The sequence below is a fragment of the Acinetobacter sp. ABJ_C1_1 genome (genome assembly GCF_044684115.1).
Lineage (GTDB): Bacteria > Pseudomonadota > Gammaproteobacteria > Pseudomonadales > Moraxellaceae > Acinetobacter > Acinetobacter nosocomialis_A.
Genome location: NZ_JBITPU010000001.1, coordinates 1 through 115,343, shown reverse-complemented (window position 1 = coordinate 115,343; position 115,343 = coordinate 1). Strand labels below are relative to the sequence as shown.

Here is a 115,343-nt window from a genome sequence, read left to right as displayed (position 1 = left end):
TGCATCAAACACAAGTTTTGAAGAGGAATATCATAGTCTTTTAGAAAAATTCCATACAGCTCAAGCACAAAGAGATACTTTTATTAAAAAGAATGCGAATAAAAATCTAACTAGTTCGCAAAGGAAAAAGCTAGATTCAATAGAATGTACTTATATGCAATCTGAACTGCAATATGATGAATTTATTATTACGAGATTTAAGGAATATAAAGTCTTCATGAAGAAATCTGGTCTAGAAGCAACGAATGATAAAGAATTAATTAAAATGGATATTGATTCTTTAAAAGAAGAAATAAACAGCCCTCATGGGAAATGTAAATAACAATAAGCACCGGTACCGGTGCTTTTTTTAAAGGGTAATTTCTTATCAGTCTTACATAATAGTAAATCTTTCAGTTTTCAACACGATATACATACTTAAAACAATTACATCATAAAAACTTCCATAACTTATCTGTATAGCATGTTAAGTTTTTCTACACATCTCTAAAACTTATGGCAGGACTTAGTCATGAAATGTTCATATCAAGATTTGAATGGAAATAGCATCGAAGTAACTTGTGAAAGTTATATACATATACCATCAGGTACTGGAGTAAACAAAATAGGCGGAGATAATCGGTCAGCGGACCTAATACATATTACCGAAGATTTTAGTTTTTTTAAGAAAACACAAGCAGATTCAATACCACTTTATCGATTTGCTGTTGATGATAACCAGAATGTTTTTAATAGTGATGAGTTGCCAGCGTTGGCGCAAATTGGTACGGATTGGAAGATTTTAGACGAATAACTTTAAAGTGAGTACATAACCATTTTATAAGTTAATTTTTTGAATATTTTGTAAAATTTATCAAATAGTAAATATTTAACTAAACTTAATACAGGTATTATAGACAGCTAAATTAAATGTAGTCTGAATATTTATAGGCAGTTTTGGACTAAATGTTGAATAGAGAGAAAGAACATGAAGCGCCTTATTACATTATTTTTATTGCCTTATGCTACGGGTACGTTCGCTCAAGAGCCCTTCGAAGTCAGTAAAAGCTGTTTTGTAGTGAATGGTAAAAATAGTACGGTGTCTTGCTTACTTTCTTCTACAAATAACTTAAGTTCTAACTTTGAAAGATTAACTTTTCCAAATAGCAAAGTATTTATAAAAGAATCAAATATTTGTTCTCATGAAGATTCATGTGTGTCTGTGGGAAGTAATTTATCGAATTTAAAAGATGCGACTATTTATTATCGTGATTTCAAAACTAAAAAGATTATTGAAGCTCCTGAAAAAGACTCATGGACCTGCTTTAAGCAACAACATGATCGCCTAGATTTTTGTGTTTCTTACAATTAATAAAAAGCTTAACCACAGAGCGATAATTAAAGTAATGAACGAAATGAGCTAAGACGTTAATTCTTACCACACCTAAAATTTCTCACATCTTTGCCATCAAAAAATTGGTTACAGGTGATTTTTTCTAATTTACATTTCTAAGCGAGAAGTACAAAAAAGTCTATAAACCTATGCTGATCGTAATATTGATAGCCAGTATTTATAAGCTAATCAATGGAAACTGTATGAGGTAAGATATGACTAAAATTATAGCTACCCTAGGTTTAGCAGCAATCGTTTCAATCTCTGTTGCAGCCTGCCAAGGCGAAAATGATACCAAGCAGCAAGACAAAACCACGACACCACACTCATTAGATAAAGACTCATAAAATTGAAAAGCCCATCTATTGATGGGCTTTTTAAATCACATTTTCACTTAGAAAAATGGGTTAGTCACAAGAACTAAACCGACTGAGAAAAACGAGTCATCTTTGGTCTGATTTAAACGATTACCATAGCTTGCATTGAACTGAACATTTTCTTTGTACAACATATATTTAATACCGGTTTGATAAAATGAATCATTTCGATCATTTCCATAAATTTCAGCAGTCAATGTTAAAGGTTTCGTAATGAATGTTTCTGTTCCCACACCCCATGTGGTTTGCTCGCGGTGACTAGTATGTTCTCTAAGCCAACCCACATTGGTATGAACCAAGAAATGGTCATCTAGCATAGAAATACTCAAGGGAACATTCACAGTCCAATCTTTTTCAGAAGTGTGGTTGTTATTAATTTGGGTCGCAAATGAAACGCCAATTCCCCAGTTATTCGTCTCAAGTGGTTTTATAAGCGTTTTCCCTTGAACAGTTGTATAAGTCGCATTACCTGCTTCATCGGAAAAATGGCGCCCCATACCTACACCAAACTCAAAATTGCCACCTATATTGCAAGAAGGAATAACCCAATACTCTTTATTGGTGGGATTATTCTGCATCCATGAATCAAGTTGACAAGAATGGGCAGGAACTAAAGAAGCATCATCAACCACCATAGGTCGTCCAGCATAGCTAGAAATAAATGCCAAGCAAGTGCTAAAAAAAACGACAGATTTTTTAAAATTAAGAAATAGCATTGATGACTCCAATACAACAAGGAGCATATGCAAGTATTTACTCGTCTTTCAACAAGACAGATAAATAAGAAATAAAACAAGAAGGAGGGACTCTCTTAAATCCACAAGAGAGCCAATGGGCTTTAGTGGATACTTAGATATGAGTCGATGATTTATTCTTATCAATCGAGCAAGTACTCACAATGAAGCCCCTAAAAATTAGTTGCGCGGATTCTAAGGTGGTTTTTCTGAGCTGGCAAGTTAAAGTTTCATGACATATATTTTTTGAACAACTATTAAAAGATATACAAACTCAAACGTTACTCATCAAACTTATACATAAAGTAAAACTTAATAAAACCTATCTTTCTTATTATTATTTAAAAGAATTTCGAGGATTAAAAATGAAAAGAATCATTAAAATTTTATTATTAACAGCATTAATTGCAACCTTACCCTTAACTGTGACGGCTAAAAATGTTGAAAACAAAGTAAGCTTTTTAAAAGGTTCTGATCAAGCAACTTTAACAGGGAAATTTCAGGGTTATGATGATGTAAGGTATCGAGTTTTTGCAAAAAGTGGTCAGGTTTTAAAATTTAACATTAATAGTTATAGTAACTTAGCTTATGTTAATGTTTTTGCTCCCGGTAAAAAGCCAGGCAAAGATAAAGCATTATTGGTAGGTTCGACTATGGGTTCTTCAGGAGAACTAGTACTACCAGTCGATGGTGACTATATTATTCAAGTTTATCAAATGAGAAATAGTGCACGAAAAAATAGAACCGTATCTTTTAGTTTAGATCTTCAAATATTAAATAATAAAAATATAAAATGATAATTAAAAGATTTATATAAAAGCTCTAATAGTTAGAGCTTTTATATAAGATTGAAAATATTTTAAGTTAAATAAATTGACTCATGAATTCCGCACTTTTCAACAAAAGCTAAATCATGAGAGACTAATAATACAGCACCTTCATAGCTAGAAATAGCATTTGCAAATAGTTCTCTTGATTCAATATCCAGATGATTTTCTGGTTCATCGAGTAATAAAAGTTCAGGCATAGTCTCTGCATGACTCAAACCTAACAATGCGACTTTTAACCTCTCACCCCCACTCAGTTGAGCTAAAGGATAAGTCCCTTTTTCACCACGAAGCCTAAGCTGACCTAGTAGATTTCTCCACTCTAACTCAGAAATATTAGGGTTAATGTTTCTTAGGTTCTCAACAGCAGACAAATGGTCTAACAAAAAGCTAAAGTTCTGATCGAGATAAAAGCAATTTACAAATAGGCTAATTTCATCTGTGGGCACTACAGCAGATTGAACAATCTGTTTCAGCAAAGTTGATTTCCCAATACCATTACAACCCATCAAATGAATTTTTTGAGACGCTTTGAGGGCAAAATTAATGGGCTGCTGGGTTCCATAGTTCAGTTTTAAGCCATGAACTCTAAGAATTTCTCCTGAGCGTTTTTGAAAAGAGGGGAATACAAACTGCTGAGGCTTAACAGTTTCCAAAAGTACTTTTTTATTTTTTAAGTCTTGCTGGCTTTGATCAATTTGACGCTGATGTTGAGACTGAATTGCTCCTAAGCTTTGTCCAGCCTGTTCTTTTTTAAAGTCGAGCAAAATTTTAGCTTGTGAATTTGAATCACGAAGTTTGTTACCAGCACGCTCACGTTTCTGTGCTTTCATTAAAACATCATGTTGCTTCTGCTTCATGTGCTTAACTTCACGTTGATGTTGGTGTACCGACTGCTCTAAAGCTTGAATCTGCGTTTGGTATTGCTCATAAAAATTTTCATAGTTTCCTGTGGTGTGCTGTAAGCCATGTTCATTTAAATGATAAATATGGTCGACTTCATTTAGTAAAGTGAGATCATGGCTAATGATAAGAGCACCTGCCGGATGCTTCTTGAGATGATGAATCAACCACTGTCTAGCATCTTGATCGAGATGGTTACTTGGTTCATCAAGCAATAAATAGTGGTCGGTTTTTAAAAATAACGCTGCTAACGCTAACTTGGTTTTTTGTCCTTCACTTAACTGTTTCACAGGAAAGTTTAAGTTGGTTGGTAAGTGGGCCGATCGCAATAATGCTTCCCAAACAGAAGGGAGGTCCCAATTGCCTTCTAATAAATCATAATCATCGAATTCAACTTCGCCTTGTTCTACTCTTTGCAAAGCTTTATAGAGATGGTCAATGTCTAAAGCTTCTGCAATGGTGGATGAAGAAAGACGCATTAATTGAGATAAATATGCATGCTTTGTCTGCCAAGTAATTTGCCCACTGACGTGCATTTCCTCAGTGGGTGAAACCTCTTGGAGCAATTGCATAAGTAAGGACTTGCCTTGACCATTACGACCAATTAAAGCGGATACTTGATGATACTCAAGTGAGAAATTCAATTCTTTAAACATCACTTTTGAAGGGAATTCTAAAGTGAGTTGTGATATTACACATGCCTGCTGAGTCATAAAAAACCTCATAAATACAGGATGTACAAAATAGGAAAGTTAAACTTTAAATAAAGACGTTAAGTCACTAAAAAATAGTCTATTTTGCACATCAAAAAAAAGAAAATTGATGAGAAAAAAGACTTACTTCATTGGTGTGACTCACAAAAATAGAAAATATAACAACGACATTTTATAACGATTTTTAGTCAGTGTAAAACTTGCGCAGTTTATATGTAGAAAAGCCTAATCAACTGATTAGGCTTTTCCTTAACATCAAGAAATTATTCTTTTACGACTAAAACTTGGATTTTGGTACTGTTTAGAACGTCTTGTGCAAAACTACCTAAAATAAGTTTTTGGAAACCTTTACGACCATGAGAACCAATAACAATTAAGTCTGATTTTAAGTCTTCAACAGCTTTTAAAATGCCATCAGATGAGATTTCGCCTTGAATAATTTGTGTTTCAATATCAACGCCTTCTTCAGCACATAAGGCTTTTACCTTCGCTAGTGTTTTTTCAGCATTAGCACGTGCTTCAACAAAATAATCTTTTACAACAGGAGAGATGTAATAAAAATCAACACCACTAAACGGATCCACTGCAACAAGACTAATTGCTGTAAGTTTGCTACCAAAAGCTTTAGCAATATGAGCAGCTTGTCGCGCTGCTGCCAAAGAAATCTCTGAACCATCCACAGGTACAATAATATGTTGATAATTCATAATGTTATTCCTCTTATTTACAAGTTGTTATATGTATGAAGCTTTTCTTACTTAAAGATTAACATATTTGTTTAAAGGTACAACTCAATTCAATTAAGTTGCAGTTAAATTATATAAAAATTAAGTATGTATTTGATTTTTATGTATTTTTAAAATTGAAGTATTACGGTAAAAGTGGTGGATGGAAAAATTTATTTTTAAGATGAACTTTACAATAAATTACTTTTCATATTTTTGTCATACAGAACTCGTATAACCAAATAGTATATTGAGGGGGAGAGGTAATATGGCTGATTTAACAGCAAAGAAAGTAAGTAAACTTATTGAAGAATTCCGCCAAACAGGCAAAGAACCAGAAAAGCTAGTGATTGGATATAAAACTTATGCACGACTTATGGCGGATGATAAGTTCGCTGAAAAGGTTGTACCTTCACTGGAAAACTCAAAAGATCGTCTCTATAAAAATCTTAAAATAAAACTTGTTACTGAAAAACACTATTTTGAAGTGAAATAAAGCATAAATGTGATTTTTGTCACACTTTACATTGTGTTATTAACATTTAGCAAGAATTATTAACATATTGTTTTTTGAGTTAATACAAATAAGGTGTGTATTCAACATTTGAGAACAGTATTTATTGCTAAAAACGCTAGAATGAGTTGATTTTATCGTAAATGGTTGAATAAACTAAATGTTTAAGTTAATTATAGTTTTATTTTATCTCATCACTATTTTAGGTTTTTTATCTATAGTGGGTGGCATATTAACACTCAGTCTGTTTTTGATTATTATTGGCTTGGGACTAATCTGTGCTGCATTATTATTGAAAAAAGAATTTAAAATAGATGTTCTGTTTTGGAAATAATTAGCTGTTATATATCACTCACTGAATAAAAATAATTAAACCACCTCATCTAGAGTGAGGTGTATATAAAATATCTAAGTATGATCTATATTATTTTAATTTATAAAAGTATTTATAGCTATTCATAATCTTTATTACAATTCTCTATAAAATAGAAAATTAAAAATTACTTCAAGTATTTAAAAATAAAAAGATTTCCTTTACGATGAAAGTAACATGAAGTTGTCTCTTTGGTATAAGGCAAACAATAACAAAAGTGAGGTGTACGCATGAGCTATAAATACGAATATGCAGGATTCTGGTTACGATTTGGTGCAATGATTATTGATACGCTTATTCTTTTTTTAGCCATTATTCCAGCCGCATGGATCTTTTATCGTGGAGATTATGATTTGATATTTGCTACAGGCATGAGTAGTAAACCTCAAAACTATTGGTTTGATTTGATCGTAAATTATGCTTTTCCATTTTTATATACAGTTTTATGTTGGCTCTACTTTGCAGGTACACCTGGAAAACGTCTTATGCGTTTAAAAGTTCTCGATGAAAAAACAGGGAACAAGTTAACTGTAATGCAATCTCTAATCCGCTATATCGGATATATACCATCTATTTTGGTATTTTGTATTGGTCTTATTTGGGTAGCATTTGATCCTAAAAAACAAGGCTGGCATGACAAAATGGCAAAAACAGTGGTGGTCAAAGAGCTGTAATTTTAGTCAATATTTTGTTAATAAAAAATTACAAAAAAAATCTTGTGTGTTGCAGAGTAAAACCTATACTTGCCGCGAGTTTATTTAATGGAGATCCTAAATGGGTAGTTGTTCGAGGTTCGAGTTTAATTATCGATTAAACCAAAGCCAATACTGAGCAAGATCACCTTTAGGAAGGGCTATCTTGCAATGAGATAGCTTTGTAAAAAATTAGATTAAACCTATACAAATTACTTTATTTGTAATCAAGTACTTCCAGCACTTATCTGTTTAGTTTCTCGCTAGAAATGGGGAGAAGCCAATGTTTTTATATGCTTCCACACACAGCTATGCCTACCAAACTTCAATGTTGGTAAATAATTCGTCTCATACGATTCAAAGTATCCGAGCTATGTTCAAACCTGTGACTTTCCGTCAGCGTTGGTTTGGCTTTGGACTAATTTTCTCTTCTTCATCGTAAGTCTACGATCTCCTATCCCTTTCTAAATTTTAAATTTTTATAGACTTTATTTCTCAATAAGGTCGAGAGCTTTGTACGCCTAAAAAATGGAGGATTTCGTGATGAAATTCTGGCAACGACTCTTCACAGCATTTTTACAAAGATTTCATTTGATGCGTTTTTTTGGTCGTAATCGATCTTTTAAAGAGCTACATCAATCAAGCTATGCTCAAGAAATTAGCAAAAACTTATCTATGCGTTTGCTCGATGCGTCAAGAGCCCAAACAGGTGACTTATTAAAACAATTCGATACTCACTTCACAGGGCTTACAGAAGAGCAAGCACATACCCAGCAAATGGCAGTGGGGCTTAATGAGATTACTCATGAGAAACCATTAACTTGGTGGCAACATCTTTGGTATTGCTACCGCAATCCGTTCAATATTTTGCTTAGCCTTTTGGCACTAATAGCTTTTTTTACCGATGATTTAACGGGTTCAATCATTATTAGTGTGATGGTTATCCTTTCAACACTACTTCGTTATTGGCAAGAAGCAAAATCAAATCAAGCTGCGGATGCTTTAAAAGCAATGGTGAGTAATACCGCTACAGTATTGCGTCATCAAATTAGTGCAGAAGATTTAGCGCTTATGCATGAACGTTATGGTATTGATATTAAAAACCAAACCAATCACCAATTTGAAATGCCAATTCAATATTTGGTGCCAGGTGATGTGATTTTATTGTCTGCAGGCGACATGATTCCTGCTGATTGCAGAATTTTAAATGCCAAAGATTTGTTTGTTTCTCAAGCTGCAATGACTGGTGAATCAATGCCTGTCGAGAAATTTCCTTTGCAGAAAAATGTTGAAGAAACGAGCGCTTTAGAGCTAGATAATATTGTATTTATGGGAACCAATATTGTTTCTGGTTCAGCTCAGGCAGTTGTGTTAAGTACTGGTATTCAAACATATTTTGGTGCACTCGCTCACCGAGTTACGGCTACTGATCGCAGCACGACGGCATTTCAGATGGGTGTCAACAAAGTCAGTTGGTTACTCATTCGTTTTATGTTGGTGATGGCACCTGTTGTACTGTTCATTAATGGCTTTACCAAAGGTGATTGGACAGAGGCATTTTTATTCGCACTATCGGTTGCTGTTGGTCTTACTCCAGAAATGCTACCGATGATTGTGACTTCAACTTTAGCAAAGGGTGCGGTTTTCTTATCTAAAAAGAAAGTGATTGTTAAACGTCTAGATGCGATCCAAAACTTTGGTGCAATGGATGTTTTATGTACCGATAAAACTGGAACGTTAACTCAAGACAAAATCTTTTTATCTCAACATATTGATGTTCATGGGGAAAAATCAGATTTTGTACTCATGCAGGCATTTTTAAATAGTTACTATCAAACTGGTTTGAAAAATTTGCTTGATGTAGCTGTATTAGAAGCTGTTGATGATCAGATCAAAACTCAAAAGTTACGTTATAAAAAGTTAGATGAAGTTCCTTTTGATTTTGATCGCCGCCGTATGTCAGTCGTGGTCCAAACACCTCAAGAAAAAGTGCGCATGATTACTAAAGGCGCGGTTGAGGAAATGTTAAAAGTTTGCCGTTATGTTGAAGTAAATGGCAAAGTAGAACCTTTAACAGAACAACGTGAAGTTGCAATTGAAGCATTAACTCAACGTTATAACCGTGATGGCTTACGTGTCGTTGCTGTAGCATATCGTGAGTTTGATAATAAACAGGAAAATTATTCGGTTGTTGATGAAAGTGATCTAATTTTAATTGGTTATGTTGCGTTTCTGGATCCACCTAAAGAGTCTGCTCGAGAAGCAGTGCAAAGTTTGCATGCTCATGGTGTAACCGTAAAAGTACTTACAGGTGATAATGAGTTTGTAACTCAAAAAGTGTGCCGAGAAATTGGTCTGAATTATGATCAAGTTCTATTAGGCGGTGTAATTGAAACCTTAACTGATGAGCAGCTCAAAAGAGCAGTAGAGCAGTACAATATTTTTGCGAAGCTAAGTCCAGTACATAAAGAACGTATTGTTGAACAGCTAAAAGCAAATGGTCACGTGGTTGGTTTCTTAGGAGACGGTATTAATGATGCTGCGGCTATACGTGCTGCCGATATTGGTATTTCAGTAGATACGGCAGTAGATATTGCTAAAGAATCAGCAGATTTGATCTTGCTTGAAAAAAGCTTGATGGTGCTTGAAAAAGGTGTAATTGAAGGCCGTAGAACTTTTGCCAATATGTTGAAGTATATCAAAATGACGGCAAGTTCAAATTTCGGTAATGTTTTTTCGGTATTAATTGCGAGTGCTTTTATTCCATTTTTACCAATGTTGCCTATTCACTTACTCATTCAAAACTTACTTTATGACGTATCACAAATTGTCATTCCTTTTGACAACGTTGATGAAGAGCTAATTGCAAAACCACAGCGTTGGCAACCTGAAGAAGTTGGCCGTTTTATGGTGGTATTTGGACCGATTAGCTCAATTTTTGACATTATCACGTTTTGTTTGATGTGGTTTGTGTTTTCGGCAAATACTCCTGAACATCAGACTTTATTCCAGTCTGGCTGGTTCGTTGTGGGGCTACTCACTCAAACATTGATTGTGCATATGATTCGTACGGCTAAGATTCCATTTATTCAGAGTCGTGCTGCAACGCCATTATTAGTCATGACAGTGGTGATTATGTGTATTGGTATTTTCTTACCAATGGGGCCTTTGGCAAGTTACTTAAAACTGCAAGCTTTACCATTAAGTTATTTCTTATATTTGCCTTTAATTTTAATTGCTTATATGTGTATTACTCAATGGGTTAAAAAAATCTACATTCGCCGTTACGGCTGGCAATAAAATCATAGGTGCAAGATGAAGTTGCAATTTCTACAACATACAGATTTATCTAATATTGCAGATACTCTCATTAGTCTCTCGGTTGCTTTTGTTTTGGGAGCATTAATTGGATTTGAACGTCAATATAGGCAACGTACAGCTGGCCTTCGAACCAATGTTCTGGTCGCTGTAGGTGCTGCAATTTTCGTAGATGTTGCAACGAATCTTACTGGAGCAGATGGAGCTGTTCGAGTCATTGCCTATGTGGTTTCGGGTATTGGTTTCTTGGGTGCAGGTGTGATTATGCGTCAAGAAGGCAATATCCATGGCTTAAATACTGCAGCAACTTTATGGTGTTCAGCGGCTGTGGGAGCGGCGGCAGGTTCCGATTTAATTATTGAAGCCATACTGGCAACAGCTTTTATTTTATCTGCCAATACGTTATTAAGGCCGATTGTTCATATCATTGACCGTCGTCCATTAGACGATGACACCGAGGTCTTGCATGTAATTTACATTATCTGTGACCGAAGTCAGAGCAAAGTGGTTATGGATGAATTAAATCTAACCTTGAAGCATCACAATTATCCTGCTAAAGATATTGATGTGACACCTTTTGGGGAGAAAGAAGTTGAGATAGAGGTGACGCTTATTGCGACTTCAATTGAGACAGAAGAAGCGCAGCATATTATTAACCACTTAAATGCAATGCCACAAATACGACAGGCTTTTTGGGATAAAAACGCAATTAATTAATTTAATCAGACTTTGCATTTAACTGTTTATGAAATTCTCTAAAAGGTTAAGCGCAAAGTCTTTATTTTAGGTGTTATTTTTTAACCTTAAATTTAAGAACTACAAATACGATAATACCGACAATTAGCCCCCAAAATGCCGAACCTATACCGAAAAATTGAATACCCGAAGCGCTACATAAAAAGGTAAACAGTGCTGCTTCACGGTCTTCAACAGGGCCAAACGCAAGCGCAATGTTATGGCTAATGGTACCAAGTAATGCAATACCTGCTAAAGCTACAATAAAAATATGAGGAAAAGACATGAGCAAGCTTGTCAGTGTTGCTGCAAATAGTCCCATCAATGCATAGAAAAAACCAGAGCTTATGCCAGCAATATAGCGTTTACTTGGGTCAGGATGAACTTGATCGTCAAGGCATACAGCCGCACTAATCGCAGCAATATTGACGCTGTAACAACCAAAAGGCGCAAGCAAAACTTGGGTTAAACCGGTCCAGCCAATGAGTTGATTCACATGTGGTTTATATCCATAACTTTTAATCATGGCAATACCGGGTAAATACTGCGAAGCCATACTAATCACAAACAATGGTAGAGCTAAGCCCAGTAGAGCCGACCAGCTAAAGACAGGACTAATCCAAACAGGTTTAGCCAAAGACCAGTGAAGTGTAGGCATATGAAAGTCTAAAAACACAGGGCAGAGCACAACACCAGCAAGTGCTGTGAACACGATGCTATAACGCGGCCATAATCTTTTTGTAATGATATAAATGACGAGCAAAGATAAAACGAATGCCCAATCATTTTGTAAACTTGCGAAAAGTGAAATACCAAATTTAAGTAAAACGCCTGCAAGCATGGCACTGGTCAAGCTTTGAGGAATATATGACAGTGCTTTTTGAAAAATTCCTGAAAAACCTAAAATCGTAGTCAGTACACCAACAACTAAAAAAGCACCAATTGCTTCATTTATGCTATATCCACCGCCAGTTGCAATAATTAAAGCGAGACCAGCAGTAGACCAAGCTGTTGCTACAGGGTATTTAAATTTCCACGAAAGAATAAGTCCTGATAAACCAAGACCCAAACCTAAAGCCCAAAACCATGAGGTGATTTGTTCAGGTGAAGCACCTAAAGCTTGGGCAGCCTGAATCACTAAAATAGCCGAAACACTAATACCAATTAGAAAGGTAATGAAACCCGCGAATACGGCTGGAATAGAAAAATCTTGAAGAATCTTTTGCATGGCTAAATGTTCTAAGTCCCTGAAAAATTAATATGTTTCTGCCTATATTTTCAGCTAGATAAATCTATCAATTTTTTTAAAGAAGGTGCTTTCTATTTTTGGTTTAAAAACGAAATAATATTTTTTAAAAAGCTATAAATGCTATTATTTATTTCATAAAAATTAATTAACTTTGGATATTATTTTTATGGATGAGCAGGCTGAAAATTTGACCCCTCTTGAACTGAAAATTATGCGCTGTTTACAAGAGAACGGACGTTTAAGTAACGCTGAACTGGCAAAACTTGTAGGTATCAGTACCTCATCTTGCTGGAATCATACCCAGCGCCTTTTTAAAATTGGGGCAATCTTGGATGTTCGTGCTCGGATTAATCCGTCTATGGTACAACGTGAAACCATTGTTTTGGTTGGTGTAGTACTAGATCGTTCAACTCCTGATAGCTTTCAGGCATTTGAACAAGCGGCAGGTGGTTTGGAGAATGTTTTAGAGTGTTATCTGGTGGCCGGAGAAGTCGATTATTTTCTAAAAATTCGTGTTAAAGATTTGGCTGCGTTTAACCGATTCCATAGTGAAAAAATTATTGCCTTACCAGGAGTAAGGCAGGTGAGAACATTCTTTGTACTCAATGAAGTTAAAACAGATGGTATGCTGGCATTTTAAAAGTTCAGTATGTTCATCTTTATAGGCTCGGCAACTTACATCGTTGAAGTTGCTAATTTTAATCCAAATCCAAAAAATAAAATTCCGACTAAAAAAATACTACTCGCCGCAATTTTATGATTTTGTTTAAAAAATGCCGAGAGTTTAATTCCAGAGAAAATAAGCGCTGTTAAATAGCTAAAGCTAATAATTTGTAAAATAACGGCTAAGATTAAAAAACTTAAAGCTGGATAGGCATAATCTGGATTAATAAACTGAACAAAGAAAGATAAGAAAAATAAAATCGCTTTAGGGTTAAGTAAACTAATACTTAAGGCGGTTTTATAAGGGTGAATTTTATCTAAAGTAGGTAAATCAGCCATTTCTACTTGGGGTTGATTACGTAATTTCCAGCGTTGAATACTGCCTTGTAAAAGCTTAAATCCTAAATAGGATAGATAAAGTGCACCGATGAGTTTAAGAATAATAAAAACCCAAGGGAATGCTTTTAATAAAGAAGCTGCGCCCAATACGGTACAGAGCATTAAAATAAGATCACCAGTAAAAATACCAAGTGCACCCATATATCCAGTTTTAATCCCGTAGCGTGAAGCAATTGACATCACATAAAGAGAATTGGGTCCGGGTAATAACACAATTAGGAATGTACCAATAATATATGTTGTTATATCTGTTATGCCGAACACAAGAAACCCAATAAAAAACCGATTTTTGTCATGATAACAAAAATCGGCAATTTTGTATGAAAAGTGCAGTTTTTTAAGGTTTAATTTCTGCATCAATTCCAAAAGATTGACGTAATAAAAAACTTAATTGGTCACGAGCTTTAATAAAGCCATCAACTCCACCTTGTAAAAGTTGGAATGCCATTAAGTCATGATTAAGTTCATCTTTAAAGCTTTGTTCGTTTTGAGCAGGTCTAACAATAGCTTCTGCTTGTTTTGATTTAGTTGCATCAAGAGCTGCATCAACTGTACGTGTATCTTGCTCAAGTTGAGTAAGTAGGCCCGGCGAAATCGTTAGTAAATCACATCCTGCAAGGCCAAGCACTTGATCAATGCTACGGAAACTCGCCCCCATCACTTGAGTTGGAATATTTTGCTGCTTGTAGTAAGTGTAGATTTTCTTAACTGAAACTACACCTGGGTCTTTTTCGATTGGGTAGGCATCTACACCTTCAGCCTTTTTGTACCAGTCTAAGATACGGCCGACAAATGGTGAGATTAAAGTCACTTTTGCATCTGCACATGCTTGCGCTTGGTGTAAACCGAAAAGCAGAGTGAGGTTACAAGCAATCCCTTCAGCTTCAAGTACCTTAGCAGCTTGAATGCCTTCCCAAGTCGACGCAATTTTAATAAGAATACGTGACTGATCAATACCATAACCTTTGTAAAGTTCACATAATTCATGTGCTTTTTGAATGGTTGCTTCAGTATCGTATGAAAGGGCAGCGTCAACCTCTGTTGAAACTCGGCCTTCAATGAGTTTTAAAATTTCTACACCAAATTTTACGGTTAAAATATCAATGGTTCTTTCGATCAGCTCATCATTTTTATAGCCTTCTTCTTTGGCTTGATAATAGGCATCTTCAATGAGCTCTTTACTTTCAGGCTGTTCCGCTGCTGCCGTAATTAATGAAGGATTCGTTGTAGCATCTAAGGGACGAAATTTACGAATGGCATCAAGGTCGCTACTGTCAGCAACAACGGTCGTTAATGTTTTTAATTGGTCAAGTGCTGTATGAGTCATTGATATTCAACATCTTCAGTAATAAATCTTATGTTTTCTTTATAGCACAAACTCTATCCATACTGTCGATATATCAATTGTTATGTTTCAAAGAAAAACGTTTATGTTGTGCATCTAAGTTGAAATGATTTTAAGGGACCTGCTGCATTCGCTTATTACGAATATAGTCAATCAAAAACCGTGCAGCAGCACCGAGCTCACTTTCACGGCTCCACACTAAGTCTACGTAGTATTCAAAACGTGGCGTAAAATCAAATACATCTAATGCTTTAAGCTTATTGTTTAATTCTGGGTTTTCTCTAAACATTTCTTGTGGCAGTACACCCCATCCCAAATTACGTAAAATCATTAAGCAAGCAGAATGGTGGTTGTCTGTACGCCAGTAATGTTTTGAAAATAATAATTCGGGTTTTAACGTTTCATCTCGACTTGCTACCACAATTTGTCTCGTACCTAAAATCTGCTCATAAGAAACATGCTCTTGGTGTGCAAGTGGATGGGTTTTTGAAATAACAGGAATTAAGGCTTCACGTTTGAGTTCTACAAACTGCTCTCTATTGTCTAAATGCTCACGTTCAAACATGAGTGCTAGCTGGGCAGAGCCATCTAGTAACATGTGAAGTGCATCCTCTTGAGGAGCAGACACAATATTAATTTGTAGGTCAGGGAAGCGGCTTTCTAACAGGCAAACATAGTCGGTCCAATTGGTATGTAGCAGCTCAGACACGACAACAATAGTGAGGTTTGGTTCTAGACCAGTACTTAATGCATGAGCGTGTTGTTTCCATTGATTCATTTCAATCAATAGTTGCGCCGTTTTTTCATATAGCACTCGTGCTTCAGCTGTTGGGGTGGGTTCACGGCCTTTGCGTTCAAATAAAGTCAGATTCAGATCGATTTCTAAATTGGCAATAGACATACTTACAGCAGAGGGAACTTTACCGAGTTTCCTTGCTGCTGCTGAAAAGGAGCCAGTTTCAATCACGGCCTGAAACATGAGCAATTGTTCTTGATTAATATTCATCTGTCAAAAAAACTGAAAGAACCTAATTGGATTAATCAAAATTATAAAAATAAAATGCACATTATCCAAGTAATTATTGAGTATTTAAAAATGTTGATTTCCAAGAGAAGACTCATTCATGCAATCAGTTATGAAGGAATTTTATTGGTCATCATTGCGATTGCATTAAGTTTTATTTTTAACATGCCGATGGAAGTGACCGGAACACTCGGTGTGTTTATGGCAGTGGTTTCAGTTTTCTGGAATATGATTTTTAACCACTATTTCGAAAAAGTAGAGCATAAATATAATTGGGAAAGAACGATCCCTGTGCGGATTTTACATGCAATTGGTTTTGAGGGTGGTTTGCTGATTGCGACTGTTCCAATGATTGCATATATGATGCAGATGACTGTGATTGATGCATTTATTTTAGATATTGGCTTAACCTTATGTATTTTGGTTTATACCTTTATTTTCCAGTGGTGCTATGACCATATTGAAGATAAGTTTTTCCCAAATGCCAAAGCAGCATCACTTCATTAAAATTAAGTAGTTAAAGTAAAAAAGCACCCATCAGGGTGCTTTTTTAGGTGAATCGTAAAATTATTTCTCTACGATTGCTACAACGCCTTCCCCACCTGCTGTACAGATCGAGATTAATGCGCGGCCTGAACCTTTTTCATTAATCAATTTAGCAGCAGTAGCCAAGATACGACCACCTGTTGCAGCAAATGGATGGCCTGCACCTAAAGATGAACCATTTACGTTAAGTTTAGAGCGATCGATTGAACCTAAAGGTGCATCTAGACCAAGACGTTCTTTACAGAATTTTTCGTCTTCCCAAGCTTTCAATGTAGATAACACTTGAGATGCAAATGCTTCATGAATTTCGTAGAAATCAAAATCTTGAAGTTTAAGGTTAGCGCGCTTAAGCATACGAGGTACTGCATAAGCAGGAGCCATTAATAAACCTTCTTTAGGACCATTTTTGCCAATGAAGTCAACAGCTGCTGTTTCAGAGAAAGAAAGGTAAGCTAAAACTTCATGACCGTTTTCTTTTGCCCATTCTTCAGAAGCAAGCAATACCACAGAAGCACCATCAGTTAACGGAGTTGAGTTACCTGCTGTCATTGTTGCAGTTTCGCCTTTACCGAAAACTGGTTTTAACTTAGCAAGTTTTTCAACTGTACTATCAGGACGTAAGTTGTTGTCACGGTTAAGACCTAAGAATGGAGTCATTAAGTCATCAAAGAAACCACGGTCATAAGCAGCAGCAAGTTTTTGATGGCTGCTTGCAGCTAGCTCGTCTTGTGCTTCACGAGTGATACCCCATTCTAATGCAGTGATTGCTTGGTGCTCACCCATTGAAAGGCCAGTACGTGGTTCACCATTGCTTGGAGCATCAAGAAGCTTTTTAAAATCAATCTTTGTTAAAGCTTTAAGACGGTCTTTACCTGTTTTAGCAACATTAAGCTCAAGTAAAACTTTACGTAAACCATCACCTACAGCAATCGGTGCGTCAGAAGTTGTATCTACGCCACCTGCAATACCTACATCGATTTGACCAAGTGCAATTTTGTTTGCAACAACAAAAGCTGCTTGTAAACCTGTACCACAAGCAATTTGAATGTCATAAGCAGGAGTTTCAGGAGCAAGATCTGTGCTCAATACAACTTCACGAGTCATGTTGAAGTCACGGCTATGTTTTAAAACAGCACCCGCAACGACTTCACCAATACGCTTACCTTGTAAGTTAAAGCGCTCAACCAAACCATTCAATGCTGCTGTCAGCATGTCAGAATTAGACGCTTTAAAATAAGCAGTATTTGAACGTGCAAATGGAATACGGTTGCCACCAATAATTGCAACGCGGCGAACAGTGTTTTGGCTCATGGTTTTATCCTGTTGAACAGAAGTTTTGGTTTTTGTTGCTTTTGGTGCTGCAACTACATTATTAGAAGATGTAGATGGGGTTGCTGTAGCAGCGCTCTTATTACGAGGGCTACGTGCAGGTGCAGTCGTTGAACGAGTACGTGTCGTTTTTGGAGTATTAGTTGCTGCTTTAGGAGTAGTGCTGTTACGCTTAGCCGTGTTAGAAGCCGACTTTGATGTATTTGACACTTTTTCCTGAGCAGAATTCTCGACTGCTGGATTTTCTTGAGTTGTTTTGCTCATAAGGCTTTTCCAAGCATAATAACGATATTCTTGTAAGCTACCTTAACACAATTCAAATAGACCTGTATTGACTAGAATGACATTGTAGATAGCATTCAGGTCAAGACATCCAAAGATGAACTCAAGTATGATTTGGAGTAACTCTAATGAACGACTGATTTCATATTGTTTCTGTCCATCTCATAACATAATGAAGCCTGTCGTAGAAAATTCATTTCTTTGAGAGATAATAATCATGACTGATCAATACCAAGCATTTACACAATCTCCTATTGGTAAATTCGTTGTTAAAAATTTGGGTTTACCATCGCCAGTTGCATTAGAGCGTTTTGAAAGTGCTCAGCCAGTAGTGAATGGTGCAGTATTGGTTGGCGCAGCGCCGTCAAGTGTATTGTCTGGTGAGATTGCACAAGTACTTAGCAATATTCATGCTGACAGCTATGTAGGCAATAATGTTGCATTACAGCAAGAAGCTGCAAAAGTTGGTTTAAATTTACGCCCATTCAATGCAGGCGACAAAGAATCAAAATTCAAAGCAGTTGTATTCGATGCGTCTGGTATTCAAAACTCAGAACAGTTAAACGAACTTTATAAATTCTTTAATCCGATTGCACGTCAAGTTGCAACTTCTGGTCGTGTAATTGTGATTGGTACAACTCCTGAAACTGCAAAAACTGTAAAACAGGCGATTGCTCAGCGTGCACTTGAAGGCTTTATCAAATCTGTAGGTAAAGAGTTTAAAAAGGGTATTACTGCTCAAGTTGTTTATGTAGACGAAGGTGCTACTGCAAACCTTGAATCAACATTACGTTTCTTACTTTCTCCACGTTCAGCTTATGTGTCTGGTCAAGTAATTCGTGTATCTAAAGCAGATGTAGTTGATGTTGATTGGGCAAAACCGCTTGCTGGAAAAACTGCGTTAGTAACTGGTGCAAGCCGCGGTATTGGTGAAGCAATTGCACATGTGTTGGCACGTGATGGTGCTCATGTTATTTGTTTAGACGTACCACAACAACAAGCTGACCTTGACCGTGTAGCTGCTGACATTGGTGGTTCTACATTGGCAATTGATATTACGGCTGCTGATGCTGGCGAAAAAATCAAAACTGCTGCGGCAAAACAAGGCGGTTTAGATATTATCGTTCATAACGCAGGTATTACTCGTGACAAAACTTTGGCAAACATGAAGCCAGAGCTTTGGGACTTAGTAATTAACATTAACTTGTCTGCTGCTGAACGTGTAAATGACTACTTGTTAGAAAACGATGGTCTAAATGCAAATGGTCGCATTGTTTGTGTATCATCAATTAGTGGTATTGCTGGTAACCTTGGTCAAACAAACTATGCTGCGTCAAAAGCTGGTGTGATTGGTCTAGTGAAATTTACTGCGCCTATCTTAAAAAGTGGTATTACCATTAATGCAGTAGCACCTGGCTTTATCGAAACTCAAATGACGGCGGCAATTCCATTTGCAATTCGTGAAGCTGGTCGCCGTATGAATTCAATGCAACAAGGTGGTTTACCTGTTGATGTAGCGGAAACAATTGCATGGTTTGCATCAACTGCTTCTACAGGTGTAAATGGCAACGTTGTACGTGTGTGTGGTCAAAGCTTATTGGGCGCTTAAGCACTCTTAGCTAAATAGGGGTGCTTGAGCATCCCTTTTTTATTCAAGAATCTATAAATTATAAAAGGTTAGGTATGAATACTCGTCATTTTAGCCAACTACCAAAAGCGGCATTGGCTTATCCAAAAGTAGTACAAGGCTTAATTTTTAAAAAGCCTCAGGGGCCAAAAATCTTGCCACAAGTTGAATATGTGGTAGACCGTCTTGAAATTGATCAGAGCCATCTCAAAGCTTATAACGAAGTATGTGGCTTCCAAAATAATGGTTTTGTACCGGCAATTTATTTGGCTGTGCTTTCTCAAAGTTTACAAATGCACATGATGACAGCAGAAGCCTTTCCATTTCCAATTTTAGGTTTAGTCCATATCCGTAACCAGATTAAACAAACCAGACCAATTGGTGTAACTGAAAAACTCACTCTGTCATGTAAATTTGGGGAACTAAAACCGCATGATAAAGGTGTTCAGTTTGACTTTATTACTACGGCAAAAGTTGGCAATGAAGTAGTGATGGAAGGTTTAACGACTTATTTATCTCGCCAAAAAGTCGAGAAAAGAGTAGGTGAGAAAGCCAAAGAAGAACAAGCGCCAGCTTATGTTCCAAAAGCAGAGTGGGATATTTTAGAAAACACAGGCCGCTGTTACGCGAAAGTGTCTGGTGATTTTAACTTAATTCATATTCATGCCATTACAGCAAAAGCATTTGGCTTTAAGCAAGCAATTGCACATGGTATGTGGAGCAAGGCTAAAGCGCTAGCGAACCTTGAATTACCTAATGCTTATGAAGCAGATGTGTGGTTTAAGCTACCAATGTTCTTACCATCAAAAGTTGAGTTTTTAACTGCTAATACAGACAAAAAGACTGACTTTTTGATTCGTAATGCAAAATCGAAAAAACCGCATGTTGCAGGAACAGTAAAAGCATTATAAAAATATCAGCAGCCTGAACAGAGGTTTGGGCTGCTTTTGAGCAAAATAACAAAAAATGCAAGGAACTTCATGTGATTAAAGAAATTTTACTGGCCGATACCCATAACTATCACGGTATTTTAGATGAACGTTTTATTGATTTAGCTCACCAATTTAGCCGTCTTCAAGATGCTAGAACAGGACAAGGTGGAGCTGCATTAGCGGTTTATTTTAGAGGCCAGAAAGTTGTAGATATCTATACAGGTCTCAAATCACAAACTGAAGCTTGGCAACCCGATACTTTGGCAGTTTGCTATTCTACTGGTAAAGGCGTACTTGCAACCTTAGCGCATATTTTAGTCAGTGAAGGTTTTTTAGAATACGATAAACCGATTGCGACCTATTGGCCTGAGTTTGCTCAAAATGGTAAAGAGCAAATGACTTTACGCCATGTGCTGAGTCATCAAAGTGGTATGTTTGATATTCGAAATATCATCGAAAGTGCGAGGGAAATGCTCGACTGGCCACATATGTTAGATGTCATGGCAGCCACTAAGCCAAGATTCCTTGCAGGACAGGTCAATGCTTATCAAGCCTTAACATTTGGTTGGCTTGTCGGTGGCGTGCTTGAAAAAGCAACTGGTCAATCTTTAGATCAACTCATGCAAAAATATCTTGTTGAACCTTTGCAGTTAGACGGTGCTTATTTTGGTACACCTGCAAGCGAATTGGATCGAGTAGCACGGTTAATTATTCAACCAAAATCAGAAAAACCAGCACCTACTCAAGCTGAAAAACCTAACAAACCTCAGCCGCGGAAAAGTTCACTTTCTGAAAAAATGATTACGTGGACTGGGCAGGACCCGCAAGATTTTCAGGATGCCATGATTCCAAAAGGAATGAAGCATTTTAGTTTCTTTAGTGATGAAGGATTGCAAGCCGTTATTCCGGCAGCAAACGGTACATTTACTGCGAATAGTCTTGCTAAAATTTATGCGATGCTAGCAAATAAAGGCGAATGGGATGGACAGCAACTCATTCGCCCAGAAATATTTAAAGAGCTCAGCACCATCCAAAGTTATGCACGTGATCGTGTTATGCCAATTCCGATGAATTGGCGTTTAGGCTATCACCGTATTATTACCATGGGTAAACGCGCTAAAAATGGCTTTGGGCATATTGGTTACAATGGTTCAGGCGCATGGTGTGACCCTGAGCGTGATCTTAGCTTTGCTTATACACATAACTTCCAGATTGGTTCAATCACGGGCGATTACCGTTTGTGGGGGCTTACTCAAGAAGCTTTACGGTGCACCGATCAAGTTTTAAAAGGACGTAAAGGCTGGTTCTAAGTTTTATATAATCAATAAATGCTGGTGTTTTTAATAAATGCCAGCTTCAATATTTATAATAATTCTAAACAAATAATTGCTTCGGTATGACGCTTAAAGTCTTCTTCAGCTAAACCTTGTAAACCAAGTTGATAAATACCTTCTAATCCACATACAAAGGCAATGAGCCGCCAAGCTATGTCTGTTGAATTAGATGTATTTTTAAATTCACCTTCTTTCTTGCCACATTCAATTGCTTGCACAATAGATTCATGCCAACTCTGCATGGCAAGGTTATACGCCTTTCGTATTTCCGCATCTTGTTCAATCAAGAGTTCAGCCTCATTCCATAATCGTAAATAAGGCTGAAGTCTGTCGATATTTTCTGCACCTAACAAAATGAATAGCCTTTGAAATTGGCTAGTGGTTTTTAGGGCTTGTTCAATTTCATCAAGTTGTTCCATGAGCTTTAAAAAAGCTTCAGCTTTTAAATGAGATGCTGAAGAAAAGTGGTGGTGAACTTGTCCAGTTGATGTTTGTGCTTCTGTTGCGATTCGGCGTACCGTCATGGCTGTAAAACCTTCAGCCAAAGCAACTTGCATGGCAGCTTGCAGAATCATTTCTCTGCGTTGATCGCGATTAAGATAGGCCATGTTTCTTTCACCTGACTGAATTCGACACAAATTACATTAAAACTAAAAGTTGGACAAGTGTCCAATTGTGTATATAATAACCATGATTTGAACACATGTCCAAGTTTTGGATATTGAAGAGCGTTATGCAAAAAAAATGGTTAATCCTGACAATTATCGTCCTTATTTATTTACCGGTTACGATTGATGCAACGGTGATGCATGTTGCAACACCATCTTTAAGTGCAGCATTGAATTTAACTGCCAATCAGCTTTTATGGGTTATTGATATCTATTCACTGATTATGGCGGGTTTGATTTTGCCGATGGGTGCACTTGGTGATCGTATTGGCTTTAAAAAATTATTATTTATTGGAACTGCAATTTTTGGAGTCGGTTCCTTAGCTGCGGCTTTTTCTTCAACAGCTTACGCGTTAATTGCTTCCCGTGCTGTTTTAGGTTTAGGGGCAGCGATGCTTATTCCTGCCACTTTATCGGGCATTCGTAATGCCTTTACCGAAGAAAAGCAGAGAAATTTTGCACTCGGTCTTTGGTCTACAGTAGGTGGTGGCGGAGCAGCTTTTGGTCCATTGGTTGGTGGTTTTGTACTAGAACACTTCCATTGGGGAGCTGTATTCCTCATTAACATTCCGATTATTTTAGTCGTTCTAGTCATGATCACGATGATCATTCCAAAACAACAAGAGAAAACTGATCAGCCAATTAACTTAGGGCAAGCTTTAATTTTAGTCGTGGCAATTTTAAGCCTGATCTATTCAATCAAATCGGCGATGTATAACTTCTCGATGCTTACGGTTGTGATGTTTGTGGTGGGTATTAGTACTTTAATTCACTTCATTCGAAGCCAAAAAAGAACGACCACGCCAATGATTGATCTGGAATTGTTTAAACATCCAGTGATTTCTACCAGCATTGTGATGGCAGTTGTTTCCATGATTGCTTTGGTTGGATTCGAATTACTCTTATCTCAAGAGTTGCAGTTTGTGCATGGGTTTTCTCCATTACAGGCAGCCATGTTTATTATTCCATTCATGATTGCAATTAGTTTAGGTGGTCCATTAGCTGGTATTTGCTTGAATAAGTGGGGGCTTAGACTTGTATCGAGTTTAGGAATTTTAATTAGTGCACTCAGTTTATGGGGGCTTGCCCAGCTTAACTTTTCGACCGATCACTTTTTAGCGTGGACGTGTATGGTCTTTTTAGGCTTTAGTATTGAGATTGCCTTACTGGCTTCAACTGCTGCGATTATGTCATCTGTTCCACCACAAAAAGCAAGTGCAGCAGGTGCGATTGAAGGTATGGCCTATGAACTTGGAGCTGGTTTAGGCGTCGCTATTTTTGGGTTAATGTTGTCTTGGTTTTATAGCCGCTCAATTATTTTACCAGCAGAGCTTCCATTGAACTTAATTGAAAAAGCGAGTATCTCGATTGGTGAAACCATGCAATTAGCTTCTAACCTTGAAAGCCCTTTGGGAGGGCAATTAATTGCAGTTGCTCAGCAAGCTTTTAGCTATGCGCATAGTTGGGTACTCACTATTTCAGCTATTTGTTTCTTCCTTTTAACTGTATTTGTCTGGTTTAGCTTTCCTAAGAAAGTAAACTAAAATAAAGGGTAAAAAGAGAGATTTATCTTTCTTTTTACCCTCAAATGTCTTTTTTAATATTTTCTTTATAATAAATTTAGTTATTTAATTCTCATAAACAACCCATTCTTTAATAAATTTCATGTTTTTATTTCAAAATGATTCAATATTCATGTAATTGAAATTTAATGAAAAATGAGTTGATCGAAAATTGACTATAAAAAAATGGTTTGTTAACCTGCTATTCGAAAATCTAAAAACAAATAAAAGAGGCTGCTGTGAATTTTAAATTAAAAACATCACTCATTATTGGAGCAATTGTTGCGTCTTCACTTGTATATGCCGCAACTGTACTTTCACCAAATCAGAATAATAATAGTGGATCAATACCATCTGGTTATTCGGATTTAGAATTTTCTTTAGCAAATGGGAATTGGGTCAAAAATCTCTCTTTACCGGTAAGTGCTAATAATTCGGACAAGATTACAGTTCGTTCTAGTGCCGCTTATAGTAGTTATTTAGATACTTCTAATACAAATATTCCGTTAGAGGTATTGAAGATAAATAGTGGCGATGTTTATCAATTTATCTTTAATAGCAGTCAAAATAAATGGATCGCTCAGTTAGCGACGGTTAGTCCTACCAATGGTACTAACTATGAGGTTGTACCTTTAACAACCGCATCAATGCAAAAAGTACTCATTGAAGACAATAAATGGGCACAAACGATTGCATTACCAAGTGATGTGCGTGACGGAACAACCGTACAAATTGTTTCTACAGCAAGTGCAAGCTCAGAGATTGATAAAACAAATTTACTATTCCCGAGCAGTTTTACATTAAAAAATGGCTCTGAATATTGGTTTAAATATTATTCTGCTTTAGGAAAATGGGTTCCAGAATATATAAAACCTCAGAAGCTAAATGTTCAGCAAATCGGAACATCTTTAGCAGCAGTAAATAGCCCACTAACGGAAGTTTCATTTGGAGATGGAAACTGGGTTTCGAATTTCACTTTGCCTACCACTGCAAGTGATCGAGATAGAGTTATTATCAAGTCTACAGCGACTTGGTCAGCAAAGATTAATAATACCAATGTTAATAGCCAAGCGACTTTAACGCTTAAAACAGGCGATCAATATGAGTTTATGTATGTAAGTGATAAAGGCTATTGGCAGCTGATCTCTTCACCAACAAAGGTGATTGATTCAACGGCAACAATCCCTGCAACTTTACCGAATATGACTCAGCCCACTTTAAAGGTAAAACTGTCTACATCAAATTGGCAGCCGACTTTGCAGCTACCCGCTCAAGCTCAAGTCGGGGATAAGGTGGTTATTGTGTCGAATGCATCGGCAGACACCTATATTAATGCTGCTAATGGTTTGTCGACAGCAATTAAAAATGGTGAAAATCGCCGTTTTATTTACACTGCTCAAGGCTGGACAGTAGATAGTTATACAATTGATATGTTGTTAGTTTCTAGTCCAGAAGTAAATGCAATTTTAGGAGAGAGCGCTGCAAAACTTAGAATGATTGAAGGCGTAAATCTAACAAACTTAACCGCTGAAAATTCAAATGCGCATTTTTACTTAAGAGATGTGGGCTATTTAACTTATAAAATCCCTGCAGCCACTTTAAAAGAAGCGATCTCGACTGGACGAGATGACACGACGGTACAGAATGAGCGTAAACGTGTATTGGCAGACGGTGTTTATTATCAAGGTAATGAGCCGGGCGATGGTGGCTGTGGTTGGGCTTGGATCAATGCTTCTGCATATAACATGATTGGTGCAAATGATATTGCAGGTTGTTCTTTTGCCGCTATGCGCCATGAAGTCGGGCACAATCTTGGCCTGTACCATAATGGTTCAACCAATATTGGCTCAGGCTTTGCTCATCCGTTAGGAAGTACCGCAATGGGAGGTAATAATATTAATTTTTATTCTAGCCCGTATCTATATAACCCTAAATATGGTGTACGTTTAGGTGAAGAAGGAAAAATTGATGCTGTCAGTGTCATTAACCTGAACGCACAGAAAATTTCTCTATATAACTAATCTCTATTTTAGCTGTAAATAATGAAGAAAAATAAATTGTTAATAGGAACTGCTATCGCTTGTGTGGCGTTAGCAGTTTTAATCTGGTTTGCCTTTTCACAGCAAAGCTCTTCTGCTTTAACATCGTCTTTAGAAAGTCGGCAAGAGTCTGGGCCAAAAGTAGCAGATAATCAAAATGGTTTGGTCCGTCAAAATATGCTGAATTTGAGCCCGTCAGAAAAGGAAAAATTATCTCAGCAACAAATTGTTTTTAATGAAATAGAAAAAGATCAGCTTCCTTCTAATGTTAATTTTCCGCTACTTAAAAATGCGAAAGGTATGGTCATTAAATATGATCCAAATGTGATTGAGCTTAAAAAAGTGGGTGACACTGTTAATTTTAAAATGTTGGAATATGGCATTAATCGCACGGGTAAAATTGTAGAGATCGAACCTGTTGATCAAGATATTGTTCGATGGACTGGAAAATTTGATCAGGGCGATCCGAATCAGAATTTCTTTACGATTACTCAAAGTCAAAAAGACCATTATACGATCATGCAGATTTTTACCGAGAAAGGAAATTATTCGGCTGAAATTAAAGATGGTGTCGGGTTGGTACAAACCATGGATGAGGGTGTTACAGATCAGGAGTTACACCATGATCATCCGTAGACAAATAAACGCTTCTGGCTTTGAAAAAGAGTGTGGTTCGCAGTTTATCTGTACGGATATGAGCTTTATGCGTTCACACTCTTTTAAAAACAAAGTATGCTTATGCCTGTAACAAGGAGCATACATGTATCAAGTACTTGCTAGAAAATACCGTCCACGTAATTTCAATGAGTTAGTGGGACAAAACCATGTTTCTCGTGCATTAAGTAGTGCATTGGAACGCGGTCGTCTTCACCATGCTTATTTATTTACAGGAACGCGTGGTGTAGGTAAAACTACAATCGCACGTATTTTAGCCAAGTGTTTGAACTGTGAAACAGGTGTGACTTCTACACCATGTGAGGTTTGTGCAACGTGTAAGGCGGTAAACGAAGGCCGTTTTATTGACCTGATTGAAATTGATGCTGCTTCAAGAACAAAAGTAGAAGATACACGTGAACTTTTAGACAACGTTCCTTATGCGCCAACGCAAGGTCGTTTTAAAGTTTACCTGATTGACGAAGTACATATGCTTTCTACGCATTCCTTTAATGCGTTATTAAAAACACTAGAAGAACCACCAGAACACGTTAAGTTTCTGTTTGCTACGACTGACCCACAAAAGCTACCGATTACGGTCATTTCACGTTGTTTGCAATTTACTTTACGACCTTTAGCTGTAGATGAAATTACCAAGCACCTTGGCGCTATTCTTGAAAAAGAGCAAATTACTGCTGATCAGGATGCAATTTGGCAAATTGCTGAATCTGCTCAAGGTTCACTGCGTGATGCGTTATCTTTAACTGACCAAGCCATTGCTTATGGACAGGGTGCTGTACATCATCAAGATGTTAAAGAAATGCTTGGCTTGATTGACCGTACAATTATTTATGATTTGATTTTAGCGGTTCATCAAAACCAACGTGAGAAAGTTAGTCAGCTTTTATTGCAATTTAGACATCAAGCGCTAGATGTTTCACTGGTGCTTGATCAGTTGATTTCAACATTGCATGAATTGGCAATTTTGCAATATCTACCTGATTTGAGTTTGAAATATAGCGATGAAATCAATCGCAAAATTATGCAACTGTCTAAGCTAATTTCTGCTCAAGATTTGCAGCTTTATTACCAAATCGCATGTAAAGGCCGTTCAGACTTGCAACTTGCTGTGACGCAAGAGCAAGGTTTTGAAATGTGTATTTTACGCTTATTGGCATTCCGTCCTTTAGCACCAAATGAAATTTTAGTTTCAGAGCCTGTTCAACAAAATGGACAAGCAGAAATAGGTTTAAATTCGCAAGCTCAGCCAATAGCTCAAGAGGTTACTCCTGTGAGTGCTGTTCAGCCTGTTGAAGTTATTAGCCAACCCGCTATGGTTGAACCTGAACCTGAACCTGAACCTGAACCTGAACCTGAACCTGAACCTGAACCTGAACCTGAACCTGAACCTGAACCTGAACCTCAGTCTAATCAGGATCTAATGGTATTTGATCCAAATCATCATGAGCTGATTGGGCTTGAGTCAGCAGTTGTTCAAGAGACCGTTAGTGTTCTGGAAGAAGATTTTATTCCCGTGCCAGAACAAAAGGCAGTACACGTTCAGGCTGAAAACCAAGCCAAACAAATTGAACCAGAACCAGTTTTTACTGCTGAGCCGCAAGGTTTATTTGAAGCATCTAGCGCTGCTGAATTTTCTCTTGGTCAGGATGCGCCTGTAACTCATGACTTGGTTTCTGAGCCTCTTATTGAGCAGCAACCATTGGTACAACCCGAAGTGGTTGTTGAAACTGTTACAGCTGTAAAAGAATCTAGCGCAATTGATAACGGGCAGTTGATGCCTCAGGATATTTTGAAGCTTTCTGCTCAAGTTTTGGAAGGTGAGTGGACACTTGAAAAATGGGAATACTGGTTTAGAAACAGCCAGCTTTCTCCAGCCGTCCAAGAACTTGCTCAACATGGTGTAATGACTGGAGAAATTGGTGGTAACACGGTTTTCCATATTCCTCAAGAATATGAAAATATGTTGACCCAGTTACAGCAGGGACTCATTGATGCATTAAAAGAGCAGTGGCCAAATACACAATTTACGGTTGAGTATGGTGCAGTTAATACATCTACACCGTATGTCATGCAAAGCATTCGTAAAGAAAAAGCTTTCCATAGAGCGACAGAGCTATTACAGCAACAACCCGTTATAAAAAGCCTGATTGATACTTTTGATGGCGAACTCCAAAATATTCAATTAAAGCCTTAAATTTACATAAATTTTGATCTGGTGAGAAATGTGGAAATAATAGAATTTTCATATTTTTCACTGGATTGAAATATTCAAGTCACGCCACTGTCATTGTACTTTTCTATGTTAGCCATTTTAGATTTTAAATGGACTATATATCGTCATGAAAAGGCAATGCACAGGAACACCTTCCTTTAAATATTCTTATTTTTTATTAATCGGCGCCATTCTGCTGAGTGGTTGTAACGACTCATCAAATGATAATTCAAATACACCAGAGACAGGTAAAAAGCCTGTAATGCGCTGTGCTCCTTAAACTTAAATAATAAAAAGAACCTGATCATGATTACACGTCGTAAATTTTTAAATTACTCTTTAAATATGGGTTTTGGTGCTGCGGCATTGGCAGCTTTCCCATCTAGTATTCAAAAGGCTTTAGCCATTCCTGCAAATAATAAAACGGGTACCATTCAAGATATTGAGCACGTTATTATTTTAATGCAGGAAAATCGATCTTTTGATCATTACTTTGGTACGTTAAAAGGCGTTCGAGGTTTTGCTGACCGCTTTACAGTTCCTTTGCCAAATGGTCGTAAGGTTTGGGAACAGCTTAGACGTAATGGGCAAGTTCTAACGCCTTTTCATTTAGACGGTACAGCCAATAATGCACAGCGTGCAGATGGCACACCGCATACATGGAACGATAGTCAGTTGGCATGGGATAATGGGCGTATGGCGAACTGGCCAACTCATAAGACTGATATATCCATGGGCTACTTTAAAGAAAAAGAAATTCCATATCAGTTTGCGCTTGCCAATGCCTTTACGATTTGTGATGCCTATCATTGTTCCATGCATACTGGAACCGACGCAAACCGATCTTTTCATTTAACCGGTACCAATGGGGCAACACCGACCAAGCGTTCATTTGTAAATAATGAATGGGACTGGATTGATGGTAATCCCGCTACAGCAGATCGCGGTTATACATGGAAGACTTATGCTGAGCGTTTAGAAGAAGCAGGGGTAAGCTGGATTTGTTATCAAAATATGCCAGATGAATGGGGCGATAACATACTTGGAGCATTTCGTACGTTTAGAAAGGCAAATATTGCATCTGGTTATCCAGTTGCAAGTGGTGGCGAACCGAATAAACCGTATGCCGATACGGGCCAAAAACTACCGTATAAAGCCTATGACTCTGCTACGGATAATGCCAAAAACCCACTCTATAAAGGCATTGCCAATACACTACCGGGCAATAAACCTGAAGAATACCTTGACGCTTTTAAAAGAGACATTCGTGAGGGTAAATTACCGCAAGTCTCTTGGATTAATGCGCCATCAATTTACTGTGAACATCCAGATCCTTCAAGTCCAGTTCAAGGGGCATGGTTTATTCAAGAAATTATTGATGCATTAACTGCTGTGCCAGAAGTCTGGAGTAAAACAGCACTGCTTATTAACTTCGATGAAAATGATGGTTACTTTGACCATGTACCGTCACCATCTGTGCCATCTCGACTTGCAAATGGTCAATACGCTGGTAAATCGACATTAAGTAGTGCCGATATGCAGGATGAATATTTTGATCATGCTGCGCCTGAAGGAAGCCATTCTCAGCCTACACCTGATGGACGTGTTTATGGTCCGGGCCCGCGTGTTCCTTTATATGTGATTTCTCCATGGAGCCGTGGTGGCTGGGTCAACTCACAAGTTTTTGATCATACTTCCGTGCTCATGTTTTTAGAAAAACGTTTCGGTGTGAAAGAGCCGAATATTAGTCCATACCGCCGTGCGGTGTGTGGCGATTTAACTAGTGCATTTAACTTTAAAACACCAAATGCAGATGTTTTACCGCAGCTGAATGGTAAACAAACACGTGTGCAAGCAGATGAGTTAAGAGAAAATCAGGAAGCTCTACCAGCTGTTCCCGTACCAACAGACATTAAATTACCAATTCAGCAAAGTGGCATACGTCTGTCGCGTGCGCTACCTTATGAGTTACATACCAGTGCACGTTGTAGTACTGATGGTAAAGTGCAATTGATTTTTTCTAATACAGGTACGCAAGCAGCGGTTTTTCATGTTTATGACAAACTTAACTTAGACCGTATTCCAAAGCGGTATATTGTCGAGCCGAATAAAACACTAGATGATGAATGGGATGTTTTAAAAGATAACTTAGGCCGTTATGACCTATGGGTACTTGGTCCAAATGGCTACCATCGTCATTTTAAAGGGGATACTCAACGTATTATTGATAGTGGCGTTAAACCTGAAATTCGTGTGTGCTATGACATTGCCAATGGTGATGTTTATATCGAACTCATGAATGATGGTACTAAGGATGCAATATTGACGGTAAAACCTTGTGCATATCGACAAGATGCACCTTTACAACTTACCGTAAAAGTGGGACAGCTTGTTAAGCAACATTGGGCTTTGGCTGACGTCGGGCATTGGTATGATTTTGAAATCACCAGTCAGAGTGATCCATATTATTACCGACGTTTTGCTGGTCGAGTCGAAACGGGTGAAGACTCTTTTAGTGATCCCGCAATGATGTAAGTTTAGGTGGGCAAAAAGAACAGATCATTTTCTTTTTGCCCCATTTTTATAATAAATAACTTTCTAAAGCTTCACGAACTGACTCAGAAATGGGTACAGTCTTACGCGTTTCGCGATCAACAAACACATGCACAAAATGTCCTTGAGCTGAGGCTTGATCTTGACCTTGCTTAAAGATTGCCAATTCATAACGTAGGGAAGTCGTACCGATTTTACCAATCGCAACACCTACTTGAATAATTTCTGGAAATGATAACTCTTGAAAAAAGCTACACGCTGAATCAACGACTAAGCCAATTGATTTTGCTTCATGAATATCAAAACCTGTTTTTTGAATGAGCAAAGCATTGGCTGCTGTATCAAAGTAGCTATAGTAAGTCACGTTATTCACATGACCATAAATATCGTTATCTGCCCAACGCGTTTGAATATCTAAAAAGAACTTAAATTGATCTCGGGTTTTTAAAACTGGTTTAGTCATTAATGAATCGCCTGATAAATTGCTAAAGCAGCGGCTTCTGTCATGTCACGTGGGTTATTTTGTAGTAAGCGAGTTTGCAGCATGGCATCTTGAGCAAGTCTAGGTAAGCTCGACTCATTAATACCCAAGTCTCTAAGTTTTAAGGTCAAGCCACTACGGTCTAAGTGGTTCTGCATATGGTCAATAAACAGATCACACAAGCCATCTGTGCTGCCATTACTATATGGATCAAGCCATTGCATAAGCTCTGCATAGTATTTTTTTGCATTTGGTGCATTAAACTTTAATACTTCAACCAACACTAAGGCATTGGTATGCCCATGCGATAAATGAAAATGACCGCCCAATGGGTAAGCTAAAGCATGTACAGCGGCAACAGGCGAGTTTGCAAACGCTTGACCTGCGAGCATTGAGCCGAACAGCATGTTTTGACGTGCTTCTAAATCATTACCATCTTTAAGAACTTTCGGTAAGTTATGGTTTAGTAACTTCAAAGCATTTTTAGCTAAAATATCGGTGTATATATTCTTCTTGTGTTTAGAGGTATATGCCTCAATGGCATGCACCATCGCATCAATACCTGTTGCAGCAGTAATATGCGCCGGCAAGTTTTGAGTAAAGGTAGCATCAAGAATTGCAGTGTCGGCGTACAGTACTGGAGAGACAATCCCCATTTTTGTCGTTTCACCCGTGGTGACAATGGAGATAGGTGTTACTTCCGAACCCGTACCGGCTGTCGTTGGAATTAAAATAAGCGGAAGGCGAGCTGTGGTGACTTGGTTTACGCCATACATGTCTTGCAAACTTTGAGTCTGGTCAGAGTGAGCGAGTAAAGCAATAACTTTTGCAACATCTAAAGAACTGCCACCACCAAAACCAATAATAGCATCTACATTTTGCTGTTTCGCATAATTGGCTGCATCTAATACGACTTGTTCTGGTGGGTCAGCTTGCACATCAGCATAAATGTCATATTCAATATTGAGTGTATCTAAAATTTGAAGAATGGGTAGATGTAACTGATTTTTGATCATTCCTGCATCGGTGACCAGTAATAACTTGCGGTAAGCTTTTGATGACAAAGCATTTTGTAATTCTTGTATAGAGCCTAAGCCAGAGATGATGTTTGGAACGGTTTGAAATTGAAAATGGCTCATATACGTTATTTCCTTATTCTTGAAAATTATTGTTGAACGGTTCTATAAGATTCAATCTTTAAATAACTTAGCATAAGACACTTTAAAATAAAGTAGTTCTGGGGCAATTATGTTGAGTGTTGTATAAGATGAGCACTGTTTTTATGTGCTCGAAATCGGATATTCAGGCGATGCACAAGTTATTTAAGAAGCCATTGAACGGTGGGCTTTTTGTTATTTATAGGGCTCTATAGATTTTCTGGCTAGCTTCTAATTTATATAATGTCTTAACAATTTATAATTTTATTCGGTTCTAAAAAATGAAAATTTCTAAAACTTTACTTAGTGTTATTGGATGCACTTGCTTCATGCTTAGCTCCGCAGCGATGGCAAAAACCAACTCTGGCGTATATTCACCTCAAAAGGGTGTCATTTGTGACAAATACATTTGCGCAGACAAAAAGGGCATCTCTAAAAAACTTACAGCTAAATACTTAGGCACTTATAAAGCGAATAAAGCATTCTCTCAAGGCGATTTTGATACTTCAGCATTTACACTTTCAAATGGTGTGTTCTGTGATACCAAAACAAAACTATGTCATGTAGACCGATATTTCGAGAACGGTCATCGTAGCAAAATTGATAGAAATTTGACTGATAAGTTATTTAAAAATAAATGATTTTTCTGTATTAAATAAGGTTTGTCTAAAACGATCAATAACTTAAAAGACAAAAATTTTGTGTTTTAAGAAAAAATTATGCTATGTTTAATTACGCTTTAATGATGAGCAAGTTTAACTCATGAACTGTTTACTAAAAAAAATCAATACCACCACCACGACCTTTAAAAAAGGCTGCGTGTGATTTTTTTATTAGAGCGACTTAATAAGATACCCCAACCCAGCCAATAATGGCTGGGTTTATTTTTCTCTGCTCATTATTGGTTTTTACAGAGAAAGATTGTGGACTTAAGTAATAACTCAAAATCAGCTTTACTCGTCATTGATATGCAAAATGGTCTATTCAGAGCAAAGTCGACGCCATATAACCATCAACTCATACTTTCAAATATTCTCAAGCTGATTGAACATCATCGCTCGAATAGCAAGCAAATTATTTTTGTCCGTCATGTTGGCGAGAAAGATACGCCCTTAGATTCAAATAGCCCAAATACTCAGTTGATCGCAGATTTATCTCTTAATTCAGATAAAGATATTGTCATTGAGAAAAGATACCCGAGTAGCTTCAAGAATACTGACTTAAAAGAAGTTTTAGAGAAACTTGGTATTGATGAAATCATAGTGACTGGGATGAAAACGGAATATTGTATAGATACGACTATTAGAGCTGCTTCAGAGTTTGGATATAAAGTAACTTTAATCTCGGATGCTCATACAACATCTGATTCTATAACTTTAGATGCACAGCACATAATTGATCATCACAACCAAGTTTTTAGTAATGCTTTTGCCAATGTAAAAACTACTGAAGAGTTTCTGTATTAAATAATGACTATTAGCGATTGGTAGGGTTTTAATTGTTAAGTATTTCTGTAAAATTGAGATGTTGCCTTAAACAACAATAAACCTTAATGATCAGCGCAAAGTCATAAGGGGAAGCCTACTTGAAAGAGTAGGCTTTTTTATTTTATCTGTAAAAGTCTTTCGATGAAGTTTTAACATAAGAAAAAGCAAGATATACAATTTATTTCTTATTGACGCGATGAGTTAGTTTCAATTCCAGATTATTAAGATCTATGACTTGATTAGATGAATCAACAAGTTTTAATTTGAGTTCATCATCTGAATTTTTCTTAAAAACTTTAACAACATCCCGATCTGCTTCAATAAAATTACCACCAGACTCAAGCATAGCAAGCAAAACAATATTTAGGCTTTTACCTTTTTTGGTAAGTAAGTATTCTTTGCGTTTTCGTACACCTACTTCTTTATAAATTGATAACTCAAATATTTCTAATTCAATAAGATGTTTGAGGCGATTAGATAAAATTTGTTTTGATATTCCTGTATTTACTAAAAAATCATTAAATTTTGTTACCCCATAGAAAGCTTCTCTTAACAAGAGGATTGTCCATCTGTCATTCAATATTTCAGTAATTTTAAAGATTCCACATACATCTACGGGAAATTTATGGTCTGGAATAATTTGATTTGACATTAGAGAAAGCTCCAATTAGGATGGGTCTATAATTTAGACCTAGTATTAATTCAGGTAGCATTATGCCATTTATAAATATACAAACTATAGAAGGTTTACTCGATAAAGACAGTAAGGCTGAACTTTTTAAACGGATAACAGACTTATTTGTAGAAATAGAGGGTAAGGGTAATCCGGCTTTTCGAGAGCATGTTTGGATAAGAATTGATGAATATCCACCTGAACAGTGGCAATTAGGCAGCTTAAGGCCAACAAAGGAAATGATTGAGCTAATGACTGCATCTAAGTGTTTTATTTAAAGCCCTATGAGTAGGGCTTTTATAATTGAGCATAGTTTTGCTTAAAATATGTTTGGCATATCTAATGAAAATAAAAATACAAATTTAGCTACTTTGTCGGCTGATTTATCAACTTTTAATCTATTGATAAACATTATTTTCCTTTTCAAGCCATCTGAGTTTTGACAAAATGCAACTTGTCACAATGGTCAACTCAAACCTGACAACAATTGATAGTTTAGTCAGGGTTTTGCAAGATTTTACGTGCAAAATACTTATTCATATGTAATTCAAGTGGTTGGAATAAATTTCTAATGGAAACGCAGTATAAGGTGTTATGTGTCTGTTTAGGAAATATCTGCCGTTCTCCCACGGCTGAAGTTGTTTTCAGACATTATTGTGATAAACATCAACTTAATGTGATTGTCGATTCAGCTGGAACGAGCAATTATCATCCAAATAAAGCACCAGATCAGCGTAGCCAACTGCATGCGAAGAAAAGAGGCTATGACTTATCATCTTTACGTGCCAGACAACTTTCAACTCAAGACTTTTTAGATTTTGATTTGATTTTGGCAATGGATCATCAGAACTTTGAAGATATTCATGATTTGCTACAAAGCGCTATCTTTCAATTTGGTAGCCATCAAATTCGAGCAAAAGTAGCATTAATGAGTGAACATGATCCTCAATATCCAAAACAAGCTTTGCCTGATCCTTACTATGGCGGCGATGATGGCTTTGAGCGCGTACTTGATCAATGTGAATCAAGTACTCTGGCATGGATTAATGTCTTAAAAAAACAATTGAATGTTTAAGAATAGGTTTATCAATACAATGCAAATTCAAAATCAAGTACAGCTTAAACCATTCAATACTTTAAGTTTAGATGTAACAGCTTCTCATTATACTAAGATCACGTCTGTTGAAGACATTAAAGAAGCTTTAGATTTTGCTAAAGCGCATGAGCTAAATGTACTTGTATTATCTGGCGGTAGTAATATGTTGCTACCGCAGCAAATTAATGCGTTAGTCATTCATCTTGATATTCAGGGTATAGAAGTTTTATCTGAAGATCAGGATTTTGTTCGTGTCAAAGTAGGTGCAGGGCAAGTGTGGCACGATTTTGTTTTATATAGCACACAGCAAAACTGGTTTGGCTTGCAAAATTTAGCCCTTATTCCGGGCCTAGTCGGTGCTTCACCTGTACAGAACATTGGTGCTTATGGTGTTGAGGTTGGAGAGTTTATTGAGTCAGTACAAGTCTATGACCGTAAATCTAAAGAGACCCAATCAATTTTGGCGGCTGATTGTCATTTTTCTTATAGACATAGTATTTTTAAAGATGATCCGACGCGTTATATCATTACGCATGTTACCTTTAAATTACTCAAACAAGCTCATTTGAAGCTGAATTATGGTGATTTAAAGCAAGCGGTTGGAGACAACCTAACTGCCGAGAATTTACAAAATCAGGTTATCCATATTCGCCAAAGTAAATTACCCGATCCTAAAGAATATCCAAATGTAGGAAGTTTCTTTAAAAATCCGATTGTAAGTGCTCAAGAATTTGAACGCTTAATCACACAATTTTCAACAATTCCACATTATCCTCAAGCCGATGGCAACGTTAAAATTGCAGCGGGCTGGTTAATTGATCAAGCAGGTTGGAAAGGTAAACAACTTGGTGTAGTGGGGATGTTTCACAAACAAGCGTTGGTTTTGGTGAATTATGCCAATGCATCTCTTGCTGATGTAAAGAAAACTTATCAAGCTGTACAACATGATGTTGATCAGCGGTTCCATGTTATGTTAGAACCAGAGCCTGTGCTTTATAACAGTTTAGGTTTAATTGAAAATCATACGGAATAGGTCTATGCCAAAAGTACACTTGATGGTACGTTTTGTACAAGTAGTTACTGTGTTATTTGTACTATTAGGCTGTTTCGTGGTTTTTTTATATTCGCCATTTTACTCAAAACTTATTGTAGCTGGACTTAACTATTTTGTTCCGGTAGATGTGAATGAAGTGGCAGCGGAAAGCCAGCGACAAGCTGCATTAAGTGAACACGATAACTTAGAGCCAGGTTCAAACTTATGGATTGCACGTCAAGCTTATTTAAAGCTGACCGAAGATGCGATACGTGAAAAAAAGACAGCAGACTTGGGCTACATCCAAGAAAACTATAAAGCTTTGCAGCAAATTATTCTTTTAGAAGAAAAAGAACAAGAGCAGGAAGAAGAGGACGACACCTCAGCTGTAAGTGTACCTCTAGTTGCTAAAAACTCAGAAATTGATGCTGCTGATGAAGCAAGTAGTCCTATTGATGAGGCACTTTTTATTAATAGTTCTGAAAACAAAGCGCTTACCGAACAATATACTGAGTTTTTAGCCAGAAAACCTGTCGTACCTGAACATCAGAAAGCGGTAAGTGAGCCTGAGCAGAAAGTTGAATATGTCCGTAAAAATCCGTTACCGACTCAACCTAAAAAGTTATCAGAACCCTACGCTATTGTGGTGTTAGGTGGTGGTTTAACTTTAGATAAAAATGGTAAAGATATTGTAGTTAACAGCTATACACGATTAAGACTGGAAAAAACGCTAGAAGTTGAAAAGCAAAACCATTTACCCATTGTATTAAGTGGTGTTGAAGCTCCTTATATGCAGGCTTGGTTGAAAGAACGTGGCGTTGATGCAAAATTATTAGAACAAAGAAGTATGAATACTTGTGAGAATACTCGCTTTAGTTCATTGCTGCTTCAAAAAAAAGGTGGTGCACCTACGGTGATGTTAGTCACAGATGAATATCATATGCCGCGTACGCGCCGTCTATTTGCTTTGAATGGCATCGAAACGATTCCAGTGATTGCCCCAATGCCAACAGTACTTACACGTTGGCAACCAAGTACACAAAACTACGATCATAGTCGTCGTGCAAATTATGAATTACTTGCGACAATTCGTGACATGTTATTTGGTTCAAGTGATTGTCGAGAGGTGCCTTAATGTCTGAGATTCCATTTCTCAATCCTGCCGTATTAAAACAATTAGATTTACCGGTGCCTAACCGTGATCTCACTCCGCAAGTTTTAAGTCCACTTAATTTAAATACATTAGAAGAACCTTCTCGTGAACTTTTAGCATACCGAAAATTATATGGTTTGCATTTGCTCGACTGTGACCATTGGCAAGGCTATGTTCAAATGCCTCTATTTCGTCTACATGTCCAAGTTTTTAAGCCTAAAGTAGATAAAGTACAGGGAACTGTATGTTTGTTACATGGTTATCTTGAGCATAGCGGGATATATCAACCCATCATTCGTGAAATACTTGAACAAGGCTTTAGTGTCATTACCTATGATTTACCTGGTCATGGTTTGAGCAATGGTTCACCAGCAAGTATTCAAAATTTTGATCATTATCAGCAAGTTCTAATGGCTGTTTATCGGTATGTTAAACATGCAGATCAATTACCTAAACCTTGGGTAGGTATAGGCCAAAGTACAGGTGGGGCAATTTGGATGCATCACTTGCTTGAATATGCCGAAAAAAGACAAGACCCAATTGTTGATAGAGTTTTATTGCTTTCTCCATTAATTCGACCTGCTAAAACTGCATGGTGGCATAATCCAGTAGGACTCGGCATTATTCGCCGCATAAAGCGTCAGGTTCCTAGACACTTTCGACGCAATAACCATAACCCTGAATTTTTAAGATTTATCCGTTTAAAAGATCCGTTACAGCCACGCATGATGGGTATGGACTGGATTTTGGCAATGTCAAAATGGATGCAGGAAATGGAAGAACGACCAGCTTGCCGTATTCCTGTCTGGTTGGCTCAAGGAGCGTTAGATCAAACGGTAGACTGGCGTTATAACATTGAGTTTATTCGCCGTAAATTTAGACTTCAAACATTATTAATGCTTGAAGAGGGGTCTCACCAATTAATTAATGAACGTGCAGATATTCGTGCGGCTTTAACTGGTTTGATTCCAGCCTTTTTACATGCTAAGCCGAAACATTTTTATTATTAAAAGATTAATGCACTCACTCTAGTCAATAGATTGAGTGCATCAGTTAATTAAATCAGATGATTATTTTAAGCTTTGATAAAGTTCTACGAAATTTTTATATACTGAAGATTGCTTTTGCGGTGAATACATATTTCGCTCAATAATACCTTTATCAGTTTTAACTAATACATTAATATTTTTCGCGTTTTTAAATTCCTGTAAGAATTGACTTGGAATAATAAAGTATGTCGTCGAGTGCTTAGGAACAAGGCGACTGACATTTGTTTTCTCAGTAGCTTGAGCTGGTTTATAACTGAATTGTTTCCCATCAATATCAAATACTAATGAATTAATATCATAGAAGTTATAACTACTACTTAAATGTACATCTACACGGACTTGGTTTTTCTGTTGCTCATTCCATTTAACGAGTAAGCTTGGACAAAGTTCTGTAGGTAAGCAATTAAGCTGACCCGCTGTCTTTACCTCAGATGTTGTTGTCGTGGTATTAGACTTATACGAAGTCGTACTACAAGCTGCTGTAAGTAAACAAGTACCTAATAAAAATAGGGCTTTTTTCATAATGTAATTCCAAGAAAGCACGTTTAATATTATTTATCTTAGAGATGATAAATTTTACCCTTCATTAAAGAGTTTTGGGGCTTAAAAAAGTAAATGGTTTTGCAATTTTAAAGTCAGAAGTCGCATCTCCAGCATAGATATGGCTTTGCTCGGGACCGAGATCCAGTCTACGCGTTTTACCATCTTTAAAATTTATTTTCTTCAAGTCGACCCAAAATACATTTGGTGATAAGGCTGATTCAAAAAAATAAAGCATCTGTTTATGGTCTGCAACAGTTCTCCAGCGAGTCGATGAAATATTAGGCTCTTCTTGTGTATTTAATCCATATGGAACAGAGGCATTCCGAATAACACTAAATACAGAAGCCTGAGCTTGTTTCATATCATCAGTTTTTGGAATTGCATTAATATAAAATGATGCTCGTGCAAAACGGTCAGAAGCACGGTTAGTACCCGGAAGCATAACGGTACCGCCGATTTGTTTCCAATATTCAGCAAGTGCGAGCTGTTTATCAAATGTAGGGGAATTAGTCATAATTTGATAACTTCGGCTGTGATGAATCACTTGTTTTCCGCCAATATATTCAATGATTGCACTATCGCCTGTTTTATCGGAAATAGATAAATGGAGTGTTGTGAGCCTTGATTCGCCCGGAACGCTATCTGTCACGATTGTATAGGGCTCTTTCTCTAGAGCTTTAACGGCTTCGTCAACGGTTGCAAAATTATCGAGTACATACTGTGCCCAAGCTGCGATGCTTAATAATGGTTTATTAGATTTTTTTACATCTGGATATTGGGATTCGACTAACCATAAGACATTAGCGACCAAACCAGCCTCATTCATTCCATCGGTTGTAGCAACTTCATAACCTGTAGCAATAACGCTGCCATATTTAGACGTCCATTTTATTGAATTTGGTCCTGCACTCCCATCACGAGCAACACCACTCGGCAAAATCCATAAATTCGTGCCTGTATCAACCTTCCAGTCCATTGAGCGGGCTGTAATAACATGTTGGTCATTGCCTAAATATACCGCACGTGTACAAGCGGCTGCATAGCTACTTAAACCAACAGCAAGAGCAATAAAAGCGGGAATGAATGTTTTTTTTAACATGAGTGAACACCTTCTTGTTATAACAATTTGAGGATATTTATTTAATAAAATTAAAGTGTGTATATTATTTATACTTTTATAGTAGGTGAAAAATATAGCAAAGACAAATTAATAACAGAATTTTATTTAAATAAAAATCACATAATAAGTTAGAAAATAGAAGGGCATCACAATAAAGATGATGCCCAAATAATCAATCTAATTTAAATTAAAAATGATTGGCATCGGCCATATTCCACATACGGTAATAGAAATTATCATCATCATTTTTTAGTTCAGATTGTAAAAGTTCTCCTTCTTTCAAGAAGAAATGCAATTGAGCATAGTTCTTGATTTCACGGTCATTTACACGCTGAGCCAAATGATGAGCTTTAATATCTGAAGGATGGCGTAAACCAGCAGCAGCAATCATTTCTGATAAAGCATGCAATGTATTTTTATGGAAATTAAATACGCGCTCTGCTTTAGTAGGTACATGTAGTGCTTTTTGACGGTCTTTATCTTGAGTTGCTACACCCACAGGACATTGGTTGGTATGACAACTTTGTGCTTGAATACAACCTACCGCAAACATAAAACCACGTGCTGAGTTAACCCAATCTGCACCTAATGCAAAAGTACTGGCAATATCAAATGCGCTAATAATTTTACCACTTGCACCAATTTTAACTTGGTCTCTTAGTCCAGCACCTACAAGCGTGTTATGTACAAAACGTAAGCCTTCACGTAATGGGGTGCCAATATAGTCACTAAACTCAATTGGTGCTGCACCAGTACCACCTTCAGAGCCATCTACCACAATAAAATCTGGAACGATTTTTGTTTCCAGCATTGCTTTTACAATGCTCATAAATTGCCATGGTTGGCCAATACACAGTTTAAAACCAACTGGTTTACCACCAGATAATGTGCGCAGCTTTTGTAAGAAATGCATCATTTCAATTGGTGTTGAAAAACTAGAGTGTTTTGCGGGTGAAATACAGTCGTGGTCACGTGAAACGCCACGAATTTCGGCAATTTCAGCAGTAATTTTATGTTTAGGTAAAATACCGCCATGACCAGGTTTAGCACCTTGTGAAAGTTTCAACTCAATCATTTTAATTTGTGGCAATTGAGACTGTTTAGCAAACTTTTGTTCGTCAAATTTCCCATCTAAAGTTCGACAACCAAAATAACCACTGGCAATTTGCCAAACAATATCACCGCCATTTTCTAAATGATAAGGGCTGAGACTACCTTCACCAGTGTCGTGATAGAAACCACCTAATTGCGCTCCTTTGTTCAATGCACGTATTGCATTCGCACTTAAACTACCAAAGCTCATGGCAGAAATATTCATAATGGATGCACTATAGGGTTGAAGGCATTGTGCATTACCAATTTGAATACGAAAACTCTTAGGATCTGCCGGTGGGCATGGACTAATTGAGTGCACAATAAAACGATAATCTTGTTGGTATACATCAATGATTGAGCCAAAAGGTTTATCCGCATTTTCATTTTTAGCGCGTTGATAAACTAAGCTTCTTTGCATACGCGAGAAAGGTAGGGCATCTTGATCGGCTTCAATAAAGTATTGGCGAATTTCAGGACGTATATCTTCAAATAAAAAACGGAAATGGCCCATAATTGGGTAATTTCTTAAGATAGAGTGTCTATTTTGTAAGACGTCATATAAACCCAATAGGCTCAATGCACTAGTGACTACCCATAAACCATTGAGTAGTGTGTCTGAAATAAAATAATAGATACTATGAGGGGTATATACGGTTCTAAACCACGTGATACTGAGTGCGGTAAAAATACACAAGAACCAGAGAGAATGGCGTGAAAAGAATGTATTGAGAAATTTATGTCGAATGATTTGTGCCGGACTCGCCATATGTGAACAAATTCCTAATGTTTTACTGGCACATACCTTGCCAAGAAGCAGCTCAAACTACAAGTAGGAAATTGTTAGTTGTAAAAAAGTATAGAACGATATTAAACGAATATATTTAGAAAGTGACAATGATATTTTGCTTGTTATGACCAGACATTCAGCAAATATAATATTGAGTAGATTATAGAAATGATTAAATTTTATAATTAGGATATAGATTATAAACTTCATAGCTAAAGTTATTATTTGGACTATAGCGTTGACTAAAGTTAATATTATTTGGAAAAGTTGATTAAAACTAGTTTTTCATCATATAAATTTATCCTTTATTTTAAGTATATTTTTATATTTTATAGTATTGCTCAAATTCAAAAAAAGATTTGCATATCACTTGATCAAAAAGCTAGCTTTTAAACTGATCATCTTGTGCTTTTTTAAACGGTTTTTGATAGTATTTGTCAATTGAAAGTGTATTTTCAATAGATTTTATTACAACTATATAGCATTTTAAAAAAATTAAGTAAGGATTTGAAATGAGCTGGAAATTATTAACATTTTCTGTTTTTTTTACTGATATTTTTTTGTTGTTTTTAATGTTTTATCTTGGCTATGATTTTGAAACTTTTAGGAAAGTGGCTTTAGTTGAAACCTTACTTGTTGCGGCTGCCATCATATTTGATGCAATGGAACAGAAAAAGAAACCTATTTTCCCAGGTTGTATCGTTTACCCCTTGTTAGGCATTTTATTTATTTTAGGCTTTACACCTATTCTTGATTTTTTCGCAGAACGTCCTAAAGGGTTCCATACTTGGGATGTCAAGAATATGTGGATGGTTAATGTGAGTGACGGAAATTATCAATTAGATCGGCTTGCTTGGTATGGCAAAGCATATGTTCAACTGGGCTTTGCGATGGTAGGTGGAATTTTAGGTTTCATTTTTCATTTAGTCTTTAGAAATACTTAAGCGACATATTTTTCTTCTTTGCTGAAGGTAAGTCACTCTTACTATATAAAATTTAAGAAAAACAGTTCAATTTAAAGCTAACCACTTAGAATTCTTATTCATAGAATATTACTTTCTTATTCATTTAAAATATATAGAACAAACAAAAGCTTAAATTTTGTTCTTCTAGAGGAAGCGAAATTTTAATAAATGATAAACTATAAAAAATGATGGTAAAATTTAACTAATGAAATTTTATCATTTTTTATTAAATCTAATAAAAAAGTGATTAAAATTACCGGAAATTTCTATAAAAAGTGGTATAGACCATATAAAAACACATAATTGAGAAATCCATCGAATTTTGAATTGTTAATAGATATTTAAAATGAAATTAATATCAGTATTTTTGTTGTTTTTTTGTATGATGCGCGGACAGTAGAGTAAAAAAATGACGCTTTGAAAAAACAGTCGAAAAAGCTAGTGATTGGATTGGGGAAGGCTAGTTTTTACATCTATTAATTCTTATTGGCGTAATGTAAAAAGGTTTTCAATCATGAAAAAATCTCTCATCGGTTTATCAGCAATTGCTATGGGTTTAATGTCTATCAATGCCGCAAATGCTGCAACGGCTACTGGTACATTAACTGTTAAGGCTACAATTACAAATAGTTGTGTACTCAATACTTCAGCTACAGGTACAACTGCTAATGCAGTTTTAGATTTTGGTACTTTAAGTTCTCTTGCTAGCAACGTAGATGCAGATACGACTACTACAGGTGGTACTGCAATTAAAGTTCTATGTAACAACACTGTGCCATGGACTTTGGCTTTTGATGCAGGAAAAAATGCTCAAACTACTCAACGCCGTATGATTGGCGGTGCAACAAGTAACGAATATATCCCTTATAACCTTTTCTCTGACACTAACCGTGCAACAGCAATCGGTATTTCAACAACAGCATACAGCGGGACAGGTACGGGTGCGGTACAAACAGTGAATGTATACGGTCGTATTCCTGCTGGCTCGGTTTTACCGAGTGCAGGTAGTTATGTTGACACAGTAACTGTGACTGTAACTTATTAATTTAAAAATAAGTTCAATTCGCTGTTGTCGCTAGCTCTTGTTTGAAAGAGCTAGCTTAATTTGAGAAAAGTTGTTCTGGGCAAGTTATGAGAAAAAATATCTTTGTTGTTACAAGTTTATTATTATTTTTGCCTAGTATGCTAAATGCTGCCTCAATACGTCTTTCTCCCGTAAATGTGGAAATATTGAGTGATCAAACAGCATCCTCAATTAGTTTATATAATCAGTCAAATGAAAGTGCTGATTTACAAGTACGTATATTTGAATGGACTCAAAATGCCGGGCAAGATCAATTAATACCTACAGATGATATTGCAATTAGCCCGCCTTTTTTAAAATTACAACCGAATGATTCTTATAATTTACGGGTAGTGAGAATTAAGCCAGAGCCTATTTCTGGTGAAAAAACCTATCGTATTATTATTGATGAATTACCAAAGCCTGTTGATAGCCGCAAAGCGTCTCAAGGTGTAAATGTATTGCTTCGCTCATCATTGCCTGTGTTTGTAGTCAATAAAGATGCAATTACGAAACTGAATTGGTTTATACAACAAGAACAAGATAATGCTTACCTTACGATAAGTAATGTTGGCAATCGCCATGCACTTTTAAATAATTTAATACTTGTCGATACGACTGAAAATAAAAGTTATCCGATTAAAGTAAATACCGTAAATGGTTATATTCTTTCCGGAAAATCAAGAAACTATAACATTAGCCCAGATTTTAAATTCCAAGCTAGTCATAAATATAATATTTCACTGAATATTAACGGTAAGCAAGCATCTCTATAAAGAGGCACATATGAAATATCTCGTAAGTGCTTTATGTGTTATGTACTTGCCGGTTTATGCTTTTGCTGAATCATTGCAAGATAGCACCAATGCCGCTTTACCAAGCATTCCTGAAGTTGCAAATTCTTCTTATCAGGGTTCTAGCTCTGATAAAGGATATGTACAGCTATTTTTAAATATTTCTGTTAACTCAAATACTTCTACGGACTTAATCTCGGTACGTCAGAATCAAGATAAAAAGTTATATGTTCGCGCTCGTGACTTAAAAGTTTTAAGGCTAAAAATGGATGAGCATGTCCCTGATAGCCAATGGGTGTGTATTAACGAACTTAAAGGAATTCAGTTTAAGTACTTAGAAAATGAGCAGTCTCTAAACTTACAAGTTCCGTCAAACATGTTAACGGACTACTCAGTTGACTTAACTGGTCAACAGACCACTAGCTCTAGTCTGCTAAAAATGAAACCCTTAAATGCGGCACTCCTGAATTACAGCCTGTATCACACCATAACCAATGATGAGAGTATTTTCTCAGGTTCGGCAGAAGGGATTTTTAACAGCGCGCTTGGTAATTTTTCATCAGGCGTTTTATACAACGGTAGTAATGAAAATAGCTATAGCCATGAAAAGTGGGTACGTCTGGAAAGTAAATGGCAATATGTAGACCCTGAAAAAGTCAGGATCTATACCCTAGGTGACTTTATTTCCAATAGCTCTGACTGGGGCAGTAGTGTACGTCTTGCCGGTTTGCAGTGGTCCAGTGCCTATACCCAGCGAGGGGATATTGTTACCTCGGCATTACCGCAGTTTTCTGGTTCGGCGGCACTGCCTTCAACACTTGATTTATACATTAACCAGCAAAAGATTTATTCAGGCCTTGTTCCTTCAGGCCCTTTTGATATTAAACAGCTCCCGTTTATTTCAGGAAATGAAGTCACGCTGGTGACCACCGATGCGACAGGTCAGCAAACTATTACTAAAAAGCCTTACTATTTTTCATCGAAGATTCTGGCAAAGGGCATCAATGAGTTTTCAGTAGATGTTGGGGTTCCGCGCTATAACTATGGGCTGTATTCAAACGATTATGATGATGCCACCTTTGCGTCGGGTGCGATTCGATACGGCTACAGCAACTCACTGACTTTAAGCGGTGGTGCAGAAGCTTCCACAGATGGTCTTTCCAACGTGGGAACAGGCTTTGCCAAGAATGTTTTTGGTGTTGGAGTGATTAATGCTGACATTGCAGCAAGCCAGTATAAGGATGAGAACGGCTATTCTGCCTTGCTTGGTTTAGAAGGGCGTATTAGCAAGAATATTTCGTTTAATACCAGTTACCGCAAAGTATTCGATAACTACTTTGACTTAGCCCGTGTGTCTCAAATTCGATATTTAAAAGAGAATCAGATTACTTCGGAGCCACAAAATTATTTGAGCTACAGTGCACTGGCGGATGAAGTATTTAGGGCAGGGATTAACTATAACTTTTATACAGGCTATAGCGTTTATGTCGGCTACAACCAAATTAAATATAGTGATAACTCGTATAAGTTGCTATCTGCTAACTTAAGCGGGAGTCTGAACAAGAACTGGGGCTTTTATAGTTCAGCTTATAAAGATTATGAAAACCATAAGGACTATGGCATTTACTTTGCGCTTCGCTATACACCATCTACCACAGTGAATGCGATTACAAGTTTCACTAATGACAGCGGTAAAACTACCTACAGACAAGAAATAAATGGATTTACCGATCCACAAATTGGTTCATTTGGATGGGGTGGATATGTTGAGCGAGATCAGGATGCACATAACAATAATGCATCGATCTATGGTTCTTACCGAGCACGAGCTGCGTACCTAACAGGTCGTTATAACCGAATTGGAGACAATGACCAAGTTGCACTTTCAGCGACAGGATCATTAGTTGCGGCAGCAGGACGCGTCTTTGCGGCCAATGAAATTGGAGATGGTTATGCTGTTGTCACCAATGCGGGACCGCAAAGCCAGATTATCAATGGTGGGGTAAATTTAGGAGAGACTGATAAGTCTGGAAGATTCTTAATCGCGAACTTAAGACCGTATCAATCCCATCATATCTATCTAGATCCATCTTATTTACCATTGGAATGGGATGTGACAACGACCAACCGAACAGCACTAGTGGGCTATCGCCAAGGTACTCTTGTTGACTTTGGTGCTCATCGAGTTGTTTCAGGATTGGTCAAAGTTGTTGATAAAAACAATTCACCATTATTACCGGGTTATAACGTTCGAATTAATGGGCAACAAGATGCTGTGGTGGGCTACGATGGTGAAGTATTCGTTCCCAACTTATTACAACAAAACAAACTTGAAGTAGATCTTCTCGATCATGGCACTTGTCAAATTAATTTCACTTATGAAAGTAAGCAATACAGTGCTAAAAAATTGGGGCCTTATGTATGTCAATAAGTGTTGTAAGTCATAGTTTCTGGATGGTCGCTAAAAAGTTTTCATCAGCAATAAAGTATAGTTTAGTTGCCTTATCTTTATTTGTATTTTATGCATTTTTTAGTTCGGCACATGCTGCCTGCACGGTAACTGGAACCACAAATAGTACTTATACTTATACAGCAGCAACGATTAATAGTGATGCAACTATTAATTTCTCGGGAACGATTAGTTGTATTGGTGGGAAGACTACCCCAGAAATATCACCCTATTTGTGCATGAAAACAGTATTTACGGGGGCTACTACCGCGAATAGTAGTGTGACGTTACCTTATACGGTTACGGCAACTGTAGGTGGGGCAGGTTCGACTACCACCAATCAAACGTCAAATGTTTGGTATGGACCCGTGAGAACAGTCGCTACAAACAATATTGTTAGCTACTCAGTTAATATAAAAGTACCAGCCCGATCGGGAACGTTAGTTGCCTATCCTAAAGGAACATATACGGGTACAGTTCAGCTTTATTGGGATATGCAAGCAAGCTCAAGCACTGTATGTGAAGGTAATAGTGGTGGTGGTTGGGACTCAGGTAATACGTCTATCACGGCTAACTATGTTGTACCGAGTTTTTGTCAGTTAGATTCCACATCAAATGTTGATTTTGGCAATATTGACGATGTGAGTACGACTAGTCGTGACTACACCGCTCAAGGTGCGATTAATGCAACTTGCAACAATGGAACACCTTATAGCATTTATTTGGGGGACGGCAATAATCGTATAAGCGGTGGATTTAGACGTATGACCAATGGAAGCAGTCAATACATTCCTTATCAGTTATACAAAGATTCTGCTTATAGTACAGTGTGGGATGCTACAGGAGGAATAACAACGGTGGGTGGTTCTGGAGGGGTAGCAAAGACAGGGTCTGGCACTAGTCAAATTTCAAATGTATATGGAAAAATTCCACAAGGGACTTCTATTTCAAGTACGCCTGGTAACTATTCAGATAGCATAGTTGTTACAGTGACTTATTAATTATTTGCCAACTCACTATTTACTTAATTAAGGAGGTGAGTTGGCAATTATCATAAGTTTTAGTTGGTTTTTAGAGAGCTTTGTTTTCGTATTAGCAATATAAACAGTGTGATTAATAAGCTAAAACCGAAGATGGGCAAACTAATTCCTAAAATAATAAGTGTAAGTGCCGTGATTATTTTTTGTTGGTTGCTTGCACGCTTCCATACTAATAAAGTTTGGCTAACAAAATGGCTAGTCGTAAGTTTTAAATTAGATGTTTTAAACCAAGCTTTATATGCATAAATAATCATGACGCATAGCCCAAGTGCATATAAAGCCAGTATAAGCTGATTGACCCAACCGAATAACACGCCAATATGAGCATCGACTCCCCAGCGTGTAAGCTTTGCAAATAATGAATAATCTTTGAAAGCTAATTTATCGATGACTTTTTGTTGATGTATATCAATAGCCACACTATCTGCTTGTGTTGGCCATCTGCGCTGTAGTTCAGTAACAGTCCAAGCCTGATTTGCATCAACTGGTGGTTTGATTTGTATTTGTGATGAATGAATTCCATTTGCTCTAGCAATTGCTAATGCAGAGTCGAATTCAGTTGGCATGATTTCTATATTCGAAGTTTCCATGACCATGCCATGATGTTCTTTATGCTCATCATGAGACATTTTTGGTAATAGCGCATTATTTAAAGTTGTGGCTAATGTTGGTGTTTGCCAATTTAACCATTGACGAGCAATACGGATATTATCACCGGCCCATTGGGACCATGTAAGACCCGTAATCGCAATGAACAATAAAAGTGGTAATAAGATCAAGCCAATAGAGCTATGCCACTTTAATAAATTATTTTTATTTGTTTGTCTGATTTTGAAGTTTTGACGACGTTTCCACCAACTGTATAGTCCAGTCAGAGTTAAAATGCCAAGCCAGCTTGCAGCAAGTTCACTATAAAAACGTCCCCATTTCCCTAATAATAAATTACTATGCAGTTGATCTAAGAAGGTACGAAATGGAAGTACTCCACTGGTCCCATATACTGAAAGTTGACCTTTTATAGAGAGTGTATAAGGGTCTACAAAAACAGCTTCATTATTTAAATGATGAGCCTTATCAGAAAAAATAACTCGTGTTGTTTGTGTGGAGCTTGGAGCTGGCCTAACTTCTGTAATTTGTGCAGATTCGGGCATCACTTTTTTTGCTACCTCAACCTGTTGGCTTAGTGGGTAGGTATCTTTATTATTTAAAGGCTGAACATACAATGTATCTTTATAGATTGATTGTTCTATCTGAGGAGTAATTGCATATAGAAGACCTGTAAATGCCGCAATGAATATAAATGGGGCAATAAAAATACCAGCATAAATATGCACAAGACGAAAAAGACTATGCCAAAAGCTAGGGGTATGAGGCATGTTGAGGAGTATCAAACAAACTTTGGTGTGAAGTATATCTACTTTATTCTTAAATTTTAAAATAATTAAGGAATGAGGGTGTTTTGTATATCTAAGCAATTGTAAGAAAGGCTTTTTTAAATAAATAGATTAGAAGATAGAAGTAGGCTATTTTGACTACATTGAATTAGTGTCGAAAAATATATTCATTTATGGTTATGGGGCAAACTTAAGCCTTTGTTTGGGTGAGTATGAGAAATAATTTATAGATGATTAAATTTCTATTAAATTCATAGTTTATAATTGCATTTTATATAATTAAATAATTTATATAGCTATGAAAATTCATCATTTGCGAAGTGCAACTTTTATTATTGAAACTGGCCCTTATTTTATTTTAATTGATCCGATGTTGGGTGATAAAGGTTCGCTTCCTGCTTTTTCATACATCCGCTTTAAGGCTGAAAAGAATCCTTTAGTCGATTTACCTTTGAATGCCCAAGAATTATTAAACAAAGTTACCCATTGTTTAATTACCCATAGCCAAACTTTTGGAATAAAAGCATTTCAACATACTGATCATTTAGACCAAAAGGGTGAGGACTTTCTTGTTCAAAAGCAAATTCCTGTTTATTCCTTTCAAAATGATGTGTCGTATTTATCTAAATATGGGATAAATGTTCAGGGTGGTGTTGATTACTGGGAAGAAATCGAGTTTTTGGGAGGAAGATTAGTTGCCATACCAGCGCGTCATGGTCATGGCTGGATTAGTAAATTGATGGCGAATGGTTGTGGGTTTTATTTAGAATTGCCAAATGAACCTTCTTTATATATTAGTGGTGATACCGTACTGACCAATGATGTTAAAAATGCCTTGCTTAACTTTCAGCCTGATATTGCTGTAGTTGCTGCAGGACAAGCGCAAATGGATGCAGGGCAACCAATTCTTATGTCGACAGAAGAAGTACGTGAATTTATAAAGCTTTCACCTAAACATGTGATTGCTAATCATCTTGAAGCCTTAAACCATTGTCCAGTAAAGCGGGAGGAGATAAAGCAAATTTCTATTGAAATGAATGCTATTCATCGTGTACAGATCCCTGAAGATGGACAAACACTTATTTATGAAAATTAAGACAAGATTTAATCAATATTTATTAAATGAAAATCTTGTATTTTCATATTTTCTATTATGAGTAGCGAATAACGCTATGAGTTTTTTATGTAAATGATAGAATTGCGACGGCCAGTAAGTAGTATCTATTTTGTCTAACTAATGAGCAGTCTACAAAATGTTTGAAATTAAATTTGTAGACTGTTGAACTACAAGTGAGGGTAAACGTAGATATACCTATGCAACCATTTAGAATTTCAGCCTATTGAAAATACAAAGGTTTATCACTTGCTCCCATCACTTACAATCCAAACCAGATTAGGTGGATTTTACTTTTTCTACTATTCCATTGTTGGCACATTTATGCCGTACTGGAATTTATATCTCCAAGACCAAGGGTTTAACTATCAGCAGATAGGTGTTTTATCATCTATTGCGATTGTGACACGATTTTTTGCGCCTTTAGTCTGGGGTTGGATCGCAGATAAATCTGGTAAAAGAATGCTTCTGGTGCGGCTCGCAACTTGGATGGAAGCTTGCATATGGTTGGCTATCTTTATAGTTCCTAATACCTTCCAATCTGTTGCTTTGCTCATGCTTATTTTTAGTTTTTTTCAAAATGCAATTTTAGCTCAGTTTGAAGGGGTAACCTTATTTTGGTTAGGTGACCAAAGAGCAAAACTGTATGGCAAAATTCGAAAATGGGGATCTGTTGGATTTATTGTAGGTGTATTTACCATAGGTGCAATTTTAGAAATTATTCCAATTTCTATGTTGCCTATTTTATTACTTGTTATTGCTTCACTTGCATTTATTTGGGCTTTTACGATTCGTGAACCCGAGGGAGCTCCCACTTCACAAAAGCATTTAGAGCCTTTATTACCCGTGTTGAAGCGTCCAGAAGTTGCTGCTTTTTTTACTATTGAATTTATTCTTCTTTTTTCACATGCACCTTTTTATAGTTTTTATAGCAATTTTTTAAAATCTTTAAATTACAGTACGACTGAAATTGGCTTTTTATGGGCAATGGGAGTGATGGCTGAAATTGTAATGTTTGCATTTGCTGCCACATTTTTTAAATATTTTTCTTGGCGAAGTCTTGTTGCCATATGTTTAGTTTTAACAAGTATACGCTGGTTATTGGTTGCCGTTTTTTCTCATTATTTTATAGGCCAGCTATTTGCACAGTGCTTACATGCTTTTAGTTTTGGCTTGTTTCACCTTATTGCAATGCGGCTTATTTTCCAAAACTTTTCAATAGGGCAACAAGGACGTGGTCAAGCTTTCTACAGTACCATGTGGGGGCTTGGAGTAGCGTTTGGAAGTATTTTGGCTGGACATTATTGGAAAATTCTTACTGGTGAACATATTTTTATGATCGCTGCTTTAGTCGTGCTTCTAGGGTTGTGCTTTGTATTTTGGCTCCCTAAAAAAATTGAAAAACCTGCTTCTTAATTGAGAACATTAATAAAATTGTTAGCTATAGGTAGTTAAAGATAAAAAGTGTTTGAAGAGAGGTATTGGTTCGTTACTGTTGAAAAATATTGTTTTTATATGGTTATGAAACAATGTTTTTCTAAAAAAATGTGCTAACTTAAACCCATGCGTTTAATGATTAATAAATCTATGAAAAATATTTATATTATGGGATTATTATTGGCTTTTTCTGGTTTTGCTATGGCTGAGACAGTGACTCAACAGCCAACAGAACAACCTGTTCGCACTGCAAGTAATCCTAACGCTATACGTATTGTTACTCGTCCTGAAATTATGGGCTTGTGGGGAATGGAGATTCCAAATAATAAGAAATGTGTAGAGTACTATAACTTCCGTAGTAGTAATGATGTGGTGATTAAAAGCGGTGAAGAATGGTCATATGGTATTTATGAATACCAACCATCGGACGACCCTAAAGAGCAGCTATCAGCCTTAGTGATGCAAATTAAATTTGATAATAATAAAGTTGATTGCTCTGGTCAGCAGCAAGATCAGACTGGGGATGTTTCCCAATATTTTGTGCAATGGAAAAATGACCATACCATCAATTTCTGTTCAACTGCTAAAGGTGAGCAATGTTTTGCAACACTACGTCGCATGTTGCCATAATTTGAAATAGATATAAAAAAGCCTCTTATGTAAGAGGCTTTTTTATTATGCATATTATGCAGTTTCAGCTTTCTTTTCTTCTTCCACTTTTTTCAACAAGTGTTTTTCAAGGTAATGGATGTCCATTGCTTGTTCACAGAAGTTTTTGTCTTGCAAGATAAGATCTTTATGTAAAGGAATATTAGTTTTAATTCCTGTAAGAATCATTTCGTCTAACGCTTGACGCATACGAGCAAGCGAAGTTTCACGATCTTTACCATGAGAGATCAATTTTGCAATCATTGAATCGTAATAAGGTGGAATGCTGTATCCAGGATAGATATGAGAATCTAAACGAATACCAGCACCGCCTGGTGCATAGAAACTTTCAATTTTACCTGGTGAAGGTAAGAATGTTGTTGGATCTTCAGCATTGATACGACATTCAATAGCATGGCCACGCACTTCAATATCTTCTTGTTGAAGTTCTAAGCCTAAACCTGCTGCAATACGTAATTGTTGCTCAATAATGTCAACACCAGTCACCATTTCAGTTACAGGATGTTCAACCTGAACACGGGTGTTCATTTCGATGAAGAAGAATTCACCGTCTTCGAACAAGAATTCAAATGTACCCGCACCACGATATTGCATGAGCTGACATGCGTGAACACAAGCTTCTAAAATATCAGCACGTGCTTGTTCTGGTAGATTTGGAGCAGGAGCTTCTTCTAACACTTTTTGGTGACGACGTTGTAATGAACAGTCACGATCATATAAATGAATCGCATGGCCATTACCATCACCTAAAACTTGAACTTCGACATGGCGAGGTTTTTGTAAGAAGCGTTCCATGTATACAGTATCATCACCGAACCACATTTCTGCATCACGTTGAGCTGCTTGAACTGACTCAAGTAATGTATCTACGCGTTCAACAATACGCATACCACGACCACCACCACCAGCTGCCGCTTTAACAATAAGCGGGAAGCCGATTTCTTTAGCTTCAGCTAAAGCGTTGTGGATGGTTACTGCATGGTCACAACCAGGTACTGTAGGTACACCAGCTTTTTTCATTGCAACAATTGCAGAAACCTTGTTACCCATTAAACGAATATGTTCTGGACGAGGGCCAATAAATGTGAAGCCTGAGCTTTCTACAATTTCAGCAAACTCGGCATTTTCCGAAAGGAAGCCATAGCCTGGATGAATTGCATCAGCACCAGTAATTTCTGCAGCAGTAATAATTGCTGGGATGTTTAAATAGCTATCACTACTTGCACCCGGACCAATACATACTGCTTCATCAACGAAACGTAAATGCATCAAATCTTTATCAGCATCTGAATAGATACCGACAGTTTTGATTCCTAATGTTTTGCAAGCCCGGGTAATTCGTAAAGCAATTTCACCACGGTTTGCAATTAAAACTTTTTGCAACATAGTTGTCCCCGAGGTATTACGCGCGATAACGGAATAAAGGTTGACCGAATTGGATCACATCACCGTTTTTCACTAAAATTTCTTCAATCACGCCGCTTTGAGTTGCTTCAATAGGGTTCATGATTTTCATTGCTTCGATAATACCCAAAGTTTCACCAGCAGATACAGTTTGACCTACTTTAACAAATGGTGCTTCGCCTGGGCTTGGAGCAGCATAGAACACACCAACCATAGGAGAAGTTTCAACTGCTCCACGTGGAGTTTTTGCAGCAGGTGCTTCAGCAACAGGAGCTGCTGGAAGTGCTACACCAGCCGCAGCAACGACAGGATTGCGACGAGTTAAAGCGATCGATTGATCACCTTCTTTAACTTCAATCGCTTGCAAGTCAGACTCAATCATTAAATCGATGAGTTTTTTAATTTTGCGGATATCCATGGGTGACTATTCCTGAACTAGTTTGGGTTAGATGGTTGAATTTTTTCAATAGCGTAATCGAGTGCAAAGCTATAACCTTTTGCACCTAAACCACAAATCACGCCAATTGCTTTGTCTGATAAATAAGAGTGGTGTCTAAACGCTTCACGTGCGTGAACATTTGATAAATGTACTTCAATAAACGGAATGGCAACGCCAAGTAGGGCATCACGTAAAGCAACTGAAGTATGGGTAAGAGCAGCAGGGTTAATAATAATAAGTTTTACGCCTTCTGTTTGTGCCTGATGAATACGGTCAACAATGGCACCTTCCCAGTTGCTTTGAAAAGTATCTAGTGTAATAGAGGCTTGTTTAGCTTGAGCAATAAGTTGTTGGTTGATATTGTCTAGGGTAAGATGACCATATACTTCTGGTTCGCGTTTTCCCAGCAAATTCAAATTCGGTCCATGAATTACCAAAATGGTCGAACTCATTCAGATTGCTCCAGCTCTAAAGTTGCAAATAATCTTTGCAAGATGTCTGCAAAGTTTGCTTATTATGGCATATGTTTCTACAAGTTTTTTATAATTTCTTTTAATTGTCGCAGAAAGGGTACACCAAATTCGGCTTATATATTGTAAATTTTGCGACGAATTAGCAATGTTAAAAAATGACAAAATTTCAAGTAATTTAACGGAGCTTATTTTAAACCGAATTGACAAAAACAGTTCATGTATTTTGTGTAACGACGGTATGGGCATCTTCAATTGTTAACATTTCATTCCAGCGAGTTAGATAGTTTTTTGAGCGATGGCATTGTTTCATTTGCCAAGATGGATTACGCGAGTGATACCCCACTTGTAAATAATGACTACCAAAACGCTTACGGACCGTCCCCAAAGTTTCCATCAATTGTTGTCTTTGATGAATAAGTTCCAGAGGTTGCCATAAATCATCAATGTGTTGTTGACGCGCGTGTAGACCACAAAATAATACTCCAATTTTTATATAACTTTTATTTTCTTTATATAAAACATCAATTTGCTGCATTGCTGCTTTTGTGAGTATGCATAAATCATCTGTTGCATAGTGAAGACCAATGGCTTGAGAAGTGGCTTTTTTATAAGGTGGCTTATCAGTTTTCTCATAAAGCATGACCTGAATGCAGGCACAAAGTTGTTCTTGTTTCATTAAACGGCGGTGCGCCCGATTAAGATGAAAAATAAGTGCTTGTTTAATAATCTCAATGCTGGATAAAGCTTGAGCAAAACTTCGTGATGCTAAAATCCGTTTAGTTGGAATGGCAGGATCGTCAAGTTCAATACATGATTGGCCTTTTAGCTCACGAATAGTGCGTGCCATGACCACAGAAAATGCCTTTGCCATATGATGTTCATTGGCAAAAGTTAAGTCTAGGCAAGAGTACACTTCATAACTTTGTAGCTGTTTGACCAATTGATAGCCAATTCCCCATACTTCTTTGACCGATGTCTGTTGCATGAGGTCTTCCATAATTAATGGATCTAGGGTGATGAAATTGCAGATTCCCTTAAAACTTTTAATTTTCTTAGCATAATGATTGGCTAGCTTTGCTTGAGTTTTTGAATATCCAATTCCAATACAACAAGGTAAACCTAACCATTGGAGGAGAGTTTTTCTCACCTCATTGCAGTAATCTGAGGTATCGATAGATTGAAGGTAAGGGGTGAGATGAATAAAGCATTCATCTATAGAGTATGCTTCTATATCATCTGGAGAGAAAAACTCACCGAGGACAGCAAAAAAACGACGGGACATCTCGGCATATAAAGTGTAGTTGCTTGAATAAACTTGAACACCAGCTTCTAAAGCATCTTTCTCAATTTGAAACCACGGTACTCCCATCTTAATACCTAAAAGTTTTGCTTCTTCGCTACGTGAGACCACACAGCCATCGTTGTTAGATAAAACAACTACAGGTTTATCAATGAGTTTAGGGTTGAAAAGTCGTTCGCAGCTGACATAGCAATTATTGATATCAACCAGTGCATAAACTTCGCGGTGTGAGATTTCTCTCATTATTTCATCCCCCAAATTCATCAACTCAAAATACACATTTTGAATTTGTAACATAATCAAGTTAGCAAAATTATAGACAGATATCTAGGGGAGTTCTGGTTGTTTGTCGAAATTATGAAAAGGCTGTAAAAGGAATGAATTGTCAGTTATTGATATGGAAATGTCTGAAAATGATAAGTTTTAATTGGTTATGATCGAAACCATAAGAGCTATATTTAATGGATGGGTTGAGTCCTTTAAATATAGTAATGCGTATAACGCATTTGTCTTATGGGTCTTTCAAGCTGTCTTTGTTATAAAAGACAGCTTTTTTTATGATGATTTAAGTATTTCTTAGCTTGGCTTGATTGTAGCAATCGAGATTAATGCACTGATCACTTAGTTCTATAATTTGAGCAGGGGATAAATGAAGTTTCTCCCATTTTTGCATTTGTTCAAATAGCCAGTGGAAATCTTCAGGTTGTGGGGCAGCATTTTCTTTAACCAAGTGTTTTACAATATTTTGAATCATATAATATTTATCGACATGCACTTCTTCAGAACAGTGAAATCGGACAATCCCAAACTCGACCAATAACTTTAAGACAGGTGCAAAATCTTTTAAATTACTCAATTCTTTTTGAGCTTTCATAATTGCCGTTGTAAGGGCAACTAAGGTGTGAGGATGTTGTTCAGCCCATTCTTGAGTTACTGCGAGAACTTTATCTGCCACATTGGGAATAATGTCTTGACTTGAGCAGACGATTTTACTTAAACCTAAAAGTTCACCTTGAGTATTCCAAGGCTCTCCCACACAAAAACCATCAATCACATGGTTATCTAAAGCTTCGACCATATACGGTGGCGGAAGTGCTTTGAGTTTGAGCTTTTGAGCTATTCTAGAGTCTGCCAAAGCAAGCCATTCTCTTAAACAATAATGATGGATTGAATGTTTAAATACATGGGCTAGAGAAAGAGTATGATCTTGCTCAATGTATTGAGTAACTTTTTGGGCGGTAGTTTGTGCATTATCGTTTTCTTGAATAGCCAATTGATGAATTAATTTTTGGCTTAAGCTGATAAAAGCACGGTTTTTACTTAAAACGAGCGGGGTTTGCAGTGCAATACCAATTTGGTCTGCACCCATTGCTGCTGCAGGGAGCATCGCAGATAAACAATGTGCAGCATCTAATAAACCAAAAGCTAAACGGTCGCGTAGACTTGCCCATGATGCTTCTTTGACTAAAGTAACTTCTAAATCGACTTCTTCGAAGAAACCTTGCTGCTTTGCCCAAAGTAAAGCGATGCAATCAAGTAAAGGAATATAGCCGAGTTGCAATTGAGTCTTTTCTAATTTGCTCATTTATTCATCCTTTAGTTGATCATTTAGTAATTTTTGAGCGTCAAGTAAACGCCGTGCCATTTCTCCAATCGTTATACGATGACTCATGGCATTTTTTCTGAGTAATTGAAAAGCTGTGTCTTCAGGTAAGCCATGCAGTTGCATGAGTAGTACTTTGGCCTTTTCAACATCTTTACGATCTGCCAGTTTGGTTTGAGCTTCTTTTAAGTCACCTTCGAGCTTTTTATGTTTTTTATATTGCTCAATTGAAATCTCTAAAATGGTATGTAAGCGAGCGGGGTCTATGCCATCTACAATATAAGCCGTTACGCCTGCATCTATAGCTTGTTTGATGGTGTCTTTATCTGAATTTTTAGTGAATAGAACAGTTGGTAGGTCATAGCTACTCACACAACTTTCAATAATGTCACGATGGGGATGATCCATATCGAGCAAGATGACATCGGCTTGTAAATCTTCAAGACGAAAAATATTTAAGTGGTCCAAAGTAAGGCAGGCAACCACTTCAAAGTCATTTTCAAGCAGACTATTTTTTATATAGTCGGCCCGCGCATGATCATCATCGATAAGAGCTATTTTGAGTTTTGGCATAAGTTCAGAAAATCAGGCTAAGAAAATGCGCCAATTCGACGCGTTTTTTGTTAATAAGTTTTAAGCAAGATTAGTGCCATTCGAATTTAAACAAAAAATCAGGCATGAGTGGTCCTTTACTATGCTAAAACATTGTTTTGATCGATATTGGTGCAAAAAAGCGATTCATTTTGTGGCAAGACTTATTTTTGTTTAAACCATATAGACGAGCAGCAATAGTGCAGGGGAAATTAAATATTCTTTTTGTATAAAAATGGGTTGTATTTTAAATTATTGAAAATAATAATAAAAAATTATTAATATTAATTTTAAAAAGAATTGGCATGCAAAATGCTTGATTAATTACAGGTCGAAGACGACCATAAGTTTTAAAGACGGCCAACGATGTCCGTTCTGATCGAATTTGTGAGTGCAACTGTACACACAGAAAATTTACGTTCAGTCGGAGTGAAGGTTATGTCTTTATTTTTATTGCATAAAAAAGTTACATCTGAATTAACTAATTTTTCAGTTTCAGCGATGCGAGCCTTCCGTATGAGGGGGCTCGCTTTTTTTATTTGTTTTTATGACTTTGCTATGCATTGGGTGTCGTCAACGAGTGGAAAAAATGGGTTCCAAGCAGCTATACGCTTTGTGATGTTGATACGTTTCTCGGTAGAGCACAAGGCAAAACAACAATGTCTATTTGAGAACGCAAGAACGCAGCTTAAAAGCAACGTGATTTGAGGAGAAACACTATGAAATTGGTAATGATTGGTCATGGTATGGTGGGCCACAAATTCATCGAAGCCATTTTAGAAAAAGCAGATGATGAATTGGAAATCACGATTCTTGCAGAAGAACCTCGTATCGCATATGACCGCGTACATTTGACTGAATACTTCTCAGGGAAATCGGCAAAAGATTTATCTTTAGCACGTTTTGATTTTGCTGATGCGTATGGCATTGACCTGCGTTTAAATACTAAAGCAGTGGCGATTGATACGACTGCACAAACCGTAACAACCAATCATGGTGATGTGATTAGCTATGACAAGTTGGTGCTGGCGACTGGTTCATATGCATTTGTTCCGCCAATTCCGGGTAATGACCGCGAGAACTGCTTTGTTTACCGTACCATTGAAGATCTAGATGCTATTCGTGCAGCAAGTTTAAAGGCTAAAACAGGCGTAGTAATTGGTGGGGGGTTACTTGGACTTGAGGCAGCCAAAGCATTACGTGATTTAGATTTGGAAACACACGTTGTTGAGTTTGCACCACGTTTGATGGCAGTTCAAATTGATGATTTAGGGGGCAAGGTTTTACGCCGTAAAATTGAAGATTTAGGTGTAAAAGTCCATACACAAAAAGCGACTCAGTCTATTGAGTCTGGGGTAAATACCACTCATGTGATGAAGTTTGCCGACGGTAGTGAACTTGAAACTGATGTGATTTTATTCTCTGCGGGGATTCGCCCACGTGATGAGCTTGCGCGCAACAGTGGGCTTGCGATTGGTGAGCGTGGCGGTATTGTAATTAATGATTATTGCCAAACATCAGATCAAAACATTTATGCCATTGGTGAATGTGCGCTTTGGCAAAATAAAATTTATGGCTTGGTTGCACCGGGCTATGACATGGCGCGTATTGCAGCAAAACACATTTTAGATGAAGAGTGTCATTGCTTCGCTGGCGCAGACATGAGCACCAAGTTGAAGTTGATGGGCGTTGATGTTGCTTCTGTTGGTGATGCACATGCCATGACCCCAGGTGCATTAAGCTATTTCTATGCAGATGAACATGCACTGGTTTATAAAAAGATTGTTGTAAATGCCGACAAAACCAAATTGCTTGGTGCGGTTTTAGTGGGTGATGCCAAAGAATACAACGACCTTTTACAAATGATGTTGAATGGTCTGGCTTTACCGGAAGTGCCTGAAAGTTTAATCATGCCGGGTTTTGAACAATCAGCAGCAAAATCTGGTGGTAGCGGAGTCGATTTGCTGCCAGACAGCGCGACTATTTGTTCATGTAACAATGTATCAAAAGCAGACATCTGCCAAGCAATTAGCGATGGTTCGACTTCTTTAGGTGCATTAAAAAAATGCACCAAAGCAGCAACAGCATGTGGTGGTTGTGCACCATTAGTGACTCAAGTATTGAAGTCAGAGTTACAACGTCAAGGTGTGACTGTTAACAATCACATTTGCGAACACTTCCCGTACTCGCGTCAAGAGTTGTATCACTTGGTTCGTGTCAATGAAATCAAGACATTTGATGATTTAATTCATCAACATGGTCATGGTTTAGGTTGTGATATTTGTAAACCGGCAGCAGCAAATATTTTGGCATCTTGCTGGAATGATTTCGTACTTAAGCCAAGTCATGCAGGCCTACAAGACAGTAACGATTACTACTTGGGTAACATTCAAAAAGATGGCTCTTACTCCATTGTACCGCGTATGGCAGGTGGGGAAGTCACTCCGGATGGCTTAATTGCGATTGGCCAAATTGCGAAGAAATATAACTTATACACCAAAATTACTGGTGGTCAACGTGTTGATATGTTTGGTGCGCAAGTTCATGAACTTCCATTTATTTGGGAAGAGTTAAATACTGCGGGCTTCGAGTCTGGTCATGCCTATGGTAAGTCGTTACGTACAGTGAAATCTTGTGTGGGTAGCACTTGGTGTCGTTACGGAGTAGATAACTCGGTTGGTTTAGCGATTGAACTTGAAAACCGCTACAAAGGTTTGCGTTCACCGCATAAATTGAAAATGGCAGTGTCTGGCTGTACACGTGAGTGTGCGGAAGCGCAAGGTAAAGATGTAGGCGTGATTGCCACTGAAAAGGGTTGGAACCTTTATGTATGTGGTAACGGTGGTATGAAACCGCGTCATGCAGAATTACTCGCATCTGACCTCGATAAAGAAACACTTATTCGTTATATCGACCGTTTCTTTATGTTCTACATTCAAACGGCAGACCGTTTACAACGTACCAGTGTATGGCGTGACAACATGGAAGGCGGTCTAGACTACCTTAAATCTGTGATCGTTGATGACTCTCTTGGTTTAGCTGCCGAGCTTGAGCGCCGTATGGAACACATTATTGGTACATATCAAGACGAATGGCGTACAGCTGTCGAAAACCCAGAAGTTCGTAAACGCTTCCAGACTTATATCAATGCAGGAGCAAATGAACAAGCTGATCCGCACATTCAATTTACAACTGAACGTGGTCAAATCCGCCCATTAACTGAAGCTGAACGTTCAGAAGACCGCATTCCAATGGTTGAAGCATAAAGGAGAGTTTCTATGAATATTGTACAAGACAAAAATATGCTTCCTGATGATCAATGGATTGACGTTTGTGCACTCGATGATTTAACCCCAAACACTGGTGCAGGAGCGCTAGTGGGCGGACAAGCGGTTGCAATCTTCCGTGTGGGGCATGAAAAACGTGTTTATGTACTGAGCAATAAAGATCCGTTTAGCCAAGCGAATGTGATGAGCCGCGGGATTATTGGTGATTTACAAGGCGAACGCGTTGTTGCATCACCAATTTATAAACAACATTTCAGTTTAGCTACGGGCCGTTGTTTAGAAGATAAAGACCAAAAATTGGCGGTTTATCCGAGCAAAATTATTGATGGCCGTGTTTGGGTCAACGCGGTGCCGCAAAAAACTTATATTACCAATACAGGTGTATCACAAGACAAACTTAGACTGGTGCTGATCGGGAATGGTTTGGCAGGGATGCGTTGTCTGGAAGATTTACTTGATATGGCACCAGACCGTTATGAAGTTACGGTGATTGGTGAAGAACCATGGGGTAACTATAACCGTATTATGTTGTCTCCGGTTTTATCGGGTGAAAAAACCATTGAAGACATTATGTTGCATCCACCGAAGTGGTACGACGATAAAGGCATTAAATTTATTGCTGGTGATAAAGCCGTAAAAATTGATCGTCCGCGTAAAGTGGTTTACACCGAAAAAGGCCAGACAGTTGATTATGACCGTTTGATTCTGGCAACAGGCTCGGCACCATTTATTCCACCAGTTCAAGGTGTTGACCTAAAAGGGGTGTTAACTTTCCGCGATATTTATGACGTTAACACCATGATTGAATACTGTGGTTCAAAAACCAACGCCGTGGTGATTGGTGGCGGTTTGCTGGGTTTAGAAGCTGCCTATGGTTTAAAGCAACGTGGTATGAATGTCACGGTATTGCATTTAATGGACCGTATTATGGAGCGCCAACTTGATGGGCGTGCGAGTCAATTACTTCGTCATAGCATTGAGCAAAAAGGCATTCAAATCATTACCGAAGCCAATACCGAAGCGTTAATCGGTGATGAAAATGGTCATGTCAAACAAATCCGTTTGAAAGATGGCACAGTGTTAGATGCTGACCTTGTGGTGTTTGCTGTAGGTATCCGTCCAAATATTGCTTTGGCGCAAAGTGCAGGATTACGTTGTAACCGTGGTGTATTGGTGAATGACACCATGCAAACATTTGACCCAAGTATTTATGCCGTGGGTGAGTGTATCGAACACCGTGGTCAAACTTTCGGTTTGGTTGAACCACTGTGGGGCCAAGCTTTTATTTGCGCGACCCATTTAGCAGAGCACGGCAGCTTAACTTTTAAAGCGCCAACCGTACCGACTCAGTTAAAGGTGAGTGGAGTCGATGTATTCTCTGCGGGCAATTTTGAACCGAAAGATGATTATGAAGACATTATTCTGAATGATGAAAAACGCCAGATTTATAAACGCATTATCATTCAAAACGATCGGGTAATCGGTGCAGTATTGTTTGGAGATACTGAAGATGGCATGTGGTATGCAGAGTTAATTGCAGATCAAACTCCTGTTTCTTCATTTAGAAATAAGCTGCTATTTGGTCGAGATTTTGCATTAAAAAATGCAGGCTAAATAGGGAAAGGAGCAGTTATGAATAGTATTCCAAGCGTTGAAATCGATAGCTCCGACCATGTTGCAAAAACAACTAAAACAACATGTCCATATTGCGGTGTAGGTTGTGGTGTTAGTGTAAACGTTCAACAAAAACCTCAAGGACCTGTGGTGCAAGTTGAGGGGGATGCTGAGCATCCTTCCAACTTTGGGCGCTTATGTATTAAAGGTAGCCGACTTGCGGATACTTTGGGGTTAGAAACACGTCTACTTCAACCGATGTTTGGTCGTAAGCCACATCGGACTGTAACCACATGGGATGCAGCAATCAATAAAATTGCCGATAAATTCCAGTCTTGTATCGATCAATATGGTCGTGACAGCATTGCATTTTATGTTTCAGGTCAGCTTTTGACTGAAGACTATTATGTGGTGAACAAATTTGTAAAAGGCTATTTGGGCACTGCAAATATCGATACCAACTCACGGCTTTGTATGTCATCTGCGGTGGCAGGTCATAAACGTAGCTTTGGTGAAGACCTTGTCCCTGCAAGTTATGAAGATTTTGAACATGCCGACATGGTGGTATTGGTTGGTTCCAATACCGCATGGTGCCATCCTGTGCTGTATCAGCGGATTATGCAGGCTAAAAGCCAAAATCCGGATATGTTTGTTGTGGTGATTGACCCACGTTTTACCAGTACTTGTGAGCAAGCGGATTTACATTTACCGATTTTACCGGGCCAAGATGTCGCATTGTTTAACGGACTATTCCAATATTTATATCAAAATGGTCATGCCGATCGGGCTTTTGTGGATGCCTATACTGAAGGTTTGCAAGAGGTTTTGGCAAGCAGCGAGCCAGAAGCTAATGTGGAATATGTGGCAAAGCGTACAGGAATTGCACTCGATAAGATGCAACAGTTCTTTAAGAAATTTGCGCAGACTGAAAAGGTAATCACGCTATTTTCAATGGGTGTGAATCAATCAAGTCAGGGTGTGAATAAGGCCAACAGCATTATTAACTGTCACTTATTAACAGGCAAAATTGGAAAGCTCGGCGCTGCACCATTTTCAATGACAGGCCAGCCCAATGCTATGGGGGGCCGAGAAGTGGGCGGCTTAGCTAATATGTTGGCTGCCCATATGGATTTAGATAACCCCTTGCACCAAAAAGTAGTGCAAACCTTTTGGGACAGTCCATTTATTGCAACTCAAGCTGGCTTAAAAGCTGTTGATTTGTTCCGTGCTGTTGAAGCTGGAAAAATTAAAGCCATCTGGATTATGGCAACCAATCCGGTGGTAAGTTTACCAGATGCCGATCAGGTGAAACGTGCTTTAGAGAAATGCGAATTGGTTGTGGTGTCAGATATCTGTGCCGATACCGATACTACGGCTTACGCCGATATTTTGCTTCCAGCTTTAGGTTGGGGTGAAAAAGATGGAACCGTTACTAACTCTGAGCGTCGTATTTCACGTCAACGTGCTTTTTTACCTGCACCGGGTGAAGCCAAAGCGGATTGGTGGTCAGTGAGTCAAGTTGCGAAAAGATTAGGCTTTAAAGGTTTTGACTTTAATAGTGCTGTTGATATTTTCAATGAACATGCGGCTTTGTCAGCACAAGATAATGCGAACATCAATACACGTGAGCAAACTGATACGTTTCGTTATTTCAATTTAAAAGGTTTAATGAACCTAAGTACTGCTGAGTACGATGCTCTGCAACCAGTGCAATGGCCAGTATGGGATAAAAAACAAGACGCTAAAGCCGTTCAACAACTGTTTGGCAAGGGCCAGTTTAGCCATAAAAATGCTAAGGCAAAATTGATTGCTACTGTTGCAATTAATCCGGTACATGCAATTTCAGAAGATTATCCGCTCATTTTGAATACGGGGCGTATTCGTGATCAATGGCATACCATGACCCGTACTGGTTTGTCGCCAAATTTAACCAGTCATCGTGCTGAACCATTCTGTGAGATTCATCCGAGTGATGCATTGAAGTTTGGCGTGCGTGATCAAGGCTTGGTAGAAGTTCGTTCGAAATGGGGCAGTTGTGTACTACGCGTGACATTCTCATCGGGTGTTCGTCGTGGGCAAATTTTTGCACCGATTCACTGGACTGAACAGGTCGCATCTGACGCGCGTATTGGTAAAGTCGTGAATCCAGAAGTTGATGCAATTTCAGGTGAGCCCGAGTTCAAACATACGCCTGTAACTATTCAACCGTTCTATACCACTTGGCAAGGCGTGCTCTATATTCGTGAAGGATACAATTCGCATATTCAAGAATCGCTCCATCACTGTGCATGGTGGACCAAAGTCAAAATGGTCAAAACTAATCGTTATGAACTTGCAGACCGCCAAACTTTTCATGATACTCAAAAGAATCTGAAAAGCTTTTTGCCATTTGCCGATGAAACCTTTGAATGGTTAAGCATAGAAGATATTTCTTCACAGCTGAGCCATAGTATTATTTTGAAAGATGGCATTGTAATTGCAAGTCTATATATTGCACCGCCAGATTTATTGCCAGACCGTGACTGGGTAGCAAGTCTGTTTAAACGAGAACGTTTGAGCGCCTTGCACCGTAAAGCTTTACTAGCAGGTATGCCAATGTCGGCTACCAATAATGATGGGCCTTTGGTGTGTAGTTGTTTTAAAGTAGGTAAGAATAAAATTATCGAAGCAATAAAAACACAAAACATTACCCATGAAAAACAGGTCACTGCTTGTTTAAAAGCTGGTGGCAATTGTGGATCATGTTTACCTGAAATCCGTGGCTTAATTAAAGCTTGCCAGCAAGAGGTAGAAGTGTGAATAAGGGATATCCCATAACTGATCTGGTCATTCTGGCGGGTGGACAAGCCCGCCGTATGAATGGTTTAAATAAGCTGTTGCAGCAATTCGATGGCGATACGCAACTTCTTAAGATTCACCAAAAGCTAAAATCTTCAGTATCTGAAATTTGGGTGAATAGTCATCGAGACTATTCAATCTATCAAAGTATTGTGCCAGATATTAAATGTTTTCAAGATGATGCTTCTGGTTTTTTGGGTCCGCTTATGGGGATGAAAAGCACATGGTCTCATGTACGAGCAGATTATGTTTTGTTTATTCCTTGTGATGTGACCTACATACCTACGCAAGTCGTTGCGAAATTACACAGCGCACTTCGCAAAAATAAACAGGCTCAGGCAGCTTACGTTTCAATTAACGGAGATGCTTTATACCCATTTTGTTTGTTAAAACGTGAAAGTCTAGAAGTTTTAGAGCAGCAAATTGATAAGCAACAATTGAGTTTAAAAAATTGCTTTAAACTTTTACATGCACAAGTAGCCATTTTTCAAAAGCAGAACTTATTTTTCCATAGCATTAATTCTTTAGATGAACTTCAACAATACAAACAAATTAAAGCATTTAAAGAGATTTTTTCGACAAATTAGAACTTCAATCATATCGATTTAAAATTTACATTGATAATCTGAAATCATTTTTTAAATTTTGAGTTATTGACTGTTTAGAATTTAAGTTCTATTTTGGAACTTGTTATTTTCATTCTAGCCAGATGTATAAAAATAAACGGAGCCAGAAAAATGATGGATGCTGCTCAGCAAAGTAAAACAGATGTGACCGCATGTATTTTATGTTCAAGAAACTGCGGTTTGAGCGTAGAAATTAAAGATAACCAGTTTGTCAAAATTAAAGGCAATCCTGAACATCCATTTTCTCAAGGTTACATTTGTCAAAAAGCTGCTAGATTACAGCATTACCAGCAACACGCAGACCGTTTGACCGCACCTTTAAAACGCCAGCCAGATGGCTCGTTTCAAGAAATTAGTTGGGATGTGGCGATACAAGAAATTGCCGATCAATTGGTTCAGATTAGAGATAAATTTGGCGGCACTGCTTTTGCTTCGGTTGGGGGCGGTGGACAGGGTAACCACCTCGGTGCAGCTTATGGCCGACAACTTTTATTGGCTATGAAAAGTTATTATGCATATAACTCACTTGCCCAAGAAAAAACAGGTGATTTCTGGCTCAATGGACGTCTGTTCGGTAGTCAGGCTTGCCATACTACAGAAGATGTTGAACATGCAGATTACGTACTTTTTATTGGAACGAACCCGTTTCAGGCACATGGTATTCCCAACGCACGAGACACGCTAAAACATATTAAGAAAGATCCGAACCGAACCATGGTGGTGTTCGACCCGCGTGTTACCGAAACGGCAAAACAAGCAGACATTCACGTGCAGCTAAAACCGGGAACAGATGCTTTTTTAATGTCGGCCATGATTGCAATCATTATTAAAGAAAAGCTTTATGATGCAGCGTTTATTGAGCAGCATACACATGGGTTTGAAGAAGTAAAAGCTGCATTTAACCATGTCCCGATTGAAGACTATATTGCTAAAGCTGATGTACCTGTCGATTTGATTTATCAGGTTGTTCGAGATTTTTCAAAGGCAAAAAGAGGCTGTGTACGTATCGATTTAGGTATTCAACATACTTTGAATACAACATTAAATGGTTATTTAGAAAAGCTTTTATACTTACTGACAGGGAACTTTGGAAAACAGGGTACCAATAATTTGCATACCATGTTTATTCCAATTTTGACCGATACGGATGAAAGAAAACCAAAATATCGACGTAGTGTTTATCATAAAATGTTCCCGATCTCTGGGTTTTTTCCACCTAATATTTTACCCGATGAAATCCTAAAAGCAGGGGAAAAGCGAATTCGTGCTGTGTTTGTAGATAGTTGTAATCCACTATTAACCTATCCTGATACACCAGCTTTTGAGGAAGCATTTAAAGCCTTAGATTTGTTGGTGGTAGTTGATGTTGCGATGACAGAAACCGCGAGACTCGCCGACTATATTTTGCCTGCTCATACTCAGTTTGAAAAATGGGAATTTACTGGTTTTAACTTGGAATTTCCTAAGAATGGTTTTCACCTGCGTCATCCCGTATTGGCTGCTCAAGCAAACACTTTACCGGAAGCCGAAATTTATACTCGATTACTGGAAGCTATGAATGCTATTCCGAAGAATTTTTCAATTCTAGAAAAAATAGCTGCGGTCGACTCGAAAAAAACAGCCTACTTACCCTACTTGTCGGCGCTAGGACTTACCTTGGTACGCCATAAAAAATATATCCCTTTTGCTGCCTCTATCATTTATCGAACTCTTGGCAAACGACTTGGCAATTCTACAGATTCAGTTGCTTTTTTATTGCCGCTATCTATTCAATATGCTGTTTTACATACCAAAGCGGTACGCCGTGCAGGTTATAAAGGTAATCCGTTAACACAAGGTGTCAAACTATTTGAGCAGATATTAAAGCAACGTTCAGGTATGGTTTTATCGCAACATGAATATGACGAAGTCTGGAAACTGGTAGCTTATAAAGATAAGAAAATACGTCTTGCAATTCCCGAGATGTTAAGTGAACTCGCAAGCTTGAAAAGCCATAACGTTAATGTTGAAGAGTTTCCTTTCATCCTTTTGTCAGGTGAACGCCGTAGTTACAATGCCAACCAAATTTACCGTGACCCTGCTTGGCGAAAAGTAGATGCAGAGGGTGCATTGCGTATTCATCCCGAAGACGCAAGACACTTAAATGTAGATGCAGGAGGGCAGCTTAAATGTATCTCAGCGCATGGAGAAATTCAGGTAGCTATTGAGTTGGATGATGGGATGAGAAGAGGTGTTGTATCACTTCCACATGGCTATGGTATGCGATTTCAAAATGGAGAACCGATTGGGCCACAATTAAACTTACTTATTTCTGCTGAACATTGTGATCCATTGTCGAAAACGCCATACCATAAATATGTACCCATCCGTTTAGAAAAGTGTTAGAAATAGAATCAAGTAAAACATAGATTTTACCGCGCTAACTCGAGATTTATTTTTAAATTATTCTTGAGACGGTGCGGTGAAAAACCTATAAAAAGTTAAATATTATGGAAGATAAGTAGAGCTGGAACAAATTTTGCATAAAAAGCAAAGCACTATTTAGGCGCAATTTTTTGTATTTGATTGTTCATAATCGGTGCTCGCAATATTTGAACTGTTCTCGATATGAGTGCAAATGATGAAACAATATCACTCTGAAACTGCGCCAAGCCTTCTGCAAGATCAATATGGGCGTATCAAGCGTAAGTTACGAATTTCTGTAACTGATCGCTGTAATTTTAAGTGTGTATATTGCATGCCTGAGCATCCAGAATGGTTAAATAAACAAGATTTGCTTAGTTTTGAAGCGCTCTTTCAATTTTGTCATTTTATGGTGCAGCAAGGTATCGAAAGTATTCGCATTACGGGTGGTGAACCATTAATGCGTCAAGGTATTGTTCATTTCATTCGAGATCTACAGTCTTTAAAAAGTTTAGGTTTAAAACGTATATCGATGACTACCAATGGTCATTACCTTGCTAAACATGCCAAGCAGCTAAAAGACGCTGGATTAGATGATTTAAACATTAGTTTAGATAGTTTAGATCCTGTTCAGTTTAAAGAGTTGACCAAGAAAAAATTGGAGCCTGTTTTAGAGGGGATACAAGCTGCAAAAGAAGTAGGATTACCTTTTAAAATTAACTGCGTGTTAATGAAAGATAGAAATGATGATCAAATCTTACCTATGGTGAAATGGTCAATTGCTCATCATATTCCTTTGCGTTTTATCGAGTTTATGCCGCTTGATGGTGATGCACTTTGGTCAAATAAAGATGTGGTAAGTGAGGCTGAAATTTTACAGGTATTGCAACCGTATTATTCGGTACAAGTCATCGAGCAGCAACATGAGCCAGCGCGTCAATATCTAATTAACGGTAGCTACCATTTAGGAATTATTTCCACAATTACGCATTCATTTTGCCACCAATGTGACCGTATACGGCTTACCGCAAAAGGCGAACTATATAACTGTTTATTTGCGCCGCAAGGCTTAAATATTAAGCCTCAGCTTCAAACGCTGGTAAGCAAACAACATACTCCAGAATATGGTATGTATATCCAAAAATTAAAGAATTTGGTTCATCCTTATATCTGGCATAAAGCCAAAGGTTTCCATGCCTTACAACATCAACAAACCCGTAAAATCAGCATGCATATGCTTGGGGGATAAATGCAACAATCTATCCAAATTAAAGTCGAAGCATTTGGTGCAATTGAAAAATTGCTTCCTGAAAATCTTTTGTTAGTTTGTCCTAGCCATAGTCTGGTTAAAGATGTATTAGATGAAATTGTTTTATTGCATCCTGAATCTACAAAAGCCATGGAAAAATGTGCATGTGCGATTGGTGATAATGTCATAACCAGACAAACTGTCTTAAGTGAGCCATGCACTTTGGTTTTATTATCACCCGTTGCCGGAGGATGAGTCATGAAAGAGTTCGCAAGAATACAAGAGCAGGCTTTAAGCTTGGATACTTTTGATCCGATTCAGTCTTTTCCTGAATGTGGCGGTATCGATATTTTTATGGGTACGGTTCGTAATCATCACGAAGGTAAAGCGGTAAAGGCGCTGAAATATACATCGTATAAACCGCTTGCAGAAAAAATGATACGTGAAATTGAACTAGAAATTGAGAAAAAGTATCAGGTATCTTATGTGCGAGTGGTTCATCGAATTGGATATCTGGATGTCGGTGAAACAGCCATTATTGCGATTGCGTATGCAGCCCATCGCCGTGAAGCTTTTCAGGCATGTGAGGAAGCGGTCGAACGGGTAAAGCATGAAGTACCTGTCTTTAAAGAAGAGTTTTTTACAGATGGCACAAGTCATTATGTAGAGGGCTGTTGTATTCGTAAGGATGCACCGCACGACCACAAACACCATCATCATGCCGGCCATGAGCACTCACACTGAAATATGTAATACTAGGATAAATAATGAAAAACGTAGGAATGAAGCCGGAAAGTTATCGTGTTGCCGAAGCACAAGCGATTTTATATGCACCACCGCACTGTATTGAATTATTAAGACAAGGAAACACGGAAAAAGGTGATGCATTAAAAACAGCACGTGTTGCAGGAATTTTGGCAGCAAAACGAACTGATGAGCTGATTCCACTATGTCATCCGCTACCGATTTATCGGGCAGATGTAGAATATGAATTGGAACATGACTTTGTAAAAATTATTGCTGTCGTTGAGACCATTGGACCAACTGGTGTAGAAATGGAAGCTTTGACGGCGGCAAGCCTTGCAGGTTTAACTATTTACGATATGTTAAAGCCTCATTGTGAACCAGAAGAACTCTGGATGGATCAATGTAAACTACTTAAGAAAAAAGGCGGAAAATCCCATTTTAAACGGGTATTGCGTCAGCCTGTTTCGGCTGCGGTTATTGTATTGTCAGATACTGTAGCATCGGGTAGAAAGCCAGATACGGCCGGAAAATCTGTAGTTGAAACTTTAACTGAAGCTGGATTTGATCCGATCCATTACCAAATTTTGCCTGATGAAACAGATGATCTCAAAGAATTGGTCCTAGAACTCACCAAATCGTATGCTTGTATTATGACGGTGGGTGGAACAGGAATTGGTAAGCGTGACATTACAGTTGATACGCTAGAGCCTCTTTTAGAACGTAAATTAGATGGCTTAATGGAAGCAGCTCGCTCATTTGGACAAAAACGCACGCCATACGCGGCTATGTCACGCGGAGTAGCAGGGTTTATTGACCGTTCTTTAGTTGTGACGTTACCGGGAAGCCGTGGTGGAGCAAGCGAATCAATGGCCGCTATTTTACCTGCATTAGTCCATATTTTTGATGTTTGCCGTGATTTACCGCATCCAGGAGGCTATGAATAATGTCAGGTTGTGGTGCTGAGCGTGGATTAATCGGTATAGATGAAGCGCTAGATTTAGTTATTAATAAGCCTAAAAACTTAAGCTCTATTCAAAAGACTCTAACAAATAGCCTAAGTAGTTATCTTGCCAAAGATATTTACTCTGAAATTAATTTACCAAGTTTCTCTCAAAGTGCGGTAGACGGTTATGCACTTTGTAGCCATACAGAAGATTTAAATAATCAAAAGTTCCAAGTCACAGGTGAAATTCGTGCTGGAAGCGAGAGTCATGACATACTCGGTGAAGGTCAGGCGATTCGTATATTTACGGGCGGTAAAATTCCTGAAGGGACAACGCATGTAGCACGGCAAGAAATCGTATCGGTTATTTCGGCCCAAGAAATTTGTTTAACGGAACATATACGCCCTCAAGCCGATATCCGTTTTACTGGTGAAGAAATCCAGCAGGGGCAGTTGCTTGCTCAAGTAGGACAGTTTCTAAATATTGGAAGCTTGGCTGCTTTAAGTATGGCGGGTGTACAAGAACTTACTGTTTGTCGTAGACCAAAAGTTGCAGTTTTAGTCACAGGTGATGAAGTTGCTCAAACGGCAGAAGATTTAATCGATGGAAAAGTCTTTGATGCAAATGGTCCATTACTAAAAGCTTGGTTTGAAGATTATGGTTTAGATGTTGAACTCATTCATGTGGCAGATGAAGCAGATCAGGTCACCCATTACTTTAACCAACTAAAAGACAGCTATGATGTTGTTATAACGACTGGCGGAGTTTCGGTAGGAGACTACGACTTTGTTCGGCCCTGTGCTTTCGAAGTTGGATTTGAACAAATCTTTTGGAAAGTTAAACAAAAACCGGGTAAACCTTTATTCTTTGCCGAATACTATAATTCACAAGCTATCCATTCTTGCTATTTGCTAGGTTTGCCGGGCAATCCGGCTGCGGTATATGTCGCAATGCAAGTTTACGGTAAATCTTTGCTTGATGCATTGCAGGGCAATAGACATGGACCAGAATGGTTTACTGCAATTTTAGAGCATGATTTAAAAGAAGATGCACGTGAGCGTTTTTTACGAATGTATGCTTATTTTGATGCAGGACAACTTAGGGTGAAAAGTTTGGCCAAGCAGCAGTCTCATATGCTGAGTAATCTTATGCAAGCCAATAGTCTAGTCCGTATTCCTGCGAATACAAAACTAGCATCAGGAACTGTGCTAAAGGGGATCTTTATTTCAAATTAACTTATAAATAAGCTGTATATAATTAATCCATACTGATGGATTAATTATATTTTATAACTATTTTTAGTGACTGTTATTTTAAAAAATAAGCTTTATAAATATACTAAAAACTTATTTCTAAGCTGAATATTGCATATAACATATTAAGTGGTTTAGGGTATAAATAATAAGGCAAGTAGGCCAGTTTTATATTGAGGAAAGCATAAAGATGAAATGGGATGACATCGGTGATCAGCCTTGTTCTGTTGCCCGTATGCTATCAGTGATTGGTGATCGATGGACGATGCTAATATTACGTAATGCTTTTATGGGAATTCGTCGTTTTGATGACTTTCAAAAATCATTAGGTGTCACTCGTCATGTCCTTTCTGATCGCTTAAAACGGTTGGTTGAATACGAAATTTTAGTGAAAGCGCCTTATTTTGACCGTCAGGAACGCTTTGAATATCGTCTCACGGATAAAGGCTTTGAGCTTTATCCAATTATTTTATCTATGGCGAACTGGGCAGATAAATGGATGGACCAAGGTTTAGGTAAACCTTTGGAATATCGTCACAAAGCATGTGGACATAAATTTGAACCTGTTATGGTGTGTTCAGTATGTCGTGAACCATTACATGCAAAACAAGTTCAGGTTTCTGCTGGGCCGGGCTATTTTGCTTATATGGAACAAAAGCAAAAACAGGCTTAAACTTGTTTCTCTAATGACTCTTGTAGAAGCGCTTCTGCAAGAGTCTTATAAATATAATCATGATTTGATTGTGTAATATTAAAACGGATAAATTGACCTGCCGATTGTGCTTGGCTAAAGGCATTACCCGGGGCGAGAATCACTTGCCGATTCAGGCAAAACTGAGCAATCTTCGCTGCATCTACACCTTCCGGTAGACGACACCACACAAAAATTCCAGCCTTGGGCTCAATCCACGGTTCTATCCCAATCGATTTAAGCTTCGCGATTGTTTCTTGCATGGCTTGAGCTAAACGAACTTTTAATAAATCTAGATGCTTACGATATGAACCATCGGTTAAAGCTGTGTGTAAAATCTTGGCTGAGAGTCCATTGTGAGAAAAACTGGTGGCTATTTTTAAATCGGTAATTTGATCAATCCATTCTGGTTTCGCAATAATATAGCCGCAGCGAATAGAAGCAGAGAGCGTTTTAGAGAAACTTCCAATAAAAATCACGCGTGAAAGGTTGTCTAGGGCTGCAAGTCGTGGAGCGGGAGTATATTCAAAATCTGAGAAGATATCGTCTTCAATCACAATCAAATTAGACTGCTCAATGAGTTTTAATAATTGATGAGCGATCGAAAGTGAGAGTGTTGCACCAGTTGGGTTGTGTATTCCAGAGTTTGTAATATAAAGCCGCGGATTATAGGTCTCAATTGCTTCTTTAAATGCCTCTAGGTCTGGTCCGTTTGGTGTATAGGGAATGCCAATGACTTTAACTTGATGGACTTTAAGTAGAGCATGAAAATTAAAGTAGCAGGGGTCATCAATCAGAACTACATCATCTGGCTTAAGTAAGAAACGACAAACCAGATCAATTGCTTGAGTACCAGAATCGGTTAAAAGAACTTGGTTCAAGTTTGCTTCTATACCTTTACTTTGTGCTCGTCTAGCGAGTAAATCTCTTAATGCTGGCAGTCCTAAAGGTGACGAATAGCCCATTAAGTTATCATCTTCGTTACGTGTAGCAGATCTTAAAGCTTTGCGAATACTCTCAAGTGGCATCCAGTCATTTGGTAACCAGCCACAACCGGGTTTAAACGCATCAGGTTTTGCTTCTAAGGACTGACGTGAAATCCATAATGGATCGATAGAGCGATCTAATTTAGGGCCTAATTCACTCAAAGCTAAAGGGGCAAGCGGTCCCACAACATAAAAACCGGAGCCACTACGAGATTCAAGTTTACCTACGGCAATTAATCGCTCATAAGCTTCGACAATAGTAGAAACTGAAAAACCTAAATCTTTTGCTAGCTTGCGTACAGAAGGTAAACGGGAGCCTGGTGTTAAAGAACGATTTTTAATTTGTTGTTCAATCTGTGAAATAACAAACTCGATTTTTGTTTTTGACTGGTTCACGTTAATTATCTCTAATTGTACTGCTTATTTATACATAACAGTTTTTTAAAATTGTACTGCTTTGTATCTGGTATCAACACCATATCACAGCTTAAATTCTTCGTATAGTTGCGGAGAATAATATGCAAAAGTTTATGAATGGTTGGGTGAACGGTTTTATAGGGGTTGCAATTTTTGCAGGTTCACTGCCTGCTACCCGTGTTGCGGTCACCGGTTTTGATCCTGGTTTTCTGACGGCGGCAAGAGCAGTTATTGCGGGCGTTTTAGGTTTAACTCTTATCTTTTTGCTTAAAGAAAAAAGACCAGCTAAGCAAGATTGGTGGCCACTCGCAATAGTTGCTTTAGGTGTTGTGGTGGGTTTTCCATTATTTACGGCGCTTGCTTTGCAATATATGAATGCAGCACATTCAATTGTCTTTGTGAGTCTTTTGCCGCTCGCTACTGCTATATTCGCTGTTGTAAGAGGTGGAGAAAAGCCAAATCTATTTTTTTGGATATTTGCAATTTTAGGCAGTTTGGTTGTCTTTACCTACATGTTCTTTTTGTCGGGTGAAGCATCTTTTGGCATCGGCGATTTATACATGCTTATTGCAATTATTCTATGTGGGTTTGGCTATGCAGAAGGCGGAGTACTTTCGAAAAAAATAGGTGGTTGGCAGGTGATTTGTTGGGCGCTTATTTTAGCTTTACCGATTATGCTGTTTGCTACCGTTTTTTATATGCCTGTTTCTTTCCAAGATGTATCTACATCAGCGATAGCAGGGCTGGTTTATGTATCTTTATTTAGTATGCTTATCGGGTTCTTTTTCTGGTACAAAGGTCTTGCTCAAGGCGGTATTGCTGCAATTAGCCAGCTACAACTTTTACAACCTTTGATGGGACTCGCGATTGCCGCACTGTTATTACATGAACATGTAAGTTGGTCGATGTTAATGGTAACGGCAGTAACAATTTTGTGTGTCGCTGCCGCTAAAAAGTTTGCATAAAAATTTATAAACAATTTGCTGGTTTAGGAATGCCTGCCAAACGACTGAGATGGCGCGCAACTAAACCAGTATTAAATTTTTGCTGTAAAACAGCATTATTAATATCAGGACTGACGGTTTTCATTAAAAACTTAATCAGAGGGCGTGTTGCAGGAGAGTGCCCAAATTGTTGATAAAATTGGCGAACCGCAGCTAAAACTTCAAAATGCCAATCTGTTAATTCAAGATCGAGAGATTTGGCGAGTTCCTGTGCGACTTCGGGATTCCAAATCGTATAGTCGACTAAATGACCATCTTGATCTAATTCTAAATTCATAAAAATGAGCCTAACAATATTACTTCAAAGAAATGCATCGATTAAATTGTAAAACCAGATCTGCAAACTGGTCATAGTTTAATACCTTAACGTGAGCCAAGGTTTCTGCATCAATTAAATCTTTTTCATGAGCTAAACAAGAAACTGAGCCAAACTGCTGACAAATGTCTACGGAAAGCTGTGCGGTTGAATCGCCCATAAAAACAATCTGATCGTCTTGATGAAAAAGCTTTTCAAGTTCTTCAATAATACGAGGGGTATGGTGATAAGAAGCTTGCACCAGATAAAGTGTTGATTGCGTCATTAAATTTACACCTTTATCTACCAATATAAGACATGATCGAAAGATTGGATGAGTCCAGTATCTAACTGAACAAACTCTAGCTCCTGCTCACTGTTTTGAACAAAAGGATGCTGTTTATTTTTGGTCTCAACAAGAATTGGACTTAAGTCATAAAACTCAAAGCTATCCACCATGTTTGAAGCAATTTTAAAAGCATGCTGCAACTGGTCAAAGTTATGTTCATTTTGTAAGAGGCTAAGAGCTGCATCTTTCAATAATACTTTGACTGGTGAGCCAAAGGTTGCTAAAACCATAGTAGCGGCGAGGCTTTCATTGACTTGTAGGCTGGTTAGATTGGCTTGGGTCAAAATAACGAGTACAGTTTTCACACAATATACCTTTTAAAAGCAACAATCTAAGTTAACAAAGTAACTTAGAATTGAAGAAGACGAGAGGCTGACTGTACTGCATCAGCAAGTTCACCTAGTCCAACCAACTCAAAGTTGCTCGCTAGGTTGTGATGACTAAGTTGATGGCGACTCGCATTTTCTGCATCGGTAATCCCGCGTGCAAGAGCAGCGCTGACACAGACAGGAAGTCGGATCGCGAGCTTTTGCCATTCATGCGTTAAATTACGCTGGTCGTCAGGAACCCACTGAAAGTCATTCGCAACTTGAACGCCATCTTGGTAAAAGAATACACGAAAGTCTTCATTTTTACTTTTGAGTGCCTGGGCAAGGCCCAGTGCATGCCAAGCATGGATTGAAGTAGGAGCAGAGGTTATTAGTAGTAATGTACTCATTGAGAATTCACTATGGTCATACGTCTAAATGGGCGTAGATACATTAAGAGAAAGGTAAGTATACAATGATTTTAGTGACAGGTGGTTTAGGCTTTATCGGTTCACACATTGCATTGAGTCTGTTGGCTCAAGGCCAAGAAGTGGTTATTGTCGATAATTTGGCTAACTCGACCTTGCAAACGCTTGAGCGGTTAGAATACATCTCTGGTATGTACGTTCCGTTTGTTAAACTTGATGTACGTAATACACCTGCATTGAACAAAGTATTTGAACAGTACTCAATCGATGCAGTCATTCACACAGCTGGTTTTAAATCTATTGAAGAGTCTAATTTAAAACCGCTCGAATATTACAACGATAATGTCAGTTGCATTATGAGCCTATTGCGTGCGATGCAACGTACAGGTGTTCGTCATTTCATTCATTTATCTAGCTTGGCCGTCTATGGAAAATCTGGTTTGCAGTTAAGCGAAACAGAAGATTTCAACTACGGTTATCCTAATCCATATATCAAATCTCAACAGATGATTGAAGAAATCATTAGAGATACTCATAAAATTGATCATGAATGGAAAATTGCGATCTTACGCCTATCAAATATTGTAGGTGCTTTTGAGCATGGTGTATTAGGTGAGTATGTTGCGCAGCTCCCTAAAAATATTGTACCGCTTGCACTGCAAGTGGCAGCGATGCAACGTGATTTAATTGAGTTACAGGATCAGTCTTCTACCGAAGACCATACCGTAGAACGTAGCTTTCTACATGTGTTAGATGTATGTGACGCGGTAAGTGCAACTCTACATTGGTTACGTGATCAAACCCATTGCTGTGAAGCATTTAATATTGCACATGACCAAGTACATTCAATTCATCAGTTATTGGATGAAATTTCACAAGTGACCCAAGCTGAAATTCCGACACAATCGGCAATTTATAAGCATGAAGAGTTGGCTCAACTTGGTGCAAATATAGGAAAAGCAAAAACTTTATTACAGTGGGATCCAAAACGAACTTTAAAGCAAATGATTGAAGATGAGTGGAGATTCTATCAAAATACATTAAATGGAAGATAAGATAATGATTCTTATTTACAATAATGGAATGCTTGAGTACGATACTAAAATTAACTAGCCAAAGCAAAAATTGCTTCAGCCCGTGAGTTCTTTAACCAGATAACCGAGGTTTCTATGCAAACACGAATTGAACATGACACTATGGGTGAAATTGAAGTTCCAAATGAAGCACTGTGGGGAGCACAAACCCAACGTAGCTTACAGAACTTCAAAATCGGGCAGGAGCGTTTACCCCGTGCCATGATTCGAGCGATGGGATTGGTAAAAAAAGCAGCAGCAATGACCAATGCCGAGTTAGGACAGTTACCACAAGATTTAAGTCAATACATTGTGGGAGCTGCCGAAGAAGTGATTGCAGGAAAATGGGATTCACAGTTCCCACTCGTAGTTTGGCAAACAGGTTCTGGTACGCAAAGCAACATGAACTGTAATGAAGTGATTGCCAATATTGCCAACCAAAAATTAGGCGAAGCACTGGGTGCACAAAAACCAGTACATCCAAATGATCATGTCAATCGTGCACAGTCTACCAATGACTCATTTCCAACGGCTATTCACGTTGCGGCAAGTTTGCAAATCAATGAATTACTGATTCCAGCTGTAGAACAGCTTAAAGCGACTTTGCAGAAGAAGTCCGATGAATTTCAAGATATTGTTAAAATTGGCCGTACTCATTTGCAGGATGCCACGCCATTAACCTTAGGCCAAGAATTTAGCGGTTATGTTTCTCAGCTTGAGCATGGTTTAGTACGCTTACAACAAGCCTTAACTGGTTTGTATGAGTTGCCATTGGGTGGTACAGCAGTAGGAACTGGGTTAAATGCTCATCCTGACTATGCTGTTAAGGCCGCAGCTCAGCTTGCAGCTTTAACGGGTCTGCCATTTGTTACCGCTCCTAATAAATTTGAAGCACTTGCAGGGCGTGATGCCGCTGTTTTTGCATCAGGCGCATTAAAAACTTTAGCAGTAAGCTTAAATAAGATTGCCAATGATATTCGTTGGTTGGCAAGTGGCCCACGCTGTGGTTTTGGTGAAATTCGCATTCCTGAAAATGAACCAGGCTCAAGCATTATGCCGGGTAAAGTGAACCCAACTCAAAGTGAAGCAATGACCATGGTGGTTGCACAAGTGCTTGGCAACGATACCACTATTAATGTCGCTGGTGCTTCTGGTAACTTCGAGTTAAACGTATTTATGCCAGTGATTGCTTATAATTTATTGCAATCAATTCAGCTTCTTGGCGATGCATGTAATAGTTTTAATGATCACTGTGCGGTTGGAATTGAACCTAATCGCGATAAAATTGATCACTTCCTGCATAACTCTCTCATGTTAGTTACTGCATTAAATCCAGTTATTGGTTATGAAAACTCTGCAAAAGTAGCGAAAACTGCTTATAAAGAGAATAAGACTTTAAAACAAGTGGCTGTTGAGCTTGGTTTAGTAACAGCAGAACAATTTGATGAAGTCGTTAAACCTGAAAAAATGGTTTCGCCAAATAGTAAATAAGCGGTCTATATAGCCATCAGCAGTATCATTTTGTACTGAATGTACAGTACTACTGATGGCTATTATGTTTACACATTAAATCTAGAGCTTTTCATATGTGCTCTAACGTATAGGTTGAAAATAAAAACTACACTAGTAGATCTTCTATATATTCCCAACCATTTGCTTTCATTTCTTCAAATTTTCTTTTTAGTTCTTCTTTTGTGTATTCATGAGCGTCTTTTGCTAAAAGAACATGATATGAATTAGAGGCTGGATCTATAGTGACCTCTGTAATTTCTATAGGTGCGATTACACCATTTTCGGTCAAACCAAGATCGGTAAAGCACATTCCTTTTAGTGGAATAATGCTGCATTCATATTCTTTCGAAATAAAGTAATGATTTGAATAAGTTGAATAGGTACGTGAAGCGCGGATCTTCATTGATCTCTCCTTTATTTGTAGGAAGACATCAATAGTTTGGTGTCTTTTAACAGTTAAAACAGTTTAATTTTTATTGTTTATTTACTATGAATCTTTGTTTTTTATAATTTTTAACCTTCTATCTCAAAATTTCTTATAGAAGCCTTCCATTAAAAGAAGGCTTCAGAATATATAAAAGCTTATTTTAAAATTTTGTAAACTTTCTCTTTGTATTCATTATTGGAAATGACTCCTTTATCGTATTGCTGTTTTAATGATCTATATTGTTGAATACGAATATCTCTTTTGAGACCTATATCATCATGATTTCTAATATAGTAGAGACTTCGGTCATGATCACTCATATTCACAGTTGGATCTGGAGAGTGAGAGTATGTATTTTGTGGTTTCTCATCTTGGTATTGTTTGGCAATTTCAAAAAAATCTACTGCTTTCTTGTTCGAATCGGAACGAAAAGGATTGTGTTGTGATTCGTTAAACTTATGATTTGAATTGTTTATCTCAAGCATACTTCTATGGCGATTCGATTTTTGGTCATAAAACTCTTGTTCAGTTGGGAAGGTAATCGTTTCAGAAAATACAGAAGAAGAAAAAGTAGCAATACTTAAAAATAATAAAATTAACTGTGATCTATTCATTTCTTTGGGAGCCAGATGAAATTGAGTAAATCACTGTATTGTAACATTAAATCTTAATAAGAGGATGAGTTCCAGTATATTTAATACTCACTCACTTTTTGAGCTATTAATTCATATCTGCGCTCTTTACAAAGTTAATTGAATTTAATTGTTCTTATATAGCTTAATCAAACTAACTTAGAGTTGAATAAGCTGTCATAATTGTTAAAATGCCCACCTTATCCTGTTTTTGTATTGTTTTTAATTTGCATTTATTTTGCGATATAGAAATTAAACACATAATAAACAGTTGCTTAGCTAAGGATTTTTGAATGCTCTCGATTTATTTAACAGATACCGAACAACATGTGCAGTTTAATGATTACCCAAGTGATCAGCCTGTTAAATTTCTGTTAAATCTTAAAAAGATTTTTCCAAGTACTGGTGATTTACTGTTACCTGTTTTACCCGAAGATAATAATCTGGAAAACGTAACTTGGGAATCAACAACAAAAGACTTTGAAATTTTCAAAAAATTGTTGGCGGGTTGGGGTGTTATTGAGCTTCGTTTAAATGCAATCACTACATATAAAGATAAAAATTTTGCAAATGAGCTCATTAAACAAGCTCAAGTGAAACGTAAAAAAGTAGCACAAAAAAATCATCAACTCTCTTTAGTTGCGTTGGATTATATTTTTATGCACGAAATTCATGCATTGATTGATGCTGAGTTGGTCACAATTGGTGAGAAGTTTTATTTACCAACCTTGCGAGAGCAATGGAAAGGTCTAGTTTCTGACCAAGTGCTTGAAGGAAAACTTTAATAAATTGCAAAAGGTGAATTTAAATAATTCACCTTTTTTTATAATTAAATCAAATACTTTTCTATTTAATTAGATTGTTGTACAAAAGTTTACAAGAAAAGAATGCGTTTTTTTAAAAGTGGCAGATACATTGCTTATATAAATACAAAATTATTGCGGGAGAGAGGTTCTTAGGAACCCGCCGAAGGAGCAACAAGCCCGGAAACTCTCAGGCAAAAGGGACTGTAATAATTAAAAAATCTGGAGAGAAGCTTAAGATTTATAAGATGAAGAATAAAAACTTATAAGTCATAAACTCACCGAAGGGGAAGATCGAAATACTAAAAGGTAGTATTTAGGTCGAAACTCTCAGGTACAAATGACAGATGGGCTGTACTGATGAAATGTTTTTGCATTTCAGAGGAGTCTGTTATGCCACATGTTATTGTGATTGGTGCAGGAATCACTGGGGTTACTTCAGCCTATGAATTATCTCAATTAGGTTACCAAGTCACAGTGATTGATCGCCATCTTTATCCAGCTATGGAAACATCATTTGCAAATGGAGGGCAATTATCTGCTTGTAATGCAGAAGTCTGGAACCAGAAAGCGACCGTTATAAAAGGTTTTAAATGGATGAGGCAAAAAGATGCTCCTCTATTACTTAACCCTTCTTTTAGTTTGCACAAATATAGCTGGTTAGTTGAGTTTCTATCTCATATTAAAAACTATGAGGCCAATACTATAGAAACTGTTCGCTTAGCATTGCTCGCGCGTAAGCGCTTGTTTGATGTCGCTGAAAAAGAGCAGCTTCAATTTGATTTGGAGAAACGCGGTATTCTTCATATGTACCACAGCAAGGCTGATTATGACATTGCTAAACGAGTGAATGACGTCTTAAATAAAGGTACTTTGGAGCGTTATTCAGTTTCACCTGAAGAAATGAAGTCAATCGAGCCATCTTTAACTGGTGATTACTTTGGTGGTTATTACACCCCAAGTGATGCAACTGGAGACATTCATAAGTATTCGACTTCTTTAGCTGAGAAGACTAAACAATATGGGGTTCAGTATAAGTTTGGTTTAGAAGTTACTGATATTAAGTGTCATACAGATAAAGTAGTGCTGAATTGTCAGCCAAGTGCTGAACATCCTCATCTTTCTCAATCGGATAGTTTTCAATTAGAAGGTGATGTTCTGGTTGTTTGTGGTGGTGTCGGAAGTTATCAGTTGGCTGATATGGTCGGTGAACGTGTAAATGTTTATCCAGTTAAAGGCTATTCAATTACTGTCCAATTGAAAGACGAGAAAAGTATTAAAAATGCACCATGGGTGAGTTTACTTGATGAAAGCGCCAAAATTGTAACGTCTCGTTTGGGCCAAGATCGTTTACGCATCGCAGGTACAGCTGAGTTTAACGGCTATAATCGAGACATTCGAGCAGACCGTATTCAACCTCTAGTGAATTGGGTGAACCGTAATTTTGACATTTCAACTGAGCATGTTGTGCCTTGGGCAGGTTTAAGACCAATGATGCCTAATATGTTACCAGTCGTAAAACAGTCTAAGCAGCCACGAGTTTTTTATAATACTGGACATGGCCATTTAGGCTGGACTTTATCAGCAGCGACAGCTGTTTTGGTGAGTCAAGATATTCTGCAAAAATATCCAGCTTAAAAAAGAAAAGCCAGTGTAGATGCACTGGCTTTTTCGTTTTATATCAATTAATCATATAGTCGATAAACACCCGTAAATCGTTCGCAGCCTTTTTGTTGAGTTTTTACAATAAGTAACGCCTTTTGAAAATCAAACTTGTATTTACAGTGATGCTCATTATCTAAAATTTCACTTTTCTGCTCAGGAGAGCTGTAAGCCATTAATGAAATAGTTTGAGCATCTTTTCGGTTATTGGGATTACGGTATGCTAAGCCTTCAATTTTGATTTTATCTTTAGCAAGTTGATGTATTTGTAAATGAACAGGTTGGGCTGCAATATGTCCATTTTCAAATTTAAGATAATGCTGCGTTAGGGTCTGCTTAAGTGATGCATAAAAATTTAAATCATCCCCACGTACATCAAACTGCTGTTGAAAACATGAATTGGTTTTACATTGTTGTGTATGTCTAAACCACAAAGTCTGTGTATCTTGTAAAAGTTTTAATGGTGCATCTGTGACTAGGTATGCAGACAGATATTTATTGTTAAGTTGCTTACGTGCTTCACTAAAGGTTTTTGAACAGATTTTGAGCTCTGTTTTGGATTTAGAGCAGTCGATAGATTCCGCAAAAACAAGCGATGAGCATAAACAACTCAATGTCACGACAAAACTTAATCTTTTCAATTGATTCATATCAGTATTCGACGGCATGATCGCTTATACTTTCAGTCTACTTTGCTAAGTGTACTATAGCGAAACACAACAGCTGAATACAAGATTTCTTAAGTTTTTATAGAAGGGAGGAGTTGATATGGTTGCTCAAATTCGTATTGGACAAGGAATGGATGTGCATGCTTTTGAAGAGGGTAACTTCGTAACTTTAGCTGGCGTTCAGATTCCACATACGCATGGCTTGAAAGCACATTCGGATGGCGATGTCGTGTTACATGCGCTATGTGATGCTTTACTCGGGGCATTGGCACTTGGCGATATTGGTCAGCATTTTCCAGATACCGATCCAGAGTTTAAAGGAGCGGATAGCCGTGTACTGTTAAAACACGTTTATCAGTTAATCTTAGATCGTGGTTATCATTTGAATAATGCCGATATTACAGTAGCTTGTGAACGTCCTAAACTAGCGAAACATAATTTAGAGATGCGACAAAGCATTGCGGATGTTTTGAATGTAGATTTAAATCAAATTAGTATCAAAGCGACCACTACCGAAAAGCTCGGATTTACAGGCCGCCAAGAAGGAATTTTAGCAACAGCGACGGTATTAATATCTCATTAAACTAAATCATCAGTTTGTTGCAAAGACTGTTGAAGTTCTAAGGTAGCCTTACGGCCTTGTAGCTGTAAGGTAATACTATGGATCAGTCCAGTCCAAGTTTCATTGGGTTCCCATATCTCGTGCAGTAAATCTTGAGAAGTTGGCATGTCCATATTCATATAAAATTGTCTGTATACGTACATGAGACAACTTACGCGTTTATTTTTGGCACAATGTACCCAAACAATTTCATTTTGAACTAAATGATCAATTAAATCTAAAACCAATAAGCATTGGTCAGAAGAGGGTGTTTCCCAGTCAATTGGAATATGAATGTAATTTAAACCATGCTCAAGACAAACCTGATCTTCATTTTCAATACAATTCGGTGAGTTTGTCAAAGCTAAATTGATAACGGTACTACAGCCATACTCTCTAATCAGTTTGAGCTGTTCAACGGAAGGTTGTGCTGAACTAAATAAATGTTCATGAATAATTGAAAATGCAGGGATCTGAGATAGTGATTCTTCAAGGGTTGTCATAATCGCACTCTACAAGAGTAGGCTTGGCTTATTGTGTAGAATGTTATACACGATTCTAGAGTGTAGTTGAAATATAGACTGTTTATATATTCAGCAACATCGTGAAAAATTTTAAAAAAATAAACAAGAAAAATAAGAGTTTTATAGAAATAAAAAAACAGCACCTTAAAGATGCTGTTTTTTTATCGAGATTAAGCTTTTTTTAAATTTTCATTCAATAAAAATTCCATTAAAGCTTTTTGTGCATGTAGACGGTTTTCAGCTTCATCCCATACAACTGAGTTTTTATGATCAAGCATGGTTTCTGAAATTTCTTCACCGCGATGTGCTGGCAAACAATGCATAAACAAACAATCAGGATGCGCAAGACTCATGAGTTTCTCATTGACTTGAAAAGCTGCAAATGCATTCTTACGTAATTTCTGTTCTTCTTCTTGCCCCATGCTTGCCCATACATCTGTAACGATAAGGTCAGCATTTACAGCCGCATCTTCAGCATTATCAAAAAGCTCAACACAATGTCCAAACTCTGCTAAAAATTCAGGTTTAGGCTCAAAACCCTTTGGCGAAGCAATTTTTAATTTAAAACCCATTAAATGTGCAGCTTCAATATATGAGTTACACATATTATTGCCATCACCAATCCAGGCCACAGTTTTACCTTCAATGCTGCCACGATGTTCAATATAAGTTTGTAAATCTGCGAGTAGCTGACAAGGGTGGTGGTCATCGGTCAGACCGTTAATGACAGGAACTTTTGAGTAAGATGCAAAACGTTCAACAATGTCATGACCAAAAGTACGAATCATCACAATATCAAGCATACTTGAAATGACGCGTGCTGAGTCTTCAATTGGTTCACCACGGCCTAGCTGTGTATCACGAGGCGATAAAAAGATAGCACTACCACCAAATTGATTAATACCGGCTTCAAAAGAAATACGAGTACGTGTACTCGATTTTTCAAAAATCATTCCCAATACTTTACCAACAAAAGGTTGATATACCTTATTGCTCTGTTGCATTTTTTTTAGTTCGCTTGCGCGCTGTAAGACGCGGTTGAGTTCTAATGTAGATAGATCACGTAAAGTCAGGAAATGTCTTAAAGCCATGTAGCTACTCCATAATAATTGTCTTTTAAATACAACAATTATCTGTTGTTGGCTGGGTGGATGTGGGAAAAAAGAAGTCTACTATACTATAAGCATTTCAAAATGCAAAAGAATTAGACTTTATGGTGGCCTTTTAAAAAAATATCTACACAATATTCAATATAATCAAAAGCTTCTTTCTCATTTGGTAGGGCAGGCATGCCCATAATCATACGCCATTCAATATCGCGTAAAATCCCAAAATACATGAGTGAAGAATGATAAGGAGAAGGACATGTAATTTCTCCTGATTTATCCGCAAATTCTAATGCTTGAGTAAGTGTGTTTTGTAGATTATGTACCCATTTGTCATATAGGTATTGTATGAGGACCGTATTACATTCGGTCTGTTCGATAATAAGTCTTAAAAAAGCAATATGTTCAGGTTGAATAATGTGAACATAAACACGATTAAGTGTTTGAACTAAGTACTCTCTTAAAGTGCTTTTCTCTGGCTGAAATGGAATACAAACATCTTTAAAGAACATTTCACGTTTATAGTCACAAATAGCGGTAAAAAGTCCTTCTTTATTACCAAAATATTTATAAATAGAGGCCTTGGAGCCGCCTGCATGGTTGACGATGTCATCTAAAGAAACAGCATCATATCCTTTTTCCAAAAACAGCTCGGTTGCGCTTAACAATAGTGCTAAACGACGTTCGATACCACGGCGTGTTTGAGGTTTATCACATATAGGATGATGTGACTCGAGGACTGGATCATGCATAAAATTTAATAACGACGATTAAGACTGCTTATCTAGTATAGCAAAACTATCTTTAACGATGGTCATCGCTATATTTTTAGGTCATCGGGTAAACAGTAAAGTAAATGTAAGAATGAAAAAATATATTAAAATATAAATGGTTATGTTTGATTTTTGAGATTTCTAATGATGTAACTGTATGTTCACATTTTAGTTTAACCATATCTTTTCGATATAAATCGAGATAAAGAAAAAGCGGCTAAAATAAATTAGCCGCTTTTTGATTATTGCTTTGCTGTTAGGCTTCTGACAAAGTCGCTTTGTGTTCGTCCTCATCATCGTCATCAGCAGAATCCATTCCTAGTTCTTTTAACTTTCGGGTTAGGGTGTTACGTCCCCAACCTAATAGCTCGGCTGCATGACGTTTGCGTCCACGAGTTTGCTGTAGTGCTGCGTTAATTAAAGTACGCTCAAACATCGGCGTAGCAATATCCAAAATCTTCATTTCACCATTCTTAAGCTTTTGAATCGCCCATTGGTTTAGCAATTCATCCCAATGATGTAGCGAAATACGCTCAAAAGATGGTGCTGGTTGGCTAGCATCACTATTTTTTTGGAGTGGAACTTGTTTGAGTTCAGAAGGTAAATCTTCTGGGTAAACCTCACGACCAGTGATCATGACGGTTAGCCAACGACAAGTATTTTCAAGCTGACGAACATTACCAGGCCATGGTAGTTGCTGCATATAGTCAGTTGTTTCGGTACGTAAAATCTTTGGACTTACGCCTAACTCTTTACCAGCACGAGCCAAGAAGTGTTGAGCCAACATCGGTATATCTTCACTGCGATGCGCAAGCTTAGGAATATGAATACGAATTACATTTAAGCGATGATATAAGTCTTCACGGAAGCGCCCTTCATTCACCAATTTTTCTAAATCTTGGTGTGTCGCAGCCACAATTCGGACATCAACTTTAACAGGGATATGCCCACCAACTCGGTAAAACTCGCCATCAGCAAGTACACGTAGTAAACGAGTCTGTGTTTCAAAAGGCATATCACCAATTTCATCAAGGAAGAGAGTTCCGCCATTTGCTTGTTCAAAACGACCTTGATGTTGAGTGTTAGCGCCGGTAAAAGCACCTTTTTCATGACCAAATAATTCCGTTTCGATTAAATCTTTAGGAATTGCTGCCATGTTTAATGCAATAAAAGGCTTAGCGCGGCGTGGTGAATGCTTATGTAACGCATGCGCAACGAGTTCTTTACCTGTTCCTGACTCACCATTAATTAAAACGGTAATGTGCGATTGCGATAAACGGCCAATTGCTCGGAAAACCTCTTGCATAGCAGGAGATTCACCAATAATTTCTGTCGATTGTAGCGGAGAAGCAGTTTTTGTAGCCTCTTGCTGCTGCAATTTATTAATATGCAAAATCGCACGATTGACTAATGCTAAAGCTTCATCAATATCAAACGGTTTTGGTAAATACTCAAATGCACCAGTTTGATAGCTAGATACAGCAGACTCTAAGTCCGAATGCGCTGTCATAATGATCACAGGCAAGTCGGGATGAGAGTTTTTGACTTTAGATAAGAAAGTTAATCCATCAATACCTGGCATACGGATGTCAGTTAAGATGACATCGGGCGCATCATGATGTAAACGTTCGAGTGCTGTTTGAGCTTCTTCAAAATTGGTGACGTCAAATCCTTCTTCTTTAAAGGTCTTTTCAAGTACCCATCGCATGGCGCGATCGTCATCAATAACCCATATTTTATTTCGCGACACGGTCTGACTCCCAAGGTAAATATAAGCTAAACATTGTTTTTCCAGGAACTGATTGGCATTCAATCATTCCGTTATGTTGATGCATGATGTTCTGTGCAATACTCAGGCCAAGCCCTGTACCTTTTGCTCGTCCTGTAACCAAAGGATAAAACACAGATTCTAAAATGCTTTCGGGAATACCCGGTCCATTGTCCTCAATATCGACTCTTACAGCAGAGCGGTTGAGCACACCATTAATGGTGACTAGACGTTGAATACGGGTACGTAAAATTAATTCAGGCTCTTGATCTGTAAAAAATGATTTATTCTCTGTAATCGCTTGAATTGCATTCACACTAATATTGAGCATGACTTGAATGAGTTGATCTCGATCGGCTTTTACATCTGGCAAAGACAAATCATAGTCGCGCGTAATTTTAATTTTTTTCTTGGTTTGATTTGCGATTAAAGAACGTACACGTTCTAAAGGTTCATGTACATTTACGTTCTCATAACTTGGCAGTTGTCTTGAACCCAACATGGTGTCAGCCAAATTGGTAAGACGGTCTACCTCGTTAATAATGACATCTGTAAATTCCGCATAGCTCTCGTCATTTAAGCTCCGAGCAAGTAGCTGGGTTGCACCGCGTATTCCAGCAAGAGGATTTTTAATTTCGTGAGCAACCCCTCGAACTAACTGTCGAGCCACTTGATGCTGTTGAATCAGGTTTTCTTCTTTAGAAATTTTCAACATGCGATCAATAGGATTTAGCTCAATAAGTAAGAGCGGGTGGTAGCTTTTACCTGCATTTAACTGTGAGACCGTATAATCAACATGTAAGTCTTTAAAGTTGACATTAATGACAGCTTCACGACGTGTATAAGGTTGTCCTGTTTTTAGAGTATTGAGCAAAGCTTCATGCGTATTAAAAGTATCATCAGGTGCATGAAGTAAATTTAAAACCGGTTGTCCAGAAGCGCGAAGCAAACTAATGTCAAAAAGTGCTTCACAAGCTGAATTCAAATAAAAAATATTAAAGTTACTATCGATTAATAAAATCGCAGTAGTTAAATTGTCTACCAAAAGGCGATAGTCGATAGGTGTGTGTTGATCCATTAGCGAATCGTTCCTGTCTTAAAATGGCGCAATGGCATCTTCATTGGTTCTCGGTTTTCACCGTTATAGAACATGAATGATGCAAAATATACGCCAACTTTGTTTATGGATTATTTTAAGGTTTTAAGCGTATTTAAAGCGCTCTAAAATCGTTCTTAATATCTTTTGGTCAAAAATAGCAGCCTGCTTGCTAATAATACCATGTTCCAACTTGGTGCAATATTGAGTTTTGGTGCAAATATTGGTTGTATTTTGGTGCATTACACAAAGAGTGGGGTTTCCACCTATGCTTGAGACGAGAAAAGACATACAATACGCGCATTCAAGTGGAGCGCAGATTCATGAAGACCCCCAAAGTCGGTTTTGTTTCTTTAGGTTGTCCTAAGGCATTGGTAGATTCTGAACGAATTTTAACTCAGTTAAAGACTGAAGGTTATCAAGTTGCATCAGATTATGATGGTGCTGATTTAGTTGTTGTTAATACCTGTGGTTTTATTGAATCTGCAGTACAAGAATCGTTAGATGCAATTGGCGAAGCCATGAGTGAAAATGGCCGAGTTATTGTTACAGGTTGTTTGGGTAAAGACGAAGATAAAATTCGTCAAATGCACCCTAATGTTTTAAAAGTTACTGGGGCAGCAGCTTACCAGGACGTTATGGAAGCTGTACATGAATATGTGCCAGCGCCGCCTAAACATAATCCGTTTATTGATCTTGTTCCTGAGCAAGGTATCCGTTTAACACCTAAACATTATGCTTATTTAAAAATATCTGAAGGCTGTAACCACCGTTGTACCTTCTGTATTATCCCGAGCATGCGTGGTGATTTAGTATCACGTCCAGTTGGTAGCGTATTAGAAGAAGCGGCTGCATTAAAACGCGCAGGTGTGAAAGAAATTTTGGTTATTTCACAAGATACTTCAGCTTATGGTGTAGATACTAAATATAAGCTGGACTTCTGGAATGGCCAACCTGTAAAAACTAAATTCTTTGATATGTGTGAAGCACTTGGTCAGCTTGGTATTTGGGTTCGTCTACATTATGTATATCCATACCCACATGTTGATGCAGTGATCGATTTAATGGCTCAAGGTAAAATCTTGCCATACCTCGATATTCCATTCCAGCATGCAAGCCCACGCGTTCTTAAATTAATGAAACGTCCGGCACATAGTGAAAATACTTTAGAAAAAATTAAATTATGGCGTGAAAAATGCCCTGATCTTGTAATCCGTTCTACTTTTGTGGTTGGTTTTCCAGGTGAAACTGAAGAAGACTTCCAGATTTTGCTAGATTGGTTAGTTGAAGCTCAACTTGATCGTGTAGGCTGCTTTACCTATTCACCAGTAGAAGGCGCTACGGCAAATGATTTACCAGATCATGTGCCAGAAGAAATTAAGCAAGAGCGTTACGAGCGCTTTATGCAAGTGCAGCAGCAAATATCTGCTGCCAAATTACAAAAACGTATTGGTCAAACGATGACTGTATTAGTCGATAGTTTGGAAGATGAATATCCTGTTGCTGTTGCACGTTCTTATGCCGATGCTCCGGAAATTGACGGTAATGTCTTTGTAGAAGATATCGATAAGAGCACGATTCAACCAGGCGATATGTTGGAAGTCGAAATTACCGATGCGGATGAATACGACTTATTTGCAAAGTTAATTAAAATTAAATCGGTCTAATCGAATCACGATTCAAAAAGCATTCAGTTTAAGAGGTCTTGGAGCAAAATCATGGCGGAAACAATCAGCCCCCGTTATTCACGAATTTTATTAAAATTATCTGGTGAAGCTTTATCAGGTAATAAAGATATGGGTATTGATGCTCAAGTTTTAGATCAAATGTCACTTTCTATTGCGCATTTGGTGGGCTTGGGTGTGCAAGTAGGTATCGTTGTGGGTGGCGGTAACTTATATCGTGGTAGCCAGTTACAAAAAGATGGTTTGGTTGGCCGTGTAACAGGTGACCAAATGGGGATGCTTGCAACTGTCATGAATGGTTTGGCAATGCGTGATGCATTGGTGCGCCGTAACATCAGAACTCGTCTTATGTCTGCACTACCAATTGGTACTGTTGTAGAGTCATATTCAAGTCGTGATGCAATTCGCCATTTAAGCCAAGGCGAAGTATGTGTTTTCGTTGCGGGAACAGGAAATCCATTCTTTACAACTGATACAGCAGCATGTTTACGTGGTATTGAAATTGAAGCAAATTTAATTTTGAAAGCAACCAAAGTAGACGGTGTTTATAATAAAGATCCAAGCAAATACGAAGATGCGGTGAAATACGATCATTTAACATTTGATCAGGTGTTGGATGAGAAGTTAGGTGTTATGGATTTAACAGCAATTTGTTTATGCCGTGACCATAATGTGCCATTGCAAGTATTTGATATGAATAAATCTGGTGCGCTTTTATCAGTTGTAATGGGTGAAAAAGAGGGTACACGCGTTACTAAGTAATGTACGTGTGCTGCAAAGCTCTTTATACTAGCGCTAAATTAAATTTGTTATATACATCCTTGAATAAATAAGTAAGGAAGATCATATGATTAACGATCTGAAAAAAGACAGCGAACAGCGTATGATGAAAACTCTTGAGTCTTTGGAACAAGGGTTTGCTAAAGTTCGTACCGGCCGTGCACACCCATCAATTTTAAATGGGGTAATGGTTCCTTACTATGGTTCTGATGTGCCTTTAAACCAAGTAGCGAACGTTGGTGTTGAGGATTCTCGTACGCTTATCGTTCAACCGTTTGAGCGTACAATGGTATCTGCAATTGATAAAGCTATTCGTGAAAGTGATTTAGGTTTAAACCCAATTACTGCCGATTCAATTCGTGTGCCTTTACCAGCTTTAACTGAAGAAACACGTCGTGATATGCAGAAAGTTGCACGTAGCGAAGCTGAAAATGCAAAAGTTGCGATTCGTAACATTCGTCGTGATGTTTTAGGTGATATCAAAGCATTGTTAAAAGAGAAAGAAATCTCTGAAGATGATGAGCGTCGTGCAGGTGATGATATCCAGAAAATCACTGATAAATATGTTGCAGAAGTAGATAAGCGTCTTGCAGCGAAAGAAGCAGAATTGATGAAGGTCTAATTTTATGACCGAATCAGAAGAGTATCATCTTCCTAAGCATGTTGCCATCATCATGGATGGCAACAACCGCTTTGCAAAGAAAAACCAAATGCAAAAAGGTGATGGGCATCGAGAGGGTAAAAATATTCTTGACCCTATTGTTGAACATTGTATAAAAACTAGCGTCCGTGCTTTAACTGTTTTTGCATTTTCGAGTGAAAATTGGAATCGACCACAATATGAAGTCGATCTGCTTATGAAACTTCTTGAAGAAACCATTCATGAGCAAATACCTCGCATGAAGAAATTCAATATTGCTTTGCGTTTTATAGGGGATCGTTCTAGATTACCTTCACATTTAGTTGCCTTAATGGAAGATGCAGAGCAACAAACAGTACATCATGACGCCATGACATTAACTATTGCGATTAGCTATGGTGGTATGTGGGATATTGCAAATGCAGCTAAACAAGTTGCTCAAGCAGTTTCACGTGGTGAAATTGACGCTGATCAAATAAATGTTGATTTGTTCGAAAAATATGTCAGTCTAAACGATCTGCCAGCTGTGGACTTGTTGATCCGTACAGGTGGAGATTTCCGTATATCTAACTTCTTGTTATGGCAAGCAGCTTATGCGGAACTGTATTTTACCGATACTTTGTGGCCGGAATTTACAGTCGAGGAATTCGATCATGCATTGAATGTATTTTCAGGGCGTGAACGTCGTTTCGGTAAAACATCTGAACAAATTCAGCAAGAGAAAATCGAGAATTTATAATGTTAGAGCGGATTGTTACCGCATTGGTACTTGTTGCAGTTGTTTTGGGCTGTATGTTTGCTACGCAATCACATTATCCAATGTTGGTACTTATGATTGTAGCAGCAGCGGTGGCGGGGTATGAGTGGTATAAGTTAATGCCTCATGAAGCTGGCGCCGTAGTAAAGCCTAAAGCATGGGGTTATGGTCTACTAGTTGCCTTTGTTTCAGGCGTTGCCTTATTCTTTCATGACATTGCATTACTGCTATGGTCTGCTTCAATTTTAACTTGGCTCGTTAGTGTTTATTGGGTTAAGTCTTTTCCTGAATTTGATGGGTGGTATAACGCGACCCTTTATGTCATTGGTTTAATTCTTATCTGTGCAGCAGTGACTGCGATATTTGTAGTATGGCAAAGCTCACCATGGTGGTTGATGTATTTGTTCTTGCTTGTATGGGGTGCAGATAGTGGAGCTTACTTTGTAGGTCGTAAATTCGGTAAAAGAAAATTGGCACCTACAGTAAGTCCTAACAAATCAGTAGAAGGTTTATATGGTGGTATTCTCACTACAGTTATTGTCATGCTTGTAGTGCAATATCAATATTTAAATCTAACTTGGGTTCAACAACTTTTATTCCTGATCTTGTCTTTAATCACAGTATTTGGTTCAGTATTAGGTGATTTATTTGAATCAATGATTAAACGCCGTGCTGGTATTAAAGATTCTGGCCGTGTTTTGCCAGGTCATGGTGGTGTACTGGACCGTATTGATTCTTTACTCGCAGCAGCCCCGATTTTTGCAACGGGAATGTATATATTAAAGCTTATTGGTGTAGATTTATAGATGACACAATCTGTTTGCATATTGGGTGTAACCGGTTCTATTGGGCAAAGTACCTTAAAAATTTTAAGTCAACATCCAGATAAGTATTCAGTCTTTGCAGTTTCGGCGCATAGTCGAATTCCTGAACTTGTTGAAATCTGCAAACAGTTCCGCCCTAAAGTTGTTGTTGTTCCTGAAAACAAAATAGCTGAACTAAAAACATCATTTGTTCAACAAAATATACAGGGTATTGATATTTTAGTTGGACAAGATGGTTTGGTTGATATTGCATCACATGCAGATGTTGATGTTGTGATGGCTGCAATTGTAGGTGCAGCTGGTTTATTGCCTACTTTGGCAGCTGTTAAAGCAGGTAAACGAGTATTGCTTGCAAATAAAGAAGCATTAGTTATGTCTGGTGAAATCATGATGCAAGCTGCTCTTGATCATCAGGCATTATTATTGCCAGTAGATTCAGAACATAATGCTATTTTCCAGTCATTACCTCATAACTATTTACAAGTCGATAGAACTGGGCAACCGCAATTAGGCGTATCCAAAATACTGCTAACCGCATCTGGTGGTCCCTTTTTAAATCATTCTCTAGAACAGTTGGAACATGTAACACCCCAACAGGCATGTAAACATCCAAACTGGTCAATGGGGCAAAAAATTTCAGTTGACTCAGCTACTCTTATGAATAAAGGGTTGGAGTTGATAGAAGCGTGTCATTTATTTTCAATATCTGAACATTTTGTTACAGTTGTTGTTCATCCACAAAGTATTATTCACTCTATGGTGCAGTATGTTGATGGTTCAACATTAGCACAAATGGGTAATCCTGATATGTGTACGCCGATTGCACATGCATTAGCATGGCCTGAGCGTTTACAAACAAGCGTTCCTGCTTTAGATTTATTTGAGTATTCTCAACTTAATTTTCAGGCGCCAGATACCCAAAAATTTCCTGCATTGAATTTGGCAAGACAAGCAATGCGTGCAGGTGGTTTGGCACCTACCATTTTGAATGCGGCAAATGAAATTGCTGTTGAAGCATTCTTAAAGGAAAGGATTGGATTTACACATATTCCACAAGTGGTAGAGCATACTTTGCAAGATTTAGAGAATGCAGCGGCTGAGAGCATTGAGTGCATTTTAGATAAAGATAAAGTGGCTCGGTCTATAGCTCAGAAATATATATCAAGTATTGGAGGCTGAAATGAATGCGCTTTTTATGATTGCAGCAGCAGCTCTTTTACTTGGTCCTTTAATAGCAATTCATGAGTTTGGTCATTATTGGGTCGCGCGAAAGCTTGGGGTTAAAGTTTTAATTTATTCAATTGGTTTTGGCCCAACCTTACTGAAATGGACATCTAGAAAGTCAGGTATTCAGTATCAGCTTTCTGCTCTACCTTTGGGTGGCTACGTTAAAATGTTAGACGAGCGAGAAGGTAATGTCGCAGAAGAAGATCTACCATATGCTTTTAACCGTCAAAAACCATGGAAGCGTATAGCTATTGTTGCTGCAGGGCCGTTAATTAACTTAATTTTTGCTGTGCTTCTTTTTTGGGTTTTATTTTTACCCGCACAACAACAATTAAATACTAAAATTGGCAAAATTATTCCAAATTCTCCAGCTGCTGCTGCCCAGTTACATGTAGGCGATAAAATTATTGCAGTTGATGGAAAAGAGACCGCAACTTGGGAAAAGCTAAATTTTGCTTTAATTGATCGTGTGGGTGAAACAGGTACTGTAAATATCGATGTTGATCGTGCAGGTACCGAGAAAAATTTTGTATTACCAATTAAAGATTTTTTAAAAAACCAGAATGATTCTGCACTGGAATTATTAGGTTTCTTGCCTTATCGTCCTATCATTCCTGCTGTTGTAACAGAATTAACCGAAGATGGTGCAGCAATTCGTCAAGGTATGAAAGTAGGTGATCGTATTGTTGCGATTGATAGTCAACCTATGAAAGATTGGTTTGATGTAGTTGAAGTCGTTCAGCGTTCTCCAGAAAAACTACTTAATATTGACGTTTTACGTCATGAGCAGTTGGTACATTTACAAGTTATGCCGCAAGGGAAGCGGGATAATATGGGACAAGTCAATGGTGTTCTTGGTGTAAAAAGTGATGCTGGAAAAATTACAATTCCTGACGAATATAAGCAAACAATTCAATATACTCCAATACAAGCTTTTGAAATGGCACTTGATAAAACTGGCCAAATCTCTAGCATGATTTTGAATTCGATAGTGAAAATGGTTAAAGGATTAATTGGATTAGAAAATCTTTCTGGGCCAATTACCATTGCAAAAGTAGCTGGACAAAGTGCAGAAATGGGATGGGAAACTTTTATCTCCTTTATGGCTTTAATGAGTGTAAGTCTTGGAATTTTAAACTTATTACCAATTCCAATGTTAGATGGTGGCCATCTAGTGTATTACATTATTGAAGCTATTCGAGGGAAACCTGTTTCTGAACAAATACAAATGTTTGGTCTAAAAATTGGTATGGTACTGCTCGGTAGTATGATGCTTTTAGCTTTATTTAATGACTTTATGCGTTTGTAAACGTATATGGATTTATAACTTACTGGAAAAAACTGGCATGCGGCACACACATTTTTTAATGCCTTTGGCACTTGTTAGCGCTATGGCAGCGGTACAACAAGCATATGCAGCTGATGATTTCGTTGTTAGAGATATTCGTGTAAACGGGTTAGTCCGTCTTACTCCTGCAAATGTTTATACCATGTTGCCAATCAACAGTGGCGATCGCGTTAATGAACCGATGATCGCCGAAGCAATTCGAACATTGTATGCCACGGGTCTTTTTGATGATATTAAAGCATCAAAAGATAACGATACTTTGGTTTTTAATGTTATTGAACGCCCAATTATTTCAAAACTTGAATTTAAGGGTAATAAACTTATTCCTAAAGAGGCCTTAGAACAAGGCCTTAAAAAAATGGGTGTTGCAGAGGGTGAGGTTTTTAAGAAATCTGCTTTGCAAACCATTCAAACAGAATTAGAGCAGCAATATACTCAACAAGGTCGTTATGATGCTAGCGTTACTGTTGATACTGTTGCACGACCAAATAACCGCGTTGAATTAAAACTTAATTTTAACGAAGGGACGCCAGCAAAAGTTTTTGATATCAATGTGATTGGTAATACTGTTTTTAAAGACAGTGAAATCAAACAAGCATTTGCTGTTAAAGAAAGTGGTTGGGCTTCAGTAGTCACACGTAATGACCGTTATGCGCGTGAAAAAATGGCTGCAAGCCTTGAAGCATTACGCGCAATGTACCTTAACAAGGGTTATATTAATTTCAATATTAATAATTCTCAGCTTAATATCAGTGAAGATAAAAAACATATCTTTATTGAAGTTGCTGTTGAGGAAGGTAACCAGTTTAAATTTGGTCAAACTAAATTCTTAGGTGATGCGCTTTATAAACCTGAAGAATTACAAGCCCTAAAAATTTATAAAGATGGCGATACCTATTCACAAGAAAAGGTAAATGCGGTTAAACAATTACTTTTACGTAAGTATGGTAACGCTGGTTATTACTTTGCTGATGTAAATATCGTTCCGCAAATTAATAATGAAACTGGTGTTGTTGACTTAAATTACTATGTAAACCCAGGTCAGCAAGTGACCGTGCGTCGTATTAACTTTACTGGTAATAGCAAAACTTCCGATGAAGTATTACGTCGTGAAATGCGCCAAATGGAAGGTGCTTTAGCAAGTAATGAAAAAATTGACTTGTCTAAAGTTCGTTTAGAGCGTACTGGCTTCTTTAAAACAGTTGATATTAAGCCTGCTCGTATCCCAAATTCACCAGACCAGGTCGATTTGAATGTGAATGTTGAAGAGCAACATTCAGGTACCACCACATTGGCGGTAGGTTACTCGCAAAATGGCGGTATTACCTTCCAAGCGGGACTTAGTCAAACCAACTTTATGGGTACTGGTAACCGAGTTGCAATTGATTTGTCTCGTTCAGAAACTCAAGACTACTACAACTTAAGTGTTACTGACCCGTACTTTACCATTGATGGGGTAAGCCGTGGTTATAACGTTTATTATCGTAAAACTAAGTTAAATGATAATTATAACGTTAACAACTATGTAACAGATAGTTTTGGCGGTAGTTTAAGTTTTGGTTATCCAATTGATGAAAACCAAAGCTTAAGTGCATCTGTAGGTATTGATAATACTAAAGTAACGACTGGCCCTTATGTTTCTACCTATGTGCGAGACTATTTATTAGCAAATGGTGGTAAGGCAACAGGCAAAGGATCATATTGTCCTTTAGATGCTAATGGAAAATCACAAATTGATAGTAAAACTGGAGAGTGTACAGCTCCAGAATTCTATAATAATGCTTTTGAAGGCGAGTTCTTTACTTATAACTTAAACCTAGGTTGGTCATATAACACGTTAAATAGACCAATTTTCCCAACGTCTGGTATGTCTCACCGTGTAGGTCTTGAAATTGGTTTACCTGGTAGTGATGTTGACTATCAAAAATTAACTTATGATACGCAAGCATTCTTGCCGATTGGTAAATCAGGCTTTGTACTTCGCGGTTATGGTAAGCTTGGTTATGGTAATGATTTACCATTCTATAAGAACTTTTATGCGGGTGGTTATGGTTCTGTTCGAGGGTATGACAACAGTACCTTGGGACCTAAATATGCCAGTGTGAATTTACAAGAAACAAAACAAAATGATCCTTCACCTGAAAATGTTGGTGGTAATGCTCTAGTTCAATTTGGTACTGAGTTGGCATTGCCTATGCCATTTAAGGGTGATTGGACTCGTCAGGTACGCCCTGTACTCTTTGCTGAGGGGGGACAGGTCTTCGATACTAAATGTAATATTGATAACTCTGTGTATGGCACTAAAGGCATGACCATTAATGGCCAGTCAATTTCAGATGTTAAGAAGTATTGTGAAGATAATTATGGCTTTGATTTAGGTAACTTACGTTATAGCGTGGGTGTGGGTGTAACCTGGATTACTATGATTGGACCATTGTCACTTAGCTATGCATTCCCGTTAAATGATAAACCGGGTGATGAAACTAAAGAAATCCAGTTTGAAATTGGTCGTACTTTCTAAGTACGACTTCATTGAACAACGAAATAAGGAAAGAAATTTACATGAAAAAATTAAATACATTAATGTTAGGGTTAGGCTTGACGGTGGCTTCAGTAGCAGCTAATGCAGCTGGTTATGGTGTAATTGATCTCGCTAAAGTTGTTGAAAGTAGTACTTATTTGAAGCAACAAAATGCAAGCTTAAACCAGTCTGTGAAACCTACAACGACTAAACTTGAGCAATTGGGTAAAGAGTTAGAAGGACTTCAACGTCAAGCTCAAACTCAAGGCCAAAAAATGAAAGAAGATGAGATTAAAAAATTACAATCTCAGTATCAATCAAAGTTAAATGAATTTAATTCAACACAGCAGGGTTTACAGTCTAGAGTTCAAACTAGCTTGCAAAGTATGAACACAACTTTTGAGACTAGAGTTAAACAAGCTGCTGAGCAGTTACGAAAAGAAAATAATCTTGACTTTATTTTGAATAAAAATTCAACTGTTGCCTATGACGCTAAGTATGATTTAACTGATAAAATGATACAAAAGGTTAATTCAATGAAATAAATTAATGAAAGTGCAACAATATCGTTTAGATGAATTAGCTCACCTCGTTAAAGGTGAGCTAATTGGTGAAGGTAGTCTTCAATTTTCAAACCTAGCAAGTTTAGAGAATGCAGATATTAATCATCTTACTTTTGTAAATGGTGATAAATATCTCGAACAAGCTAAAGCAAGCCGCGCGGGAGCTTTTATTGTTACCGCTGCTTTAAAAGAACATCTGCCTGAAAAAGATAATTTCATTATTGTTGATAATCCTTATCTTGCTTTTGCAATCCTTACTCACGTATTTGATAGAAAGCTTACTTCAACAGGTATAGAAAGTACTGCTCAAATTCATCCATCTGCTGTTATTTCCGAAACCGCATATATAGGACACTATGTAGTTATTGGTGAAAATTGCGTAGTGGGTGATAATACAGTGATTCAGTCGCATACTAAACTTGATGACTATGTAGAAGTTGGAAAAGACTGTTTTATTGATTCTCATGTCACTATTACAGGCAGTTCTAAATTACATGATCGTGTACGTGTCCATTCAAATACTGTAATTGGTAGTGAAGGTTTTGGTTTTGCTCCATATCAAGGAAAATGGCATCGTATTGCTCAACTAGGTTCAGTTATCATTGGTAATGATGTCCGCATTGGATCAAATTGTAGTATTGATAGAGGTGCTCTTGATAATACAATTTTGGAAGATGGGGTAATTATTGATAACCTTGTGCAAATTGCACATAACGTTCATATTGGTTCAAATACTGCTATTGCAGCTACGTGTGGTATTGCAGGAAGCACAAAAATTGGCAAAAACTGTATTCTAGCTGGGGCATGTGGAGTCTCAGGTCACCTTACAATTGCTGATAATGTGACTTTAACCGGAATGTCAATGGTCACAAAAAATATTTCTGAAGCTGGAACTTATTCTTCAGGAATTGGGTTGTTTGAAAATAGTCATTGGAAAAAGACAATTGTACGCTTGCGACAATTAGCAGATGTGCCATTGACCCAAATCACTAAACGACTTGATCATATACAAGCTCAAATAGAGTCTCTTGAATCAACTTTTAATTTGCGTAAATAGAATATTATGACCGAGTCAACTACACCTAAATTTGCCATCCCTGAATTACCAATGCAGATTCAAACGATTCGTCAATATTTGCCGCATCGTTATCCATTCTTATTGGTTGATCGTGTGACTGAAGTTACTGACAATAGTATTGTTGGTTATAAAAATGTTTCTATCAATGAAGAGTTTCTACAAGGACATTTTCCAGAATATCCAATTATGCCTGGTGTTCTAATTGTTGAAGCACTAGCTCAAGTTTCAGGCGTTCTAGGTTTTATTATGAACAATGAAACACCAAAACCGGGTTCTTTGTTCCTGTTTGCTGGTGCAGAAAGAGTTAGATTTAAAAAACAAGTAGTTGCAGGTGACCAACTTGTATTAAAATCTGAGTTGGTAATGCAGAAGCGCGGCATTTACAAATACAATTGTACAGCTAGCGTTGATGGCATTGTAGCAGCAACCGCTGAGATTATGATTTCACACCAAAAAACAGAGCAGGCATGAGTAATCACGATTTAATCCATTCTACCGCCATTATTGATCCATCTGCAGTGATTGCTGCAGATGTTCAAATAGGACCTTATTGTGTTATTGGTCCTCAAGTGACTATTGGTGCTGGTACTAAATTACATTCTCATGTGGTAGTAGGTGGTTTTACCAGAATTGGCCAAAATAATGAGATCTTCCAGTTTGCAAGTGTTGGTGAAGTTTGCCAAGACCTCAAATATAAGGGTGAAGAAACTTGGCTTGAAATTGGTAACAACAATTTAATTCGTGAACATTGCAGCTTACATAGAGGCACTGTGCAAGATAATTCATTGACTAAGATAGGTAGTAATAACCTATTAATGGTCAATACACATATCGCACATGACTGTATCGTAGGTGATCACAATATTTTTGCCAATAATGTTGGTGTCGCTGGACATGTACATATTGGTGATCATGTTATTGTGGGTGGTAATTCTGGGATTCATCAATTCTGTAAGATTGATTCTTACAGCATGATTGGTGGGGCCTCACTAATTCTCAAAGATGTACCAGCCTATGTTATGGCGTCTGGTAATCCTGCTCATGCTTTTGGTATAAATACTGAAGGTATGCGAAGAAAAGGTTGGTCTAAAAATACAATTCAGGGCTTAAGAGAAGCTTATAAATTGATATTTAAATCTGGATTGACCTCTGTTCAAGCTGTTGAGCAAATTAAAAGTGAAATTTTGCCTTCTGTTCCAGAAGCTCAATTATTAATTGACTCGCTTGAACAATCTGAACGCGGAATTGTGCGTTAATTTTTAATAAGACATAAAAAAAGACACTGTTAAAAACAGTGTCTTTTTTTATGTCTAAATTATTTCTTAAAGAATTTAACTTCTTCAGATTTAGGATATTGAGTAAGTAGCTTGTTCTTATATTGATTTGCTGACACAGTATTTTTATCAACATCTTTCGCAATACTATACAGTTGATAAAGTGCTCGAGGTGCCTTACTAGAGTTTGGATATTGGCTAGCGACAATATTGTAGTTTTTCTTCGCTTCATTGTAGTTCACTGGGTCTGTAGCTAAATGAAACTCTGCTAACCAGAAATAGGCATTACCTGTATAAATACTATTAGGATGGTTTTTAATAAAGTTTTGCATCGGAGCAATTGCTTTTTTTGCTCCACCTTGTTTGTAAGCATCTAAAGCTACTGTATAAGCGGCTTTTTCTAACTCAAGTGGATTTGATTGATTTTGGGTAGCAGTGACTGGTTGAGCGTTTGTTACGGGTGCACTAGGTTGTTGTTCGGAGGTGGTTGGAGGTGGAGCTGCAACTACTTTGTTGCCATCGGTAGGTTGAGATTGAGGTGCTGATGTATTAGTAGAGGCAGTGCTATCAGCAGTCGTATTTGAGCTATCTTCTTGTGTAGCACTGTCAGGGTCAACTTTTTGATGTAACAATTCTAGACGTTGATCTAAATCAGTATAGCGGTTCGCAAGGTCTTTCTTTAATTGCTCAATATCATTCGCTTGTTCTTCTAACTGACCTCTTAAAGTACGGACATCATTTTCTAATTGTTGGTTTTTTTGCATCAATTCCCAGTTTAAATTTGTAGGAACTGAAATATTGCTTGAAGAAGTATTAGATGCACTACCATCATTTTGACTTAAACCACGAGACTCGATAGGAATGTTTGCGTATAGACAAGTGGTACTCATTAAGGCAATAAATAATAAAGAATGCTTCTTCATTTGCATGTGTATAAATCCATAATTTTATATAAAAGCCACCTCGATACAGGAATATAAAAAACAATTCTCTAAATATCTAAGGTTTTTCATTGATCAATGCAATTAAAGCAGTTAACAGTTTAAATGCAAGGATAGTTTACAATCTTCAAGCATATTTTATGCAAAATACGAAAAGAGCATAAGTTTAGAAAATTACATTTTTAGTGTTTTAAGCTATTTTTGCTGATGAATTAATCAATCGAAACAAAAACTTGCTGAAAAAGACAGAGAAGGGTTGCAACTCTTTTAAAAATCTCTATACTTTGTTTTGCAATGGTAGCCCCGCTGGTGGCTTCGCAATTGTACTCTGTGAACCCCGCCAGGACCGGAAGGTAGCAACGGTAGCAGATCTATGATGTGCCGAAGTTTTGCTAGTGGGGCTGCCACCTTTCTTTTAATCCAATCTTCTTTGGATTGCTTTTAAAATTACATCTAAATCAAATCCTCTATATTGTAGAAATCTGATCTGTTTTGCTTTAAGTTTTGGATCTTTCTCTACGGCTTCTCCAAACTTTTTAACTTTAAGTTGATACGCCTGTTCTACCCAATCAATTTCCTGAATTTCATCGGCAATTAAATCATTTTCTATCTGTTTTGTTTTTAAAGCTTGTTGAATGCGTTTTGGACCTTTGCCTTTACGAATCTGGCTAGCTAATGTTAATTCCGCAACGCGCTGGTCACTTTGGTAATTTTGTTCAGATAACTCTTCAACAAGTTGTTTCACTTCTTCTATATTTTGTGCATAACGAGCTAATTTCTCAATCAGTTCTGCTTTAGAGTAGTCTCGGCGAGTAAGTAAAGCAAAAGCATATGAGCGTAAGCGCTGGCCAGTAAGAGGAGGGCGCTGTTGAGATTGCTCATCGTTTCTTTTGAACATATAAATTTCCTTGTAAAAAACGCCCCGAAGGGCGTTTTATGACTTATGTATAATTAAGACTCTAATAAAAGATCTGGTTCTTCTTCATCATCTTCAATTTGCACTGCGCCATTTGTACCTGTAGTCAACAATTGCTCACGGATATTGCGCTCAATCTCTTCAGCTATTTGCTTATTTTCTTCAAAATAACGAATTACGTTATTCTTACCTTGGCCAATTTTATTACCTTGGTATGAATACCATGCACCAGCTTTTTGAACGATATCTTGCTGAACTGCTAAATCTACAAGTTCACCTAATTGGTTAGTACCTTTACCATATAGAATTTGGAAAATAGCTTCTCTAAATGGAGGAGCCATTTTGTTCTTAACAACTTTAACTTTGGTTTCTGAACCAACAATTTCGTCGCCTTCTTTTACCTGACCGATACGACGAATATCTAAACGAACTGAAGCATAGAATTTAAGTGCGTTACCACCAGTCGTAGTTTCTGGGCTACCAAACATAACACCAATTTTCATACGGATTTGGTTAATGAAAATAACCATACAGTTTGAACGTTTAGCATTACCCGTAATTTTACGAAGTGCTTGGCTCATAAGACGTGCTTGTAGACCCATGTGAGAGTCACCCATCTCACCTTCGATCTCTGCTTTAGGTGTAAGAGCAGCTACCGAGTCCACAACGATTAAATCAATCGCACCTGAACGAACAAGCATATCAGCGATTTCAAGTGCTTGCTCACCGTTGTCGGGTTGTGAAACAAGTAGGTTATCAATATCTACACCAAGCTTACGTGCATACTGAGGATCTAGGGCATGTTCGGCATCGATAAAGGCACATGTACCACCAGACTTTTGACATTGAGCAATTGCTTGTAATGTCATTGTAGTTTTACCAGAAGATTCTGGACCATAAATTTCGATAATACGGCCTTTCGGTAAACCACCAATCCCCAATGCGATGTCTAAAGTTAAAGAACCTGTAGATACGGCTTCAACTGCTTGAACAGTGTTGTCACCGAGACGCATAACCGTGTTTTTACCAAATTGCTTCTCAATTTGGCTCAAAGCGGCTTGTAATGCTTTGCTTTTATTCTCATCCATCTCAAAAACCTCAATACTCTATGTTCATCACGTTTAACCCAAGTGGATGCATTGAATCTCAACTTGTTTCACAGGGTTAATAGTGACAGATTTTTTCTCTAGCTTCTATATATTGTATATGTGAGTGCGACACAACTCGACGTTTTTATTCATCATCATAAGACCAATGGTCTTCATAATGTTGATCATTATCCTGTTTAAACCGATTGATTTGTCGCCGATCTTTCTTGCTTGGTCTATGGTCAGGTCGAGCTAGATTATGCAATTTTCGCTGGGAAGCAATCAACTCCCGTCTTGCAATACTTACTTCGGTTTCCTCATAAAGTTGTTGTGCAACTGGAGCGGGTCCTCTAGCGTTGGAAAGTGCTTTAACAACAATCGTCTTTTTATCGAAACCTTGCTGAACAACCAATTCCATCCCAACACGAATTTCTTTAGAAACTTTTACACGCTCATTATTGTGATGTACTTTTCCTCCTTCTATTGCTGCTTTAGCAATAGAACGAGTTTTAAAAAAACGTGCTGCCCATAACCATTTGTCAACACGCATGGTTTCTACAGCATCGTTTTCACGCAATTTTGACATCATTATCCTTTCTATCAGTTTGATTCAAAATAGACAGTAGCTCTGTAAGCTGATCTAGAGCTTTATACTCTAAATCTTGTGACTGCCTTTTACTCTTAAGAGTTGAGGGCTGTAAGATAGTAAACAAGTGTCTTATACCAAATTTTTCAGCAGTTTTTAAAACTGGAAGAGTGTCATCTAAAAAAATAGTCGTTTCTGGTACAAAATAATATAAACGTTGTAACTCTTGCCAAAATTGAAGGTCTTCTTTTGCATGACCAATTTGTTCGCTAGACACAATCACATCAAAAAAATCTTGAATAGGAATGTTATCAAGTTTTAATTGTAAACTTGCACAGTCTGCATTAGTGACTAACCAGCATTGATAACCTTGTTCTTTTAGAGCGCGAAGTAGCTCCATGCATCCTGATCGTGTTTTAATTTTATGTTGAAATTCTTGTTGAAGCTTTAAAACATCTACGCCTGTAGTTTTTGTCCAATATTTTGAAGAATACCAGGCAAGAGTATGCTTATTGCTACGATAAAACTGGCTTAATATTTCTTGGCTTTCTGTTAAAGAGATTTGATGTGTCTGAGAATGTCTTTCAGGTAGGCATTCGTTCCATATAAAATCGTCAAAAGCCAAATCTAACAAAGTTCCGTCCATGTCAAAAAGCACTATTTTATTCATGTTTTGAGAGCTCCAACTAAAATATACATGGAAGAAAAGTAGCTTAAGATTATAATCATTAAAGTCGGGAAAACGGACTGATTTGTTGTTATTTCATCATTTTAAAATTCTAATGGTTTGTAACGAATAAACAAGTAGATAACAATAGTGCCCCTAAAGTTTGGACTACTCAATATTGAGAGAAAAGAAAAATCGTGTTTTTCATAAGGTAATTTCTATATATCTGCTCTTACTTTTTTGAAGGTGTACTTTATGATAAAACTACTTAATAGTAGGGCTTGAACAAAATTTTTGAAAATATTCATAGAAGTAAAATAGGAGGAAAATGACTAATAAAGTCTTTTAGAAATATAGATTTATATTTATTTTTTGGTTCATTTTTTGATAAGTATTTTTGCTTTTCTATGAACTCTATGGAATTATTATTTAAATATTATTAAAAGTTGGAATAAAAGTGGGCTTATATACAATTAGATATGGTTATCGTAACAACAGTTTTTTTATAGCTTCAAACGCTGCTGGAAAGTTTATCGTAATTGATGCATTAGGAGCAGATTTTCAAATAGGTCATCAAATCTCTTATGAAGGTACCAAAATAATAAATGAAACTTTAAATGATGAGACGGAAGCAAGAGTTCATCTGGAGAGCAATGAAAAAGAGGCTTATGAATATTTACGTGCCATGAAGTAATAAACTCGTTATTTTGATTTACATAGGATACGTATTGGCAAACATTTTATAAATTGAACCGTACTTGTTTAAAGTTATATTAAAAATTATCCGAATAACAATTTAGAGCAGGCAATGAAAATTGGATTTATTGGAGGAGCCAATGACGGCATAGTGATCAATGCCGCCAATGGTATTGATACTTATAAACTTGAATGGCATTACAAGGCTGAGAAGCACTGTGAAGAACAGCCATCATTAGGGCTAAATGGCCCTGAATATGACTATTACAATCTATTAATTTTGAGAAAAAACAAAGAAGCGAAACTTTTCTATGTTTTAACTACAATGGATAAGGAAGCTATTGCAGATAAAATTAATGAATATTGGGAACATTCCACTTCTGTCGGTTATGACTTCGATGAATAATCTTATTTTTTAATTCATTGGAATGCTTGAAATATATCAATATTTGATTTACTCATAACTTAAACTTAGGATTATTTATTTCATAAAGAACATGTTCTTGTAGGGCATGTTCGTCTGAAAGCTTGGGATGGTTGAAGTATTTAACTTTGTGCATTCCTAGTCTTTCCATCACTGCTTGAGATGGTTTATTCACTGTTGCTGTAAAAGAAACTACTTTATCTTTATTAAGCACATTGAAGGCATAGTCTAATGCTGCTTTTGCTCCTTCTGTGGCATAACCTTTTTTCCAAAATTTTGTCGCAATTCTCCAGCCAATTTCAATGCAAGGGGAAAATCAAATTGTTCTGGTTGGTCGTGTAGGCCAATAAAACCAATAAAGTCATGGCTTTCTTTTAATTCTACAGCCCAAAATCCCCAACCTTTTTCATCAATAAGGGCTGATGCTCTTTGAATTAAATTTATACTTTCAGTAGCAGATAAAAGCTTTGGAAAAAAACGCATAACATCTTTATCCAATCCCATTTCGATAAAGGGGGCAGCATCAGTTTCTTTCCATTGTCTTAGGATCAAACGTTCGGTTTCGATCATAGTAAAAGCTCTTTAAATATAATTTTTAATTTAACCATATAGTCTACAGTGGCTTTTGTATAATTTTCTGTAAGATAATCTTAGAATTAATGCTTACCACTCCTTTAATTTTATTGAGTGTATTAATAACAAAATGAGAAAAAGAATTTAGATCTTTAGTGGCCACATGCAGTACATAGTTACATTCGCCTGTAATGATATAAGCATTAATGACTTCATCAAAATTCTTGATTTGGCTTAAGAAAAAGTTGTGGTCATTTTCGGTGAGTTGAGCAAGTTTTATTTCAACTATCGCCTCAATTTTTATACCTAATTTTTCATAATTAACTTTCGCTTGATATTTTTCAATGATTCCGTTGGCTTCTAAAATCTTGACGCGTCTGTGACAAGCAGATGCTGAGAGATTGACAAGATCAGCAAGTTCTTGGTTACTTAAACGTGCATTCTCTTGTAAATACTTCAAAATTTTTAGATCGATTGCATCTACATTCATTTTCGAATTCCATCCATGTTTTTTAATTTTAATTGGAATTTTATACGAAAATAGCCGTTTTTAATCAAATATTATCGAATAAATCGAAAGAATTGACATGATAAAATTCAAATACAAAGGAAATGTTGAAATAGGTGCAATACGAAATGATTACTCGTGAACAGTGTTTGTATTGGGATCAGGAAGATGAACTCAAAAAATTTAAAGATGAATTTGCATTGCCAGAAGGTGTTATTTATTTAGATGGCAACTCTTTAGGTGCTAGACCAAAGAAATCTTTGGCTGTCGCTCAGCATATTATTTCCCAAGAATGGGGAGAAGATCTGATCAATAGCTGGAATAAGGCTGATTGGTGGGGATTGCCAACAAGACTGGGTGACAAAGTTGCTAAACTGATTGGTGCCGAACAGGGTGAAGTTATTATTTCTGATTCAACTACACTGAACTTATTTAAGGTTTTATCAGCAGCGGTAAAAATTCAGGCCGAAAAAAATCCTGAACGTAAAATTATCGTTGCGGAAAAGGATGCTTTCCCAACAGACATTTACATTATTGAAGGTTTCATTGATTTAATTCAAAAGGGCTATCAAGTTGAATTAATTGATGGTGTAGAAGACTTAGCTCGAGTTTTAGAGAAAGATGTTGCTGTGGTAGTTCTTTCTCACGTGAATTACCGTACAGGGTATTTCTACGATATGTCATCTATTAATGAGCAGATTCACTCTAAAGACGCTTTGGTGATTTGGGATTTATGTCACTCCGTTGGTGCTGTTCCAATGGACCTGAATCAAAGCAGTAGTGATTTTGCGATTGGTTGTACCTATAAATATTTAAATGGGGGGCCTGGTTCGCCAGCATTGCTCTGGGTCAATGAAAAGCACCGTGATCAGTTCTGGCAACCTTTATCTGGCTGGTGGAGTCACAAAAAACCGTTTGATATGGCACAGCATTATGAGCCAGCGAATAGTATTCGTCGTTATTTATGTGGAACTCAGCCGGTTATTTCTATGAGTCTTATTGAATGCGGTGTCGATATTTTCTTACATGCTGATATGCAAAAAATCCGTGAAAAATCGCTGAAATTAACTGACTTATTTATTCAACTGGTACAGCAAGAATGCTCTGAATTTGGTTTTGAGTTAATTACGCCTTTAGATCATAAATATCGTGGTAGTCACGTCAGTTATCGTCATGAATTCGGTTATGAAATTATTCAGGCGCTTATTGCACGTGGTGTGATTGGTGATTATCGGGAACCAGCGGTGTTGCGATTTGGTGTTACACCTTTGTATCTAGGGTTTGAAGATATTTGGAATGCAGTACAGCATTTAAAAGAAACTATGCTGAATAGTGAATGGAAAAATAAGCGCTATTTAGTTCGCGGTGAAGTGACCTGATTTTAAGGAATCAAAATAAAACAAATGGCTAGGAGGGCCTATGAGTAGTTTTGATGAAATACAAAATAGAGAAGCTGGGCTGCATAAAAAGTTATCTGCAAAACAGATGGGTATGATTGCCATTGGTGGAGCAATTGGAACCGGATTGTTTATGGGAAGCAAATTTGCAATTAGCTTTGCTGGTCCTGCAGTCATCGTCAGCTATGCGATTGGTGGTTTAATTGCATTTGCACTTATGGCTTGCTTGGCTGAAATGACGGTTCAGCATCCTACTTCGGGCTCATTTGGGGCGTATGCAGAACATTATATGAGTCCACTTGCTGGCTTTTTAGTTCGCTACTGTTATTGGGCTTGTATTGTACTGGCTGTAGGCACTGAGATTACCGCTGTAGCTGACTATATGAAGCTTTGGTTTCCAAATGTAGGCTCTTGGGTCTGGATTGGTTTTTTTTCACTGACCTTACTTGTTGTAAATGCCTATAGTGTTAAAGCCTTTGGTTTGGTGGAGTACTGGTTTTCCACAATCAAAGTTTTTGCCATTATCGTGTTTATTCTTTTGGCTATTGGTATCTTGACTCAAAGCAAGGAGGGCGCAAAGCAAGTTGTGACTAATTTGTCAGGGCATGGAGGCTTTTTCCCCAATGGCTTTAGTGGGGTATGGATTGGTGTCATTATTTCAATATTTAGTTATTTAAGTATAGAAATGATCGCCGTCGCAGCTGGTGAAGCAAAAGATCCTGAAAAAGCAGTAAAAAAGGCATTTAAAAGCACAGCACTCCGACTCATTTTGTTCTATTTATTGTCCTTATTTCTAATCGTTACTTTGGTGCCATGGACGGTTTTGATTGGAGCAGATGCAACAAGCCCTTTTGTTATGGTCATGAGGATTGTTGGTATTCCATATGCCGATAGTATTTTAAACTTTATTGTAATTGTAGCTGCCTTATCTGCAATGAATAGCATGCTTTATATCTCAACTCGTATGTTGTTTAGCTTGTCACGTGCAGGCGATGCACCAAAAGTTTTTGGCCGAATTAGTAGTAACGGTGTACCCGTAAATGCACTGTTGCTTTCCGCGGTAGGGATTGGTATTGCTAGTATTGTTTATACAATTAATCCGGCTTCTGCGTTTCCAATCATGATTGCGCTATCGATGTTTGGTGCGTTGTTCACTTGGGGCAGTATCTTTGTGACACATATGTTTTTTAGAAAGCATATGGCTCAGCAAAACATACAGCTAAAATTTAAAATTCCAGTCAGTCGATTCATCTCACTATTTGGTTTTATTGCGATTTTGAGTATTACAGTAACCACTTGGTTTACCAATGAGTTTAAATCTACTTTGCAGTTTGGCGTACCTTTAGTGCTTGTTCTGATATTTTGCTTCTACTTAAAACGTTCCACCGTAAAGTTAAATCTCAACTCTAGTGAAGAAACATTGAAGTGATCGGTATATGAGACAATATGATAATGCGACAACGGTAGCAAATGAAGGTGAAATACTAGCAAGCTTTCAATATAGAAGCTTGCTGAGTTATCAAGCCTATCATCATATAAAAGATATAAAGTATGGTTCACAGAACCGATCAACGATGGATTTTTTTCCTTTAGCACATGCCAATAAAACCGTGATTTTTATACATGGGGGATATTGGCAGTGGTGTGATAAATCGGACTTTGCCTTTATAGCGCCGTATATTTTGGCAAAAGGGGCGCAGTGTGTACTTTTAGAATATGACTTGGCTCCTCAAAGTCATATTTCACAAATGGTGGCTCAAACTCAAAAAGCTCTCGATTTTATTGCACAGCAGAATTGGAAAACGGATGAAGTTTTATTAGTGGGCCATTCAGCAGGTGCGCATCTCGGGGCATTATGTTTAAGCCATCCTTTATTATCTGACGCAGTTTTATTAAGTGGTATCTATGATTTAGCACCTATACGAGAAACTCATTTAAATCATGCATTAAACTTATCACAAGACGATATTTTGAAATATAGCCCTATTTATCACAAAGAGAGTGTTGATATTCCGTGTATGATTTTGTGCGGAGAGTTGGAGCTAAGTGAGTTGAGATGGCAAAGCCAAAATTATTTTGAGCATAAAGGTGGTCAAGATGAGGAGTTATTCTCTTTAGAGACTATTTCTGGGATTAATCATTATTCTATTTTAGAACACTATTTTAAATGTAGGTTTGAGAACTAGATAATCTGAATTTTAAAGGTGGGTGATTGGTTTTAATATTTGGAATCAATAATTTGAAGTTTATTCGATGATGATATGCCGAATGATATATGTTTTTATTAAATTTAATACAATATATTCATTTTAGGTTGTGTTTGAGTGGAAATGTAAAACGTATCACATTTAAGTAGCTTTTTATCACTACGTTGGTTTTCAAGTTGACCTAAATTCATAACTCAATTAGATTAAAAGGATAGTGTTTTCTCTCTAATCGACAAACTGTTTAGCTGTTGCTTAGATGAGTTTTTATAGTCCGTAGCTTCCCAAGATACGGACTTTTTTATTTTGTATCGTCTCTTGATCATAAATATTTAGTGTACTAAAGCAGCAATTGATGAAGTTGATCACAACGAGTTAAATGAAAATATGAAAGAGGTATTGTAAATATATCTTTAAAAGTATATATTTAT

At 37.5% G+C, this 115,343-nt stretch carries 112 protein-coding genes, 1 other RNA gene, 2 pseudogenes and 1 riboswitch (1 of these 116 running past the window's edge); of the genes and pseudogenes, 72 read left to right on the top strand and 43 right to left on the bottom strand.

Annotated elements, in window-relative coordinates; genetic code table 11:
* The 4 genes from ACG59Z_RS00575 to ACG59Z_RS00560 form a co-directional block, all read left to right on the top strand.
* A protein-coding gene (locus ACG59Z_RS00575) for a hypothetical protein (RefSeq protein WP_400197380.1) crosses the window boundary here: on the top strand, positions 1 to 322 show its 3' portion. Its footprint begins 5 nt before the window's first position; only the last 322 of its 327 coding nucleotides appear in the window; its start codon lies beyond the left edge, outside the window; its stop codon occupies positions 320 to 322.
* Positions 323 to 511: 189 nt separating this feature from the next.
* On the top strand, positions 512 to 793 hold the full coding sequence (locus ACG59Z_RS00570; RefSeq protein ID WP_396463504.1) for a hypothetical protein: 282 nt from the start codon (positions 512 to 514) through the stop codon (positions 791 to 793).
* 174 nt (positions 794 to 967) lie between these two features.
* Entirely contained in the window at positions 968 to 1,351 is a 384-nt protein-coding gene (locus ACG59Z_RS00565; protein ID WP_263613966.1) for a hypothetical protein, read from the top strand.
* Positions 1,352 to 1,587: 236 nt separating this feature from the next.
* Positions 1,588 to 1,719, top strand: a complete 132-nt coding sequence (locus ACG59Z_RS00560; protein WP_263613965.1) for a hypothetical protein — start codon at positions 1,588 to 1,590, stop codon at positions 1,717 to 1,719.
* A gap of 47 nt (positions 1,720 to 1,766) precedes the next feature.
* On the opposite strand, the gene ACG59Z_RS00555 is transcribed toward ACG59Z_RS00560, so the two are convergent.
* Positions 1,767 to 2,465, bottom strand: a complete 699-nt coding sequence (locus ACG59Z_RS00555) for a hypothetical protein (RefSeq protein WP_400197377.1) — start codon at positions 2,463 to 2,465, stop codon at positions 1,767 to 1,769.
* A 383-nt stretch (positions 2,466 to 2,848) separates the two neighbouring features.
* On the opposite strand from ACG59Z_RS00555, the gene ACG59Z_RS00550 reads away from it, so the two are divergent.
* Entirely contained in the window at positions 2,849 to 3,280 is a 432-nt protein-coding gene (locus tag ACG59Z_RS00550; protein WP_400197375.1) for a DNA breaking-rejoining protein, read from the top strand.
* A 62-nt stretch (positions 3,281 to 3,342) separates the two neighbouring features.
* Here the strand turns inward: ACG59Z_RS00550 and ACG59Z_RS00545 are convergent, their stop codons facing one another.
* Both ACG59Z_RS00545 and ACG59Z_RS00540 read right to left on the bottom strand, forming a co-directional pair.
* Positions 3,343 to 4,926, bottom strand: a complete 1,584-nt coding sequence (locus tag ACG59Z_RS00545; RefSeq protein WP_400197373.1) for an ATP-binding cassette domain-containing protein — start codon at positions 4,924 to 4,926, stop codon at positions 3,343 to 3,345.
* 263 nt (positions 4,927 to 5,189) lie between these two features.
* The gene (locus ACG59Z_RS00540) at positions 5,190 to 5,633 is read right to left on the bottom strand and encodes a universal stress protein (RefSeq protein WP_151740140.1); all 444 of its coding nucleotides are present in this window, start codon (positions 5,631 to 5,633) and stop codon (positions 5,190 to 5,192) included.
* 286 nt (positions 5,634 to 5,919) lie between these two features.
* On the opposite strand from ACG59Z_RS00540, the gene ACG59Z_RS00535 reads away from it, so the two are divergent.
* The 5 genes from ACG59Z_RS00535 (at position 5,920) to ACG59Z_RS00515 (ending at position 11,265) form a co-directional block, all read left to right on the top strand.
* Positions 5,920 to 6,147: a hypothetical protein gene (locus ACG59Z_RS00535; protein WP_263613961.1), complete on the top strand. Its 228-nt coding sequence runs from the start codon at positions 5,920 to 5,922 to the stop codon at positions 6,145 to 6,147.
* A gap of 178 nt (positions 6,148 to 6,325) precedes the next feature.
* Positions 6,326 to 6,499, top strand: a complete 174-nt coding sequence (locus ACG59Z_RS00530) for a hypothetical protein (protein ID WP_240061580.1) — start codon at positions 6,326 to 6,328, stop codon at positions 6,497 to 6,499.
* A gap of 269 nt (positions 6,500 to 6,768) precedes the next feature.
* Entirely contained in the window at positions 6,769 to 7,212 is a 444-nt protein-coding gene (locus ACG59Z_RS00525; RefSeq protein WP_263613959.1) for an RDD family protein, read from the top strand.
* A gap of 561 nt (positions 7,213 to 7,773) precedes the next feature.
* Positions 7,774 to 10,530 carry a magnesium-translocating P-type ATPase gene (gene mgtA / locus ACG59Z_RS00520; RefSeq protein ID WP_400197370.1) on the top strand — a complete coding sequence of 919 codons (2,757 nt, stop codon included), beginning with the start codon at positions 7,774 to 7,776 and terminating at the stop codon, positions 10,528 to 10,530.
* A gap of 15 nt (positions 10,531 to 10,545) precedes the next feature.
* Positions 10,546 to 11,265, top strand: a complete 720-nt coding sequence (locus ACG59Z_RS00515; protein WP_311087428.1) for an MgtC/SapB family protein — start codon at positions 10,546 to 10,548, stop codon at positions 11,263 to 11,265.
* 73 nt (positions 11,266 to 11,338) lie between these two features.
* Here ACG59Z_RS00515 and ACG59Z_RS00510 read toward each other — a convergent pair whose 3' ends face one another.
* Positions 11,339 to 12,511: a benzoate/H(+) symporter BenE family transporter gene (locus ACG59Z_RS00510; RefSeq protein WP_400197369.1), complete on the bottom strand. Its 1,173-nt coding sequence runs from the start codon at positions 12,509 to 12,511 to the stop codon at positions 11,339 to 11,341.
* Between the two features lie 187 nt (positions 12,512 to 12,698).
* Here ACG59Z_RS00510 and ACG59Z_RS00505 point away from each other — a divergent pair, with 187 nt between their 5' ends.
* Entirely contained in the window at positions 12,699 to 13,172 is a 474-nt protein-coding gene (locus ACG59Z_RS00505; RefSeq protein WP_233929836.1) for an Lrp/AsnC family transcriptional regulator, read from the top strand.
* A gap of 35 nt (positions 13,173 to 13,207) precedes the next feature.
* Here ACG59Z_RS00505 and leuE read toward each other — a convergent pair whose 3' ends face one another.
* The 3 genes from leuE to ACG59Z_RS00490 form a co-directional block, all read right to left on the bottom strand.
* Positions 13,208 to 13,858, bottom strand: coding sequence for a leucine efflux protein LeuE (gene leuE, locus ACG59Z_RS00500; protein ID WP_396463801.1), 651 nt, complete (start codon positions 13,856 to 13,858; stop codon positions 13,208 to 13,210).
* A 73-nt stretch (positions 13,859 to 13,931) separates the two neighbouring features.
* Positions 13,932 to 14,921 carry a transaldolase gene (tal, locus tag ACG59Z_RS00495; RefSeq protein WP_400197367.1) on the bottom strand — a complete coding sequence of 330 codons (990 nt, stop codon included), beginning with the start codon at positions 14,919 to 14,921 and terminating at the stop codon, positions 13,932 to 13,934.
* A 130-nt stretch (positions 14,922 to 15,051) separates the two neighbouring features.
* On the bottom strand, positions 15,052 to 15,945 hold the full coding sequence (locus ACG59Z_RS00490) for a LysR family transcriptional regulator (RefSeq protein ID WP_261491927.1): 894 nt from the start codon (positions 15,943 to 15,945) through the stop codon (positions 15,052 to 15,054).
* A gap of 90 nt (positions 15,946 to 16,035) precedes the next feature.
* On the opposite strand from ACG59Z_RS00490, the gene aceI reads away from it, so the two are divergent.
* Positions 16,036 to 16,470, top strand: a complete 435-nt coding sequence (gene aceI, locus ACG59Z_RS00485; RefSeq protein ID WP_005135057.1) for a chlorhexidine efflux PACE transporter AceI — start codon at positions 16,036 to 16,038, stop codon at positions 16,468 to 16,470.
* A gap of 60 nt (positions 16,471 to 16,530) precedes the next feature.
* On the opposite strand, the gene ACG59Z_RS00480 is transcribed toward aceI, so the two are convergent.
* Positions 16,531 to 18,102: an acetyl-CoA C-acetyltransferase gene (locus ACG59Z_RS00480; RefSeq protein WP_400197365.1), complete on the bottom strand. Its 1,572-nt coding sequence runs from the start codon at positions 18,100 to 18,102 to the stop codon at positions 16,531 to 16,533.
* Positions 18,103 to 18,337: 235 nt separating this feature from the next.
* Here ACG59Z_RS00480 and ACG59Z_RS00475 point away from each other — a divergent pair, with 235 nt between their 5' ends.
* The 3 genes from ACG59Z_RS00475 (at position 18,338) to ACG59Z_RS00465 (ending at position 21,989) form a co-directional block, all read left to right on the top strand.
* Positions 18,338 to 19,729: a 3-oxoacyl-ACP reductase gene (locus tag ACG59Z_RS00475; protein WP_400197363.1), complete on the top strand. Its 1,392-nt coding sequence runs from the start codon at positions 18,338 to 18,340 to the stop codon at positions 19,727 to 19,729.
* A 74-nt stretch (positions 19,730 to 19,803) separates the two neighbouring features.
* Complete coding sequence (locus ACG59Z_RS00470) at positions 19,804 to 20,658, top strand: MaoC/PaaZ C-terminal domain-containing protein (RefSeq protein ID WP_400197361.1); 855 nt, start codon at positions 19,804 to 19,806, stop codon at positions 20,656 to 20,658.
* Positions 20,659 to 20,729: 71 nt separating this feature from the next.
* Positions 20,730 to 21,989, top strand: coding sequence for a serine hydrolase domain-containing protein (locus ACG59Z_RS00465; RefSeq protein WP_400197359.1), 1,260 nt, complete (start codon positions 20,730 to 20,732; stop codon positions 21,987 to 21,989).
* A 53-nt stretch (positions 21,990 to 22,042) separates the two neighbouring features.
* On the opposite strand, the gene ACG59Z_RS00460 is transcribed toward ACG59Z_RS00465, so the two are convergent.
* Positions 22,043 to 22,621, bottom strand: coding sequence for a TetR family transcriptional regulator (locus tag ACG59Z_RS00460; RefSeq protein ID WP_400197357.1), 579 nt, complete (start codon positions 22,619 to 22,621; stop codon positions 22,043 to 22,045).
* Between the two features lie 125 nt (positions 22,622 to 22,746).
* Here ACG59Z_RS00460 and amvA point away from each other — a divergent pair, with 125 nt between their 5' ends.
* The 5 genes from amvA to ACG59Z_RS00435 all read left to right on the top strand — a co-directional run bounded on the left by amvA (position 22,747) and on the right by ACG59Z_RS00435 (position 31,704).
* Positions 22,747 to 24,225, top strand: a complete 1,479-nt coding sequence (gene amvA, locus ACG59Z_RS00455) for a multidrug efflux MFS transporter AmvA (RefSeq protein ID WP_400197356.1) — start codon at positions 22,747 to 22,749, stop codon at positions 24,223 to 24,225.
* Between the two features lie 257 nt (positions 24,226 to 24,482).
* Complete coding sequence (cpaA, locus tag ACG59Z_RS00450) at positions 24,483 to 26,264, top strand: metalloendopeptidase CpaA (protein ID WP_400197354.1); 1,782 nt, start codon at positions 24,483 to 24,485, stop codon at positions 26,262 to 26,264.
* A 21-nt stretch (positions 26,265 to 26,285) separates the two neighbouring features.
* A complete protein-coding gene (gene cpaB / locus ACG59Z_RS00445) occupies positions 26,286 to 26,918 on the top strand; it encodes a metalloprotease secretion chaperone CpaB (RefSeq protein WP_400197352.1) in 633 nt (210 codons plus the stop codon).
* A 124-nt stretch (positions 26,919 to 27,042) separates the two neighbouring features.
* Positions 27,043 to 29,151 carry a DNA polymerase III subunit gamma/tau gene (locus ACG59Z_RS00440; RefSeq protein WP_400197350.1) on the top strand — a complete coding sequence of 703 codons (2,109 nt, stop codon included), beginning with the start codon at positions 27,043 to 27,045 and terminating at the stop codon, positions 29,149 to 29,151.
* Between the two features lie 324 nt (positions 29,152 to 29,475).
* Complete coding sequence (locus ACG59Z_RS00435) at positions 29,476 to 31,704, top strand: phosphocholine-specific phospholipase C (protein WP_400197348.1); 2,229 nt, start codon at positions 29,476 to 29,478, stop codon at positions 31,702 to 31,704.
* Between the two features lie 46 nt (positions 31,705 to 31,750).
* Here the strand turns inward: ACG59Z_RS00435 and ACG59Z_RS00430 are convergent, their stop codons facing one another.
* Together ACG59Z_RS00430 and ACG59Z_RS00425 are read right to left on the bottom strand one after the other, a co-directional pair.
* A complete protein-coding gene (locus ACG59Z_RS00430) occupies positions 31,751 to 32,185 on the bottom strand; it encodes an acyl-CoA thioesterase (protein ID WP_400197346.1) in 435 nt (144 codons plus the stop codon).
* The gene (locus ACG59Z_RS00425) at positions 32,185 to 33,342 is read right to left on the bottom strand and encodes an iron-containing alcohol dehydrogenase (protein ID WP_400197345.1); all 1,158 of its coding nucleotides are present in this window, start codon (positions 33,340 to 33,342) and stop codon (positions 32,185 to 32,187) included. Before ACG59Z_RS00425 ends, ACG59Z_RS00430 begins: the two co-directional genes overlap by 1 nt.
* A gap of 299 nt (positions 33,343 to 33,641) precedes the next feature.
* Between ACG59Z_RS00425 and ACG59Z_RS00420 the strand changes: the two genes are divergently transcribed.
* Entirely contained in the window at positions 33,642 to 34,001 is a 360-nt protein-coding gene (locus ACG59Z_RS00420) for a YcgJ family protein (protein WP_400197344.1), read from the top strand.
* Positions 34,002 to 34,280: 279 nt separating this feature from the next.
* Complete coding sequence (locus tag ACG59Z_RS00415; RefSeq protein WP_400198008.1) at positions 34,281 to 34,826, top strand: cysteine hydrolase family protein; 546 nt, start codon at positions 34,281 to 34,283, stop codon at positions 34,824 to 34,826.
* Positions 34,827 to 35,025: 199 nt separating this feature from the next.
* Here the strand turns inward: ACG59Z_RS00415 and ACG59Z_RS00410 are convergent, their stop codons facing one another.
* A complete protein-coding gene (locus ACG59Z_RS00410; RefSeq protein ID WP_400197343.1) occupies positions 35,026 to 35,499 on the bottom strand; it encodes a winged helix-turn-helix transcriptional regulator in 474 nt (157 codons plus the stop codon).
* Positions 35,500 to 35,561: 62 nt separating this feature from the next.
* On the opposite strand from ACG59Z_RS00410, the gene ACG59Z_RS00405 reads away from it, so the two are divergent.
* From ACG59Z_RS00405 to ACG59Z_RS00385, 5 genes are all read left to right on the top strand, one after another.
* Complete coding sequence (locus ACG59Z_RS00405; RefSeq protein WP_400197341.1) at positions 35,562 to 35,798, top strand: 4-oxalocrotonate tautomerase family protein; 237 nt, start codon at positions 35,562 to 35,564, stop codon at positions 35,796 to 35,798.
* 293 nt (positions 35,799 to 36,091) lie between these two features.
* Entirely contained in the window at positions 36,092 to 36,595 is a 504-nt protein-coding gene (locus ACG59Z_RS00400; protein ID WP_263613939.1) for a low molecular weight protein-tyrosine-phosphatase, read from the top strand.
* A 19-nt stretch (positions 36,596 to 36,614) separates the two neighbouring features.
* The gene (gene murB, locus ACG59Z_RS00395) at positions 36,615 to 37,649 is read left to right on the top strand and encodes a UDP-N-acetylmuramate dehydrogenase (protein ID WP_400197339.1); all 1,035 of its coding nucleotides are present in this window, start codon (positions 36,615 to 36,617) and stop codon (positions 37,647 to 37,649) included.
* Positions 37,650 to 37,653: 4 nt separating this feature from the next.
* On the top strand, positions 37,654 to 38,784 hold the full coding sequence (locus ACG59Z_RS00390; protein ID WP_400197337.1) for a YdcF family protein: 1,131 nt from the start codon (positions 37,654 to 37,656) through the stop codon (positions 38,782 to 38,784).
* Entirely contained in the window at positions 38,784 to 39,812 is a 1,029-nt protein-coding gene (locus tag ACG59Z_RS00385) for an alpha/beta hydrolase (RefSeq protein WP_263613936.1), read from the top strand. Before ACG59Z_RS00390 ends, ACG59Z_RS00385 begins: the two co-directional genes overlap by 1 nt.
* A 60-nt stretch (positions 39,813 to 39,872) precedes the next feature.
* On the opposite strand, the gene ACG59Z_RS00380 is transcribed toward ACG59Z_RS00385, so the two are convergent.
* From ACG59Z_RS00380 to ACG59Z_RS00370, 3 genes are all read right to left on the bottom strand, one after another.
* Complete coding sequence (locus ACG59Z_RS00380; protein ID WP_081404935.1) at positions 39,873 to 40,376, bottom strand: hypothetical protein; 504 nt, start codon at positions 40,374 to 40,376, stop codon at positions 39,873 to 39,875.
* A gap of 61 nt (positions 40,377 to 40,437) precedes the next feature.
* Positions 40,438 to 41,493, bottom strand: coding sequence for a linear amide C-N hydrolase (locus ACG59Z_RS00375; protein ID WP_400197335.1), 1,056 nt, complete (start codon positions 41,491 to 41,493; stop codon positions 40,438 to 40,440).
* A gap of 208 nt (positions 41,494 to 41,701) precedes the next feature.
* Entirely contained in the window at positions 41,702 to 43,375 is a 1,674-nt protein-coding gene (locus tag ACG59Z_RS00370; RefSeq protein ID WP_274786156.1) for an FMN-binding glutamate synthase family protein, read from the bottom strand.
* A gap of 533 nt (positions 43,376 to 43,908) precedes the next feature.
* On the opposite strand from ACG59Z_RS00370, the gene ACG59Z_RS00365 reads away from it, so the two are divergent.
* The 5 genes from ACG59Z_RS00365 (at position 43,909) to ACG59Z_RS00345 (ending at position 49,668) form a co-directional block, all read left to right on the top strand.
* Positions 43,909 to 44,340: a hypothetical protein gene (locus ACG59Z_RS00365; RefSeq protein WP_400197333.1), complete on the top strand. Its 432-nt coding sequence runs from the start codon at positions 43,909 to 43,911 to the stop codon at positions 44,338 to 44,340.
* 535 nt (positions 44,341 to 44,875) lie between these two features.
* On the top strand, positions 44,876 to 45,406 hold the full coding sequence (locus ACG59Z_RS00360; RefSeq protein ID WP_275290118.1) for a spore coat U domain-containing protein: 531 nt from the start codon (positions 44,876 to 44,878) through the stop codon (positions 45,404 to 45,406).
* A gap of 86 nt (positions 45,407 to 45,492) precedes the next feature.
* The gene (locus tag ACG59Z_RS00355; RefSeq protein ID WP_400197331.1) at positions 45,493 to 46,200 is read left to right on the top strand and encodes a molecular chaperone; all 708 of its coding nucleotides are present in this window, start codon (positions 45,493 to 45,495) and stop codon (positions 46,198 to 46,200) included.
* Positions 46,201 to 46,240: 40 nt separating this feature from the next.
* Positions 46,241 to 48,649, top strand: coding sequence for a fimbria/pilus outer membrane usher protein (locus ACG59Z_RS00350; protein ID WP_400198007.1), 2,409 nt, complete (start codon positions 46,241 to 46,243; stop codon positions 48,647 to 48,649).
* The gene (locus tag ACG59Z_RS00345; RefSeq protein ID WP_400197329.1) at positions 48,640 to 49,668 is read left to right on the top strand and encodes a spore coat U domain-containing protein; all 1,029 of its coding nucleotides are present in this window, start codon (positions 48,640 to 48,642) and stop codon (positions 49,666 to 49,668) included. The genes ACG59Z_RS00350 and ACG59Z_RS00345 overlap by 10 nt, the downstream gene beginning before the upstream one ends.
* 59 nt (positions 49,669 to 49,727) lie before the next feature.
* Here ACG59Z_RS00345 and ACG59Z_RS00340 read toward each other — a convergent pair whose 3' ends face one another.
* Positions 49,728 to 51,083 (bottom strand): PepSY-associated TM helix domain-containing protein, encoded by a 1,356-nt coding sequence (locus ACG59Z_RS00340; protein ID WP_400197327.1) that lies wholly within the window; start codon positions 51,081 to 51,083, stop codon positions 49,728 to 49,730.
* Between the two features lie 316 nt (positions 51,084 to 51,399).
* On the opposite strand from ACG59Z_RS00340, the gene ACG59Z_RS00335 reads away from it, so the two are divergent.
* The 3 genes from ACG59Z_RS00335 to ACG59Z_RS00325 all read left to right on the top strand — a co-directional run bounded on the left by ACG59Z_RS00335 (position 51,400) and on the right by ACG59Z_RS00325 (position 54,282).
* The gene (locus tag ACG59Z_RS00335; protein WP_263613928.1) at positions 51,400 to 52,197 is read left to right on the top strand and encodes an MBL fold metallo-hydrolase; all 798 of its coding nucleotides are present in this window, start codon (positions 51,400 to 51,402) and stop codon (positions 52,195 to 52,197) included.
* Between the two features lie 267 nt (positions 52,198 to 52,464).
* Complete coding sequence (locus ACG59Z_RS00330; RefSeq protein WP_400197325.1) at positions 52,465 to 53,631, top strand: MFS transporter; 1,167 nt, start codon at positions 52,465 to 52,467, stop codon at positions 53,629 to 53,631.
* A gap of 147 nt (positions 53,632 to 53,778) precedes the next feature.
* A complete protein-coding gene (locus ACG59Z_RS00325) occupies positions 53,779 to 54,282 on the top strand; it encodes a hypothetical protein (protein ID WP_263613926.1) in 504 nt (167 codons plus the stop codon).
* Positions 54,283 to 54,336: 54 nt separating this feature from the next.
* Here the strand turns inward: ACG59Z_RS00325 and accC are convergent, their stop codons facing one another.
* The 4 genes from accC to ACG59Z_RS00305 form a co-directional block, all read right to left on the bottom strand.
* Positions 54,337 to 55,707 (bottom strand): acetyl-CoA carboxylase biotin carboxylase subunit, encoded by a 1,371-nt coding sequence (gene accC / locus ACG59Z_RS00320; RefSeq protein WP_263613925.1) that lies wholly within the window; start codon positions 55,705 to 55,707, stop codon positions 54,337 to 54,339.
* Between the two features lie 16 nt (positions 55,708 to 55,723).
* Positions 55,724 to 56,143 (bottom strand): acetyl-CoA carboxylase biotin carboxyl carrier protein, encoded by a 420-nt coding sequence (gene accB / locus ACG59Z_RS00315; protein WP_263613924.1) that lies wholly within the window; start codon positions 56,141 to 56,143, stop codon positions 55,724 to 55,726.
* A 17-nt stretch (positions 56,144 to 56,160) separates the two neighbouring features.
* A complete protein-coding gene (gene aroQ / locus ACG59Z_RS00310; RefSeq protein ID WP_004701126.1) occupies positions 56,161 to 56,616 on the bottom strand; it encodes a type II 3-dehydroquinate dehydratase in 456 nt (151 codons plus the stop codon).
* 235 nt (positions 56,617 to 56,851) lie between these two features.
* The gene (locus ACG59Z_RS00305) at positions 56,852 to 58,180 is read right to left on the bottom strand and encodes a Y-family DNA polymerase (protein ID WP_400197323.1); all 1,329 of its coding nucleotides are present in this window, start codon (positions 58,178 to 58,180) and stop codon (positions 56,852 to 56,854) included.
* 218 nt (positions 58,181 to 58,398) lie between these two features.
* Here ACG59Z_RS00305 and ACG59Z_RS00300 point away from each other — a divergent pair.
* Positions 58,399 to 58,517 (top strand): annotated as a pseudogene (locus ACG59Z_RS00300) (hypothetical protein).
* Here ACG59Z_RS00300 and ACG59Z_RS00295 read toward each other — a convergent pair.
* Both ACG59Z_RS00295 and ACG59Z_RS00290 read right to left on the bottom strand, forming a co-directional pair.
* Complete coding sequence (locus ACG59Z_RS00295; protein ID WP_400197321.1) at positions 58,503 to 59,522, bottom strand: ABC transporter substrate-binding protein; 1,020 nt, start codon at positions 59,520 to 59,522, stop codon at positions 58,503 to 58,505. The pseudogene ACG59Z_RS00300 and the gene ACG59Z_RS00295 sit on opposite strands and share 15 nt — an antisense overlap.
* The gene (locus tag ACG59Z_RS00290; protein WP_001125253.1) at positions 59,523 to 60,113 is read right to left on the bottom strand and encodes an ANTAR domain-containing response regulator; all 591 of its coding nucleotides are present in this window, start codon (positions 60,111 to 60,113) and stop codon (positions 59,523 to 59,525) included.
* A 384-nt stretch (positions 60,114 to 60,497) separates the two neighbouring features.
* Between ACG59Z_RS00290 and ACG59Z_RS00285 the strand changes: the two genes are divergently transcribed.
* The 12 genes from ACG59Z_RS00285 to ACG59Z_RS00230 all read left to right on the top strand — a co-directional run bounded on the left by ACG59Z_RS00285 (position 60,498) and on the right by ACG59Z_RS00230 (position 75,765).
* A complete protein-coding gene (locus ACG59Z_RS00285) occupies positions 60,498 to 60,839 on the top strand; it encodes a hypothetical protein (RefSeq protein WP_000114559.1) in 342 nt (113 codons plus the stop codon).
* A gap of 11 nt (positions 60,840 to 60,850) precedes the next feature.
* The gene (gene nirB / locus ACG59Z_RS00280) at positions 60,851 to 63,397 is read left to right on the top strand and encodes a nitrite reductase large subunit NirB (RefSeq protein WP_400197318.1); all 2,547 of its coding nucleotides are present in this window, start codon (positions 60,851 to 60,853) and stop codon (positions 63,395 to 63,397) included.
* Between the two features lie 12 nt (positions 63,398 to 63,409).
* Positions 63,410 to 65,032: a nitrite reductase small subunit NirD gene (nirD, locus tag ACG59Z_RS00275; RefSeq protein WP_045544029.1), complete on the top strand. Its 1,623-nt coding sequence runs from the start codon at positions 63,410 to 63,412 to the stop codon at positions 65,030 to 65,032.
* An 18-nt stretch (positions 65,033 to 65,050) separates the two neighbouring features.
* A complete protein-coding gene (locus ACG59Z_RS00270; protein ID WP_400197317.1) occupies positions 65,051 to 67,831 on the top strand; it encodes a molybdopterin-dependent oxidoreductase in 2,781 nt (926 codons plus the stop codon).
* Positions 67,828 to 68,457: a molybdenum cofactor guanylyltransferase gene (locus tag ACG59Z_RS00265; RefSeq protein WP_400197316.1), complete on the top strand. Its 630-nt coding sequence runs from the start codon at positions 67,828 to 67,830 to the stop codon at positions 68,455 to 68,457. Before ACG59Z_RS00270 ends, ACG59Z_RS00265 begins: the two co-directional genes overlap by 4 nt.
* A 150-nt stretch (positions 68,458 to 68,607) precedes the next feature.
* The gene (locus ACG59Z_RS00260; RefSeq protein ID WP_400197315.1) at positions 68,608 to 70,881 is read left to right on the top strand and encodes a molybdopterin-dependent oxidoreductase; all 2,274 of its coding nucleotides are present in this window, start codon (positions 68,608 to 68,610) and stop codon (positions 70,879 to 70,881) included.
* A 226-nt stretch (positions 70,882 to 71,107) separates the two neighbouring features.
* On the top strand, positions 71,108 to 72,148 hold the full coding sequence (gene moaA, locus ACG59Z_RS00255) for a GTP 3',8-cyclase MoaA (protein ID WP_086300331.1): 1,041 nt from the start codon (positions 71,108 to 71,110) through the stop codon (positions 72,146 to 72,148).
* The gene (locus tag ACG59Z_RS00250) at positions 72,149 to 72,403 is read left to right on the top strand and encodes a MoaD/ThiS family protein (RefSeq protein ID WP_001187658.1); all 255 of its coding nucleotides are present in this window, start codon (positions 72,149 to 72,151) and stop codon (positions 72,401 to 72,403) included. It begins immediately after the preceding gene.
* A gap of 3 nt (positions 72,404 to 72,406) precedes the next feature.
* The gene (locus ACG59Z_RS00245; protein ID WP_000657200.1) at positions 72,407 to 72,892 is read left to right on the top strand and encodes a molybdenum cofactor biosynthesis protein MoaE; all 486 of its coding nucleotides are present in this window, start codon (positions 72,407 to 72,409) and stop codon (positions 72,890 to 72,892) included.
* A gap of 23 nt (positions 72,893 to 72,915) precedes the next feature.
* Positions 72,916 to 73,839 carry a bifunctional molybdenum cofactor biosynthesis protein MoaC/MoaB gene (moaCB, locus tag ACG59Z_RS00240; RefSeq protein WP_078209359.1) on the top strand — a complete coding sequence of 308 codons (924 nt, stop codon included), beginning with the start codon at positions 72,916 to 72,918 and terminating at the stop codon, positions 73,837 to 73,839.
* Positions 73,839 to 75,074, top strand: a complete 1,236-nt coding sequence (locus ACG59Z_RS00235; protein ID WP_400197311.1) for a molybdopterin molybdotransferase MoeA — start codon at positions 73,839 to 73,841, stop codon at positions 75,072 to 75,074. Before moaCB ends, ACG59Z_RS00235 begins: the two co-directional genes overlap by 1 nt.
* 208 nt (positions 75,075 to 75,282) lie before the next feature.
* On the top strand, positions 75,283 to 75,765 hold the full coding sequence (locus tag ACG59Z_RS00230) for a helix-turn-helix domain-containing protein (RefSeq protein WP_000870671.1): 483 nt from the start codon (positions 75,283 to 75,285) through the stop codon (positions 75,763 to 75,765).
* On the opposite strand, the gene ACG59Z_RS00225 is transcribed toward ACG59Z_RS00230, so the two are convergent.
* A complete protein-coding gene (locus tag ACG59Z_RS00225; RefSeq protein WP_400197307.1) occupies positions 75,762 to 77,165 on the bottom strand; it encodes a PLP-dependent aminotransferase family protein in 1,404 nt (467 codons plus the stop codon). The two genes, ACG59Z_RS00230 and ACG59Z_RS00225, sit on opposite strands and share 4 nt — an antisense overlap.
* Before the next feature lie 122 nt (positions 77,166 to 77,287).
* Between ACG59Z_RS00225 and ACG59Z_RS00220 the strand changes: the two genes are divergently transcribed.
* The gene (locus tag ACG59Z_RS00220; RefSeq protein ID WP_311070693.1) at positions 77,288 to 78,151 is read left to right on the top strand and encodes a DMT family transporter; all 864 of its coding nucleotides are present in this window, start codon (positions 77,288 to 77,290) and stop codon (positions 78,149 to 78,151) included.
* 4 nt (positions 78,152 to 78,155) lie between these two features.
* On the opposite strand, the gene ACG59Z_RS00215 is transcribed toward ACG59Z_RS00220, so the two are convergent.
* From ACG59Z_RS00215 to tusD, 4 genes are read right to left on the bottom strand one after another with little or no spacing between them, the layout of a single operon-like run.
* A complete protein-coding gene (locus ACG59Z_RS00215) occupies positions 78,156 to 78,467 on the bottom strand; it encodes a TusE/DsrC/DsvC family sulfur relay protein (protein WP_001047539.1) in 312 nt (103 codons plus the stop codon).
* A 19-nt stretch (positions 78,468 to 78,486) separates the two neighbouring features.
* Entirely contained in the window at positions 78,487 to 78,771 is a 285-nt protein-coding gene (locus ACG59Z_RS00210; RefSeq protein ID WP_174744930.1) for a DsrH like protein, read from the bottom strand.
* Between the two features lie 17 nt (positions 78,772 to 78,788).
* Positions 78,789 to 79,139 carry a hypothetical protein gene (locus tag ACG59Z_RS00205; RefSeq protein WP_039252589.1) on the bottom strand — a complete coding sequence of 117 codons (351 nt, stop codon included), beginning with the start codon at positions 79,137 to 79,139 and terminating at the stop codon, positions 78,789 to 78,791.
* A 44-nt stretch (positions 79,140 to 79,183) separates the two neighbouring features.
* Positions 79,184 to 79,552, bottom strand: a complete 369-nt coding sequence (gene tusD, locus ACG59Z_RS00200) for a sulfurtransferase complex subunit TusD (RefSeq protein WP_031982817.1) — start codon at positions 79,550 to 79,552, stop codon at positions 79,184 to 79,186.
* A 65-nt stretch (positions 79,553 to 79,617) separates the two neighbouring features.
* Here tusD and galE point away from each other — a divergent pair, with 65 nt between their 5' ends.
* Both galE and fumC read left to right on the top strand, forming a co-directional pair.
* On the top strand, positions 79,618 to 80,625 hold the full coding sequence (gene galE / locus ACG59Z_RS00195; protein ID WP_400197302.1) for a UDP-glucose 4-epimerase GalE: 1,008 nt from the start codon (positions 79,618 to 79,620) through the stop codon (positions 80,623 to 80,625).
* A 114-nt stretch (positions 80,626 to 80,739) separates the two neighbouring features.
* Positions 80,740 to 82,134 carry a class II fumarate hydratase gene (gene fumC / locus ACG59Z_RS00190; protein WP_400197300.1) on the top strand — a complete coding sequence of 465 codons (1,395 nt, stop codon included), beginning with the start codon at positions 80,740 to 80,742 and terminating at the stop codon, positions 82,132 to 82,134.
* Between the two features lie 127 nt (positions 82,135 to 82,261).
* Here fumC and ACG59Z_RS00185 read toward each other — a convergent pair whose 3' ends face one another.
* Positions 82,262 to 82,558 (bottom strand): hypothetical protein, encoded by a 297-nt coding sequence (locus ACG59Z_RS00185; RefSeq protein ID WP_400197298.1) that lies wholly within the window; start codon positions 82,556 to 82,558, stop codon positions 82,262 to 82,264.
* A gap of 179 nt (positions 82,559 to 82,737) precedes the next feature.
* Positions 82,738 to 83,196 (bottom strand): hypothetical protein, encoded by a 459-nt coding sequence (locus ACG59Z_RS00180; RefSeq protein ID WP_400197296.1) that lies wholly within the window; start codon positions 83,194 to 83,196, stop codon positions 82,738 to 82,740.
* Between the two features lie 311 nt (positions 83,197 to 83,507).
* On the opposite strand from ACG59Z_RS00180, the gene ACG59Z_RS00175 reads away from it, so the two are divergent.
* Complete coding sequence (locus tag ACG59Z_RS00175) at positions 83,508 to 83,999, top strand: hypothetical protein (RefSeq protein ID WP_240061618.1); 492 nt, start codon at positions 83,508 to 83,510, stop codon at positions 83,997 to 83,999.
* Between the two features lie 146 nt (positions 84,000 to 84,145).
* A riboswitch (glycine riboswitch) is annotated at positions 84,146 to 84,234 on the top strand.
* A 176-nt stretch (positions 84,235 to 84,410) separates the two neighbouring features.
* Positions 84,411 to 85,655, top strand: a complete 1,245-nt coding sequence (locus ACG59Z_RS00170; RefSeq protein ID WP_311087453.1) for a D-amino acid dehydrogenase — start codon at positions 84,411 to 84,413, stop codon at positions 85,653 to 85,655.
* A 47-nt stretch (positions 85,656 to 85,702) separates the two neighbouring features.
* On the opposite strand, the gene ACG59Z_RS00165 is transcribed toward ACG59Z_RS00170, so the two are convergent.
* A complete protein-coding gene (locus ACG59Z_RS00165) occupies positions 85,703 to 86,347 on the bottom strand; it encodes a hypothetical protein (RefSeq protein ID WP_348888124.1) in 645 nt (214 codons plus the stop codon).
* 100 nt (positions 86,348 to 86,447) lie between these two features.
* On the opposite strand from ACG59Z_RS00165, the gene ispF reads away from it, so the two are divergent.
* On the top strand, positions 86,448 to 86,930 hold the full coding sequence (gene ispF, locus ACG59Z_RS00160; protein ID WP_400197292.1) for a 2-C-methyl-D-erythritol 2,4-cyclodiphosphate synthase: 483 nt from the start codon (positions 86,448 to 86,450) through the stop codon (positions 86,928 to 86,930).
* Here ispF and ACG59Z_RS00155 read toward each other — a convergent pair.
* The 6 genes from ACG59Z_RS00155 to ACG59Z_RS00130 form a co-directional block, all read right to left on the bottom strand.
* Complete coding sequence (locus ACG59Z_RS00155) at positions 86,927 to 87,451, bottom strand: protein tyrosine phosphatase family protein (RefSeq protein ID WP_400197290.1); 525 nt, start codon at positions 87,449 to 87,451, stop codon at positions 86,927 to 86,929. The genes ispF and ACG59Z_RS00155 overlap by 4 nt on opposite strands.
* A gap of 191 nt (positions 87,452 to 87,642) precedes the next feature.
* On the bottom strand, positions 87,643 to 88,563 hold the full coding sequence (gene argF, locus ACG59Z_RS00150) for an ornithine carbamoyltransferase (protein WP_002049620.1): 921 nt from the start codon (positions 88,561 to 88,563) through the stop codon (positions 87,643 to 87,645).
* A gap of 113 nt (positions 88,564 to 88,676) precedes the next feature.
* The gene (locus ACG59Z_RS00145; RefSeq protein WP_174735374.1) at positions 88,677 to 89,330 is read right to left on the bottom strand and encodes a TetR/AcrR family transcriptional regulator; all 654 of its coding nucleotides are present in this window, start codon (positions 89,328 to 89,330) and stop codon (positions 88,677 to 88,679) included.
* Positions 89,331 to 89,607: 277 nt separating this feature from the next.
* Positions 89,608 to 91,101, bottom strand: a complete 1,494-nt coding sequence (gene glnG, locus ACG59Z_RS00140) for a nitrogen regulation protein NR(I) (protein WP_396478933.1) — start codon at positions 91,099 to 91,101, stop codon at positions 89,608 to 89,610.
* Positions 91,088 to 92,197, bottom strand: a complete 1,110-nt coding sequence (glnL, locus tag ACG59Z_RS00135) for a nitrogen regulation protein NR(II) (RefSeq protein ID WP_304400409.1) — start codon at positions 92,195 to 92,197, stop codon at positions 91,088 to 91,090. Before glnL ends, glnG begins: the two co-directional genes overlap by 14 nt.
* Positions 92,198 to 92,320: 123 nt before the next feature.
* Positions 92,321 to 92,506 carry a hypothetical protein gene (locus ACG59Z_RS00130; RefSeq protein WP_263613898.1) on the bottom strand — a complete coding sequence of 62 codons (186 nt, stop codon included), beginning with the start codon at positions 92,504 to 92,506 and terminating at the stop codon, positions 92,321 to 92,323.
* Positions 92,507 to 92,538: 32 nt separating this feature from the next.
* Here ACG59Z_RS00130 and rimO point away from each other — a divergent pair, with 32 nt between their 5' ends.
* The 12 genes from rimO (at position 92,539) to lpxA (ending at position 104,894) form a co-directional block, all read left to right on the top strand.
* A complete protein-coding gene (gene rimO / locus ACG59Z_RS00125) occupies positions 92,539 to 93,882 on the top strand; it encodes a 30S ribosomal protein S12 methylthiotransferase RimO (RefSeq protein ID WP_000856678.1) in 1,344 nt (447 codons plus the stop codon).
* Positions 93,883 to 93,933: 51 nt separating this feature from the next.
* Entirely contained in the window at positions 93,934 to 94,662 is a 729-nt protein-coding gene (pyrH, locus tag ACG59Z_RS00120) for a UMP kinase (RefSeq protein WP_000852257.1), read from the top strand.
* Between the two features lie 85 nt (positions 94,663 to 94,747).
* The gene (gene frr, locus ACG59Z_RS00115; RefSeq protein ID WP_002049637.1) at positions 94,748 to 95,302 is read left to right on the top strand and encodes a ribosome recycling factor; all 555 of its coding nucleotides are present in this window, start codon (positions 94,748 to 94,750) and stop codon (positions 95,300 to 95,302) included.
* 4 nt (positions 95,303 to 95,306) lie between these two features.
* Positions 95,307 to 96,059 (top strand): polyprenyl diphosphate synthase, encoded by a 753-nt coding sequence (uppS, locus tag ACG59Z_RS00110; protein WP_304400410.1) that lies wholly within the window; start codon positions 95,307 to 95,309, stop codon positions 96,057 to 96,059.
* Positions 96,059 to 96,883 (top strand): phosphatidate cytidylyltransferase, encoded by an 825-nt coding sequence (locus tag ACG59Z_RS00105; protein ID WP_304400411.1) that lies wholly within the window; start codon positions 96,059 to 96,061, stop codon positions 96,881 to 96,883. Before uppS ends, ACG59Z_RS00105 begins: the two co-directional genes overlap by 1 nt.
* Positions 96,884 to 98,080, top strand: a complete 1,197-nt coding sequence (ispC, locus tag ACG59Z_RS00100; RefSeq protein WP_311070716.1) for a 1-deoxy-D-xylulose-5-phosphate reductoisomerase — start codon at positions 96,884 to 96,886, stop codon at positions 98,078 to 98,080.
* Between the two features lies 1 nt (position 98,081).
* Complete coding sequence (gene rseP / locus ACG59Z_RS00095) at positions 98,082 to 99,437, top strand: RIP metalloprotease RseP (RefSeq protein WP_311070718.1); 1,356 nt, start codon at positions 98,082 to 98,084, stop codon at positions 99,435 to 99,437.
* Positions 99,438 to 99,474: 37 nt separating this feature from the next.
* Positions 99,475 to 101,997: an outer membrane protein assembly factor BamA gene (gene bamA / locus ACG59Z_RS00090; RefSeq protein ID WP_400197282.1), complete on the top strand. Its 2,523-nt coding sequence runs from the start codon at positions 99,475 to 99,477 to the stop codon at positions 101,995 to 101,997.
* A gap of 41 nt (positions 101,998 to 102,038) precedes the next feature.
* A complete protein-coding gene (locus ACG59Z_RS00085; protein ID WP_263613891.1) occupies positions 102,039 to 102,542 on the top strand; it encodes an OmpH family outer membrane protein in 504 nt (167 codons plus the stop codon).
* 4 nt (positions 102,543 to 102,546) lie between these two features.
* Positions 102,547 to 103,617 carry a UDP-3-O-(3-hydroxymyristoyl)glucosamine N-acyltransferase gene (lpxD, locus tag ACG59Z_RS00080; RefSeq protein WP_400197280.1) on the top strand — a complete coding sequence of 357 codons (1,071 nt, stop codon included), beginning with the start codon at positions 102,547 to 102,549 and terminating at the stop codon, positions 103,615 to 103,617.
* Between the two features lie 6 nt (positions 103,618 to 103,623).
* Positions 103,624 to 104,109 (top strand): 3-hydroxyacyl-ACP dehydratase FabZ, encoded by a 486-nt coding sequence (fabZ, locus tag ACG59Z_RS00075; RefSeq protein ID WP_000140523.1) that lies wholly within the window; start codon positions 103,624 to 103,626, stop codon positions 104,107 to 104,109.
* Positions 104,106 to 104,894: an acyl-ACP--UDP-N-acetylglucosamine O-acyltransferase gene (lpxA, locus tag ACG59Z_RS00070; RefSeq protein WP_400197277.1), complete on the top strand. Its 789-nt coding sequence runs from the start codon at positions 104,106 to 104,108 to the stop codon at positions 104,892 to 104,894. The genes fabZ and lpxA overlap by 4 nt, the downstream gene beginning before the upstream one ends.
* Before the next feature lie 59 nt (positions 104,895 to 104,953).
* Here the strand turns inward: lpxA and ACG59Z_RS00065 are convergent, their stop codons facing one another.
* Positions 104,954 to 105,841: a YbgF trimerization domain-containing protein gene (locus ACG59Z_RS00065; RefSeq protein ID WP_400197275.1), complete on the bottom strand. Its 888-nt coding sequence runs from the start codon at positions 105,839 to 105,841 to the stop codon at positions 104,954 to 104,956.
* Between the two features lie 316 nt (positions 105,842 to 106,157).
* Between ACG59Z_RS00065 and ffs the strand changes: the two genes are divergently transcribed.
* Positions 106,158 to 106,254, top strand: an RNA gene (gene ffs, locus ACG59Z_RS00060) — signal recognition particle sRNA small type.
* A gap of 14 nt (positions 106,255 to 106,268) precedes the next feature.
* Here the strand turns inward: ffs and ACG59Z_RS00055 are convergent.
* The 4 genes from ACG59Z_RS00055 to ACG59Z_RS00040 all read right to left on the bottom strand — a co-directional run bounded on the left by ACG59Z_RS00055 (position 106,269) and on the right by ACG59Z_RS00040 (position 109,113).
* Positions 106,269 to 106,751, bottom strand: coding sequence for a regulatory protein RecX (locus ACG59Z_RS00055; RefSeq protein ID WP_263613887.1), 483 nt, complete (start codon positions 106,749 to 106,751; stop codon positions 106,269 to 106,271).
* A gap of 53 nt (positions 106,752 to 106,804) precedes the next feature.
* Entirely contained in the window at positions 106,805 to 107,857 is a 1,053-nt protein-coding gene (gene recA / locus ACG59Z_RS00050) for a recombinase RecA (RefSeq protein ID WP_263613886.1), read from the bottom strand.
* Between the two features lie 145 nt (positions 107,858 to 108,002).
* Entirely contained in the window at positions 108,003 to 108,443 is a 441-nt protein-coding gene (locus tag ACG59Z_RS00045; RefSeq protein WP_263614985.1) for an RNA-binding S4 domain-containing protein, read from the bottom strand.
* On the bottom strand, positions 108,427 to 109,113 hold the full coding sequence (locus tag ACG59Z_RS00040; RefSeq protein WP_272317745.1) for an HAD-IA family hydrolase: 687 nt from the start codon (positions 109,111 to 109,113) through the stop codon (positions 108,427 to 108,429). The genes ACG59Z_RS00045 and ACG59Z_RS00040 overlap by 17 nt, the downstream gene beginning before the upstream one ends.
* 454 nt (positions 109,114 to 109,567) lie before the next feature.
* Here ACG59Z_RS00040 and ACG59Z_RS00035 point away from each other — a divergent pair, with 454 nt between their 5' ends.
* Both ACG59Z_RS00035 and ACG59Z_RS00030 read left to right on the top strand, forming a co-directional pair.
* Positions 109,568 to 109,804: a hypothetical protein gene (locus ACG59Z_RS00035; RefSeq protein ID WP_057066151.1), complete on the top strand. Its 237-nt coding sequence runs from the start codon at positions 109,568 to 109,570 to the stop codon at positions 109,802 to 109,804.
* 114 nt (positions 109,805 to 109,918) lie between these two features.
* The gene (locus tag ACG59Z_RS00030; protein WP_004708422.1) at positions 109,919 to 110,212 is read left to right on the top strand and encodes a hypothetical protein; all 294 of its coding nucleotides are present in this window, start codon (positions 109,919 to 109,921) and stop codon (positions 110,210 to 110,212) included.
* Between the two features lie 52 nt (positions 110,213 to 110,264).
* On the opposite strand, the pseudogene ACG59Z_RS00025 reads toward ACG59Z_RS00030, so the two are convergent.
* Positions 110,265 to 110,800: pseudogene (locus ACG59Z_RS00025) on the bottom strand (GNAT family N-acetyltransferase).
* A gap of 43 nt (positions 110,801 to 110,843) precedes the next feature.
* Positions 110,844 to 111,293, bottom strand: a complete 450-nt coding sequence (gene gigD / locus ACG59Z_RS00020) for an Lrp/AsnC family transcriptional regulator GigD (protein WP_057066152.1) — start codon at positions 111,291 to 111,293, stop codon at positions 110,844 to 110,846.
* A 146-nt stretch (positions 111,294 to 111,439) separates the two neighbouring features.
* On the opposite strand from gigD, the gene kynU reads away from it, so the two are divergent.
* Genes kynU through ACG59Z_RS00005 form a run of 3 tightly spaced genes read left to right on the top strand, consistent with a single transcriptional unit; the run spans position 111,440 to position 114,894 of the window.
* Positions 111,440 to 112,690, top strand: coding sequence for a kynureninase (gene kynU, locus ACG59Z_RS00015; protein ID WP_400197269.1), 1,251 nt, complete (start codon positions 111,440 to 111,442; stop codon positions 112,688 to 112,690).
* A gap of 40 nt (positions 112,691 to 112,730) precedes the next feature.
* Positions 112,731 to 114,137, top strand: a complete 1,407-nt coding sequence (locus ACG59Z_RS00010) for an amino acid permease (RefSeq protein WP_400197268.1) — start codon at positions 112,731 to 112,733, stop codon at positions 114,135 to 114,137.
* A gap of 7 nt (positions 114,138 to 114,144) precedes the next feature.
* Positions 114,145 to 114,894 (top strand): alpha/beta hydrolase, encoded by a 750-nt coding sequence (locus ACG59Z_RS00005; protein ID WP_400197266.1) that lies wholly within the window; start codon positions 114,145 to 114,147, stop codon positions 114,892 to 114,894.
* Positions 114,895 to 115,343 lie beyond the last annotated feature (449 nt).

Bases quoted from the DNA above. Each gene is read 5' to 3' on its own strand.
- gigD (WP_057066152.1), bottom strand. From the start codon at position 111,293: ATGAATGTAGATGCAATCGATCTAAAAATTTTGAAGTATTTACAAGAG.
- ACG59Z_RS00180 (WP_400197296.1), bottom strand. From the start codon at position 83,196: ATGAATAGATCACAGTTAATTTTATTATTTTTAAGTATTGCTACTTTT.
- ACG59Z_RS00540 (WP_151740140.1), bottom strand. From the start codon at position 5,633: ATGAATTATCAACATATTATTGTACCTGTGGATGGTTCAGAGATTTCT.
- ACG59Z_RS00295 (WP_400197321.1), bottom strand. From the start codon at position 59,522: ATGAGCAAATTAGAAAAGACTCAATTGCAACTCGGCTATATTCCTTTA.
- uppS (WP_304400410.1), top strand. From the start codon at position 95,307: ATGACCGAATCAGAAGAGTATCATCTTCCTAAGCATGTTGCCATCATC.
- ACG59Z_RS00335 (WP_263613928.1), top strand. From the start codon at position 51,400: ATGAAAATTCATCATTTGCGAAGTGCAACTTTTATTATTGAAACTGGC.
- ACG59Z_RS00525 (WP_263613959.1), top strand. From the start codon at position 6,769: ATGAGCTATAAATACGAATATGCAGGATTCTGGTTACGATTTGGTGCA.
- ACG59Z_RS00055 (WP_263613887.1), bottom strand. From the start codon at position 106,751: ATGTTCAAAAGAAACGATGAGCAATCTCAACAGCGCCCTCCTCTTACT.
- ACG59Z_RS00210 (WP_174744930.1), bottom strand. From the start codon at position 78,771: ATGACGCAATCAACACTTTATCTGGTGCAAGCTTCTTATCACCATACC.
- ACG59Z_RS00430 (WP_400197346.1), bottom strand. From the start codon at position 32,185: ATGACTAAACCAGTTTTAAAAACCCGAGATCAATTTAAGTTCTTTTTA.
- aroQ (WP_004701126.1), bottom strand. From the start codon at position 56,616: ATGAGTTCGACCATTTTGGTAATTCATGGACCGAATTTGAATTTGCTG.
- ACG59Z_RS00155 (WP_400197290.1), bottom strand. From the start codon at position 87,451: ATGACAACCCTTGAAGAATCACTATCTCAGATCCCTGCATTTTCAATT.
- ACG59Z_RS00105 (WP_304400411.1), top strand. From the start codon at position 96,059: ATGTTAGAGCGGATTGTTACCGCATTGGTACTTGTTGCAGTTGTTTTG.
- ACG59Z_RS00570 (WP_396463504.1), top strand. From the start codon at position 512: ATGAAATGTTCATATCAAGATTTGAATGGAAATAGCATCGAAGTAACT.
- ACG59Z_RS00045 (WP_263614985.1), bottom strand. From the start codon at position 108,443: ATGTCAAAATTGCGTGAAAACGATGCTGTAGAAACCATGCGTGTTGAC.
- ACG59Z_RS00215 (WP_001047539.1), bottom strand. From the start codon at position 78,467: ATGAATTTAGAATTAGATCAAGATGGTCATTTAGTCGACTATACGATT.
- rimO (WP_000856678.1), top strand. From the start codon at position 92,539: ATGAAGACCCCCAAAGTCGGTTTTGTTTCTTTAGGTTGTCCTAAGGCA.
- ACG59Z_RS00005 (WP_400197266.1), top strand. From the start codon at position 114,145: ATGAGACAATATGATAATGCGACAACGGTAGCAAATGAAGGTGAAATA.
- ACG59Z_RS00440 (WP_400197350.1), top strand. From the start codon at position 27,043: ATGTATCAAGTACTTGCTAGAAAATACCGTCCACGTAATTTCAATGAG.
- ACG59Z_RS00085 (WP_263613891.1), top strand. From the start codon at position 102,039: ATGAAAAAATTAAATACATTAATGTTAGGGTTAGGCTTGACGGTGGCT.
- ACG59Z_RS00400 (WP_263613939.1), top strand. From the start codon at position 36,092: ATGGAAACGCAGTATAAGGTGTTATGTGTCTGTTTAGGAAATATCTGC.
- argF (WP_002049620.1), bottom strand. From the start codon at position 88,563: ATGGCTTTAAGACATTTCCTGACTTTACGTGATCTATCTACATTAGAA.
- pyrH (WP_000852257.1), top strand. From the start codon at position 93,934: ATGGCGGAAACAATCAGCCCCCGTTATTCACGAATTTTATTAAAATTA.
- ACG59Z_RS00250 (WP_001187658.1), top strand. From the start codon at position 72,149: ATGCAACAATCTATCCAAATTAAAGTCGAAGCATTTGGTGCAATTGAA.
- rseP (WP_311070718.1), top strand. From the start codon at position 98,082: ATGAATGCGCTTTTTATGATTGCAGCAGCAGCTCTTTTACTTGGTCCT.
- ACG59Z_RS00355 (WP_400197331.1), top strand. From the start codon at position 45,493: ATGAGAAAAAATATCTTTGTTGTTACAAGTTTATTATTATTTTTGCCT.
- ispC (WP_311070716.1), top strand. From the start codon at position 96,884: ATGACACAATCTGTTTGCATATTGGGTGTAACCGGTTCTATTGGGCAA.
- accB (WP_263613924.1), bottom strand. From the start codon at position 56,143: ATGGATATCCGCAAAATTAAAAAACTCATCGATTTAATGATTGAGTCT.
- ACG59Z_RS00360 (WP_275290118.1), top strand. From the start codon at position 44,876: ATGAAAAAATCTCTCATCGGTTTATCAGCAATTGCTATGGGTTTAATG.
- ACG59Z_RS00145 (WP_174735374.1), bottom strand. From the start codon at position 89,330: ATGCATGATCCAGTCCTCGAGTCACATCATCCTATATGTGATAAACCT.
- ACG59Z_RS00220 (WP_311070693.1), top strand. From the start codon at position 77,288: ATGCAAAAGTTTATGAATGGTTGGGTGAACGGTTTTATAGGGGTTGCA.
- ACG59Z_RS00410 (WP_400197343.1), bottom strand. From the start codon at position 35,499: ATGTCAAATCAAATTATTCCAGACCATAAATTTCCCGTAGATGTATGT.
- ispF (WP_400197292.1), top strand. From the start codon at position 86,448: ATGGTTGCTCAAATTCGTATTGGACAAGGAATGGATGTGCATGCTTTT.
- ACG59Z_RS00375 (WP_400197335.1), bottom strand. From the start codon at position 41,493: ATGTTAAAAAAAACATTCATTCCCGCTTTTATTGCTCTTGCTGTTGGT.
- ACG59Z_RS00230 (WP_000870671.1), top strand. From the start codon at position 75,283: ATGAAATGGGATGACATCGGTGATCAGCCTTGTTCTGTTGCCCGTATG.
- ACG59Z_RS00260 (WP_400197315.1), top strand. From the start codon at position 68,608: ATGATGGATGCTGCTCAGCAAAGTAAAACAGATGTGACCGCATGTATT.
- fabZ (WP_000140523.1), top strand. From the start codon at position 103,624: ATGACCGAGTCAACTACACCTAAATTTGCCATCCCTGAATTACCAATG.
- ACG59Z_RS00385 (WP_263613936.1), top strand. From the start codon at position 38,784: ATGTCTGAGATTCCATTTCTCAATCCTGCCGTATTAAAACAATTAGAT.
- ACG59Z_RS00425 (WP_400197345.1), bottom strand. From the start codon at position 33,342: ATGAGCCATTTTCAATTTCAAACCGTTCCAAACATCATCTCTGGCTTA.
- ACG59Z_RS00370 (WP_274786156.1), bottom strand. From the start codon at position 43,375: ATGGCGAGTCCGGCACAAATCATTCGACATAAATTTCTCAATACATTC.
- ACG59Z_RS00305 (WP_400197323.1), bottom strand. From the start codon at position 58,180: ATGAGAGAAATCTCACACCGCGAAGTTTATGCACTGGTTGATATCAAT.
- recA (WP_263613886.1), bottom strand. From the start codon at position 107,857: ATGGATGAGAATAAAAGCAAAGCATTACAAGCCGCTTTGAGCCAAATT.
- ACG59Z_RS00550 (WP_400197375.1), top strand. From the start codon at position 2,849: ATGAAAAGAATCATTAAAATTTTATTATTAACAGCATTAATTGCAACC.
- cpaB (WP_400197352.1), top strand. From the start codon at position 26,286: ATGAAGAAAAATAAATTGTTAATAGGAACTGCTATCGCTTGTGTGGCG.
- ACG59Z_RS00545 (WP_400197373.1), bottom strand. From the start codon at position 4,926: ATGACTCAGCAGGCATGTGTAATATCACAACTCACTTTAGAATTCCCT.
- accC (WP_263613925.1), bottom strand. From the start codon at position 55,707: ATGTTGCAAAAAGTTTTAATTGCAAACCGTGGTGAAATTGCTTTACGA.
- murB (WP_400197339.1), top strand. From the start codon at position 36,615: ATGCAAATTCAAAATCAAGTACAGCTTAAACCATTCAATACTTTAAGT.
- ACG59Z_RS00065 (WP_400197275.1), bottom strand. From the start codon at position 105,841: ATGCAAATGAAGAAGCATTCTTTATTATTTATTGCCTTAATGAGTACC.
- ACG59Z_RS00420 (WP_400197344.1), top strand. From the start codon at position 33,642: ATGAAAATTTCTAAAACTTTACTTAGTGTTATTGGATGCACTTGCTTC.
- ACG59Z_RS00470 (WP_400197361.1), top strand. From the start codon at position 19,804: ATGAATACTCGTCATTTTAGCCAACTACCAAAAGCGGCATTGGCTTAT.
- ACG59Z_RS00530 (WP_240061580.1), top strand. From the start codon at position 6,326: ATGTTTAAGTTAATTATAGTTTTATTTTATCTCATCACTATTTTAGGT.
- ACG59Z_RS00030 (WP_004708422.1), top strand. From the start codon at position 109,919: ATGAAAATTGGATTTATTGGAGGAGCCAATGACGGCATAGTGATCAAT.
- ACG59Z_RS00270 (WP_400197317.1), top strand. From the start codon at position 65,051: ATGAATAGTATTCCAAGCGTTGAAATCGATAGCTCCGACCATGTTGCA.
- ACG59Z_RS00325 (WP_263613926.1), top strand. From the start codon at position 53,779: ATGCGTTTAATGATTAATAAATCTATGAAAAATATTTATATTATGGGA.
- ACG59Z_RS00235 (WP_400197311.1), top strand. From the start codon at position 73,839: ATGTCAGGTTGTGGTGCTGAGCGTGGATTAATCGGTATAGATGAAGCG.
- ACG59Z_RS00285 (WP_000114559.1), top strand. From the start codon at position 60,498: ATGTCCGTTCTGATCGAATTTGTGAGTGCAACTGTACACACAGAAAAT.
- kynU (WP_400197269.1), top strand. From the start codon at position 111,440: ATGATTACTCGTGAACAGTGTTTGTATTGGGATCAGGAAGATGAACTC.
- mgtA (WP_400197370.1), top strand. From the start codon at position 7,774: ATGAAATTCTGGCAACGACTCTTCACAGCATTTTTACAAAGATTTCAT.
- ACG59Z_RS00130 (WP_263613898.1), bottom strand. From the start codon at position 92,506: ATGTCTTTTCTCGTCTCAAGCATAGGTGGAAACCCCACTCTTTGTGTA.
- amvA (WP_400197356.1), top strand. From the start codon at position 22,747: ATGCAAAAAAAATGGTTAATCCTGACAATTATCGTCCTTATTTATTTA.
- bamA (WP_400197282.1), top strand. From the start codon at position 99,475: ATGCGGCACACACATTTTTTAATGCCTTTGGCACTTGTTAGCGCTATG.
- ACG59Z_RS00515 (WP_311087428.1), top strand. From the start codon at position 10,546: ATGAAGTTGCAATTTCTACAACATACAGATTTATCTAATATTGCAGAT.
- ACG59Z_RS00555 (WP_400197377.1), bottom strand. From the start codon at position 2,465: ATGCTATTTCTTAATTTTAAAAAATCTGTCGTTTTTTTTAGCACTTGC.
- ACG59Z_RS00040 (WP_272317745.1), bottom strand. From the start codon at position 109,113: ATGAATAAAATAGTGCTTTTTGACATGGACGGAACTTTGTTAGATTTG.
- glnL (WP_304400409.1), bottom strand. From the start codon at position 92,197: ATGGATCAACACACACCTATCGACTATCGCCTTTTGGTAGACAATTTA.
- ACG59Z_RS00390 (WP_400197337.1), top strand. From the start codon at position 37,654: ATGCCAAAAGTACACTTGATGGTACGTTTTGTACAAGTAGTTACTGTG.
- aceI (WP_005135057.1), top strand. From the start codon at position 16,036: ATGTTGATTTCCAAGAGAAGACTCATTCATGCAATCAGTTATGAAGGA.
- lpxD (WP_400197280.1), top strand. From the start codon at position 102,547: ATGAAAGTGCAACAATATCGTTTAGATGAATTAGCTCACCTCGTTAAA.
- ACG59Z_RS00435 (WP_400197348.1), top strand. From the start codon at position 29,476: ATGATTACACGTCGTAAATTTTTAAATTACTCTTTAAATATGGGTTTT.
- ACG59Z_RS00365 (WP_400197333.1), top strand. From the start codon at position 43,909: ATGAGCTGGAAATTATTAACATTTTCTGTTTTTTTTACTGATATTTTT.
- ACG59Z_RS00505 (WP_233929836.1), top strand. From the start codon at position 12,699: ATGGATGAGCAGGCTGAAAATTTGACCCCTCTTGAACTGAAAATTATG.
- ACG59Z_RS00245 (WP_000657200.1), top strand. From the start codon at position 72,407: ATGAAAGAGTTCGCAAGAATACAAGAGCAGGCTTTAAGCTTGGATACT.
- ACG59Z_RS00170 (WP_311087453.1), top strand. From the start codon at position 84,411: ATGCCACATGTTATTGTGATTGGTGCAGGAATCACTGGGGTTACTTCA.
- ACG59Z_RS00010 (WP_400197268.1), top strand. From the start codon at position 112,731: ATGAGTAGTTTTGATGAAATACAAAATAGAGAAGCTGGGCTGCATAAA.
- nirB (WP_400197318.1), top strand. From the start codon at position 60,851: ATGAAATTGGTAATGATTGGTCATGGTATGGTGGGCCACAAATTCATC.
- ACG59Z_RS00345 (WP_400197329.1), top strand. From the start codon at position 48,640: ATGTCAATAAGTGTTGTAAGTCATAGTTTCTGGATGGTCGCTAAAAAG.
- ACG59Z_RS00290 (WP_001125253.1), bottom strand. From the start codon at position 60,113: ATGCCAAAACTCAAAATAGCTCTTATCGATGATGATCATGCGCGGGCC.
- ACG59Z_RS00340 (WP_400197327.1), bottom strand. From the start codon at position 51,083: ATGCCTCATACCCCTAGCTTTTGGCATAGTCTTTTTCGTCTTGTGCAT.
- ACG59Z_RS00565 (WP_263613966.1), top strand. From the start codon at position 968: ATGAAGCGCCTTATTACATTATTTTTATTGCCTTATGCTACGGGTACG.
- ACG59Z_RS00350 (WP_400198007.1), top strand. From the start codon at position 46,241: ATGTACTTGCCGGTTTATGCTTTTGCTGAATCATTGCAAGATAGCACC.
- ACG59Z_RS00475 (WP_400197363.1), top strand. From the start codon at position 18,338: ATGACTGATCAATACCAAGCATTTACACAATCTCCTATTGGTAAATTC.
- tal (WP_400197367.1), bottom strand. From the start codon at position 14,921: ATGACTCATACAGCACTTGACCAATTAAAAACATTAACGACCGTTGTT.
- fumC (WP_400197300.1), top strand. From the start codon at position 80,740: ATGCAAACACGAATTGAACATGACACTATGGGTGAAATTGAAGTTCCA.
- ACG59Z_RS00165 (WP_348888124.1), bottom strand. From the start codon at position 86,347: ATGCCGTCGAATACTGATATGAATCAATTGAAAAGATTAAGTTTTGTC.
- ACG59Z_RS00560 (WP_263613965.1), top strand. From the start codon at position 1,588: ATGACTAAAATTATAGCTACCCTAGGTTTAGCAGCAATCGTTTCAATC.
- frr (WP_002049637.1), top strand. From the start codon at position 94,748: ATGATTAACGATCTGAAAAAAGACAGCGAACAGCGTATGATGAAAACT.
- ACG59Z_RS00175 (WP_240061618.1), top strand. From the start codon at position 83,508: ATGCTCTCGATTTATTTAACAGATACCGAACAACATGTGCAGTTTAAT.
- galE (WP_400197302.1), top strand. From the start codon at position 79,618: ATGATTTTAGTGACAGGTGGTTTAGGCTTTATCGGTTCACACATTGCA.
- tusD (WP_031982817.1), bottom strand. From the start codon at position 79,552: ATGAGTACATTACTACTAATAACCTCTGCTCCTACTTCAATCCATGCT.
- nirD (WP_045544029.1), top strand. From the start codon at position 63,410: ATGAATATTGTACAAGACAAAAATATGCTTCCTGATGATCAATGGATT.
- ACG59Z_RS00535 (WP_263613961.1), top strand. From the start codon at position 5,920: ATGGCTGATTTAACAGCAAAGAAAGTAAGTAAACTTATTGAAGAATTC.
- ACG59Z_RS00460 (WP_400197357.1), bottom strand. From the start codon at position 22,621: ATGGCCTATCTTAATCGCGATCAACGCAGAGAAATGATTCTGCAAGCT.
- lpxA (WP_400197277.1), top strand. From the start codon at position 104,106: ATGAGTAATCACGATTTAATCCATTCTACCGCCATTATTGATCCATCT.
- ACG59Z_RS00480 (WP_400197365.1), bottom strand. From the start codon at position 18,102: ATGAGCAAAACAACTCAAGAAAATCCAGCAGTCGAGAATTCTGCTCAG.
- ACG59Z_RS00185 (WP_400197298.1), bottom strand. From the start codon at position 82,558: ATGAAGATCCGCGCTTCACGTACCTATTCAACTTATTCAAATCATTAC.
- ACG59Z_RS00405 (WP_400197341.1), top strand. From the start codon at position 35,562: ATGCCATTTATAAATATACAAACTATAGAAGGTTTACTCGATAAAGAC.
- ACG59Z_RS00490 (WP_261491927.1), bottom strand. From the start codon at position 15,945: ATGAATATTAATCAAGAACAATTGCTCATGTTTCAGGCCGTGATTGAA.
- ACG59Z_RS00510 (WP_400197369.1), bottom strand. From the start codon at position 12,511: ATGCAAAAGATTCTTCAAGATTTTTCTATTCCAGCCGTATTCGCGGGT.
- moaCB (WP_078209359.1), top strand. From the start codon at position 72,916: ATGAAAAACGTAGGAATGAAGCCGGAAAGTTATCGTGTTGCCGAAGCA.